The 112,773-nt window shown below is 60.4% G+C and carries 110 protein-coding genes and 3 pseudogenes (1 of these 113 running past the window's edge); 52 read left to right on the top strand and 61 right to left on the bottom strand.

Features of this window, described 5'->3' with window-relative positions:
- Positions 1-68: 68 nt before the first annotated feature.
- From DM872_RS22575 to DM872_RS22565, 3 genes are read left to right on the top strand one after another with little or no spacing between them, the layout of a single operon-like run.
- Positions 69-701, top strand: a complete 633-nt coding sequence (locus tag DM872_RS22575) for a CDP-alcohol phosphatidyltransferase family protein (protein WP_179061518.1) — start codon at positions 69-71, stop codon at positions 699-701.
- On the top strand, positions 688-1,287 hold the full coding sequence (locus DM872_RS22570) for a lysophospholipid acyltransferase family protein (protein WP_179061517.1): 600 nt from the start codon (positions 688-690) through the stop codon (positions 1,285-1,287). The genes DM872_RS22575 and DM872_RS22570 overlap by 14 nt, the downstream gene beginning before the upstream one ends.
- On the top strand, positions 1,284-2,219 hold the full coding sequence (locus DM872_RS22565; protein WP_179061516.1) for a phosphatidate cytidylyltransferase: 936 nt from the start codon (positions 1,284-1,286) through the stop codon (positions 2,217-2,219). The genes DM872_RS22570 and DM872_RS22565 overlap by 4 nt, the downstream gene beginning before the upstream one ends.
- A gap of 47 nt (positions 2,220-2,266) precedes the next feature.
- Here the strand turns inward: DM872_RS22565 and DM872_RS22560 are convergent, their stop codons facing one another.
- The 5 genes from DM872_RS22560 to DM872_RS22540 are packed head-to-tail and all read right to left on the bottom strand — an operon-like array spanning position 2,267 to position 6,224.
- Positions 2,267-2,902, bottom strand: a complete 636-nt coding sequence (locus tag DM872_RS22560) for an SCO family protein (protein WP_179061515.1) — start codon at positions 2,900-2,902, stop codon at positions 2,267-2,269.
- Positions 2,899-3,804, bottom strand: coding sequence for a heme o synthase (gene cyoE / locus DM872_RS22555; protein WP_179061514.1), 906 nt, complete (start codon positions 3,802-3,804; stop codon positions 2,899-2,901). Before cyoE ends, DM872_RS22560 begins: the two co-directional genes overlap by 4 nt.
- Positions 3,805-3,816: 12 nt before the next feature.
- Complete coding sequence (locus DM872_RS22550) at positions 3,817-4,902, bottom strand: COX15/CtaA family protein (RefSeq protein WP_179061513.1); 1,086 nt, start codon at positions 4,900-4,902, stop codon at positions 3,817-3,819.
- Positions 4,903-4,939: 37 nt separating this feature from the next.
- Entirely contained in the window at positions 4,940-5,521 is a 582-nt protein-coding gene (locus DM872_RS22545) for a hypothetical protein (RefSeq protein WP_179061512.1), read from the bottom strand.
- On the bottom strand, positions 5,496-6,224 hold the full coding sequence (locus DM872_RS22540) for an SURF1 family protein (RefSeq protein ID WP_179061511.1): 729 nt from the start codon (positions 6,222-6,224) through the stop codon (positions 5,496-5,498). The genes DM872_RS22545 and DM872_RS22540 overlap by 26 nt, the downstream gene beginning before the upstream one ends.
- Positions 6,225-6,293: 69 nt before the next feature.
- Between DM872_RS22540 and DM872_RS22535 the strand changes: the two genes are divergently transcribed.
- On the top strand, positions 6,294-6,497 hold the full coding sequence (locus DM872_RS22535) for a twin transmembrane helix small protein (protein ID WP_077527557.1): 204 nt from the start codon (positions 6,294-6,296) through the stop codon (positions 6,495-6,497).
- Positions 6,498-6,527: 30 nt separating this feature from the next.
- Here DM872_RS22535 and DM872_RS22530 read toward each other — a convergent pair whose 3' ends face one another.
- The 4 genes from DM872_RS22530 to coxB are packed head-to-tail and all read right to left on the bottom strand — an operon-like array spanning position 6,528 to position 10,740.
- On the bottom strand, positions 6,528-7,415 hold the full coding sequence (locus tag DM872_RS22530; protein ID WP_179061510.1) for a cytochrome c oxidase subunit 3: 888 nt from the start codon (positions 7,413-7,415) through the stop codon (positions 6,528-6,530).
- A gap of 25 nt (positions 7,416-7,440) precedes the next feature.
- Complete coding sequence (locus DM872_RS22525; RefSeq protein ID WP_179061509.1) at positions 7,441-7,992, bottom strand: cytochrome c oxidase assembly protein; 552 nt, start codon at positions 7,990-7,992, stop codon at positions 7,441-7,443.
- Between the two features lies 1 nt (position 7,993).
- On the bottom strand, positions 7,994-9,583 hold the full coding sequence (gene ctaD / locus DM872_RS22520; RefSeq protein ID WP_179061508.1) for a cytochrome c oxidase subunit I: 1,590 nt from the start codon (positions 9,581-9,583) through the stop codon (positions 7,994-7,996).
- Between the two features lie 29 nt (positions 9,584-9,612).
- Positions 9,613-10,740, bottom strand: a complete 1,128-nt coding sequence (coxB, locus tag DM872_RS22515) for a cytochrome c oxidase subunit II (RefSeq protein WP_179061507.1) — start codon at positions 10,738-10,740, stop codon at positions 9,613-9,615.
- Positions 10,741-11,115: 375 nt separating this feature from the next.
- Here coxB and DM872_RS22510 point away from each other — a divergent pair, with 375 nt between their 5' ends.
- Positions 11,116-11,775 (top strand): hypothetical protein, encoded by a 660-nt coding sequence (locus DM872_RS22510; protein WP_179061506.1) that lies wholly within the window; start codon positions 11,116-11,118, stop codon positions 11,773-11,775.
- A gap of 58 nt (positions 11,776-11,833) precedes the next feature.
- On the opposite strand, the gene DM872_RS22505 is transcribed toward DM872_RS22510, so the two are convergent.
- The 4 genes from DM872_RS22505 to prlC all read right to left on the bottom strand — a co-directional run bounded on the left by DM872_RS22505 (position 11,834) and on the right by prlC (position 16,253).
- Positions 11,834-12,541, bottom strand: a complete 708-nt coding sequence (locus DM872_RS22505) for a carbonic anhydrase (RefSeq protein ID WP_179061505.1) — start codon at positions 12,539-12,541, stop codon at positions 11,834-11,836.
- Positions 12,542-12,651: 110 nt separating this feature from the next.
- Positions 12,652-13,710: a PA0069 family radical SAM protein gene (locus DM872_RS22500; RefSeq protein ID WP_179061504.1), complete on the bottom strand. Its 1,059-nt coding sequence runs from the start codon at positions 13,708-13,710 to the stop codon at positions 12,652-12,654.
- 231 nt (positions 13,711-13,941) lie between these two features.
- Positions 13,942-14,208 carry a YheV family putative zinc ribbon protein gene (locus tag DM872_RS22495; protein WP_179061503.1) on the bottom strand — a complete coding sequence of 89 codons (267 nt, stop codon included), beginning with the start codon at positions 14,206-14,208 and terminating at the stop codon, positions 13,942-13,944.
- Complete coding sequence (gene prlC, locus DM872_RS22490) at positions 14,205-16,253, bottom strand: oligopeptidase A (RefSeq protein WP_179061502.1); 2,049 nt, start codon at positions 16,251-16,253, stop codon at positions 14,205-14,207. Before prlC ends, DM872_RS22495 begins: the two co-directional genes overlap by 4 nt.
- Before the next feature lie 112 nt (positions 16,254-16,365).
- Here prlC and DM872_RS22485 point away from each other — a divergent pair, with 112 nt between their 5' ends.
- Both DM872_RS22485 and DM872_RS22480 read left to right on the top strand, forming a co-directional pair.
- The gene (locus DM872_RS22485) at positions 16,366-16,911 is read left to right on the top strand and encodes a gamma carbonic anhydrase family protein (RefSeq protein ID WP_077527548.1); all 546 of its coding nucleotides are present in this window, start codon (positions 16,366-16,368) and stop codon (positions 16,909-16,911) included.
- Positions 16,912-16,915: 4 nt separating this feature from the next.
- Complete coding sequence (locus tag DM872_RS22480; protein WP_179061501.1) at positions 16,916-17,560, top strand: HAD family hydrolase; 645 nt, start codon at positions 16,916-16,918, stop codon at positions 17,558-17,560.
- Between the two features lie 139 nt (positions 17,561-17,699).
- On the opposite strand, the gene DM872_RS22475 is transcribed toward DM872_RS22480, so the two are convergent.
- Together DM872_RS22475 and DM872_RS22470 are read right to left on the bottom strand one after the other, a co-directional pair.
- A complete protein-coding gene (locus DM872_RS22475) occupies positions 17,700-17,933 on the bottom strand; it encodes a DUF1161 domain-containing protein (RefSeq protein ID WP_179061500.1) in 234 nt (77 codons plus the stop codon).
- A gap of 58 nt (positions 17,934-17,991) precedes the next feature.
- Positions 17,992-19,068, bottom strand: coding sequence for an aminopeptidase (locus DM872_RS22470; RefSeq protein ID WP_179061499.1), 1,077 nt, complete (start codon positions 19,066-19,068; stop codon positions 17,992-17,994).
- 56 nt (positions 19,069-19,124) lie between these two features.
- Here DM872_RS22470 and DM872_RS22465 point away from each other — a divergent pair, with 56 nt between their 5' ends.
- Both DM872_RS22465 and DM872_RS22460 read left to right on the top strand, forming a co-directional pair.
- The gene (locus tag DM872_RS22465) at positions 19,125-19,541 is read left to right on the top strand and encodes a PA0061/PA0062 family lipoprotein (RefSeq protein ID WP_179061498.1); all 417 of its coding nucleotides are present in this window, start codon (positions 19,125-19,127) and stop codon (positions 19,539-19,541) included.
- A 52-nt stretch (positions 19,542-19,593) separates the two neighbouring features.
- Positions 19,594-20,019, top strand: a complete 426-nt coding sequence (locus tag DM872_RS22460; protein WP_179061497.1) for a PA0061/PA0062 family lipoprotein — start codon at positions 19,594-19,596, stop codon at positions 20,017-20,019.
- A 57-nt stretch (positions 20,020-20,076) separates the two neighbouring features.
- On the opposite strand, the gene DM872_RS22455 is transcribed toward DM872_RS22460, so the two are convergent.
- The 4 genes from DM872_RS22455 to DM872_RS22440 all read right to left on the bottom strand — a co-directional run bounded on the left by DM872_RS22455 (position 20,077) and on the right by DM872_RS22440 (position 22,791).
- Entirely contained in the window at positions 20,077-21,075 is a 999-nt protein-coding gene (locus tag DM872_RS22455) for an LLM class flavin-dependent oxidoreductase (RefSeq protein WP_179061496.1), read from the bottom strand.
- A gap of 169 nt (positions 21,076-21,244) precedes the next feature.
- Positions 21,245-21,469, bottom strand: a complete 225-nt coding sequence (locus tag DM872_RS22450; protein ID WP_179061495.1) for a DUF1161 domain-containing protein — start codon at positions 21,467-21,469, stop codon at positions 21,245-21,247.
- 156 nt (positions 21,470-21,625) lie between these two features.
- On the bottom strand, positions 21,626-21,841 hold the full coding sequence (locus tag DM872_RS22445) for a dodecin (protein ID WP_179061494.1): 216 nt from the start codon (positions 21,839-21,841) through the stop codon (positions 21,626-21,628).
- Positions 21,842-21,900: 59 nt separating this feature from the next.
- Positions 21,901-22,791 carry a LysR family transcriptional regulator gene (locus tag DM872_RS22440; protein ID WP_179061493.1) on the bottom strand — a complete coding sequence of 297 codons (891 nt, stop codon included), beginning with the start codon at positions 22,789-22,791 and terminating at the stop codon, positions 21,901-21,903.
- Between the two features lie 107 nt (positions 22,792-22,898).
- On the opposite strand from DM872_RS22440, the gene trpB reads away from it, so the two are divergent.
- Both trpB and trpA read left to right on the top strand, forming a co-directional pair.
- Positions 22,899-24,107, top strand: coding sequence for a tryptophan synthase subunit beta (gene trpB / locus DM872_RS22435; protein ID WP_179061492.1), 1,209 nt, complete (start codon positions 22,899-22,901; stop codon positions 24,105-24,107).
- Complete coding sequence (gene trpA, locus DM872_RS22430; protein ID WP_179061491.1) at positions 24,104-24,913, top strand: tryptophan synthase subunit alpha; 810 nt, start codon at positions 24,104-24,106, stop codon at positions 24,911-24,913. The genes trpB and trpA overlap by 4 nt, the downstream gene beginning before the upstream one ends.
- Before the next feature lie 210 nt (positions 24,914-25,123).
- On the opposite strand, the gene DM872_RS22425 is transcribed toward trpA, so the two are convergent.
- From DM872_RS22425 to DM872_RS22405, 5 genes are all read right to left on the bottom strand, one after another.
- Complete coding sequence (locus tag DM872_RS22425) at positions 25,124-25,492, bottom strand: DOPA 4,5-dioxygenase family protein (protein WP_179061490.1); 369 nt, start codon at positions 25,490-25,492, stop codon at positions 25,124-25,126.
- A gap of 72 nt (positions 25,493-25,564) precedes the next feature.
- Complete coding sequence (locus DM872_RS22420) at positions 25,565-26,173, bottom strand: hypothetical protein (protein WP_179061489.1); 609 nt, start codon at positions 26,171-26,173, stop codon at positions 25,565-25,567.
- Positions 26,170-27,408 (bottom strand): peptidyl-prolyl cis-trans isomerase, encoded by a 1,239-nt coding sequence (locus DM872_RS22415; protein ID WP_256873457.1) that lies wholly within the window; start codon positions 27,406-27,408, stop codon positions 26,170-26,172. The genes DM872_RS22420 and DM872_RS22415 overlap by 4 nt, the downstream gene beginning before the upstream one ends.
- 10 nt (positions 27,409-27,418) lie before the next feature.
- On the bottom strand, positions 27,419-28,405 hold the full coding sequence (locus DM872_RS22410) for a phospholipase (RefSeq protein WP_179061487.1): 987 nt from the start codon (positions 28,403-28,405) through the stop codon (positions 27,419-27,421).
- A 149-nt stretch (positions 28,406-28,554) separates the two neighbouring features.
- The gene (locus DM872_RS22405; protein ID WP_179061486.1) at positions 28,555-29,508 is read right to left on the bottom strand and encodes a choline sulfate utilization transcriptional regulator; all 954 of its coding nucleotides are present in this window, start codon (positions 29,506-29,508) and stop codon (positions 28,555-28,557) included.
- Between the two features lie 111 nt (positions 29,509-29,619).
- On the opposite strand from DM872_RS22405, the gene betC reads away from it, so the two are divergent.
- The 3 genes from betC to DM872_RS22390 all read left to right on the top strand — a co-directional run bounded on the left by betC (position 29,620) and on the right by DM872_RS22390 (position 33,796).
- Positions 29,620-31,125, top strand: a complete 1,506-nt coding sequence (gene betC / locus DM872_RS22400; RefSeq protein WP_179061485.1) for a choline-sulfatase — start codon at positions 29,620-29,622, stop codon at positions 31,123-31,125.
- Positions 31,126-31,146: 21 nt separating this feature from the next.
- Positions 31,147-32,073 (top strand): choline ABC transporter substrate-binding protein, encoded by a 927-nt coding sequence (choX, locus tag DM872_RS22395; protein WP_179061484.1) that lies wholly within the window; start codon positions 31,147-31,149, stop codon positions 32,071-32,073.
- Between the two features lie 154 nt (positions 32,074-32,227).
- The gene (locus DM872_RS22390; protein WP_179061483.1) at positions 32,228-33,796 is read left to right on the top strand and encodes a SulP family inorganic anion transporter; all 1,569 of its coding nucleotides are present in this window, start codon (positions 32,228-32,230) and stop codon (positions 33,794-33,796) included.
- Positions 33,797-33,878: 82 nt separating this feature from the next.
- On the opposite strand, the gene aroE is transcribed toward DM872_RS22390, so the two are convergent.
- Both aroE and hemF read right to left on the bottom strand, forming a co-directional pair.
- Positions 33,879-34,706 (bottom strand): shikimate dehydrogenase, encoded by an 828-nt coding sequence (aroE, locus tag DM872_RS22385; protein WP_179061482.1) that lies wholly within the window; start codon positions 34,704-34,706, stop codon positions 33,879-33,881.
- Positions 34,703-35,623, bottom strand: coding sequence for an oxygen-dependent coproporphyrinogen oxidase (gene hemF, locus DM872_RS22380; protein WP_077527528.1), 921 nt, complete (start codon positions 35,621-35,623; stop codon positions 34,703-34,705). Before hemF ends, aroE begins: the two co-directional genes overlap by 4 nt.
- Before the next feature lie 135 nt (positions 35,624-35,758).
- Between hemF and DM872_RS22375 the strand changes: the two genes are divergently transcribed.
- The gene (locus tag DM872_RS22375; RefSeq protein ID WP_179061481.1) at positions 35,759-36,736 is read left to right on the top strand and encodes an NADPH:quinone reductase; all 978 of its coding nucleotides are present in this window, start codon (positions 35,759-35,761) and stop codon (positions 36,734-36,736) included.
- On the opposite strand, the gene DM872_RS22370 is transcribed toward DM872_RS22375, so the two are convergent.
- From DM872_RS22370 to DM872_RS22360, 3 genes are all read right to left on the bottom strand, one after another.
- A complete protein-coding gene (locus DM872_RS22370) occupies positions 36,726-37,280 on the bottom strand; it encodes an L-threonylcarbamoyladenylate synthase (RefSeq protein ID WP_077527526.1) in 555 nt (184 codons plus the stop codon). The genes DM872_RS22375 and DM872_RS22370 overlap by 11 nt on opposite strands.
- 42 nt (positions 37,281-37,322) lie before the next feature.
- Positions 37,323-38,417: a DNA-processing protein DprA gene (gene dprA / locus DM872_RS22365; protein ID WP_179061480.1), complete on the bottom strand. Its 1,095-nt coding sequence runs from the start codon at positions 38,415-38,417 to the stop codon at positions 37,323-37,325.
- Between the two features lie 84 nt (positions 38,418-38,501).
- Complete coding sequence (locus tag DM872_RS22360; protein WP_179061479.1) at positions 38,502-39,527, bottom strand: LysM peptidoglycan-binding domain-containing protein; 1,026 nt, start codon at positions 39,525-39,527, stop codon at positions 38,502-38,504.
- Positions 39,528-39,668: 141 nt separating this feature from the next.
- Between DM872_RS22360 and def the strand changes: the two genes are divergently transcribed.
- The 6 genes and pseudogenes from def (at position 39,669) to DM872_RS22330 (ending at position 45,139) form a co-directional block, all read left to right on the top strand.
- A complete protein-coding gene (gene def / locus DM872_RS22355; protein WP_179061478.1) occupies positions 39,669-40,175 on the top strand; it encodes a peptide deformylase in 507 nt (168 codons plus the stop codon).
- A gap of 56 nt (positions 40,176-40,231) precedes the next feature.
- Entirely contained in the window at positions 40,232-41,176 is a 945-nt protein-coding gene (gene fmt, locus DM872_RS22350; protein ID WP_179061477.1) for a methionyl-tRNA formyltransferase, read from the top strand.
- Complete coding sequence (gene rsmB / locus DM872_RS22345) at positions 41,173-42,486, top strand: 16S rRNA (cytosine(967)-C(5))-methyltransferase RsmB (RefSeq protein ID WP_179061476.1); 1,314 nt, start codon at positions 41,173-41,175, stop codon at positions 42,484-42,486. Before fmt ends, rsmB begins: the two co-directional genes overlap by 4 nt.
- Positions 42,487-42,497: 11 nt before the next feature.
- Entirely contained in the window at positions 42,498-43,871 is a 1,374-nt protein-coding gene (trkA, locus tag DM872_RS22340) for a Trk system potassium transporter TrkA (protein WP_077527520.1), read from the top strand.
- Between the two features lie 12 nt (positions 43,872-43,883).
- Positions 43,884-44,207: pseudogene (locus DM872_RS22335) on the top strand (tetratricopeptide repeat protein).
- A gap of 185 nt (positions 44,208-44,392) precedes the next feature.
- The gene (locus tag DM872_RS22330; RefSeq protein WP_179061475.1) at positions 44,393-45,139 is read left to right on the top strand and encodes an SDR family NAD(P)-dependent oxidoreductase; all 747 of its coding nucleotides are present in this window, start codon (positions 44,393-44,395) and stop codon (positions 45,137-45,139) included.
- A gap of 42 nt (positions 45,140-45,181) precedes the next feature.
- Here the strand turns inward: DM872_RS22330 and DM872_RS22325 are convergent, their stop codons facing one another.
- Positions 45,182-45,904, bottom strand: a complete 723-nt coding sequence (locus DM872_RS22325; RefSeq protein ID WP_179061474.1) for a cysteine hydrolase family protein — start codon at positions 45,902-45,904, stop codon at positions 45,182-45,184.
- A gap of 148 nt (positions 45,905-46,052) precedes the next feature.
- Here DM872_RS22325 and DM872_RS22320 point away from each other — a divergent pair, with 148 nt between their 5' ends.
- A complete protein-coding gene (locus DM872_RS22320; protein WP_179061473.1) occupies positions 46,053-46,928 on the top strand; it encodes a helix-turn-helix transcriptional regulator in 876 nt (291 codons plus the stop codon).
- Here DM872_RS22320 and DM872_RS22315 read toward each other — a convergent pair whose 3' ends face one another.
- The 3 genes from DM872_RS22315 to DM872_RS22305 form a co-directional block, all read right to left on the bottom strand.
- A complete protein-coding gene (locus tag DM872_RS22315; protein WP_077527516.1) occupies positions 46,929-47,192 on the bottom strand; it encodes a PilZ domain-containing protein in 264 nt (87 codons plus the stop codon).
- Positions 47,193-47,298: 106 nt separating this feature from the next.
- Positions 47,299-48,186, bottom strand: coding sequence for a lysophospholipid acyltransferase (locus DM872_RS22310; protein ID WP_179061472.1), 888 nt, complete (start codon positions 48,184-48,186; stop codon positions 47,299-47,301).
- Positions 48,187-48,234: 48 nt separating this feature from the next.
- On the bottom strand, positions 48,235-48,786 hold the full coding sequence (locus tag DM872_RS22305) for a DNA-3-methyladenine glycosylase I (RefSeq protein WP_179061471.1): 552 nt from the start codon (positions 48,784-48,786) through the stop codon (positions 48,235-48,237).
- An 82-nt stretch (positions 48,787-48,868) separates the two neighbouring features.
- Here DM872_RS22305 and glyQ point away from each other — a divergent pair, with 82 nt between their 5' ends.
- The 4 genes from glyQ (at position 48,869) to DM872_RS22285 (ending at position 53,233) form a co-directional block, all read left to right on the top strand.
- A complete protein-coding gene (gene glyQ, locus DM872_RS22300; protein WP_179061470.1) occupies positions 48,869-49,816 on the top strand; it encodes a glycine--tRNA ligase subunit alpha in 948 nt (315 codons plus the stop codon).
- The gene (gene glyS, locus DM872_RS22295) at positions 49,813-51,858 is read left to right on the top strand and encodes a glycine--tRNA ligase subunit beta (RefSeq protein ID WP_179061469.1); all 2,046 of its coding nucleotides are present in this window, start codon (positions 49,813-49,815) and stop codon (positions 51,856-51,858) included. The genes glyQ and glyS overlap by 4 nt, the downstream gene beginning before the upstream one ends.
- Positions 51,859-51,923: 65 nt before the next feature.
- Positions 51,924-52,454, top strand: a complete 531-nt coding sequence (gene gmhB / locus DM872_RS22290; protein ID WP_179061468.1) for a D-glycero-beta-D-manno-heptose 1,7-bisphosphate 7-phosphatase — start codon at positions 51,924-51,926, stop codon at positions 52,452-52,454.
- 14 nt (positions 52,455-52,468) lie between these two features.
- Positions 52,469-53,233, top strand: coding sequence for a lysophospholipid acyltransferase family protein (locus DM872_RS22285; RefSeq protein ID WP_179061467.1), 765 nt, complete (start codon positions 52,469-52,471; stop codon positions 53,231-53,233).
- Between the two features lie 130 nt (positions 53,234-53,363).
- Here DM872_RS22285 and DM872_RS22280 read toward each other — a convergent pair whose 3' ends face one another.
- The 7 genes from DM872_RS22280 to DM872_RS22250 form a co-directional block, all read right to left on the bottom strand.
- Entirely contained in the window at positions 53,364-53,558 is a 195-nt protein-coding gene (locus DM872_RS22280) for a hypothetical protein (RefSeq protein ID WP_179061466.1), read from the bottom strand.
- 754 nt (positions 53,559-54,312) lie between these two features.
- A complete protein-coding gene (locus DM872_RS22275; RefSeq protein WP_179061465.1) occupies positions 54,313-55,164 on the bottom strand; it encodes a hypothetical protein in 852 nt (283 codons plus the stop codon).
- A gap of 734 nt (positions 55,165-55,898) precedes the next feature.
- Entirely contained in the window at positions 55,899-56,960 is a 1,062-nt protein-coding gene (locus DM872_RS22270; RefSeq protein ID WP_179061464.1) for a hypothetical protein, read from the bottom strand.
- Positions 56,961-57,239: 279 nt separating this feature from the next.
- Positions 57,240-59,630, bottom strand: coding sequence for a TOTE conflict system archaeo-eukaryotic primase domain-containing protein (locus DM872_RS22265; RefSeq protein ID WP_179061463.1), 2,391 nt, complete (start codon positions 59,628-59,630; stop codon positions 57,240-57,242).
- Between the two features lie 211 nt (positions 59,631-59,841).
- On the bottom strand, positions 59,842-60,414 hold the full coding sequence (abiEi, locus tag DM872_RS22260) for a type IV toxin-antitoxin system AbiEi family antitoxin (protein WP_179061462.1): 573 nt from the start codon (positions 60,412-60,414) through the stop codon (positions 59,842-59,844).
- A gap of 620 nt (positions 60,415-61,034) precedes the next feature.
- Entirely contained in the window at positions 61,035-61,508 is a 474-nt protein-coding gene (locus DM872_RS22255; RefSeq protein WP_373273732.1) for a DUF6998 domain-containing protein, read from the bottom strand.
- On the bottom strand, positions 61,505-62,467 hold the full coding sequence (locus tag DM872_RS22250; protein ID WP_179061461.1) for a hypothetical protein: 963 nt from the start codon (positions 62,465-62,467) through the stop codon (positions 61,505-61,507). Before DM872_RS22250 ends, DM872_RS22255 begins: the two co-directional genes overlap by 4 nt.
- A 135-nt stretch (positions 62,468-62,602) precedes the next feature.
- On the opposite strand from DM872_RS22250, the gene DM872_RS22245 reads away from it, so the two are divergent.
- A complete protein-coding gene (locus DM872_RS22245; protein ID WP_179061460.1) occupies positions 62,603-62,956 on the top strand; it encodes a hypothetical protein in 354 nt (117 codons plus the stop codon).
- Positions 62,957-62,999: 43 nt separating this feature from the next.
- Here the strand turns inward: DM872_RS22245 and DM872_RS22240 are convergent, their stop codons facing one another.
- Entirely contained in the window at positions 63,000-63,353 is a 354-nt protein-coding gene (locus DM872_RS22240; protein ID WP_179061459.1) for a hypothetical protein, read from the bottom strand.
- Between the two features lie 109 nt (positions 63,354-63,462).
- Here DM872_RS22240 and DM872_RS22235 point away from each other — a divergent pair, with 109 nt between their 5' ends.
- Genes DM872_RS22235 through DM872_RS22225 form a run of 3 tightly spaced genes read left to right on the top strand, consistent with a single transcriptional unit; the run spans position 63,463 to position 66,844 of the window.
- On the top strand, positions 63,463-65,028 hold the full coding sequence (locus DM872_RS22235; protein WP_179061585.1) for a recombinase family protein: 1,566 nt from the start codon (positions 63,463-63,465) through the stop codon (positions 65,026-65,028).
- A complete protein-coding gene (locus tag DM872_RS22230) occupies positions 65,025-65,939 on the top strand; it encodes a plasmid partitioning protein RepB C-terminal domain-containing protein (RefSeq protein WP_179061458.1) in 915 nt (304 codons plus the stop codon). The genes DM872_RS22235 and DM872_RS22230 overlap by 4 nt, the downstream gene beginning before the upstream one ends.
- Positions 65,939-66,844 carry a plasmid partitioning protein RepB C-terminal domain-containing protein gene (locus DM872_RS22225; RefSeq protein ID WP_179061457.1) on the top strand — a complete coding sequence of 302 codons (906 nt, stop codon included), beginning with the start codon at positions 65,939-65,941 and terminating at the stop codon, positions 66,842-66,844. The genes DM872_RS22230 and DM872_RS22225 overlap by 1 nt, the downstream gene beginning before the upstream one ends.
- Before the next feature lie 1,060 nt (positions 66,845-67,904).
- Here DM872_RS22225 and DM872_RS22220 read toward each other — a convergent pair.
- Positions 67,905-69,047, bottom strand: coding sequence for a hypothetical protein (locus tag DM872_RS22220; protein WP_179061456.1), 1,143 nt, complete (start codon positions 69,045-69,047; stop codon positions 67,905-67,907).
- Positions 69,048-69,214: 167 nt separating this feature from the next.
- On the opposite strand from DM872_RS22220, the gene DM872_RS22215 reads away from it, so the two are divergent.
- The 4 genes from DM872_RS22215 (at position 69,215) to DM872_RS22200 (ending at position 72,046) form a co-directional block, all read left to right on the top strand.
- Positions 69,215-69,742 carry a hypothetical protein gene (locus tag DM872_RS22215; RefSeq protein ID WP_179061455.1) on the top strand — a complete coding sequence of 176 codons (528 nt, stop codon included), beginning with the start codon at positions 69,215-69,217 and terminating at the stop codon, positions 69,740-69,742.
- A gap of 72 nt (positions 69,743-69,814) precedes the next feature.
- Complete coding sequence (locus DM872_RS22210) at positions 69,815-70,366, top strand: GIY-YIG nuclease family protein (protein ID WP_179061454.1); 552 nt, start codon at positions 69,815-69,817, stop codon at positions 70,364-70,366.
- Positions 70,367-70,509: 143 nt separating this feature from the next.
- The gene (locus tag DM872_RS22205; RefSeq protein WP_179061453.1) at positions 70,510-71,577 is read left to right on the top strand and encodes a helix-turn-helix domain-containing protein; all 1,068 of its coding nucleotides are present in this window, start codon (positions 70,510-70,512) and stop codon (positions 71,575-71,577) included.
- Positions 71,558-72,046 (top strand): PIN domain-containing protein, encoded by a 489-nt coding sequence (locus DM872_RS22200; protein ID WP_179061452.1) that lies wholly within the window; start codon positions 71,558-71,560, stop codon positions 72,044-72,046. The genes DM872_RS22205 and DM872_RS22200 overlap by 20 nt, the downstream gene beginning before the upstream one ends.
- Positions 72,047-72,102: 56 nt before the next feature.
- Here DM872_RS22200 and DM872_RS22195 read toward each other — a convergent pair whose 3' ends face one another.
- Positions 72,103-72,612, bottom strand: coding sequence for a type II toxin-antitoxin system Phd/YefM family antitoxin (locus DM872_RS22195; protein WP_179061451.1), 510 nt, complete (start codon positions 72,610-72,612; stop codon positions 72,103-72,105).
- Positions 72,613-72,717: 105 nt separating this feature from the next.
- Positions 72,718-73,452: a metallophosphoesterase gene (locus tag DM872_RS22190; RefSeq protein ID WP_179061450.1), complete on the bottom strand. Its 735-nt coding sequence runs from the start codon at positions 73,450-73,452 to the stop codon at positions 72,718-72,720.
- A 191-nt stretch (positions 73,453-73,643) separates the two neighbouring features.
- Here DM872_RS22190 and DM872_RS22185 point away from each other — a divergent pair, with 191 nt between their 5' ends.
- Positions 73,644-74,051: an antitoxin Xre/MbcA/ParS toxin-binding domain-containing protein gene (locus DM872_RS22185; protein ID WP_179061449.1), complete on the top strand. Its 408-nt coding sequence runs from the start codon at positions 73,644-73,646 to the stop codon at positions 74,049-74,051.
- Between the two features lie 105 nt (positions 74,052-74,156).
- Here DM872_RS22185 and DM872_RS22180 read toward each other — a convergent pair whose 3' ends face one another.
- The 9 genes from DM872_RS22180 to DM872_RS22140 are packed head-to-tail and all read right to left on the bottom strand — an operon-like array spanning position 74,157 to position 81,527.
- Entirely contained in the window at positions 74,157-74,456 is a 300-nt protein-coding gene (locus DM872_RS22180; protein WP_179061448.1) for a hypothetical protein, read from the bottom strand.
- 20 nt (positions 74,457-74,476) lie between these two features.
- Complete coding sequence (locus tag DM872_RS22175; RefSeq protein ID WP_179061447.1) at positions 74,477-74,887, bottom strand: DUF6957 family protein; 411 nt, start codon at positions 74,885-74,887, stop codon at positions 74,477-74,479.
- Positions 74,887-75,285 (bottom strand): hypothetical protein, encoded by a 399-nt coding sequence (locus DM872_RS22170; protein ID WP_179061446.1) that lies wholly within the window; start codon positions 75,283-75,285, stop codon positions 74,887-74,889. Before DM872_RS22170 ends, DM872_RS22175 begins: the two co-directional genes overlap by 1 nt.
- Before the next feature lie 22 nt (positions 75,286-75,307).
- The gene (locus DM872_RS22165) at positions 75,308-75,637 is read right to left on the bottom strand and encodes a hypothetical protein (protein ID WP_179061445.1); all 330 of its coding nucleotides are present in this window, start codon (positions 75,635-75,637) and stop codon (positions 75,308-75,310) included.
- A 17-nt stretch (positions 75,638-75,654) separates the two neighbouring features.
- Complete coding sequence (locus tag DM872_RS22160; RefSeq protein ID WP_179061444.1) at positions 75,655-76,011, bottom strand: hypothetical protein; 357 nt, start codon at positions 76,009-76,011, stop codon at positions 75,655-75,657.
- A complete protein-coding gene (locus DM872_RS22155; protein ID WP_179061443.1) occupies positions 76,008-77,975 on the bottom strand; it encodes a TniQ family protein in 1,968 nt (655 codons plus the stop codon). The genes DM872_RS22160 and DM872_RS22155 overlap by 4 nt, the downstream gene beginning before the upstream one ends.
- 10 nt (positions 77,976-77,985) lie before the next feature.
- Entirely contained in the window at positions 77,986-78,900 is a 915-nt protein-coding gene (locus tag DM872_RS22150; RefSeq protein WP_179061442.1) for a TniB family NTP-binding protein, read from the bottom strand.
- Complete coding sequence (locus DM872_RS22145) at positions 78,887-80,788, bottom strand: Mu transposase C-terminal domain-containing protein (RefSeq protein WP_179061441.1); 1,902 nt, start codon at positions 80,786-80,788, stop codon at positions 78,887-78,889. Before DM872_RS22145 ends, DM872_RS22150 begins: the two co-directional genes overlap by 14 nt.
- Positions 80,789-80,813: 25 nt before the next feature.
- A complete protein-coding gene (locus tag DM872_RS22140; RefSeq protein WP_256873453.1) occupies positions 80,814-81,527 on the bottom strand; it encodes a hypothetical protein in 714 nt (237 codons plus the stop codon).
- Positions 81,528-81,656: 129 nt separating this feature from the next.
- Between DM872_RS22140 and DM872_RS22135 the strand changes: the two genes are divergently transcribed.
- On the top strand, positions 81,657-82,565 hold the full coding sequence (locus DM872_RS22135; RefSeq protein ID WP_179061440.1) for a hypothetical protein: 909 nt from the start codon (positions 81,657-81,659) through the stop codon (positions 82,563-82,565).
- Positions 82,566-82,683: 118 nt separating this feature from the next.
- On the opposite strand, the gene DM872_RS22130 is transcribed toward DM872_RS22135, so the two are convergent.
- From DM872_RS22130 to DM872_RS22120, 3 genes are all read right to left on the bottom strand, one after another.
- Positions 82,684-83,847: a hypothetical protein gene (locus tag DM872_RS22130; RefSeq protein ID WP_179061439.1), complete on the bottom strand. Its 1,164-nt coding sequence runs from the start codon at positions 83,845-83,847 to the stop codon at positions 82,684-82,686.
- Positions 83,848-84,030: 183 nt separating this feature from the next.
- A complete protein-coding gene (locus DM872_RS22125; protein ID WP_179061438.1) occupies positions 84,031-84,501 on the bottom strand; it encodes a hypothetical protein in 471 nt (156 codons plus the stop codon).
- A 69-nt stretch (positions 84,502-84,570) separates the two neighbouring features.
- Positions 84,571-87,864 (bottom strand): DEAD/DEAH box helicase, encoded by a 3,294-nt coding sequence (locus DM872_RS22120; protein ID WP_179061437.1) that lies wholly within the window; start codon positions 87,862-87,864, stop codon positions 84,571-84,573.
- A gap of 271 nt (positions 87,865-88,135) precedes the next feature.
- Between DM872_RS22120 and DM872_RS22115 the strand changes: the two genes are divergently transcribed.
- The 7 genes and pseudogenes from DM872_RS22115 (at position 88,136) to DM872_RS22090 (ending at position 97,950) form a co-directional block, all read left to right on the top strand.
- Complete coding sequence (locus tag DM872_RS22115; RefSeq protein ID WP_179061436.1) at positions 88,136-88,468, top strand: DUF7693 family protein; 333 nt, start codon at positions 88,136-88,138, stop codon at positions 88,466-88,468.
- A 186-nt stretch (positions 88,469-88,654) separates the two neighbouring features.
- Positions 88,655-88,884 (top strand): annotated as a pseudogene (locus DM872_RS30570) (hypothetical protein).
- 193 nt (positions 88,885-89,077) lie between these two features.
- Positions 89,078-89,332, top strand: a complete 255-nt coding sequence (locus DM872_RS22110; RefSeq protein WP_179061435.1) for a DUF4258 domain-containing protein — start codon at positions 89,078-89,080, stop codon at positions 89,330-89,332.
- A gap of 31 nt (positions 89,333-89,363) precedes the next feature.
- The gene (locus DM872_RS22105) at positions 89,364-91,130 is read left to right on the top strand and encodes a type I restriction-modification system subunit M/S (protein ID WP_179061434.1); all 1,767 of its coding nucleotides are present in this window, start codon (positions 89,364-89,366) and stop codon (positions 91,128-91,130) included.
- Between the two features lie 85 nt (positions 91,131-91,215).
- Positions 91,216-93,453, top strand: a complete 2,238-nt coding sequence (locus DM872_RS22100) for a type I restriction-modification system subunit M (protein ID WP_179061433.1) — start codon at positions 91,216-91,218, stop codon at positions 93,451-93,453.
- Entirely contained in the window at positions 93,453-94,805 is a 1,353-nt protein-coding gene (locus DM872_RS22095) for a restriction endonuclease subunit S (protein ID WP_179061432.1), read from the top strand. Before DM872_RS22100 ends, DM872_RS22095 begins: the two co-directional genes overlap by 1 nt.
- Before the next feature lie 106 nt (positions 94,806-94,911).
- Positions 94,912-97,950 (top strand): type I restriction endonuclease subunit R, encoded by a 3,039-nt coding sequence (locus DM872_RS22090; RefSeq protein WP_179061431.1) that lies wholly within the window; start codon positions 94,912-94,914, stop codon positions 97,948-97,950.
- Between the two features lie 168 nt (positions 97,951-98,118).
- Here the strand turns inward: DM872_RS22090 and gyrB are convergent, their stop codons facing one another.
- The 4 genes from gyrB to dnaA are packed head-to-tail and all read right to left on the bottom strand — an operon-like array spanning position 98,119 to position 104,249.
- A complete protein-coding gene (gene gyrB / locus DM872_RS22085) occupies positions 98,119-100,539 on the bottom strand; it encodes a DNA topoisomerase (ATP-hydrolyzing) subunit B (protein ID WP_179061430.1) in 2,421 nt (806 codons plus the stop codon).
- Positions 100,536-101,642 carry a DNA replication/repair protein RecF gene (gene recF / locus DM872_RS22080; protein ID WP_179061429.1) on the bottom strand — a complete coding sequence of 369 codons (1,107 nt, stop codon included), beginning with the start codon at positions 101,640-101,642 and terminating at the stop codon, positions 100,536-100,538. The genes gyrB and recF overlap by 4 nt, the downstream gene beginning before the upstream one ends.
- A 7-nt stretch (positions 101,643-101,649) precedes the next feature.
- A complete protein-coding gene (dnaN, locus tag DM872_RS22075) occupies positions 101,650-102,753 on the bottom strand; it encodes a DNA polymerase III subunit beta (RefSeq protein ID WP_077527505.1) in 1,104 nt (367 codons plus the stop codon).
- 29 nt (positions 102,754-102,782) lie between these two features.
- Complete coding sequence (gene dnaA / locus DM872_RS22070; protein WP_179061428.1) at positions 102,783-104,249, bottom strand: chromosomal replication initiator protein DnaA; 1,467 nt, start codon at positions 104,247-104,249, stop codon at positions 102,783-102,785.
- Positions 104,250-104,774: 525 nt separating this feature from the next.
- Here dnaA and rpmH point away from each other — a divergent pair.
- The 9 genes from rpmH (at position 104,775) to DM872_RS22025 (ending at position 112,568) form a co-directional block, all read left to right on the top strand.
- A complete protein-coding gene (rpmH, locus tag DM872_RS22065; protein ID WP_003290924.1) occupies positions 104,775-104,909 on the top strand; it encodes a 50S ribosomal protein L34 in 135 nt (44 codons plus the stop codon).
- A gap of 13 nt (positions 104,910-104,922) precedes the next feature.
- On the top strand, positions 104,923-105,327 hold the full coding sequence (rnpA, locus tag DM872_RS22060; protein ID WP_179061427.1) for a ribonuclease P protein component: 405 nt from the start codon (positions 104,923-104,925) through the stop codon (positions 105,325-105,327).
- Positions 105,320-105,565, top strand: a complete 246-nt coding sequence (yidD, locus tag DM872_RS22055) for a membrane protein insertion efficiency factor YidD (RefSeq protein ID WP_179061426.1) — start codon at positions 105,320-105,322, stop codon at positions 105,563-105,565. Before rnpA ends, yidD begins: the two co-directional genes overlap by 8 nt.
- A 2-nt stretch (positions 105,566-105,567) precedes the next feature.
- Positions 105,568-107,247, top strand: coding sequence for a membrane protein insertase YidC (yidC, locus tag DM872_RS22050; protein WP_179061425.1), 1,680 nt, complete (start codon positions 105,568-105,570; stop codon positions 107,245-107,247).
- Positions 107,248-107,331: 84 nt separating this feature from the next.
- Positions 107,332-108,699: a tRNA uridine-5-carboxymethylaminomethyl(34) synthesis GTPase MnmE gene (gene mnmE, locus DM872_RS22045; protein ID WP_179061424.1), complete on the top strand. Its 1,368-nt coding sequence runs from the start codon at positions 107,332-107,334 to the stop codon at positions 108,697-108,699.
- A 910-nt stretch (positions 108,700-109,609) separates the two neighbouring features.
- On the top strand, positions 109,610-110,101 hold the full coding sequence (locus DM872_RS30565) for a PAAR-like domain-containing protein (RefSeq protein ID WP_256873452.1): 492 nt from the start codon (positions 109,610-109,612) through the stop codon (positions 110,099-110,101).
- Positions 110,102-110,104: 3 nt separating this feature from the next.
- Positions 110,105-111,343 (top strand): polymorphic toxin type 15 domain-containing protein, encoded by a 1,239-nt coding sequence (locus DM872_RS22035; protein WP_179061423.1) that lies wholly within the window; start codon positions 110,105-110,107, stop codon positions 111,341-111,343.
- A 2-nt stretch (positions 111,344-111,345) separates the two neighbouring features.
- Positions 111,346-112,008: a GAD-like domain-containing protein gene (locus tag DM872_RS22030; protein ID WP_179061422.1), complete on the top strand. Its 663-nt coding sequence runs from the start codon at positions 111,346-111,348 to the stop codon at positions 112,006-112,008.
- Between the two features lie 98 nt (positions 112,009-112,106).
- On the top strand, positions 112,107-112,568 hold the full coding sequence (locus DM872_RS22025) for a hypothetical protein (RefSeq protein WP_179061421.1): 462 nt from the start codon (positions 112,107-112,109) through the stop codon (positions 112,566-112,568).
- A gap of 165 nt (positions 112,569-112,733) precedes the next feature.
- Here the strand turns inward: DM872_RS22025 and DM872_RS30560 are convergent.
- A pseudogene (locus DM872_RS30560) lies at positions 112,734-112,773 on the bottom strand (integrase) (its annotated part continues 276 nt past the right edge of the window); the annotation flags it as partial.

The raw sequence follows: 112,773 nt of genomic DNA, 5'->3' as shown, positions 1-112,773 counted from the left end.
AGAAGGCCTCGTCTTATCGGGCACGCTGGAGCCCGACAACTTCCCAGGCATAGAAAGGAGATTGGCTAATGGATAGCTGTAGGAGGCCCATAAAGACGCGCTCCGCAACTTGGGCAAAACGAATTGCCGGAATCTTTATAGATAAGGGGATTTCCCCCAATCGGATTTCTATCGCAAGCGTCGTCTTCGCATTTGCAGGCACCGCCGCCCTCAACCTTGATCACGGCATCATCGGATCAATCTGCTGCGCAGCCGGTATCCAATTGCGCCTGCTGTGCAATTTGCTTGATGGGATGGTAGCGGTGGAGGGTGGTAAAAAATCCCCCATCGGTAGCCTGTACAACGAATTCCCGGATCGAATTGCCGACACCCTACTGATAGTCGGACTGGGGTATGCCATCGGTTTCGTTGAACTCGGGTGGTTCGCCGCGTTGGGCGCGACGCTTACAGCCTATGTCAGGGTGTTTGGCGGTTCCCTCGCTCTCAGGCAGAACTTCAGCGGCCCCATGGCCAAGCAGCATCGAATGGCGGTAATGACAGCAGGGCTGATCGCGAATGCCATCGAATCCAGCGTTTTGGGGACTCACCAGGCTTTGCTGATTTCGCTGGTTGTCATTGCCGTTGGATCAGTCGTTACCTGCATCACGAGGACCCTGGCGATCTCCAGGCAGTTGAAGGGGACGCCTCATGTGGATCAGTAACGCGCTTACATCTGTGCTTCGATTCCTCATTGGCGCGACGGCTAAATGGGAAAGCCCACCAGACCTCTCGCGTCAGCGAATCTATTTCGCCAATCACACCAGTCATATGGATACCCTCGCCATCGTTGCAGCGCTGCCGCCTGAAGCGAGGAAGAACGTGAAACCAGTCGCCGCTGCCGACTACTGGGGCAAGAACCGATTCCTATTGTTCCTGGCCCAAAAAGGGCTAAACGCCGTTCTTATCGAACGCAACCCAACACCTGGCCAAAACTTACTCGAACCAATTCTGGATGCAATTCGAACGGGCCATTCGATCATCATCTTTCCAGAAGGTACGCGCTCAAACCACGCCCTTCCGTGCGCGTTCAAGTCGGGGCTGTATCGCCTGGGAGAATCCTTCCCTGACATTGACTTGGTACCGATCTATCTGAAAAACCTGCATCGCTCCATGCCCAAGGGCAAACATATCCCGCTGCCTATTACCTGCACGATTCGCATTGGCGATCCGATGCCACGAATTGAAGGTGAAGACAAACAGGCGTTCTTGGAACGTGCGCGGAATGAAATCGTGAGACTGTCGAAATGAATCTGGACGCGAAGTTCTTCTCTGCGATCGCTGGATTGCTCGCCATTGCCTCATTGGTCGGATGGCTCTTGGGGAAACGAGCAAAAACCGAAAGCGCAATTTCTACTATCGACAACCTGAAACAGCGAATAAATGCCTGGTGGGGGATGGTGATTATATTTTTCGTCTCCTACCAGCTGGGTAGTAATACGACGATTGTACTCTTCAGCTTCATTTCACTTTTCGCACTCAGAGAGTTCATTACCCTCACACCTACAGCACGCGGCGACCACAACACGCTGTTTGCGGCATTTTTCATTCTGATCCCACTGCAGTACATCCTGATCAGTACGCAGTGGTACTCGATGTTCACACTGCTTATCCCGGTGTATGCCTTTCTGCTGCTACCAGCGATCGCTGTAGCTAGTCAGGACACTGAAAGTTTTCTGGAAAGAGCGGCCAAGATTCAGTGGGGCATAATGATCTGCATTTATTGCATCAGTCACGCGCCAGCCCTGTTGCTTCTCGACTTGGCAGAATTCACAGACAAGAACGCACTTCTGCTGTTCTACTTAATATTCGTCGTACAGATGAGCGATGTGCTGCAGTATGTATTTGGGAAACTCTTCGGCAAACGCAGCGTGGCGCCGAATGTAAGCCCATCCAAGACGGTGGAGGGCTTAGTGGGTGGCGGACTCTCGGCGACGCTCATCGGCGGATGCATGTTCTGGATGACGCCATTCAATTTCTGGCAGTCACTGCTAATGTCGTTCGCTATCGTGGCAATGGGTTTCCTAGGTGGCCTGGTCATGTCAGCGATCAAACGCAGCCTTTGCACCAAAGACTGGGGAACCATGATCAAGGGCCACGGCGGAATGCTGGATAGGATGGACTCGGTGTGCTTTGCGGCGCCTGTCTTCTTTCACCTTACTCGATACTTCTTTTCCGCTTAGCGCAGCCCAGGCACACCTAAAACCTGAGCTCGCTGCGCACTGCCTATTCAGCTCTTCGGCGTCACCAACCCCGGCAGTTGCTCCTTGAGCTTCTGATTGTTCAAAGGCGAACGGATGAAGCCGCGCTGGGTGCCGTCCGGGCCGAGGACCACCAGGTTGCCGCTGTGGTCGACGGTGTAGTTTTCCTTGCTGGTGTCGGCCGGGATGAACGGGATGCTTACGGCATTGGCCAGCTTCTGCAGGGTGGGCAGGTCGCTGGTGATGCCGACGAAGCTCGGGTCGAAATAGCCCAGGTACTGCTTGATCTGCTGCGGCGTGTCGCGGTTCGGGTCGACACTGACGAAGACGAAACGCAAGTTGTTCTGCGCCTCCTGCGGCAGAAGGCCTTTCAGCTCACGCATCTGCGCCAGGGTAGTGGGGCAGATGTCCGGGCAGAAGGTGTAGCCGAAGAACACCAGGCTCCATTTGTCCTTGAACTGGTCCACCGCGACCTTCGCACCGTTCTGGTCGACCATTTCCAGGGTCGGCAGCGTGCGGCTTTGCGGCAGCAGCACGATGCCCGCATCGAGCAGCTTGGTCGGGTCGGCCTGGGCCTGGCTGGTCAGGACCCGGTGCACGGTGAGGCCAAGCACCACCGCCACGAGGGCAACGAGGACGAAGACGGTTTTCTGGATTCTGGTCATAGGTTCAGCATCAGATAGTGGTCCACCAGCAGGGCGATGAACAGCAGGAAGAGGTAGGCGATAGAGTACTTGAAGGTCTTGATCGCCGCATGCGGTCGGCTGTCACGGTACAGCCTCCAGGCCCACTGCAGGAAGCGCACGCCCAAGGCCACCGCGCAGACCAGATAGAGCACGCCGCTCATGTGGATGGCATAGGGCAGCAGGCTGACCGCGAACATCACCAGCGTGTAAAGCAGGATGTGCACCTTGGTGTAGTGCTCGCCATGGGTCACCGGCAGCATGGGGATATCGGCCTTGGCGTATTCCTCCTTGCGGTGGATGGCCAGCGCCCAGAAGTGCGGCGGCGTCCAGGCGAAGATGATCAGCACCAGCAGCAACGGCTCGGCGGTGAGATGGCCGGTGACGGCGACCCATCCCAGCAGCGGCGGAGCGGCGCCCGCGAGACCGCCTATGACGATGTTCTGCGGCGTGGCACGTTTGAGGAAGCCGGTGTAGAGCACCGCGTAACCCACCAGCGAGGCCAGGGTCAGCCAGGCGGTCAGTTCGTTGGTGAAGGCCAGCAGCAGGGCCTGCCCGAGCACCGCGAGGATGAAAGCAAATCCCAGCGCCGCAGTCGGCGAGACGCGGCCGTTGACCACGGGACGCTTCAGGGTGCGCGCCATGATCGAGTCGATGCGCCGGTCCACCACATGGTTGACCGCCGCCGCCGCACCGGCACAGAGGCCGATACCGATGTTGCCGAACAGCAGCACCGTCCAGGGCACGCCGGCGCGGGTGGCGAGGAACATGCCGACCAGGGAAGTGATGAGCATCAGCACCACCACCTTGGGTTTGGTCAGTTCCAGGTAGTCGCGCCAGCTGGCACGGGCCTGGCTGTGTCCTTGGCTGAGCAGAGTGGCCATGGCGTGTACTCCTTATTTGCTGTGCGAAGCGATCACCGTAGGAGCGAGCTCTGCTCGCGAATCCCCGGTGATCTCAGGTTCGCGAGCAGAGCTCGCTCCTACCAAAAGAGCCGGGTTGCGAACCCGGTAATTGACCGAGACCAGCACCAGCAGCAACAGGGCGCCGCCGCCGTTGTGGGCCACCGCCACCGGCAGCGGCAGGTGGAAGATCACGTTGCTGATGCCCAGCCCCACTTGCAGGCACAGGGCCGCCAGCAGCAGTCCGGCGAGACGCGGCAGGCCGGCGCCGCGTAACTGCCAGGCGAGGACCAGCAGCACCAGGGTCACGGCCAGGGCGCCGAGGCGATGGGTCATGTGGATGGCCGTGCGGGCGTCACTGTCCAGTTGCCCGCCCAGGTAGTTCGGGCCGATGTGCTGGGTCAGGTGGAAGCCGTTGGCGAAGTCCATCGCCGGCCACCACTGCCCGTGGCAGGTGGGCAGGTCGACGCAGGCCACGGCCGCGTAGTTGGAGCTGACCCAGCCTCCCAGGGCGATCTGTCCGATGACCAGCGCCAGCCCCAGCGCTGCCAGGCGCCGTAGCCGCGCCGGCAGTTGGAGCGCCGGAAAGGCGTTGGACAACCGCAGGCTGAGCAGCAGTAACAGGGACAGCGTGGTGAAGCCTCCCAGCAGGTGCGCGGTGACTACCTGGGGCCAGAGTTGCAAGGTCACCGTCCACATGCCGAATGCGGCCTGGGCGGTGACCACGCCCACCAGCAGCAGCGGCAGTTTCAGGGGTTGACCGTCACGTCCGCGCAGACGTACGGCGTGGATCGCCAGGCCGAGGATCACCAGGCCGAGCGACCCGGCGAAGTAGCGGTGGACCATCTCGTTCCAGCCTTTCTCGGCTTCCACCGGTGCGTGGGGGAAATTGGCCTCGGCATGGGCCAACTGAGCGTCGGACTGGGGCACGCTGATGAAGCCGTAGCAGCCGGGCCAGTCCGGGCAGCCGAGTCCGGCGTGGGTCAGGCGGGTGTAGGCGCCCAGCAATACGACCACCACCGCCAGCAGGGTGGCGAACAGGGCGAGGCGGTATCCGGGCCGGTTCTTGTACGTGTCCACAGCAGCCGCTCCTCACCTTTCCGGAGAAAGGGGTCGTTCAACCGATATTGGAAAGCTTCAGCAGGTGACGCAGGTCGTTGAGGATCTTCTTGCCCTTGATGGTGCCGTCGTAGCGCAGCACCAGGTTGCCGTGGGGGTCGACGATCCACAGCTGGGCGCCACCGAGGTTGTCGGTGGCCTTGCTGTAGGTGGTCTGATCGAGACCGTAGCGTTTCAGCCGCGGATATTCCTGCTTGAGCTTGTCCGCATAGTCTGCCGACACCTCGGTTACCGCCAGGGCGTGGGTCGCACGAGAGGCGTCGCGGCCGAGCCCGATGTGGATCTGCCGCGCGACGAACACCATCTGCTGGCAATCCTGCTGGCAGCCGGACGGCGCGGTGACCAGCAGTTGCCAGGTCTGCCCCGGCGTCGTGTCCTGCACCCCCAGGTCGACGAGGGTCTGGCCATTGCCGATGAGCGTGCCATGAAAACTGCGCCCCTCGGGCACCCAGAAGCTGAACTTGTACATGGCCGTGGCCAATATCATCGGGCCGATCACCACCATCAGGATCAGCAGCAGCTGGATGCGTCCACGGCGCCGTGGCGGTGCGGTCTCAGGCATGGCGAGTGCTGGGTTCATTATTGTTCTCCCGTCCTTTGCGCAATCCGAAGTAGATGAACAGGCCGAGCAGCGCGATCGCCAGGGCGAACCATTGCACGGCGTAGCCAAGGTGTTTCTCCGGGCCCATGGCGACCACTGGCCAATCGCTGCGATAGGCCGCCGGGCTTTCCTCCAGGCGCAGCTCCAGGGGTACGCCATTGCGGCCCAGGTGTTTCCAGAGCGCGTCGGCATCCACCTGGTTGACCAGTTGAGGCCAGCCGCTCGCTTCCAGATGCTTGAGTTCGAACGCCGCGCCCGGCGGCACGTAGGCCCAGGCGGTCAATTCCTGGGCACCGTCCGGGGTGCTGAAGACGGGCGCGACCCGGCGATCCGGCCACGGCAGCCAGCCACGATTGACCAACAGCCACTGGCCGCTGGCGTCGTCCTGGAAGGGTTGCAGCAGTTCGACGCCGGCCTTGCCGTCGCGGATGCGGCTGTCCAGCAGCAGGCTGTGGGCGGCGTCGAAATGGCCGTGCAGACGCACCCGCAAGTAGGCGGGGTCGGCACTGGCGAGAAGCGCATCGATGGTGGTTGGGGCGGCGATGCGGCGGGCCTCGGCGGCCACCAGCAGCTGGCGTTTTTCGTCTGCACGGGAAAGCTGCCAGAAGCCCAGGCCAATGAGCACCGGCAGCAGCGCGAGCACCACCAGGGTGGGCGCCAGGCCAGGCCGGAAGCCACTCATGAGCGTCGTCCGTGACGCTGAACAGGGCTGGCTATACTGCACAACATCCCCCTTCCCCCGGAGTCACGCATGCTCAAAGCTGCGATCGTCCTCATGTTGCTTGCCACGATGGTCAGCCTGTTCAGCGGCCTTTTCTTCCTGGTCAAGGACGAAGGTCGCAGCTCCCGCGTGGTCAATGCGCTAACGGTTCGTGTAATCCTGACCGCCATCACCCTTGCGCTCATTGCCTGGGGTTTCTATAGCGGTCAGTTCGTTTCTCAAGTCACCTGGTAAGCCGCAAGCCCCCGCTTGCGGCCGCCTTCCTCACAGCACGTAGACGAAGGTGAACAGGCCGATCCAGACCACGTCCACGAAGTGCCAGTACCAGGCCGCCGCCTCGAAGCCGAAGTGATGCTCGGGGTCGAAGTGGCCGCGCAGGATGCGCACCAGCATCACCGTCAGGATCAGCGCCCCCATGGTCACGTGGGCACCGTGGAAGCCCGTGAGCATGAAGAAGGTGGCGCCGTAGATGCCCGAGCCGAGGGTCAGCCCCAGTTCCTTGTAGGCGTGGATGTACTCCTCGGCCTGGAAGCCCAGGAAGGTCACCCCCAGCAGGATGGTCAGCGCCAACCACAGCTTGAGCGGACCGCGCTTGTTCTTGCGCAGTGCATGGTGCGCGAAGGTCACGGTGAAGCTCGAAGTCACCAGCAGCAGGGTGTTGATCAGCGGCAGGTGCCACGGGTCAATCACCGCCTTGGGCGGCGGGAACAGCTTGGAGTCCGGGTTGTTCAGCAGCGGCCAGGTGTATTCGAAGTTCGGCCAGAGCATGTTGGCGACGCCCTTGGAGCCCTCACCGCCGAGCCAGGGTCCGGCCCACATGCGGATGTAGAACAGGGCGCCGAAGAACGCGGCAAAGAACATCACCTCGGAGAAGATGAACCAGCTCATGCCCCAGCGGAAGGACCGGTCCATCTGCGGGCTATAGAGGCCGCCGCGACTTTCTCGGATCACATTGCCGAACCAGCCGAACAGCATGTAGGCGACGATCAGCCCACCGACGAAGAAGATGATCGGGCCGTTTGAATCCGGCCGCGCCGCCTTGAGGTCGTTGAACCAGGTGCCCAGGCCGTAGACCGTGGTCAGCAGGCCGATGGTGGCGATGATCGGCCACTTGCTCTGGGCCGGGACGTAGTACTGCTCGTGACTAGCCATCGTTGTTGTTCTCCTTATCGGCCCGTCAGCCGTCATTCCTGGCGACTGGTGGCTTGCGGGCGGTGATATCGAACAGCGTGTAAGCGAGGGTCAGGTGATGCACATCGGCCGGCAGGTCGCGATCGACGATGAAGCGCACCGGCATCTCGATGCGCTGGCCGGGCTGCAGGACCTGCTGGGTGAAACAGAAACATTCGGTCTTGTGGAAGAACGCCGCCGCCTTGGACGGCGCCACGCTGGGAATGGCCTGGGCCGTCATCGGTTTGTCGGTGGGGTTGTAGGCAATGAACAGCATCTCGTTGCTCGCCCCCGGATGCACCACCAGATCGTCCGCCTTGGGACGGAACTCCCAGCTCATCCCGGCAGCGTTGGTGGCGAGGAACTGCACTCGCACCTGACGCTGCTGGTCTTCGTTCTGGGCGCCCTCGTAGGCCGACCCGGTGGTCTTGCCGTTGATGCCGAACGCCTGGCACATCACGTCATAGATCGGCACCAGGGCAAAACCGAAGCCGAACATCGCCACCACCAGCACCAGGAGGCGCAGGATCAGGCGGCGAGTGCTCAGTTCTCCGCTCATATCACTTCACTTCCGGCGGCGTGGAGAAGGTGTGGTAGGGCGCCGGCGACGGCACGGTCCATTCCAGCCCTTCGGCGCCGTCCCAAGGCTTGGCCGGAGCTTTCTTGCCGCCCCGGATGCATTTGATGACGATGAACAGGAAGAGGAACTGGGTCGCCCCGAAGCTGAAGGCACCGATGGACGAGATCATGTTGAAGTCGGCGAACTGCAGGTTGTAGTCCGGAATCCGCCGTGGCATGCCCGCCAGACCCACGAAGTGCATCGGGAAGAACGCCATGTTCATGCCGATGAAGCTCAGCCAGAAGTGCAGCTTGCCAAGGGTTTCGTCGTACATGTGGCCGGTCCACTTCGGCAGCCAGTAGTAGGCCGAGGCGAAGATGCCGAAGATGGCGCCGGGCACCAGCACGTAGTGGAAGTGAGCCACCACGAAGTAGGTGTCGTGATACTGGAAGTCCGCCGGGGCGATGGCCAGCATCAGCCCGGAGAAACCGCCGATGGTGAACAGGATGACGAAGGCCACGGCGAACAGCATGGGCGTCTCGAAGGTCAGCGAGCCTTCCCACATGGTGGTCACCCAGTTGAACACCTTCACCCCGGTGGGCACGGCGATCAGCATGGTGGCGAACATGAAGAACAGCTCACCGGTCAACGGGATACCCACGGTGAACATGTGGTGCGCCCAGACGATGAAGGACAGGAAGGCGATCGACGCGGTGGCGTAGACCATCGAGGTGTAGCCGAACAGCGGCTTGCGGCTGAAGGCCGGGATGATCGAGCTGACCGCACCGAAGGCGGGCAGGATCATGATGTACACCTCGGGATGGCCGAAGAACCAGAACACGTGCTGGAACAGCACCGGGTCACCGCCACCGGCGGCACTGAAGAAGCTGGTGCCGAAGTGGATGTCCATCAGCATCATGGTCACGCAACCGGCCAGCACCGGCATCACCGCGATCAGCAGGAAGGCGGTGATCAGCCAGGTCCAGACGAACAGCGGCATCTTCATCAGGGTCATGCCCGGGGCACGCAGGTTGAGGATGGTGGCGATCACGTTGATCGCGCCCATGATCGAGCTGATGCCCATCAGGTGGATGGCGAAGATGAAGTAGGTGACGCTCTCCGGCGCATAGGTGGTCGATAGCGGCGCGTAGAAGGTCCAGCCGAAGTTCGGTCCGCCGCCTGCGCTGAACAGCGTGCTGACCAACAGACCGAAGGCGGCCGGCAGCAGCCAGAAGCTGAAGTTGTTCATACGCGGCAGGGCCATGTCCGGCGCGCCGATCATCAGCGGGATCATCCAGTTGGCCAGGCCGACGAATGCCGGCATCACGGCGCCGAACACCATGATCAGGCCGTGCATGGTGGTCATCTGGTTGAAGAATTCCGGCTGCACGATCTGCAGGCCGGGCTGGAACAGCTCGGCGCGGATCACCATCGCCATCGAGCCACCCAGCAGGAACGCGGCGAAGCTGAACCACAGGTACATCGTGCCGATGTCCTTGTGGTTGGTGGTCAGCACCCAGCGCATCAGGCCCTTGGCCGGACCGTGGTGGTGATCATGCCCGGCATGATCGTGGTCGATCACTGCACTCATGTCAGTCTCCATATAGGCCGGTGTCTTCTTCATTGGCTTTCCGCCTGTTTCAGAGCCAGCACTTCCTTGGGCGTCACCATGTCGCCTTTGTTGTTGCCCCAGGCGTTGCGCTCGTAGGTGATGACGGCGGCGATATCGACTTCGGAGAGCTGCTTGCCAAAGGCGGCCATGGAGGTGCCCGGCTTGCCGTGGAAGACGATGTTCAGGTGGTCTTCCTTCGGCCCGGTGGCGATCTTCGAGCCCTTGAGCGCCGGGAACATGGGCGGCATGCCCTGACCTTCAGGCTGGTGACAGGCGGCGCAGGTGGTGTGGTAGACCTTGTCGCCTCGCGCAACCAGTTCGTCCAGGGTCCATTCCTTGTCGGTCAGCTCCTTGAGCTTGGCGGTCTCTTCCTTGCGCGCGGCCAGCCACTTGGCGAAGTCCTCCTGGGACTTGGCCTCGACCACGATGGGCATGAAGCCATGATCCTTGCCGCACAGCTCGGTGCACTGGCCACGGTAGAGGCCGGGCTTCTCGATGCGGGTCCAGGATTCGTTGACGAAGCCGGGAATCGCATCCTTCTTCACCGCCAGCGCCGGCACCCACCAGGAGTGGATCACATCGGCGGCGGTGATCAGGAAGCGCACCTTGGTGCCGACCGGCACCACCAGCGGCTGGTCGACTTCCAGCAGGTAGTGCTCGTCCTTCGGCGCCTTGTTGTGGATCTGGTCGGCGGGCGTGGCCAGGTTGCTGAAGAACTCGACGTCCTGGCCCAGGTACTTGTAATGCCACTTCCACTGGTAGCCGGTGATCTGCACATCCAGCCCGGATTCGGAGGTGTCATAGATGTCGATCAGCGTCTTGGTCGCCGGCACCGCCATCAGCACGAGGATGACGAAGGGCACGACGGTCCAGAGGATTTCCACCGTGGTGCTCTCGTGGAAATGCGCGGGCTGCTGACCGGTGGAGCGGCGGTGGATGATCATCGACCAGAACATGGCACCGAAGACCAGTACGCCGATGACGACGCAGATCCAGAAGATGGTCATGTGCAGATCGAAAACGGTGCGGCTGACCTCGGTAGCACCGGGCGCCATATTGACTGTCCAGGCAGCCTCCGCCTGGCTGAGAACAGACAGCAGCAGGAGTCCCATCCAGACTCGTGGATGTCGCATCATTGCGGGTTCCCCTTCTCGTTCTTGTTATCCCGCCGGCTGGGCCAACGGCTTGGGGACGGCTGTCCGGACTACCACACTCAGACCGCCGACCTCGGCACGCAGGTGCACAGTCGGGTTCCATCAGGTAATGCCTTTCGAGTCGGAGTATAGACAGGGACTTCGGCTGCGCAACGCGCTGGAGAAAATGGCTGAAGGCGCGTAAGCCTTGTCCTAAACGCCACGGCTGGCGCGGGGCTTCAGCGGATGGCAAAGTGCTTTTATAGCGAGCCCGAATAACTGTTAAGCGATTATGACAATCCGGTCTTAGCAGTTTCTCCGGGCAAGCTAAGGTCTTGTCTTCACCTTCACCACGCCATGTCCTTTTCAGGAGCAGTCATGAACACCGCCGCACTGCGCGAAGTCATTCAGCGCGCCCTTGAGAACGAAGCTGCCTCGACGCAACTCAGCCAGATCCTCGAAACCCAGATCGCCAGCCTTCACCCCGCCATCCGCCTGCCAGAAGAAGACGCCCAGGGCGTGCTCGCCCGCTTCATCGCTGCCTATGTGGAACAGGTTCCCGATGTACTGGACGCCGCCGCCACCGTCGCCCGCGAAGCCGGCATCGAGTCCCGCATCAAGCCGGTCCTCAAGGTCGCGGAACAGTTCTTCCTGCAACCTCCTGCCCTGATGGCGGGCCACGATGGCCTGGAAGGCCTGCTCGACGAGGCCTACCTGGCCCATCGCCTGGTGGAGGAAGTCAACGACCGCTACATCGTCCATTTTGGCCAGCCGCTGATCCCGCTGGATACCACCGTGGCCAACCTGATCGCCCATCAACTGATCGGCGAACCTTTCGCCAACCAGCTGGACGAAGCCGTGCACCATGCCGTGGACGGACTGCTGGACGAGGACGTGTTCAGCCAACCCTCGGCGCAAGCCTATCGCCAGCAACTGCATGACCCCAAGGTGGAGGAAGCCTGGAAACGCTGGCCGTGCATGTCCGAGCAACTGGGCGTCGGGCTGGAGCTCAACCTGGGCCAGCGCGCGGCAAGCTGAGTGAAAGGCGATTCATCCCGGAAATGAAAAAGGGCTGCACCAGCAGCCCTTTTTTCTGTCACTCCGACAGGTAACGCGGCCGCGGCGTGGCCATCGGCAGGGGACCATCGCCGATAGGACGGAAGCGACCTTGCTCGGCGTCGTAGGCCTTGATCACCGACGTCTCGATGTCATAGACCCAGCCATGGATGAACAACTGGCCGCTAGCCAGTCGCGCCGCCACCGATGGGTGGGTGCGAAGGTGATCGAGCTGAGCCACCACGTTTTCTTCGGTGAGCACTTCCAGGGTCTCGTGGTTGGCGCAGCCACAGTTCTCCTGCACCACGATCTTCGCCACCTCGGCATGGCGCAGCCAGGCTTTTACCGTCGGCATGCGTTCCAGGGTCTGCGGGTCCAGCACCGCCTTCATGGCGCCGCAGTCGGAGTGGCCGCAGATGATGATGTGGTGCACGCCGAGGGCCATCACCGCGAATTCGATCGCGGTGGAGACGCCGCCGTTCATCTGGCCATAGGGCGGCACGACGTTGCCGACGTTACGGGTAACGAACAGGTCGCCCGGCGAGCTCTGGGTGATCAGCTCGGGAACGATGCGTGAGTCGGCGCAGGTGATGAACATGGCGCGGGGTTTCTGTTCATGGGCGAGCTTCTTGAACAGTTCTTCCTGTTGCGGGAAGACCTCATCGCGGAAGCGCTGGAAGCCCTCGACTATGGTCCGCAGGGCTTCTTCGGCGCTTTCACTGCCCAGCTTGTCGTGCTCGTTGCTCATGCTGCCAACCTCGGTCATCGTAGGAATTGTCTTTTATGCCGCCCATTATCCACTGATTGTCGGCATTTGAATTCCTACAGGACTGTCGTTACAGCCCGCCGAGTCACACTTCAAAGTAACGCCATCTGTCCGCCGGGCGGGCAGAAGCGCGAACAGTCCAGTTCGTAATCGCGTCGGCGATTGAGCCCGAGCTTGCGAATGGCCACAGCGAAACGCTGCGCCAGCAGCTCGGCGAAGGGGCCCTCACCCTTGAAACGGTGGCCAAAACGGCTGTCGTAGATTTCCCCGCCGCGGCACTGGCGGATGATGCTCATCACGTGGGCGGCGCGCTGTGGGTAGTACGCCTCCAGCCACTCCTCGAACAGCGGGCCCACCTCCCTGGGCAGGCGCAGCAGCATGTAGCTCGCCTGCCGCGCCCCGGCATCGCGAGCCGCTTCCAGCAGGCTTTCCAGCTCCATGTCGTTGATCATCGGGATCATCGGCGAACAGAGCACACCCACCGGAATTCGGTTCTCGCTCAACACGCGGATCGCGCGCAGGCGTGCCGACGGAGCGGCGGCGCGGGGCTCCAGGGTGCGTTTCAGTTCGTCGTCGAGGGTGGTGAGGCTGATCATCACCGCCACCAGGTTCTGCTCCGCCAGCTCGGTGAGCAGGTCGAGGTCGCGCAACACCAGCGATCCCTTGGTGACGATGGTCACCGGGTGGCGGTAGCGCAGCAGCACTTCGAGGGTCTGACGGGTGAGGCGGTGTTCGCGCTCGATGGGCTGGTAAGGATCGGTGTTGGAGCCGAGGTTGATCGGCGCGCACTGGTAGCCCGGCTTGGAAAGCTGTTGTTCGAGCAGGGCCACGGCGTTGGTCTTGGCGATCAGCCGCGTCTCGAAATCCAATCCCGGCGACATGTCCCAATACGCATGGCTGGGCCGCGCATAGCAGTAGATGCAGCCGTGCTCGCAGCCGCGATAGGGGTTCACTGAACGGTCGAACGGCAGGTCCGGCGACTGGTTGCGGGTGATGATGCTCTTGGCGGTTTCCAACCGGACCTCGGTCGCGCGGCTCGGCGGAACCTCCTGGAACCAACCGTCATCCATGGCCACCGAGGTGGTCGGAGCGAACCGATTGAAGGGGTTGCTGGCGGTACCACGGCCACGAGGGGGAAGGGGCGCTGGCATGGGGAGCACTCCACTAACTGTATATTCATACAGTATATGGAGAATTGTCCTACGCCTAGCCAGATTCTGCCGGGCGGTTACCCGTAGGAGCTGGCTTGCCACCGAATGGCCCTTTTCGCTAGCAAGCTAGCTCCTAGAAGGCACCTGGAGACCGCTAACGCAGGCTGCTGGGCAGGCCTGCCGTCTGTTCAGCGAATGAATTCGCCGCATGCGCCGTCCGTGGCCTTCACATCACTCGCTGGGTTTCTTCAGCTTCGGATTGGGGAAGAACTGCACCCCCTGCACCTTGGGATCGGCCGCCTTGGGCTTGGGCTGATTGACGCGGGTACCCAGCTCCTTGGGCACGGACTGGCCCTGGGCGTTGAGGGTGTCCGCATAGCCGCAGGCCACGCACTGGCGGTGCGGCACGCCGTCTTCGTCCCACATCTGGATCTTGTCCATTTCGTTGCACGCCGGGCACACGGCACCGGCGATGAAGCGTTTCGGCGTCGCTGTCATGCTGCGTCCTCCGACAGGCCGCTATGGCGCAGCAGGGCGTCGATGGAGGGCTCGCGACCACGGAAGTCGACAAACAACACCATGGGCTCCTGGGAACCACCACGGGCAAGAATGGCGTCGCGGAAGGCGCGGCCAGTGGCCGGGTTGAGCACGCCTTCTTCTTCGAAACGCGAGAAGGCGTCGGCAGACAGCACTTCCGCCCACTTGTAGCTGTAGTAACCGGCCGCGTAACCGCCCGCGAAGATGTGCGCGAAGCTGTTGGCGAAACGGTTGAACGCCGGCGGACGCATGACCGCCACTTCGGAGCGGATCGCTTCCAGCACCTCGAGCACACTGCGGCCGTCACCGTGGATGGCATGCAGCTCGAAGTCGAACAGGGAGAACTCCAACTGGCGCACCATCATCAGGCCGGACTGGAAGTTCTTCGCCGCGAGCATCTTGTCCAGCAGGTCCTGGGGCAGCGGCTCGCCGGACTGGTAGTGACCGGAGATCAGCGCCAGACCTTCCGGTTCCCAGCACCAGTTCTCCATGAACTGGCTGGGCAGCTCCACGGCATCCCAGGCCACGCCGTTGATGCCGGACGCGCCGGCATGCTCGACGCGGGTCAGCAGGTGGTGCAGACCGTGGCCGAACTCGTGGAAGAGCGTGGTGACTTCGTCGTGGGTTAGCAGCGCCGGCTTGTCGCCCACCGCCGGGGTGAAATTGCAGACCAGATTGGCCACCGGTGCGATCAACTCGCCGCCGACGTTGCGACGCTTGTCGCGAGCACCGTCCATCCAGGCACCGCCGCGCTTGTTGGCGCGGGCATAGAGATCGAAGAAGAAGCGGCCGACGTGCTGGCCGTTCTCGCTGATCTCGAACAGCCGCACATCCGGATGCCAGGTGTCGAAGCCGGACAGCTCGCGGATCTCGATGCCGTAGAGCTTCTGCACGATGGCGAACAGGCCCGACAGCACTTTATCGATGGGGAAATAGGCGCGCAGGATTTCCTGGGAAATGCTGTAGCGCTGCTCGCGCAGTTTTTCGCTGAAGTAGCCGACATCCCAGCTCTGCAGGTCCGCCACGCCACGTTCGACGGCGAAGGCCTTGAGTTCGTCGAGGTCCTTGGCGGCGAAGGGTTTGCTGCGCTTGGACAGGTCGCGGAGGAAGCCCAGTACCTGGGGGGTGGACTCGGCCATCTTGGTGGCCAGGCTCAGGTCGCTGAAGTGGGCGAAGCCGAGCAGGTGGGCGAGTTCCTGGCGCAGGTCGAGGATCTCGCCCATGACCGGACCGTTGTCGTTCTGCCCGGCATTCGGGCCCTGGTCAGAGGCGCGGGTGCTGTAGGCGGTGTAGACCTCCTGGCGCAGGGCGCGATCGTTGGCGTAAGTCATCACCGCGTAGTAGCTGGGGAATTCCAGGGTGATCAGCCAGCCGTCCAGACCCTTGGCCTCGGCGGCGTGCTTCATCTGCGCCTTGGCCGAGTCGGTGAGGCCGGCCAGGGCCGATTCGTCGTGAACCTCTTTGGTCCAGGCCTGGGTGGCGTCCAGCAACTGGTTGGAGAAGCGGCTGCCCAGCTCGGACAGCTTCATCTGGATTTCGCCGTAGCGCTGCTGCTTGTCCGCCGGCAGGTCGATGCCGGACAGGCGGAAATCGCGCAGGGCGTGATCGAGAATGGTCTTCTGCGCCACCTCGTAGCCTGCGGCGTCCGGGCTCGCGGCCAGCGCCTCGTAGGCCTCGAACAGCGCGCGGTTCTGGCCGATCTCGGTCCAGTACTCGGAGAGCTTGGGCAGACAGGCTTCATAGGCATTGCGCAACTCGGCGTTGTTGCACACGGCATTCAAGTGGCTGACCGGGCTCCAGGCGCGCCCCAGGCGTTCGCCCAGTTCGTCCAGCGCCAGCACCAGGCCCTTCCAGGTGGGGGTGCCATCCTGGCGCGCCAGCAGGTCGGCAATGGCGGCACGGTTGTCGGCGAGGACCTGGTCGACGGCCGGCTCGACATGTTCCGGACGGATGGTGGAGTAGGGCGGCAGGTCGAAGTCCTGCAGGAGGGGATTGCTCAGGGTCACGGCATTCACCTGTATTCGGGAAGGGACGCGGGCTGGCTACGGAGACGAGACATAACCCGGATGGGAGCCATCTTAATTACAATCGCCGGCTGACGCAGCCTCAGGAAAAGCTATGAACCCGATCAGAACCTATCAGGGCATCACCCCGCAGCTCGGCGAGCGGGCCTTCGTCGACGCCTCCGCCGTGGTCATCGGCGACGTGCACCTCGGTGACGACAGTTCAGTCTGGCCCCTGGTGACCATTCGTGGCGACATGCACCGCATCCGCATCGGCGCGCGCACCAGCGTGCAGGACGGCAGCGTGCTGCACATCACCCACGCTGGCCCCTTCAACCCGGATGGTTATCCGCTGGAAATCGGCGACGACGTGACCATTGGCCACAAGGCGCTGCTGCACGGGTGCAAGGTCGGCAGCCGGGTACTGATCGGCATGGGCAGCATCGTCATGGACGGCGCGGTGATCGAGGATGACGTGGTGCTCGGCGCCGGAAGCCTGGTGCCGCCCGGCAAGCGCCTGGAAAGCGGCTATCTCTACGTCGGCAGCCCCGTGAAGCAGGCCCGCCCGCTCAGCGACAAGGAAAAGGCCTTCTTCACCTACAGCGCGGCGAACTACGTGAAGCTGAAGGACCTGCACATCGCCGAAGGCTACGGGGTCTGACTCGATGCACTACCAGAACATCCTCTTCGACCTCGACGGTACCCTCACTGACCCCCGCGAGGGCATCACCCGTTCGGTGCAATACGCGCTGGCCAAGCTCGATATCCACGAACCGGACCTGGCGAACCTGGAGCATTTCATCGGCCCGCCGCTGCTGCAGTGCTTCATGCAGACCTACAGCCTGACCGAGGCGCGCGCCTGGGATGCGGTGAACCATTACCGCGACCGTTTCAAGGTCACCGGACTCTACGAGAACCGCGTGTTCGACGGCATCGACGCGCTGCTCGGCCGCCTGCGTGAACAGGGCCGCACACTGTTCATTGCCACCAGCAAGCCGACTGTGTTCGCCCGCGAGATCGCCCGGCACTTCGGCTTCGACCGGCACTTCAAGCACATCTACGGCAGCGAACTGGACGGCACCCGCACCAACAAGGTGGAGCTGATCGCGCACCTGCTGGAAGAGGAAGGCCTGGAGCGCACCGACACGCTGATGATCGGCGACCGCAAGCACGACCTGATCGGTGCCAGCCGCAATGGCCTGCATGGCGCTGGGGTTGGCTATGGCTTCGGCAGCCGCGAGGAGTTGATGGGGGAAGCGCCGGCCTACTACTTCGCCAGCCTGGATGAGCTGAGTCGGGCGTTTGGTTGAAAGGGCTGGGGTCTAATGATCCCCTGTGGGGGCGAATTCATTCGCTAGGGAACGCGCAGCGGCGCATGAGGCGAGCAGGGCAGGCCTTCGGCCTGCTTGGCGATTGAAATCGCCCCCACAGGGTCCGCGACCAGCCCCGTCAATCCCCATTGCGCTGATAGATGATCTTCTTGGTGCCGCCCTCGCAGCTCCCGATCACCATGTTCTGGTCCTTCACTTCGGCGTTGGGGACGATTTCCAGGGTATAGGTCGTGACCCCGGCTGCCTGGATCTTCACTTCGATTTCCTGCTTCAGTTCCTCGCAGGGCTTGGGCGCAGCCAGGGCGGTACCTGTCAGCATGCCCAGCATCAGGACTACAGCAATTCTCTTCATCGCTTACTCCATTTCCTTGATGTCCCGACCGTTGGACTGACGACCGGCCAGGCAAGTTCTAGCGGTTTGCCATCAGTCTTTCCAGTGCCTGCGTGCGCGCTTCCAGGGGGAGTTCGCCCAGTTCACGCGCCCGCTGGTAGAACGCCGCCCAGTTTCCACTTGCCTCGCCGAACAACGCCGCGAAGGCCGGCACCCATTGGTCGTAGAGGCCAAAAGGCAGCAGCTTGGCATTGTTCATCGGGCCCTCCATCCATGCGTCGTAGCGGTTGTAGCCCCCCCAGTCCCGATCACGCATGACGCGGTAGTCACGGCGCATGCGCTCGAACGCCTCGGCCTTGGCGAGGCGCATGCGCTCGGCAGGCAGGCCGCTGGCGTAGAGCTGCTCCAGTCGCTCGCGGGTATCCAGCACCAGGCGGGTGAGGGCGTCGCGGCGGTCGGACGCGTCATCAGCCTCGATCGACAGGCCGCGACTGGCACGCCACTGCTTCAGGCCTTCGCGCTCGACGAAGCTGGCGAAGGACTCGTTGAAGGCGGTGTCACCCGGGATATAGAGCTGCTGGTGCGCCAGCTCGTGGAAGATCAGCGCGGCGAGGCGGTCGTCGTCCCAGCGCAACATGGTGTTGAGCAGCGGGTCGTCGAACCAGCCGAGGGTGGAATAAGCCTCCACGCCCCCCACCCAGGTATCCAGCCCCTGCTGCTTGAGCAACGCCGCGGCACCACGGGCACGCCCCAACTGGTAGTAACCGCGATAGGCGACGCAGCCCGCGACGGGGAAGCAGTGGGTCTCGGGTTGCAGCGAGAACTCCGTCGTGGCGAACAGGTTCCAAACCACATAGGGCCGCTGGATATCGGCATAGACGCGGTAGCTGCCGTTGTCCGGCAGCCCCAGCGAACCACTGGCGAACGTCCGCGCTTCCTGGGTCAGGGCCAGGCGCTGGCGCAGTTCCTGCGATTGCGAGGTGTCGTCGATCAGCGCCTGCACCGGTTGCCGGGCATACAGCAGCGCCATCTGCCCACGCGCCAGTTGGCTGTAATAGTCGAGGCTGGAACAACCGCTCAGCAGCAAGATGCCCAACAGGGGAACCCAGGGGCGACGGATGCGGTCAAGCAGTTCGATAAGAAGGGTGGTCGGCATGCCGCGACACTAGCGCATTGGAGCCACCCACCACTACTGGCCTGTTGGAGCCTTCCATGCGCCCTCTGCTACTTTTCCTGCCGCTGCTCAGCCTTGGCGGCTGCGCCATGCTCCTGCCCAGCCACGACCCGAGCCAAGCCTGGATTTCCTTGCATAAGCAGGAAGGCCAGCACATCCAGGCGAGCCGGGTGGATAACGAAACCCTGACCGACCAGCGCTACTTCCAGGTTTCCCCGGGTCGGCACGAATTGGAGGTACGCCTGGAGTTCGAGGTGGGCGGCAAGGACATCGGCCAGGGCAGCTCCGGCTACCGGCGCACCTGCTTGCTGAAGTTGGCCTACAGCGATTTCGCCGCCGGTGAGCGCTACCAACTCGCGGCCGGTGGCATCGGTTTCCGTCCCTGGGCACGGCTGTATGACGGGCAGAGCCGTGAGGTCGCCAAGGCCAAGGAAAGTCGCTGCGGCGATGTCTGAATTCTCCGACATGGGGTTATGCTGAACGCCTCACCCCACAAGGAGCCTCGCCATGCGCACGCTGTTGGCCCTGACGCTGCTGGCCAGCCTCACCGCCTGTGCCAGCAAGCTGCCCGAACCCGATCCACGGTTTGCCTGGATCGACATCGTTGCCGACCCCAGCGACACCCTCATGGCCAACCGCCTCGACGACAAGCGCTGGAACGACGGCCGCTACTACCAGGTGATGCCCGGCAGGCATGAGTTGGAACTGCGCTACCAGTTCGAGGTGGGTGGCGCAGGCGGCGGATTCGGCATGAACGCCGAACCCTCGCGCATCACTTGCTACATGGAGCTGCATTACGACGGCTTCGAAGCGGGCAAGCGCTACCGGGTGGAAGCCCGCCACGCCGCCAACCAGCCGATGGCCTGGCTCTACGACGCAAACCGCAACGTGCTGGCGCGTCACAAGATATTCCCGCGCTGCGGTCCCTTCTAGGCAGAAAGGCGATTTGCCCTGGCGAAGCCGCGTCATCAGCGGCTTCGTCCTCCGGCTTCAATCCCGCAGGCTGGCCAGGATGTCGAACGCCCGCAGCCGATGCTCATGCTGGTAGAGGTCGCAGGTGAAGATCAGCTCATCGGCGTCCGTCTGGTCCAGCAGGACCTGCATTCGCGCGCGGATCTTCTCCGGCCCGCCCACCATGGCCAGGGCCAGGAAGCTACCGACGGCTTCCTTCTCATGGGGCAACCAGCGACCGGCCATGGTCTCCACCGGCGGGCGCAGCACCAGGCTTTCGCCACGCATCAGGGCGAGCACCCGCTGATACACGGTGGTCGCGAGGAACTCTGCCTCTTCGTCGGTAGGCGCCGCCACCAGCGGCACGCCCAGCATCACATAGGGCTTGTCGAGCACCGCCGAAGGGCGGAAGTGGTTGCGATAGACGCGAATCGCCTCATGCATGTAGCGCGGCGCGAAATGCGAGGCGAAGGCATAGGGCAGGCCTTTCTGGCCCGCGAGCTGGGCGCTGAACAGGCTGGAACCGAGCAGCCAGATGGGCACATTGGTATCCACCCCCGGCATGGCGATCACCTTCTGGTCCGGCTGACGCGGGCCGAGGAGAGCCTCCAGTTCCTCGACGTCCCGCGGGAAGTCATCGGCGTCGCCGAGACGGTCGCGGCGCAGGGCGCGGGCGGTCATATGGTCAGCCCCCGGCGCACGCCCGAGGCCCAGTTCGATGCGGCCCGGATAGAGACTTGCGAGGGTGCCGAACTGCTCTGCCACCACCAGCGGCGCGTGGTTGGGCAGCATGATGCCGCCGGAACCCAGGCGAATGTGCGACGTGCCACCCGCGAGATAGGCGAGCAGCACGGCGGTGGCCGAACTGGCGATGCCGTCCATGTTGTGGTGCTCGGCCACCCAGAAACGCGAGAAACCCAGGCGCTCGACGTGGCGCGCCAGCTCCAGTGAGTTGTGCAAGGCTTGGGTAGCGCCGCCGTGATCACGGACAGGCGCCAGATCGAGAACGGAGAGGGGCAGGTTGGTAAGGGCAGACATGGGCAAGACCTTGGCAGGGGACAGGCGCGAGGCCTTATCCGAGTGAATCAGTAGGTCTTACTCTAGGGATTGGCGTCCAAGGCCGCTAGAAGGCACTTTTCGGTAACCAGGGCACCAGAAGGTAAGGATTGGGCCGGCAGGGCTCGCCGGCCCGGGCAATGCGGGGCGATCAATTGCGCTGGTAGACGATCTCCTTGCTGCCGCCGTCGCAGGTGCCCACCACCTGCTTGCCTGCAGCGGTGCCCTTGTCGACGATCTCCAGGCTGTAGGAGGCAACGCCCTTGGCCTTCAACTTAGCGTCGATTTCGGCCTTGAGCTCCTCGCAGGGTTTCACGGCGGCAAAGGCCGAGCCGGCCAGGGTGAACAGGCCCAGGCCCAACAACAGTTTCTTCATGGATAACGCTCCCTCGTAATGAATGGTTGGCTCGCACGAGCCATGCGCTCCTGCCGGGTTCCAAAGGCCAGGAGCGGACGGCCAGAGGCTAACCGAAATCGCCTGCCGGAAGATGTGCATCACCTCGCTGTCCCCGCCTCGGGAGCGGTGCGGGACTCAGCTGTCGGTGATGCGGAAACCGATCTTCAGGGTCACCTGGAAGTGCGCCACCTTGCCGTTCTCGATATGCCCACGGGTGTCCACGACTTCGAACCAGTCCATGTTGCGGATCGTCCTCGACGCTTCGCCGACGGCATTGGTGATCGCGTCGTCGATGCTGGTGCGTGAGGAGCCGACTATCTCGATCTTCTTGTAGGTACGGTGATCAGACATGGTGTATCTCCTGTGCCGGGCACGAGTGGGTTCCCCAGCAAGGCTAGCCAAGATTGCCGCTATCGGCCCGCCAACTCCTCACGCAACCACAGGGCCAGTCGCTCGGCACGGCGATCCAGCTGACGTGCCGGCACCCAGAGCGCCAGGCGCGCCGGGGTTTCGACGAAGCCCCAGGGTGCCACCAGCCGGCCTGAAGCGAGTTCGTCGGCGACCAGCTGCTGCGGGGCGATGGCCACACCGAGGCCGGCCACTGCCGCTTCCAGCAGGTAGTAGAGGTGCTCGAAGCCCTGGCCATGACGCAGGCGACCCGCGTCCAGCCCCTGGGCCGCCGCCCATTGTGGCCAGGCCTGGGGCCGCGAGACCGTGTGCAACAGGGCTTCGTTGAGCAGCGCAGCCGGTGTGGCCTCGGCAAGTACCTCGTGACCGGCATAGCGCGGGCTCAGCACCGGGCCGATGGATTCCGCCGCCAGTTCGAACACCCGCATGTCCGCCGGCCAGGGGGGCTCGGCGAAGCACAGGGTGGCGTCGACGCCGGGGCGGCGCGGGTCCAGTTCGCCTTCGCTGGCCGAGAGCTGCAGGCGCAGTTCGGGGAGCTCGCGGTTGAGCCGATCCAGCCTGGGAATGAACCAGCGCGCCAGCAGGCTGCCCGGGCAGCCGAGAACGAAGGGCGCGTCCTCGGCGCGGCGGGCGACATCGACACAGACGCTGCGCAGGCGTTCGAAGGCTTCGCCTGTCGCATCCCGCAGGCGCTGCCCGGCATCCGTGAGTTTTACGCCTCGACCATCTTTGCTGAACAGTGCAACGCCCAATTCCTCCTCAAGCAGCCGCACCTGGCGGCTCACCGCGCCGTGGGTAACGTGCAGTTCCTCGGCCGCACGGCTGATGCTCTGCAGGCGGGCGGCCGCTTCGAAGGTGCGCAGGGCATTCAGGGGAGGGAGGTCTCGGCTCATGTTTATCCGTGAGTTTTACTGACAGATGAAAGCAATCTAATCGCTTTTCCCCCGGCCAGCCAGCGGTAGAATGGCCGGCATCGGATACCACTCCCAGGAGTTCCACCATGACCTCATTGCGCAACGGCCCGGACGCCAAGGGCCTGTTCGGCGCCTTCGGCGGCCAATATGTCGCCGAGACCCTGATGCCGCTGATCCACGACCTGGCCCGCGAGTACGAAAAGGCCAAGGATGATCCGGAATTCCAGAAAGAGCTGGCCTATTTCCAGCGCGACTACGTTGGCCGTCCGAGCCCGCTTTACTTCGCCGAGCGCCTGACCGAACACTGCGGCGGCGCGAAGATCTACCTCAAGCGCGAAGAGCTGAACCACACCGGCGCGCACAAGATCAACAACTGCATCGGCCAGATCCTCCTGGCCAAGCGCATGGGCAAGAAGCGCATCATCGCCGAGACCGGCGCCGGCATGCACGGCGTGGCCACCGCCACCGTGGCTGCGCGCTTCGGCATGGAATGCGTGATCTTCATGGGCACCACCGACATCGATCGCCAGCAAGCCAACGTCTTCCGCATGAAGCTGCTCGGCGCCGAAGTAATCCCGGTCACTGCCGGCACCGGCACCCTGAAAGACGCGATGAACGAAGCCCTGCGCGACTGGGTGACCAACGTCCACAACACCTTCTACCTGATCGGCACCGTCGCCGGCCCACACCCCTACCCGGCCATGGTCCGTGATTTCCAGGCCGTGATCGGCAAGGAAACCCGCGAGCAGCTGGCCGAGAAGGAAGGCCGCCTGCCCGATTCGCTGGTCGCCTGCATTGGCGGTGGCTCCAACGCCATGGGCCTGTTCCACCCCTTCCTCGATGACAAGAGCGTTGCCATCGTCGGCGTCGAAGCCGCCGGCCACGGCATCGAAACCGGCAAGCATGCCGCCAGCCTGAACGGCGGCGTACCGGGCGTGCTGCACGGCAACCGTACCTTCCTGCTGCAGGACGAAGACGGCCAGATCATTGACGCCCACTCGATTTCCGCCGGCCTGGACTACCCCGGCATCGGCCCGGAACACGCCTGGCTGCATGACATCGGCCGCGTCGAGTACACCTCGATCACCGACCATGAAGCCCTGGAAGCCTTCCACACCTGCTGCCGCCTGGAAGGCATCATCCCGGCCCTGGAGAGTTCCCACGCCCTGGCTGAAGTGTTCAAGCGCGCACCCAAACTGCCGAAGGACCACCTGATGGTGGTGAACCTGTCCGGCCGTGGCGACAAGGACATGCAGACCGTAATGCACCACATGCAACAGGAGCAGAAAGCATGAGCCGCCTGCAGACCCGCTTTGCCGAACTGAAGGAACAGAACCGCGCCGCCCTGGTGACATTCGTCACCGCTGGCGACCCGAACTACGACGCATCCCTGGCCATCCTCAAGGGCCTGCCGGACGCCGGCGCCGACGTGATCGAACTGGGCATGCCCTTCACCGATCCGATGGCCGACGGCCCGTCCATCCAGCTGGCGAACATTCGCGCGCTGGGCGCCAAGCAGAACCTGGCCAAGACCCTGCAGATGGTTCGCGAATTCCGCGCCGGCAACCAGACCACTCCCCTGGTGCTGATGGGCTACTTCAACCCCATCCATTACTACGGCGTGGACCGCTTCATCAGCGATGCCAAGGAAGCTGGCGTGGACGGCCTGATCGTCGTCGACCTACCGCCGGAACATAACGAAGACCTCTGCCAGCCGGCCCAGGACGCTGGCCTCGACTTCATCCGCCTGACCACCCCGACCACCGACGACAAGCGTCTGCCCGTCGTGCTCGAAGGCAGTTCCGGCTTCGTCTACTACGTCTCGGTGGCTGGCGTGACCGGTGCCGGCTCCGCCACCCTGGAGCACGTGCAGGAAGCGGTCACCCGCCTGCGCCGCCACACCGACCTGCCGGTGGCCATCGGCTTCGGCATCCGTACCGCCGAGCACGCCGCGAGCATCGCCAAGCTGGCCGATGGCGTGGTGGTGGGTTCCGCCCTGGTGGACCAGATCACCAACGCCGCAACCCCGGAGCAAGCCGTGGACGGCGTCCTCAGCCTCTGCAAGACCCTCGCCGAAGGCGTACGCGGCGCTCGCGCCTGATTCACGCCAACAGCACAAGAAAGCCGCTGTCCCTCAGGGGAGCAGCGGCTTTCTTTTGTGCGGCGTTAGCTGTTGCCAGAGATCCAGGGGCCTTGTAGGAGCTAGCTTGCTAGCGAAAAGGGGCATTCGCTGGCAAGCCAGCTCCTACGGGCGATGCTTGATTCAGACACAGCCAATTCATTCCCCAAGCGGGCCAAAGGCTCGCCGGACTCACAAGTCGTATTCGATTTCGCCATCTTCGAGGCAGGAAAGATCCAGCGGCCGCACGGCGCCCATCCACAGGGGGTAGTCGCGGTGGTCGCGGAGGTCACTGCCGGTGATGGGGTGGATGAGCACGGTGAGTCCATTGCGATGCAGCGCCAGCCAAGGAATCACTTCGCCGAACAATTCGGGCTTGAACGCCAGTTGGCAGCTCCAGTCCGGATGCGGGCCGACGAGCTTTTCGTGCACGCGCCCCATCTTCAGCGGAAAGCGCCTCGCGGCTTCCTCGCAGAGCGTGCGGGCCTGCTCGAGGGTCGTGGAGTCGAAGTAAACGTGGGCGTGAAAGCCCTTGATGCGGGGTGTGGAGAAGTCCTGCATGTCGCGCCTCCCGGAATGCCGAAGGCCTCCATGGTACCTGCAAGCGCCGGCCTGGCCGCGAGGTTTCCGCCGCTATCCGTCCTTGGCCGGGGCCTGGGCGCCAGCGTCGGGGAGCAACTGCGGCGCCTCGCTTTCGAGCCGGCCCTTCATGGCTTCCAGCTGCTCCAGGGCGGCGCGGGCTTCGTCCAGTTCACTGACGCTGCGTTCGCCACTCTGTTCCGCCGCCTTGATGCGCGCACGAATCTCCGGAATCTGCTGCACGCCGCCAGCATAGGCCTGGAGCAGCTCGCGGGTCTGGCGTTCCTCCAGGGCCGCGTACTGGCGCGGGTCGGCCATTTCGGTGGCGGTGGCACCCTGGCGCGGTTTCAGGCCACCCAGGGTCGGGCTGCGCGGGTCGCCCTTCTCAGCCATCAACTGCATGAGCTCGGTAGCCTCGGCCTGGTCCAGCCGCGATGTTTCACGTTCCGGCGCAGCGACAGCCGGGGGCCTGCCTCGACCTTCTGCAGGCAGAGCAGACGCAGGAGCCGCCACCGGCAACGAAGGCGCGGGGGCGAAGGTCGGCGGCGGCATGGGCCTGGGCGCGGATACCGGCTCCGGCACCGGTGTCAGCAACACGGTCGCACAGGCCAACGCCGCAACGCCCGTGCTGCAGGCCAGGGCTACGCCGAGCCAGGCCTTCACAGCCCTTCCACCTGTGCACTGGCGAGCAGGCGGCTCAGGCGCTCTTCGAACTCGGCAGCCAGCTTCTCCCGCGCCACTGCCTGGTTCACCTCATAACGCACGCTGCGGTCGCTGAGGGGCAGTTGCCGGTCTTCACGGCTGCGTACCCGAACGATTTCGAAGACGCCGTCGATGCGCATGGGCTGCGACAGGGTGTCGGCCTTCTGGATCAGCGCCGTCTTGCGCAGCAGGTCGAGCTCGCCGTCCTCTGGACGGATCAGACCGAGATCGCCCGGTGGTGTCCGATCCTTATCCTGCGCCAGGGAATAGCGCCGCACTGCCTCATCGAACGCCAGCCCCTTTTGCAGTTCGGCATAGACGCGATCTGCGCTGGCCTGGTCGGGCAGGCGGATATGCGCCGCCTGTACGCCCGCAACATTGAGGTAGCGCGTCTGGTTGCGCTGGTAGTAGGCCTGCGCCTCGGCGTCGGTGACCTTGGCTGCCAGTTCGCGCAGGGCTTCCGACTCATGGTGGAAGTCGCTGTACAGGCCGATCTGGTGCAGATAGCGCTGGCGCACCAGGCGATCCCGCACCAGGGTTTTCAGACCCTGTCGTTCCGCCGGGGTGAAGCCGTCCTGGGCCAGGCGGAACCACAGGTAGTCACGCTGCACACGGGTCTGCACCTGGCGCGCCAGGTATTCCAGGTTGCCCTGTTGCAGTTCCACCTGACCCTGGATGTTGTCGCCCTGGTAGAGGGACAACAGGTCCAGGCGCTGCTCGGGCTGGCCGGGAAACTGCCAGCGGATCAGCTCCACCTGCGCCGCTTCGCGCTGTTGCTCGGGGCTGAGCTGCAGGCTGTTCTCCACCAATCCGCGGGAAGCGGGAGCCAGCACGTCGCGCAGGCGCTGGGCACTGAGCGGTTGCGGCTGGCGCAGGAAGGGCCGCAGGTCCTGCTGGCCGGCACGTCCGTAGTACTGCTCAAGCAGGTTGCCGGCTTCCATCTCGACGCTGGCGTCCAGGTCGGCGCGGCTCTGGGCGTTCAACTCGCTCGCCACCTCGCGGGCCAGCAGGTGGTTCTCCAGCAGCCCGCGACGCAGTTGTTGCGGGTCGGTGTTGAACTTCACCCGGCTGAGCACCTGTTCCAGCAGGGCGATGCTCTTGCCCGGCAGCAGCTCGCCATCGACCCGCAAGTCCGGCGCGGCCGGCATGGCCTGCGCGCCCCCCAGGTACAGCCCCAGCGCCAAGCCGGCGATCATCCTGAGCACGTCAGATGCCTTCGGGCGCATTGAAGCTGTCGGCCCCCTTGGTCAGCACGGTGACGGTCAGCGCGATGGACTCCGGGATCAACTCCCTCGCCACTCGCAGGCGCGTGGCGTAGCTGGTGTCATACAGCGGCTCGGGGTGGGCATAGGCGACCTGCCCGGTCTGGGTCAGCAGTTCGCGGATGCTGCGGTTGGCGTCGTAGCGGCCGATGAGGTTGGCCACTGCGGCCTGGTCATTGAGTTGCTCGCTGGCGTAATGGTCGTCGACCCAACCCTCCCAGCCGGAGTGGCCGTTGGCCGAGGTCACCCACACGTGGTGCGGCTGTGCCACATCGCCGGTGGCGTGCAGCGCGTAGCCGATGGTCTGCAGCGAGGGCGCGGCGCGGAACTGGTCGAACCAGTAGCCGGCGAGGTTATCGATGGGCTGGAAGGCGGCGGTCTGGAAGTCGCCGTAGTGCTCCTGCCAGTTGGAGCGGGTGCCCCGGCGATAGTGGGCTTCGGTGGTGTCGAAGTCACCACGCTTCAACTCGCGGTTGTAGAGATAGACCATGGCGTACCAGTCCACGTCGGCAATGCCGCCGTCCACCTTGTGATAGCGATAGTCGTAGCCACCATGGGCGTTGCCATGGGCGTCGCCGTCGCGGGTGAGGTTGAGGAAGTGCCAGTAGGAGGTGTAGTTCACCAGGCCGGCGGCGGCGTTCCACAGCGGCGCGTACTCGTAGCCGACCCACCAGCCGCCCAGGCGGGTGTCCTTGAAGTCATCCACGTCGTAGGCGGCCTGGCCGAGGACTTCCCCAGCCTTGGCTTCACTGCCGGCGGCGCTCACGTAGAACTGGTAGGCCTCACGCATTTCCGCCGTTGCATAGGGGGAATTCATGTAGGCCAGGGCATCCTTGACGATGTTCTTGTGGGTCGGTTGCGACCAGGCGCTTGCCTGGCCGGCAAGGGCGCATAGGCCAAGACCGGCAGCCAGGCAGGTGAAGACTTTCATCGGCAACGCTCATGAAGTGAATGAAGCCAGAACTGATAGCCGAGGTTCTTTCCCGCTGCATGACAGCGAGGTGAGATTTCGGCACGAAAGTCTCATATCTGCGCAGAACCAACCGATAGTAGGGCCTGCGCCGGCCCTCTAGCCGGGTCTCAGATGGCGATGCCTTCCCGATGCCGGATAAGTTGCGCCTGGCGGGCCTCGTCGCCCAACTCTTGTTGCAACCAGTCGACGAAGCACTTCATCAGCCGCGCTCGCCGCTTACGTTCCGGCTGCACCAGGTAATAGCCGAAATCCGAACTGACACTGGTCTCCAGCACGGGCACCAGCAGGCCCTGGGCGAGCAAATCGTCCACCAGGTAGCGCCAGCCGATGGCCACGCCCTGGCCGGCAATGGCGGCCTGGATCAGCAGGGTGTAGTTGTCGAACCGCAACATGCCCGAACCCGGCGGCTGGGCGATGCCAAGCTCGCGGAACAACGCGTTCCAGTCGAACCAGCGGGTGCGTACTTCTGGCTTGAGGTGCAACAGCGGCAGCTCTGCGAGAGCCGCCACCGGCAACGGCTGCTCACGCCCGGCCAGCAGACGCGGACTGGCGATGGGAAAGACTTCCTCGCGGAACAACAGCATCGCTTCCCCATGTTTGAAGCGACCGTCGCCAAAGGCGATGGCGATGTCCACTTCGGAACGAAGCATGTTCATGGTGCGGTCACTGGTGACGATGCTGACGTCGATTTCCGGGTTCGCCTCGTGGAAGCGGTGCAAGCGCGGCATCAGCCAGTAGGCGGCGAAGGCGAAGTCGGTGGCCACCTGCAGCACCTCGTGCTGGGGCCGCGAGCCGATGGCTTCGAGCCCGGCGCTGATGGCCTGCAAACCTTCCTGAACGTGGAGGAACAGCAAGCGACCGGCGTCGGTGAGTTCGATGCCGCGATAAACGCGATCGAACAGCCGGGTCGCCAGTTGCTTCTCGAGGCGCTGGATCTGCTGGCTCACCGCTGGCTGGGTCGTCCCCAGCTCGACAGCGGCGGCGGTGAAGCTGAGATGGCGGGCGGCGGATTCGAACACCCGCAGCAGGTCCAGGGACAGCTCAGACTGTAGTTCTGCCATAACGATTGCTTATCCGAGTCATGTTCCGCCGTGCGGTTTACCGGGTTGATCGCTGGCGCAATCATCGCTCCACGCACTTTCGCATAATTCGACGGTATGGATAAGCGAACGATGAAACGCCCCAACATCCTCTTCATCATGGCCGACCAGATGGCCGCACCGATGCTGCCTTTCTACGCGGCCTCCCCCATCAAGGTGCCGCACCTGTCGCGGCTCGCCGCCGAAGGCGTGGTGTTCGATTCGGCCTACTGCAACAGCCCGCTCTGCGCGCCCTCGCGCTTCACCCTGGTAAGCGGGCAACTGCCGTCGAAGATCGGCGCCTACGACAACGCCGCCGACTTCCCTGCCGACGTGCCGACCTACGCCCACTATCTGCGTCGCCTGGGTTACCGCACGGCGCTCTCCGGCAAGATGCACTTCTGCGGCCCGGACCAGTTGCACGGCTACGAGGAGCGCCTGACCAGCGACATCTACCCGGCAGATTACGGTTGGGCGGTGAACTGGGACGAGCCCGACGTGCGTCCGAGTTGGTACCACAACATGTCCTCGGTGCTGCAGGCCGGGCCCTGCGTGCGGACCAATCAGCTGGACTTCGATGAGGAGGTGGTGTTCAAGGCACGCCAGTATCTCTACGACCATGTGCGAGAAGGCACCGGGCAACCCTTCTGCCTGACGGTGTCCCTGACCCATCCGCACGACCCTTACACCATCCCGGCCGAGTACTGGGACCGCTATGACGAAGCGGACATCCCGCTGCCCCGCGTGCACTTCGCCGACGCCGAGCAGGACCCGCACAGCCAGCGCCTGCTCAAGGTCATCGACCTCTGGGGCAAGCCGCTGCCCGAACAGCAGATCCGCGATGCGCGGCGCGCCTACTTCGGCGCCTGCAGCTATGTAGACGACCAGATCGGCGCCCTGCTGAAGACCCTGGCCGAGTGCCGGCTGGAAGAGGACACCATCGTCGTGTTCTCCGGCGACCACGGCGACATGCTTGGCGAGCGCGGCCTCTGGTACAAGATGCACTGGTTCGAGATGGCCGCCCGTGTTCCGCTGCTGGTCCACGCTCCCGGCCGCTTCCAGGCGCACCGGGTGAGCCAGTCCGTCTCCACCGTCGACCTGCTTCCGACCCTGGTGGAGCTGGCCGGTGGCGTGGTCGAGCGCAATCTACCGCTGGATGGCCGCTCCCTGCTGCCGCACCTGCAAGGTCAGAGGGGCCACGACGAGGTGCTGGGCGAGTACATGGCCGAGGGCACCACCAGCCCGTTGATGATGATTCGCCGTGGTCCGTACAAATTCATCTATTCGGAAGAAGACCCCATCCTGCTGTTCGACCTGGCCAACGACCCGCAGGAACTGGAAAACCTCGCGACCTCACCGGACCACCAGGCCCTGCTTACGGCGTTCCTCGACGAGGCCCGCACCCGCTGGGATATCCCGGTGATCGCCGAAGCCGCACTGGCCAGCCAGCGCCGACGCCGCTTCGTGGCCGACGCCCTGACCCATGGCAAGCTCGCCAGCTGGGACCACCAACCCTTCGTCGACGCCAGCCAGCAGTACATGCGCAATCACATCGACCTGGACGACCTGGAACGCCGCGCGCGCTTTCCCCAACCCTGACCATTTGCGAGGAACCACGGCATGAAGACGATCAATGCGGTACTTGCCGGCAGCGCGCTGCTGACCGGCCTTGCGTTCAACGTCCAGGCTGAGGACGCCAGTTGCGCAACCGTGAAGCTGGGCGATCCGGGCTGGAGCGATATCGCCGTGACCAATGGTGTGGCGCGTTTCCTCCTCGATGGACTGGGCTACCGCACCGAAACCCCGACCCTTGCGGTGCCGATCATCTTCGCCGGCCTGCACAAGGGCCAGATCGACGCCTTCCTCGGCAACTGGATGCCGGCGCAGCAGAGCAACTACGACAAGTTCGTCGGTGCTGGCAGCGTCGACAAGGTGGCGCAGAACCTCTCGGGCACCGAGTACACCCTGGCAGTGCCGCGCTACGCCTATGACGCCGGCGTGAAAACCTTCGCCGACCTTGACAAGCTCGCCGACAAATTCGACCACAAGCTCTATGGCATCGCGTCCGGTTCACCGGCCAACGAGTCGATCCGGCAGATGATCGCCAAGGATGAGTTCGGCCTCGGCGACTGGAAGCTGGTGGAGTCCAGCGAGCAGGCGATGCTGGTGCAGGTCGGCCGGGCGGTGAAACGCGAGCAGTTCGTGGTCTTCCTCGGCTGGACCCCGCACCCGATGAACGTGCAGTACGACATGGCCTACCTCAAGGGCGGCGAGAAGTACTTCGGCGAAAGCGGCAGCGTGAACACCCTGGCGCGCAAGGGCTACGCCGCGCAATGCCCGAACGTGGGCAAGCTGCTGACCAACCTGCAATTCACCCAGGAGATGGAGAACGCCATCATGGATCAGGTGCTCAACGGCAGCAGCAACAACGACGCGGCCATCAAGGCCTGGCTCAAGTCCAATCCGGCGGTGGTCGACGGCTGGCTGCAAGGCGTGACCACCCGCGACGGCGGCGATGGGTTGGCGGCGGTGAAGGCGAAGCTCTGACGGTTCGCCCTCTGGGTACACATCCCTGTGGGGGCGAATTTATTCGCTAAGGGCTGCGAAGCAGCCCCATGGAAATTTTTGGGCGGTCCTGCGGACTGCTTAGCGAATGAATTCGCCCCCACAAGTGCCGCCCCGGCACCACCGCGAGTCTCACATGCGTCCTTCTAACCTCTTCCCCTTCCTCGCCTGGCTCCCAGCCGTCCGCCCCCGCAGCCTGGGCCGCGATGCGCTGGTGGGTCTGACCGGCGCCATCCTGGCCCTGCCACAGTCCATCGCCTACGCACTGATTGCTGGACTGCCCGCAGAGTACGGGCTGTATGCAGCGGTAGTCCCGGTGATCATCGCCTGCCTTTGGGGCTCATCGCGGCACCTGATCTGCGGGCCGACGGCGGCGATCTCGGTGGTGCTCTTCGCCAGCGTCAGCCCACTGGCCCTGCCGGGCAGTCAGCAATACATCAGCCTGGTCCTCTTGCTGACCCTGCTCGCCGGAGCATTCCAGTGGCTGGTCGGGTTCCTGCGCTTCGGCTCACTGGCCAACTTCGTCTCGCAGTCGGTGGTACTCGGTTTCACCCTGGGCGCGGCTCTGGTGATCGCCCTTGGCCAGGTGCCCAACCTGCTCGGGTTGACCAACCTGGAAGGGCGCGCCACCGCTTGGCAGAGTGCGCTGGAACTGGTCGGGCATGTACGCGAAGTGCACTGGCCTTCGCTTTGGGTGGCGGCATTCACCCTTGGCTTGTCGGTCTTCGTGCGCAGGCTATGGCCACGGTTGCCGGCACTATTGATCGGCATCATTGGCGGCAGCCTGCTGGTGCTGACGATGCCGGCCACCTTCGCGGGTGTCGAGTTGGTACATCCCTTCAGCGGCAGCCTGCCGCCACTGGCCTCGATCCGCGTCGATGCCGAGGACGTGTTGCGCCTGCTGCCGTCGGCCGTTGCCTGTGGCCTGCTCGGCCTGGTCACCAGCCTGTCCATCTCCCGTGCCCTGGCCAGCCAGTCGCGGCAGGTGCTGGACGCCAACCAGGAAACCCGTGGCCAGGGTCTGTCCAATCTGATGGGTGCCTGGTTCTCCGGCTATCTCTCGGCGGGCTCCTTCACCCGCTCCGCACTGAATCTCCAGGCTGGTGCACAGTCGCCCCTGGCCGGGGTGTTCTCCGCATTCTGGGTGGCGCTGTTCGCCTTGCTGGGTGCACGCCTGATCGCCCATATCCCGCTGCCTGCCATGGCGGCGAGCATCCTGCTGATCTGCTGGGGTTTGCTGGATGGGCGCAGCGTCCGCCAGCTATGGCGCGTCAGCCGGGCGGAGTTCGCGGTGATGGCGATGACCTGCGCGGCCACCCTGCTGCTGGAACTGCAAACCGCCATCTACGCCGGAGTGCTGGCGTCGCTGTTCTTCTACCTCAAGCGCACGTCGCAACCACGGGTCCTGCAAGCGCGGGAGGGCGATGCCGAGGTGCTGCGCATCGAGGGTTCGATCTTCTTCGGCGCCTGCCCCTACCTGCAGAAGCTGATCCAGCGCAGCCGCGCCGGGCGCCTGGTGCTGGATGCGCACCATGTGAACTTCATCGATTACGCCGGGGTGAGCATGCTCCATGACGAAGCACGGCGGCTGGGCGGGGAAGGGCGGAGCCTGGTGCTACGCCGCGCCCGGCCGCAAGTGGAGCGGGAGCTGCGCAAGCTGGAAGGTGCGGACAGCCAGTTGGTGATCGAGGGGAGCATTTCGTAGGAGCGAGCTCTGCTCGCGAAGGCCATGCCGTGGGAGCGAATTCATTCGCGAATAAATTCGCTCCCACAAGGGGAGGGAAGGCTCAGCCCTGAGCCAGCTGGCGACGCAGTTCGGCCAGTACCGGTGCGCTGTCCGGCAATACGCCGCGCCACAGCAGGAAAGCTTCGGCTGCCTGCTCGGCCAGCATGCCCAGACCGTCGAGCGTACGCGCGGCGCCATGCTCGGCGGCCCAGCGGTTGAAGGCGGTCATTTCCTTGCCGTACATCATGTCGTAGCAGACGGTGTGGCCCGGTTTGATGAGGCTCGGCGAAATCGGCGGCAGGTCGCCGGCGAGGCTTGCCGAGGTGCCATTGATGATCAGGTCGACGGGCTCTTCCAGCCAGTCGAAGCCGCTGGCGGACACCGGTCCGAGATCGGCGAACAGTTGAGCCAGCGCCTCGGCCTTCTCCACGGTTCGGTTGGCGATCACCAGGGCTGCCGGCTTCTCGGCCAGCAACGGCTCGATCACACCCCGAGCGGCGCCGCCCGCACCCAACAGGAGGATGCGCTTGCCGGTCAGGTCGAGCCCTGCGTTGCGGGTGAGGTCGCGTACCAGGCCTGCGCCGTCGGTGTTATCGCCGAGCAGGCTGCCATCTTCCAGCCGCTTCAGGGTGTTCACTGCACCGGCGCGCTGGGCGCGGGCACTGAGGCTGCCGGCCAACTGGTAGGCCTGTTCTTTGAAGGGCACGGTAACGTTGCTGCCTTTGCCGGTTTCGAAGAACTGCCGTGCGCAGCCGGTGAAGTCGTCCAGTGGCGCCAGCACGGCTTCATAGGTGAGCAACTGGCCGGTCTGCTCGGCGAACAGGCGGTGAATGAGCGGCGACTTGCTGTGGCCGATGGGGTTGCCGAAGACGCAGTAGCGGTCGGTCACAGCCCTGCCTCCCCGAGCCAGTCGCGGTCTTTCAGGAAGTACTCCGTCAGGCGCGCTTCCTCGCTGCCCGGCTCCGGTTTCCAGTCGTAGCCCCAACGCACGTGCGGCGGCAGCGACATGAGGATGGACTCGGTACGACCACCCGACTGCAGGCCGAACAGGGTGCCGCGATCGAACACCAGGTTGAACTCCACGTAGCGACCACGACGGAAGGCCTGGAATTCGCGCTGCTGCTCGGTGAAGGGAGTGTCCTTGCGCTTTTTCAAGATCGGCAGGTAGGCCTCCAGGTAGGCATCGCCGATGGCGCGCATGAAGGCGAAGCTGGTGTCGAAGTCCCACTGGTTCAGGTCGTCGAAGAACAGACCGCCGATACCGCGCGGCTCGTTGCGGTGCTTGAGGTGGAAGTAGCGGTCGCACCATTCCTTGTAGCGCGGGTACACATCGGCACCGAAGGGCGCGCAGGCGTCGCGGGCCACCTGGTGCCAGAGCACGCAGTCTTCTTCGACGGCGTAATAGGGCGTCAGGTCGAAGCCGCCGCCAAACCACCACACAGGCTCTTCACCTTCTTTCTCTGCGCAGAAGAAGCGCACGTTGGCGTGGGAGGTGGGGATGTGGGGGTTTTCCGGGTGGATGACCAGGGACACGCCGAGGGCCTGGAAGCCCCGGCCAGCCAGCTCCGGACGATGGGCGCTGGCCGACGGTGGCAGGTTGGCGCCGAAGACGTGGGAGAAGTTCACGCCACCCTTCTCGATCAGCGCGCCGTTCTCGATCACCCGGGTACGACCGCCACCACCAGCGGGACGGGTCCAGGCGTCCTCGTAGAAACCGGTCTTGCCATCCTCGGCCGCCAGGGCGGCGCAGATGCGGTCTTGCAAATCGAGCAGATAGGCCTTCACGGCCTCGATACGGTCAGTCACGTGGTCAACCCTGGCAGCGGTTAAGTGGCGGAAAAATGAGCAGGCAAGCATACCACCGCGCGGGGGCCGTCGTGGCTTGACGGGAATCAAGGCGAGGCGTTGGATGGGAGCTTTTCCAACCAGGAGGTTGCCAGCATGGCCAAACGCATCCAGTTCTCCGCCTACGGTGGCCCGGAGGTCCTCGAATATGCGGACTACCAACCGGCGCAACCGGGACCGCAGGAAGTGCGCGTGCGCAACCGCGCCATCGGCTTGAACTTCATCGACACCTACTACCGCAGCGGCCTCTACCCGGCGCCGAACTTTCCCACCAGCCTGGGCACCGAAGGGGCCGGCGAGGTGGAGGCCGTGGGCAGCGCGGTAAGCCAGTTCAAGGTGGGCGACCGGGTCGCCTACGCCACCGGGCCGCTGGGGGCCTACAGCGAGCTGCACGTACTGCCAGCGGAAAAATTGGTCCGTCTGCCTGACAGCATCAGCTTCGAGCAGGCGGCGGCGGTGATGCTCAAGGGGCTGACCGTGCAATACCTGCTGCGCCAGACCTATGAGCTGAAGGGCGGCGAGACCATCCTCTTCCATGCCGCCGCCGGCGGGGTCGGGCAGATCGCCTGCCAATGGGCGCGAGCCCTTGGCGTCAAACTGATCGGCACGGTCAGCTCAGCCGAAAAAGCGTCACTGGCCAAGGCCAACGGCGCCTGGGCGACCATCGACTACAGCCACGAGAACGTGGTGCAAAGGGTGCTGGAGCTCACCGATGGCGCCAAGTGCCCGGTGGTCTACGACTCGGTGGGCAAGGACACCTGGGAAGTCTCGCTGGACTGCGTGGCACCGCGCGGCCTGATGGTGAGCTTCGGCAATGCCTCAGGGCCGGTGACCGGGGTGAACCTGGGCATCCTGGCGCAGAAGGGCTCGCTCTATGTCACCCGGCCGACGCTGTTCGGTTACGCGAGCACACCGCAACGCCTGCAGGCCATGGCGGATGAGCTGTTCGGGCTCATCGCCGACGGCCGCATCACGGTGGAGGTGAGTCAGCGATTCGCCCTGGCCGAGGCGGCGAAGGCACACACCGCCCTCGCCAGCCGCCAGACCACCGGCTCTACCGTGCTTATCCCCTGAGCACGCGCCCGCTGGCCAGGTCGCGGATCACGCTGGGGTTGCGGCGTCCCCCCAGGGCGCCGCCCAGCACTGCGTCCAGGGTGTCGCCGAAGTACTGCTGTACCCGCAGGCGCGAGTAGGCGGAGGGACGACCGGTGGGATTGGCTGACGTGGATATCAATGGCCCGGTGAGGGCGCAAAGGTCACGTACCAATGGGTGATCGCTGACACGCAGGGCAACACTGTCGTGCTGTCCGGTGACCCACTCGGGGAGCAGGTTCTGGTGCGGCACCAGCCAGGTGTTGGGACCGGGCCAGGTGCTGGCGAGCTTGTCGATCCAGGCGTCGGGAAAACCTTCGAGGAGGAAATCGAACTGGCGGATGTTGTCCGCCACCAGGATCAGTCCCTTTTCCACGGGGCGTTCCTTGAGCGCCAGCAGGCGATAAACCGCGTCCTCGTTCCAGGGATCGCAGCCCAGGCCCCACACCGCCTCGGTGGGATAGGCGATCACGCCACCTTCGCGCACGACCCGCGCCACTTGCTGCACTCGCCAACGACTGACCATTCCCCATTCCCCGCAAAACTGGATCGGCAAAGTGTACAGGGCTCAACCTTGGCGATGCACCCAGCAGCCGGCCTCGCGGGCGACGCGCCCCCGCAGTTCCAGGTCGGTGAGTTCGGCGAGCAGGCGCGGCAGCTCCCAGCCGCTGGCCGCGGCCAGCCCTTCGCTGCTGTAGGGGGCAGCGCGCAGCAGGTCGAGCAAGGGATGGGGCTCTATCGCCATGGCTTCGCTTCGCGCATCGGGCGCCATGGCCTGCCAGCCGCGCAATGCTTCGAGGATGTCTTCCACCTTTTCCACCAGCGCCGCGCCTTCGCGAATCAACTGGTGACAACCGCGCGCACCGGGATGGTGGATGGAGCCCGGAATGGCATAGACCTCGCGCCCCTGCTCGGCCGCCAGCCGTGCGGTAATCAGCGAGCCACTGGAGGGACTGGCCTCCACCACCAGTACGCCCAGAGACAAGCCGCTGATGATGCGATTGCGCCGGGGAAAGTTGGACGGCTGAGGCGGGCAGTCCAGCGGTAGTTCGGACACCAGCGCACCTCCTTCTTCGACGATGCGCGCAGCAAGGCCGCGGTGACGGCTGGGGTAGATGCGCTGCAGCCCGGTGCCGAGCACCGCGACAGTCTTGCCTGTGGCTTCCAGCGCGCCCAGGTGGGCGGCGCCGTCGATGCCCAGGGCCAGCCCGCTGGTGATGACGAAGCCACCTCCCGCCAGGCTGCGGGCAAATGCGCGCGCCGTGTCCAGACCCGCCGCAGAAGCCCGGCGACTGCCGACCATGGCCAGTTGCGGACGCTCCAGCAGCGAGGCATCGCCAGCGACATACAGCAGCGGTGGCGTGTTGCCGATCTCGGTCAGCAGGGCCGGGTAACCGGGGTCATCCCAACACAACAGGTGTCGGCCGGGCTGCTCCTGCCAGGCCAGGGCGCGGGCCGCGGCATCACGGATTTCCGGACTGCGCCGAGGGTCGGCGCAACACTCCGGCAGGCCCAGCGATCGCCAGGCAGCGGCCGGCGCACTGAGTGCCGCGGAAGCAGAACCGAAGGCTTCGAGCAGGCGACGAAAACGGGCAGGGCCAAGTTCGGGAAGGTGATGCAGACGCAGGCGAGCTTCCAGCTCGGCGGGGGAGATTGATGGCACGTCGATCAGTCCTTGATCGCGCCGCAACCGCGGCAGAACGGCCATCAATACAACAAGCCCCCGCAGGGCGGGGGCTTGGAGGTGTTACGGGTTGTGTACCTTGTCCAGCACCGCCAGTTGGCGGGTGGCGGCCAGTACCAGGCCGTAGCTGAGCTTGTCGTAGGTGCGGAACACCATCAGCAGGCCGGCACGCTCATCGGGGATCTTGATGAACTCGTCGGTGACGCGGTCGCGCACAGTCTCGCCGGTCTTGTAGACCGCCAGCACGTTGCCTTCCGCCAGGCCATCACGCTTGCCCTTGTTGATGGTGACCACATCGAACTGGCCGATCTGGGTCACGCCGCGCGGTACGTCGAGGATCACGCCACTGACATCACGCTCCGGTGCGCTGGGCATGAAGGTGGAGTTGATCGCGCGTTCCTCGGTGGGGAAGAGGCGGTCGCCCAGGCGGACCTCCTGAGTAGAGCGGGTCAGCTCCAGGGTGCCGATGTCGCCTTCGTCGGCCACCATCTCGCCGCCGCCGATGTCGTCGGCGTTGATGCCGAGGAATTCCTTGGTCTCAGGGTCCACATAGGTCTTGCCCTGGCGGAAGATGCCGTAGACCGGTTGCTCGTGGGAGAAGTTGCCGCGGGCGTAGACGCGGTCACCGGCACCACTGACCACGCGCTCGGCGTTGCCGGCGACGATGTAGGGTGCGGTCTGGAACTGCTCGGGATCGTCGATGATGCGGTTGGTCAGCAGGAAGGCGTTGATCGCCTCCAGCGGAATGGCCGGAATGGCCTCGGCCATCGGCGTGCTGCGCACCTGGGGCGACAGCTTGATGGTGCCGCGTGACGCACCGCGATTCAGCATGAGGCGCGGCTGTCCATCGATGTAGACGAGGCTGAGCACGTCGCCGGGATAGATCAGGTGCGGGTTCTCGATCTGCGGGTTGGCATGCCAGATTTCCGGCCACTTCCACGGCTGACGCAGGAACTTGCCGGAAATATCCCAGAGCGTGTCGCCCTTGACGACGGTATAGCGCTCCGGATGCCCGTCCCTGAGTTCCACCGCAGCCTGGGTCAGGCCACTGGCGGCCAGGAGCAGCAGGGCGAGTAGTGATTTCCTCATGCGGTGAATCCCTTTATTATGTCCGTTCACATGAAACGCCCTGAGAGCCGCCCCAACCGGGCTCTTCAGCCGTTTTTTTATGCTGCTCACCATCTTAGCAGCGGATTTTCAACATATTCCACAAGTGCATCACAAACGCATATGGCGATTCTGAACATTCTCGAATTCCCCGATCCGCGGCTGCGCACCATCGCCAAACCGGTGGCTGTGGTCGACGACTCCATCCGCCAGTTGATCGATGACATGTTCGAAACCATGTACGCCGCCCCGGGTATCGGCCTGGCCGCAACCCAGGTGAACGTCCACAAGCGCGTGGTGGTGATGGACCTGTCGGAAGACAATTCCGAGCCTCGGGTCTTCATCAATCCCGAGTTCGAATCCCTGACCGAGCAGATGGACCAGTACCAGGAAGGCTGCCTCTCGGTACCCGGCTTCTACGAGAATGTCGATCGTCCGCAGAAGGTCCGGATCAAGGCCCTGGACCGCGATGGCCAGCCTTATGAGCTGATCGCCGAGGGCCTGCTCGCCGTGTGCATCCAGCACGAATGCGACCACCTCAACGGCAAGCTGTTCGTCGACTACCTGTCTTCCCTCAAGCGCGACCGCATCAAGAAGAAGCTGGAAAAGCAACATCGCCAGCAGGCTTGATTCCCCCGATACCAAAGGCTTGCCCCGGCAAGCCTTTTCTTTTTGGTGACTTTCACATGACTGAGCCCCTGCGCCTCGTCTTCGCCGGCACCCCGGAGTTCGCCGCGGAGCACCTCAAAGCCCTGCTCGATTCCCGCCACCAGGTCATCGCCGTCTACACCCAGCCGGACCGCCCGGCCGGTCGCGGCCAGAAGCTGATGCCGAGCCCGGTCAAGCAACTGGCGGTCGAACACGGGATTCCGGTGCTGCAACCGCCGACCCTGCGTGATCCGGCCGCCCAGGCCGAGCTCAAGGCCCTTGGCGCCGATCTGATGGTGGTAGTCGCCTACGGCCTGATCCTGCCGCAGGTGGTGCTCGACACGCCGCGCCTGGGCTGCATCAACAGCCACGCCTCGCTGCTGCCTCGCTGGCGTGGCGCCGCGCCGATCCAGCGCGCGGTCCAGGCGGGCGACGCGGAGAGCGGCGTTACCGTGATGCAGATGGAAGCCGGCCTCGACACCGGCCCGATGCTGCTCAAGGTCACCACGCCGATCAGCGCGGAAGACACTGGCGGCAGCCTGCACGACCGCCTCGCACAGCTTGGCCCGCAAGCGGTCCTCGAAGCCCTCGAAGGCCTGGCCGCCGGAACCCTGAAAGGTGAAGTCCAGGACGACGCCCTGGCCAACTATGCGCACAAGCTGAACAAGGATGAGGCGCGCCTCGACTGGAGCCGCCCTGCGGTGGAGCTGGAACTTCTGGTTCGCGCGTTCAATCCCTGGCCCATCTGCCACAGCACCCTCGACGGCGAGCCGCTGAAAGTGCTCGCCGCCGCGCTGGGCGATGGCAAGGGCACGCCCGGGCAGATCCTCGCCGCCAGCAAGGACGGCCTCACCGTAGCCTGTGGCGACGGCGCCCTGCGCTTGACCCGCCTGCAACTGCCCGGCGGCAAACCGCTGAACTTCGCTGACCTGTTCAACAGCCGCCGCGAGCAGTTCGCCGTGGGCAAGGTGCTCGGCGCATGAATCCGCGTCTCGCCGCCGCCCGCGCGCTGGCCGCGGTCCTTTCCGGTAAGGCCTCCTTGGGCAGCAGCCTGCCGCCGCAGCTGGACAAGGTGGACCCACGTGATCGCGCCCTGGCCCAGGATCTGGCCTTCGGTGCCGCGCGCTGGCAACCGCGCCTCTCTGCCCTGGCCGAGCGTCTATTGCAGAAGCCGTTCAAGTCCGCGGACAAGGATGTGGAAGCCCTGCTCCTGGTCGGCCTCTACCAGCTCTTCTACACCCGCATTCCCGCCCATGCTGCCATCGGTGAAACCGTCGGCTGCTCGGACAAGCTGAAGAAACCCTGGGCCAAGGGCCTGCTCAACGCCGTGCTGCGCAACGCCCAGCGCCAGGGCGAGTCGATCTTCGCCGAGCTGGAACGCGACCCGGCAGCGCGTACCGCCCACCCACGCTGGCTACAGAAGGCCCTCAAGGCGGCCTGGCCGGAACACTGGGAGGCTGTCTGCGCGGCGAACAACGCCCATCCGCCGTTGATCCTGCGGGTCAATCGCCGCCATGGCAGCCGCGACGACTATCTGGCCGAGTTGCAGCAAGCCGGGATCGCTGCCGAGCCCTGCGCCTTCAGCCGTGACGGCATCCGCCTCGTCGAAGCCTGCGACGTGAAGACCCTGCCGGGCTTCGCCGAAGGTCGCGTCAGCGTGCAGGACGAAGCCGCCCAACTGGCCGCCGACCTCCTGGAGCTGGCGCCCGGGCAGCGCGTGCTCGACGCCTGCTGCGCGCCCGGTGGCAAGACCTGTCACGTCCTCGAGGCAGAACCCGGTCTCTCCGAAGTGGTGGCTGTCGACCTGGAAGAGAGCCGCCTGGTGCGTGTGCGCGAGAACCTCGCGCGACTCGGCCTGGAAGCCAGGCTGATCGCCGCTGATGGCCGCGATACCGCCGGCTGGTGGGACGGCAAGCCGTTCCAGCGCATCCTCCTCGATGCTCCCTGCTCGGCAACCGGGGTGATCCGTCGGCACCCGGACATCAAGCTGACCCGCAAGGAAGAAGACATCGCCGCGCTCGCCGAACTCCAGGGTGAGCTGCTGGATGCCCTCTGGCCGACTCTGGAAGTCGGTGGCGTGCTGCTCTATGCCACCTGCTCCACGCTGCCACGGGAGAACAGCGATAACATCGCCGCCTTCCTCGCCCGCACCCCTGGCGCCCGCGAGCTGGACATCCCCGGACCGTTCGGATTGAAACAACCCCACGGCCGCCAATTGCTGGCGCAGGAAGACGGCCATGACGGTTTCTACTATGCCAAGCTGATCAAGATCGCCGCTTCAGCACGCGGCTAACGGAGTTAGCAGTGAAGATCATCATTCTCGGCGCGGGGCAGGTTGGTGGCACCTTGGCAGAGCACCTTTCGGGCGAAGCCAACGACATCACCGTGGTCGACACCGATGGCGACCGCCTGCGCGACCTCGGCGACCGACTCGACATCCGTACCGTGCAAGGCCGTGGCTCCTTCCCCACCGTGCTGCGCCAGGCTGGCGCCGACGATGCCGACATGCTGGTGGCGGTGACCAACAGTGACGAGGTGAACATGGTCGCCTGCCAGGTGGCCTACACGCTGTTCCACACTCCCACCAAGATCGCCCGGGTACGCGAAGCGGCCTATCTCACCCGTGCTGGCCTCTTCGATAACGAAGCCATCCCGGTGGACGTGCTGATCAGCCCGGAACAAGTGGTGACCAACTACATCAAGCGCCTGATCGAGTACCCCGGTGCGCTGCAGGTGATCGACTTCGCCGAGGGCAAGGCCCAGCTGGTGGGGGTCAAGGCCTATTACGGCGGTCCGCTGGTGGGCCAGGAGCTGCGCCAGATCCGCGAGCACATGCCCAACGTGGACACCCGCGTGGCCGCCATCTTCCGTCGCAATCGGCCGATCCTGCCCAAGGGCGATACCGTGATCGAGGCCGACGACGAAGTCTTCTTCATCGCCGCCAAGGCTCACATCCGCGCGGTGATGAGCGAGCTGCGGCGTCTGGAAGACAGCTACAAGCGCGTGGTCATCGCGGGCGGCGGACATATCGGCGAGCGCCTCGCCGAGGCCATCGAAAGCCGCTACCAGGTGAAGATCATCGAGATGAACCCGGCGCGCTGCCGTCACCTCTCGGAAGTCCTCGACAGCACCATCGTGCTCCAGGGCAGCGCCTCCGACCGCGATCTGCTGGTGGAAGAGAACATCAACGACGCCGACATCTTCCTCGCGCTGACCAACGACGACGAGGCCAACATCATGTCCTCGCTGCTGGCCAAGCGCCTGGGCGCGCGCAAGGTGATGACCATCATCAACAACCCGGCCTACGTGGACCTGGTACAGGGCGGCGACATCGACATCGCCATCAGCCCCCAGCTGGCCACCATCGGCACCCTGCTGACCCACGTGCGTCGCGGCGACATCGTCAGCGTGCACTCCCTGCGCCGTGGCGCAGCGGAGGCCATCGAAGCCATCGCCCACGGCGACGCGAAGTCGAGCAAGGTGGTGGGCAAGATGATCGAGGACATCGCCCTGCCGCCCGGCACCACCATCGGCGCCATCATCCGTGACGAGGAAGTGCTGATCGCCCACGACGACACCATCATCGAGTCGGGCGACCATGTGATCCTGTTCCTCGTGGACAAGAAGTACATCCGCGACGCCGAGCGGTTGTTCCAGGTGGGCCTGACCTTCTTCTAAAGGGAGCACCCCATGCTCGAAGGATTGGAAAAGATGCTGGCCAAGGGCGTGGACAACGCCCTGCTGCGCTTTGGCCTGGGCAAGGGCTACCTCGACTAGGGCGATGCGGCGCGGGCCGCCGAGCACCTGCGCCGTTGCGTCGAGCAGGACCCCAAGTACTCTGCCGCCTGGAAGCTGCTGGGCAAGGCCCTGGAAGCTGACGGCGACCTCGCCGCCGCCCGCGCCGCCTGGACCGAAGGCCTCGCGGCCGCCCAGGCCCATGGCGACAAGCAGGCAGAGAAGGAGATGACGGTGTTCCTCAAGCGCCTGGACAAGCGCGGCGGCTCGCCGGTCTGATCAATTCATCAAGGTCAAAATGACTCGATGCCGGGTCCAAGTGACTCTTCCCGTGAAAGTCATTTTGACAGCCTTATCCAATAAATCATTGATTTATAAAGCCTGAATTCCTGGCCCGTTTCTTGTTCCTGTAAAGCACGTCGTGGTGTTGCCACGTCGGCCTCTTACAGAAACAGGAACCTGCCATGCCACAACACGAATTCGAGAATCGCCTTGCGGTCGTCACCGGTGCCAGCTCCGGGATCGGCCTTGCCGTTGTAGAGCGCCTGCTGGAGCATGGCGCCCGGGTCCTGGCGATGAGCCGGCGACCGGGAGAACTCCACGGGCTACAAGCGCGCTTCGGCGAGCAGCTGCATTGGCAAGCCGGCGACGTTACCCAAGCCAGTGATCTGACCGCGCTGGCGCAGACGGCGCGCGACCTCGGTCCCATCCACTACCTGGTGCCCAATGCCGGGATCGCCCGCCTCGCAGACGGGCTGGATGCCACTGCGTTCGACCCGCAATGGGCGGTCAATGGCGCGGGTGCCATCGACACGCTGGCGGCGTTGAACGGCGACTTGGTGCCGTCTGCCTCGGTGGTGTTCATCGGCACCTTCCTTTCAGGGGTGAGTTTTCCCGGTCTCGCCGCCTACATTGCCTCGAAGGCCGCGTTGAAAGCGCACATGCGCACCCTCGCGGTGGAACTGGCACCCCGTGGCGTACGCCTGAACATGGTGTCGCCCGGCCCGACCGCCACGCCCATCTGGTCCAGCCTGGGACTGGCAGACGACGAGCTCTCCGCAGTAGCCGATAGCGTCAACCAACGCTTGCTCGGTGGTCGCTTCCTCGAACCCGGTGCCGTGGCCGATGCCATCCTCTTCCTGCTCTCGCAGGCTGCACGCGGCGTCCACGGCCAGGACCTGGTCGTCGACAGCGGTTACACCTTGCGCTGAATGCAGATGGCCCCGTCGCACAAAGTCGACGGGGCCAGCGGTTCACTCTCCCCGCAGATAGCTCAGGGTCTGCTCGGTGCTCCACAGCGCATTGGCGATGTAGCGGTAGTTGATCAATGCGGCCAGGTAGCCGTCACCCTCGGGCGTCGTCGGGCCTGCGGTGGCATCGCGCACCACCGCCACTTCGAAGCCCAGTTCCAGCAGTTCGCGCAGGTGGGATTCCACGCACAGATTGGCGGCCATGCCGGCGAGGATGATCTGCGACACACCGTGCTTGCGCAGCTGCAACGCCAGGTCGTTGGTCTCCGGGCCGTAGACCTTGTGGGGGGACGCGATGATGGTCTTGCCATCGAGGATGAAAGGCTTGTACTCGGGCAGGAAGTCCGCGCCGGAGTTCTCGAAACCTTCCAGGCTCAATGGCCCCTTGCGGTCGAACATGCAGATACTGTGCATGACCTTCTCCAGCGGCCCGCCGAAGTGCCACTCGTGGTCGCAGGGGTAGTAATAGTGCGGCGACACGGCAACGGTGATGCCGGCCTCCTTGGCAGCGGCGAACAGCTGGCCGATATGCCGAACCGTATCGTGCTCGGTGATGCTCTTGCCGAATACGCTCCAGCTCACCCCTTCGGGGCTGAGGAAATCGATTTGCGGGTCAATCACTACCAGCGCGGCGCGGGACAGGTCCAGGCGCATGCCCGGGTTGGGCAGTGCAGGCTCGGCCGGGTCGTTGTAGGCCGTGGAGGGGCGGGAAGGTTCATGGCTCATTTCGATGGACTCCTGCGGGCGGGATGAAATCACGGATTGCCGTGGCAGCCCGGCCCGGGGCTGACTACCATCGGCGTGATTGCATCCTATGGCCGCGCCCTCCGCGGCTTTTGCCAGGACGTACAGGATCTTTGCCAGGTTGTCTCCGATGGATGTCCTTTCCGAATTCTTCGAGCGCACCAGCCTCCAGGGGCGGCTGTTCTTCGCCGGCCGCGTGGACGGAGCGCTGGTGCTCGACAAGCCGCCGGGTATGGCGTTCATCCACCTGGTGGAGCGGGGCGGCATCGACATGGTCCAGCCAGGACTGCCGAAGGTATCGATCAGCGAACCCAGCGTGCTGTTCTGCCCCAGCAGCTGCCGTTATCAGTTGCGCTCCAACTCCATCGAGGGGGCCGAGCTGATCTGTGCTTCTTTCCAGTTCAGCCGTGGTCTGGTCCAGCCGTTTCCCCTCGGACTGGAAGAAACCCTGGTGTTTCCTCTGGACGCGCTGGGCCATGCGTTACCAGTGATCCGCACCCTGGTAGGCGAGTTCCAGGGCGCGGCGCCCGGCAGGGCCAAGGCCCTCAATCTGTTGTTCGAATACCTGTTCGTGCTGTTGGTACGGCGGGCGGTCGAGGACGGTCGGATTTCCGGGGGCCTGCTCTACGCCCTGCAGGATGGCCGGCTGGGGGCCGTACTCAGCCAGATTCACCGAGAACCGGAAGAGGAATGGAGCGTGGAGCGCATGGCGAACCTGGCGCTGATGTCCCGTTCGAAATTCTCCGCCTGCTTCAATCAGATCCTGGGGACATCGCCCATGGCCTATCTCACCGCCTGGCGCATGAAGACGGCGCAGGATCTGCTGCGTGAAGGGGTTCAGATCAAGGTGGTGGCCAACGCGGTGGGTTACAGCTCGCAGGCATCGTTCTCCCGGACCTTTGCGAGCCTGGTGGGTTGCCCACCCGCGGAATGGATCAGGACGGTGGCGAAGGGCGAGGTAGAGGTGACCGCGCGGGTTTGTCCTACTGTTCCGCCTGAGCCCTGATCAGGACTCCATGAAACGCAGGCCCGCGCCCTCGGCATCCACTCGCATCACTTCCATTTCCAGGATGGGTGCTTCGATCGGCAGGTCCTGGACCTGGCCGCGTACGATACTGCCGACTGTCAGAGCAGCCAGATCGGGATGACGGACATAGACGCCGCCATCGGAGAGATCGCGGGTCTGGGCAACCAGCTCACCAAAGCTCGGGTGGCTGATCTTGATCCTGCACTTCATCGGAGTTCGGGGAAATTGCCGCTGGTTCGCCATGGGATCGCATCATCCTGAGCCGGTGAGCTGCCGACGTTAACGGTGTATCAGATCTGGAACAACCCTCACCCGGCCAGAAAAAAGGCGCCTTCCGGCGCCTTTCTGCTCAATACCACTTCTTCTCGCCTTCGGGGCGTTTCTTGAAGCGCTTCATGCTCCACATGTACTGGGTCGGGTAGGCCCGCACGTACCTTTCCACCACCTGGCTCATGGCGGCGACGCCTTCTTCGACGTTCTCGCTGTACATGCCTTCGGGCGCGGCTTCGAGGATCACCTTGAAGCCCGAACCATCGGGCAGGCGCAGGGCATGCAGGAATACGCCGCGCGCCTTGCCGCCAGCCAGCATGCCGGGAACGAACTTGCTGGTCAGCGCCTGGGTGCCGAGGAAGGGCACGAAGACGCCAGCCGAGAGGCTCGGTTCAGGGTCGGCGGGGATGCCCACGGCGCCGCCCTTGCGCACTTCCTTGATGACACTGAGGATGCCTTCCTTGGTGGAAGGCGCCACACGGTTACCCAACTGCACTCGTTGCTTCTGCAGCAGCTCGTCCACCGCCTTCAGCTTCGGCGGGCGGTAGAAGATGATGGGTTTGCACTGGGCGCAGTAGAAGTGGTTGAGCACTTCCCAGTTGCCCAGGTGGCTGGTGATACCCACCACGCCCTTGCCACTGGCCAGGGCCTCGTGCAGCACATCGAGGCCTTCCACTTCGCGTACCAGTCCGATGGACTTCTCCGCCGGCCAGATCCAGGCGCAGGCGCTTTCGGTGAAGGTCCGGCCGATATCCTTCAGGCTCTGACCAACGCGCTGCTCCAGTTCCGCCGGCGACCATTCGGGGAAGCACTTGGACAGGTTGATCCGCACCACATCGCGGGAACGGTTCGGCAGCTTCCACATCAGCCAGCCAATGGTCGCGCCAACCGCTTGCACGGCACGCCAGGGCAACATCGCGAAGAGGCGCAGGAAGCCGACAATCAGCGCACCTTTCAACTTATCCACAGGCAACTCCAGGACGTTCGAAAGCGCGCATTCTACCCTCGCACCGGATCACAGGGTCAGCTCGCGATAACGGTCGCAGTCCGTGGTGTGATCCATGACCATGCCGGCGGCCTGCATGAAGGCGTAGCAGATGGTCGGGCCGACGAAGGTGAAGCCGGCTTTCTTCAACGCCTTGCTCATGGCCTCCGCCTCGGGTGTGACCGCCGGCACCTGGCCACGCGCGCTGAAGTGGTTGACCTTGGGTTTGCCGCCGACGAAGGACCAGAGCAGCTTCACCGGGTCTTCCTGGCGCAGCCATGCCTGGGCGTTCTGCCGGGCTGCCTTGAGCTTGAGGAAGTTACGGATGATGCCCGGGTCCTGCATCAGCTTCTCGATCTCCTCGTCACTCATCACCGCCAGGCGCTGCGGATCGAAACCGAACAGAACCTCGCGGTAGCGCTCGCGCTTCTTCAGTACGGTGATCCAGGACAGGCCGGCCTGGAAGCCTTCCAGCAGGAGGAGTTCGAAAAGCGCCGCAGAGTCCTTCAGCGGTACGCCCCATTCGGTGTCGTGGTAGGCGATGTAGAGGGGGTCGTCATTGCACCAGAAGCAGCGTGGCATAAGGCTTTCCATGCGGTTGCGGCGGGGTCGGATCGGGTATACTCCGGCATTTTCCGTCGAAGACCCAGCACAGGTGAAATTCGTGAGCCAGACTACGCCCGCCGTGCGCACCTTCCAAGACCTGATCCTCGCCCTGCAGCAGTACTGGGCCGAGCAGGGCTGCGTGGTGCTCCAGCCCTACGACATGGAAGTGGGCGCCGGTACTTTCCACACCGCCACCTTCCTCCGCGCCATCGGCCCGGAGACCTGGAACGCCGCCTACGTGCAGCCGTCCCGCCGTCCGACCGACGGCCGCTACGGCGAGAACCCCAACCGCCTGCAGCACTACTACCAGTTCCAGGTGGTCCTCAAGCCCAACCCGGAGAACTTCCAGGAGCTGTACCTCGGCTCGCTGAAAGCCATCGGGGTCGACCCGCTGGTGCATGACATCCGCTTCGTCGAAGACAACTGGGAATCGCCGACCCTTGGCGCCTGGGGCCTGGGTTGGGAAATCTGGCTGAACGGCATGGAAGTCACCCAGTTCACCTACTTCCAGCAGGTCGGTGGCATCGAGTGCTACCCGGTGACCGGCGAAATCACCTACGGTCTCGAGCGCCTGGCCATGTACATCCAGGGCGTCGACTCGGTGTATGACCTGATCTGGGCCGACGGCCCCTTCGGCAAGGTCACCTATGGCGACGTGTTCCACCAGAACGAAGTGGAGCAATCGACCTACAACTTCGAGCACGCCAACGTCGAGAAGCTGTTCGAGCTGTTCGACTTCTACGAGAGCGAAGCGAACCGCCTCATCGAGCTGCAGCTGCCGCTGCCGACCTACGAGATGGTCCTCAAGGCCTCCCACACCTTCAACCTGCTGGACGCCCGCCGCGCCATCTCGGTGACCGAGCGCCAGCGCTACATCCTGCGCGTGCGCACCCTGGCCCGCGCCGTGGCGCAAAGCTACCTGCAGGCGCGCGCGCGTCTCGGCTTCCCCATGGCCACTCCCGAACTGCGTGACGAAGTACTGGCCAAGCTGGAGGCTCAAGAATGAGTGCACAAGATTTCCTGGTAGAGCTGGGCACCGAAGAGCTGCCTCCCAAGGCCCTGAAATCCCTGGGTGACGCCTTCCTCGGCGGCATCGAGCAAGGCCTCAAGGCCGCCGGCCTGGGCTATGCCAAGGCCCAGGTATTCGCCGCCCCGCGCCGTCTGGCCGTGCTGGTGGAGCAACTGGCGACCCAGCAACCCGATCGCAGCATCAACCTCGACGGTCCGCCGATCCAGGCCGCCTTCGATGCCGAAGGCAAGCCGACCCAGGCGGCACTGGGCTTCGCCCGCAAGTGCGGTGTTGACCTGGAGCAGATCGACAAGAGCGGTCCGAAACTGAAGTTCAGCCAGTCCATCCCCGGCCAGCCGGCCGCAGGCTTGCTGCCCGGTATCGTCGAAACCTCGCTGGCTGCCCTGCCGATTCCGAAGCGCATGCGCTGGGCCGCTCGCCGCGAAGAGTTCGTGCGTCCGACCCAGTGGCTGGTCATGCTGTTCGGCGACGACGTGGTGGATTGCGAGATCCTCACCCGGAAGGCCGGTCGTGAATCCCGTGGCCACCGCTTCCACAACCCGGACAACATCCGCATCAGCAAGCCTTCCACCTACCTGGAAGACCTGCGCAGCGCCCACGTGCTGGCCGACTTCGCCGAACGCCGCGAGATCATCGCCAAGCGTGTCGCCGAACTGGCTGCCGAACAGAACGGCACTGCCGTGGTGCCCGCCGACCTGCTGGACGAAGTGACTGCCCTGGTCGAGTGGCCGGTGCCGCTGGTGTGCTCCTTCGAGGAGCGCTTCCTCGCCGTGCCCCAGGAAGCCCTGATTTCCACCATGCAGGACAACCAGAAGTACTTCTGCCTGCTGGATACCAACGGCAAGCTGCTGCCGCGCTTCATCACCGTAGCCAACGTGGTCAGCAAGGACCCGGCGCAGATCGTATCCGGTAACGAGAAAGTGGTTCGCCCGCGCCTCACCGACGCCGAGTTCTTCTTCAAGCAGGACAAGAAGCAGAAGCTCGAAGTCTTCAACGAGCGCCTGAAGAACGTGGTGTTCCAGGCCCAGCTCGGTACCGTCTACGAGAAAGCCGAACGCGTATCCCGCCTCGCGGGTTTCGTGGCCGAGCAGATCGGCGCCGATCCGGCCCGCGCTGCGCGCGCCGGCATCCTCGCCAAGTGCGACCTGGCTACCGAAATGGTCGGCGAATTCCCGGAAATGCAGGGCATCGCTGGCTACTACTACGCGACCAACGACGGTGAGCCGGAAGACGTCGCCAAGGCGCTGAACGAGCAGTACATGCCCCGTGGCGCTGGCGCCGAGCTGCCGCAGACCCTCACCGGTGCCGCCGTTGCCGTGGCTGACAAGCTGGACACCCTGGTGGGTATCTTCGGCATCGGCATGCTTCCCACCGGCAGCAAGGACCCCTTCGCCCTGCGTCGTCAGGCCCTGGGCGTCCTGCGCATCCTGATCGAGAAGCAGCTGAACCTCGACCTCGCGGCAGCCGTCGCCTTCGCCATCGACCTCTACGGTTCCAAGGTGAAATCCGAGGGTCTTGCCGAGCAGGTGCTGGAGTTCGTCTTCGACCGCCTGCGCGCCCGCTACGAGGACGAAGGCGTGGACGTCGCCGTCTACCTGTCGGTACGCGCTGTGCAGCCGTCCTCGGCATTGGATTTCGACCAGCGCGTGCAGGCCGTCCAGGCCTTCCGCAAGCTGCCGGAAGCCGCTGCCCTGGCCGCCGCCAACAAGCGCGTGTCCAACCTGCTGAGCAAGGCGGAAGGCAATGTTCCCGGCAGCGTCGACAACGCCCTGCTGCAGGAAGCCGCCGAGCAAGCCCTGGCCAAGGCCGTGGGCGACGCCGAGCAGGCCCTGGCGAACGCCGGCAGCTACCGCGAAACCCTGGAGCGCCTGGCCAGCCTGCGCGAGCCGGTGGACAGCTTCTTCGAAGCGGTACTGGTCAACGCCGAAGACGCCGCCGTACGCAGCAACCGCTATGCCCTGCTGGCCAAGCTGCGCGGCCTGTTCCTGGGCGTGGCTGACATTTCGGTATTGGGCTAAGTGATAGCGCGCGCCTGACCCAAGGCAGAGCACTTCGGGTCAGGCGCGGCGTTCAGGCGTCGTTCATGAAATTACTCATTCTCGACCGCGATGGAGTCATCAACGAAGACTCCGACGCGTACATCAAATCGCTCGAGGAGTGGATCCCCATTCCCAGCGCCATCGCCGCCATCGCGCGCCTGAGCAAGGCCGGCTGGACCGTTGCCGTGGCCACCAATCAATCCGGCATCGCCCGCGGCTATTACGACCTCGCGACGCTGGAGTCGATGCATGCGCGGTTGCGCGAGATGGTGGCAGAGCAGGGCGGCGAATTGGGCGTGATCGAGTACTGCCCGCATGGCCCGAACGACGGCTGTGATTGCCGCAAACCGCAGCCCGGCATGCTCAGGCGCATCGCTGCGCACTATGGCGTGGGCCTTGCTGGCATCTGGTTCGTCGGCGACAGCAGTGGTGACCTGGAAGCCGCGCGGGCCGTCGATTGTCAGCCCGTTCTGGTGAAGACCGGCAAGGGCGAACGAACCCTGGCCAAGCAATTGCCAGCGGGCACCCTGGTATTCGACGATCTGGCGGCAGTCGCCACACATCTACTTCAGTAAGGTCAACAGCTCCCATGACGACAGTGCAGGCCATCAGAACCTTCCTTTTCTACCTGCTGCTGTCGCTGAGCGCCTTCATCTGGGGCACGCTGAGCCTCTTCTTCGCGCCATTCATGCCGTTTCGCGCGCGCTACCGCTTCATCGTCTGGCGCTGGTGCCGGTTCGCTGTCTGGCTGGCCAAGGTGATGGTGGGTATTCGCTATGAAGTGAAAGGCGAGGAGAACATCCCGACCCAACCCTGCGTGATCCTCGCCAAGCACCAGAGCACCTGGGAGACCTTCTTCCTCTCCGGCGCTTTCGAGCCTCTCAGCCAGGTGGTCAAACGCGAGCTGCTGCGCGTTCCCTTCTTCGGCTGGGCCATGGCGCTAATGAAGCCCATCGCCATCGATCGCAGCAACCCCAAGGCGGCCCTCAAGCAGCTCGCAGCGCAAGGCGATGAGCGCCTCAAGCAAGGTGCCTGGGTACTGATCTTCCCTGAGGGCACCCGTGTGCCGGTCGGCCAGATGGGCAAATTCTCTCGCGGTGGCGCGGCCCTGGCGGTGAATGCCGGACTGCCGGTCCTTCCAGTGGCGCTCAATGCCGGCCAGTTCTGGCCGAAGGAAGGCTGGGCCAAGCGCCCGGGCACCATCCAGGTCGTGCTCGGTCCGGTCATGTATGCGGAAGGCGAGGGTCCCCGAGCCATTGCCGAATTGAATGACAGGGCGTTTGCCTGGGTGGAAGCCACTCAGCGCGAGATCGAAGGTCCGCAGACCACTGCCAAAGTCGAGCATCCGGCCTGAACTGTGGATAAGCTGTGAACAAAATTTTGGCGAATTGCCGATTTCATGGCTCAAGGCCCTGATTTACAAGGGCCTTCGTTTCACAATAAGTCTTAGCGAGAAAGTGCATAACGCTTTCTCGCCTTCCTCGTTAGCCTTTCAGATAGCGCGAATCCAGCCCGTTGAAGCACTGGATGATCCGCTCGCGCGCAACGCCTGGAAAATTCTTTTCGGTCAGCACCACCAGAACCCCTGGCTTGACCCTGCCGGAGCGCAGCTGGCGCATCATGTATGCGTTTATCTCTTCGTCAGTGATGCTTGATGCATCACCCTTGCTCTCATCCATCCAATTGCTCCTGTACGGCCTCCAGGGCCCCTGCAAGCGCTCCCAGGCTACGCCCTCTCTATGCAGGTGCGAAGCGTCCCCACCACTGGGAACGCACAGGAACGCTTGAGCCAGGCGGTATTCGACAAACAGGGGGAGAAGGGAATTTTGCAGAAGCCGGAAAGCACTGAGGGGAGCCGAAGCTCCCCTCAAATGTTTATTTCATTTTATTGTTGTTGTTTTTATCAAGTATTCGTTGTTGTTCTTCGCTCCTGGCTACTAGCGCAACCAGAAATGGCTGGTCCCAACTGGACCGAGGGCAAACGGATTTTTTTGGACGCTGATCATGTCATCGTCATTGCTGAACCAACCAGAGCGCCGCTACCTCAAGGTAGTTTTATTGTTCTTTTGCTCTAGTCACCGGGTATGGAACGACACACCCTGTCCAAAAAAATCGGTTTGCTTCTTCTCTGTGCTGTTGTTTTTGTTCTGTCAGAGTCGAAAACGTTCTTTTTGAAGCTTTTTATTGTTGTTGTGCCATATAGAATGCATGCCGCGTGCCAACTTTTACAAAACCCTTATAAATCAGAGTCTTAGCTAAATTTAGTATTTTCTAGAGCGGGTTCATTGCCCCAATCTGTTCCCTTACGACCCGTCCGGATAAGCCTCGACGGAGGGAGGGGTAACACTCCTGGTGCCAGTTCCCCGGCATAGTGTTACCCACTGTTTCTGCTAGGTAACCCGTTGCTGATAAAGGAAAAAACGCGGTGAAGGTTCATTTCGAACTTGCCGCCAGCACCGAGCGGAGCCAATCCCTAGGCTCCGTCATTTCCCCGACATCGAATACGAATTCCTGCCCACGGTACGCGCTCCGCAACCGGCAAATCTCGCCCGCACGCTCCCATCGATCCAGTCTCCGGTGATAACTCAGCCCAGGGCTTTCCGCACTCGGTGCGAAGAAAGCTGGCAACTGCCAATGCGTCTGTACCTTCGCCTCCGGAGCAGTCAGCACCAGGCGGTTGTCGACGCCGGGAAATATTCCTGCCCCGCTGTTCGCTATCCCGTCCAGGCATAGCTGCTCTGCGGCAAGGTAGAGTGTGTTGTGCGGATCGGGCGCATAAGCAAAGTGCGGGTGATATCGCGCCCAGGGCAATGCGTCGGATGGCAACTCGTCGATCTTTAGAACTTCGCCTACGCACAGCCAGCCCCAGATGATCTGCCGAGTCATCTGGCCAGGAATGAATCGCCACATTCCCTGCACGTTCTCCACAGGTCGAAATGAACCGAAGAACAAGAAGAGATCTCCGACCACCACGCCTTCGTTACGAAGATGCCCTTGGGCACTGCCACTTTGCCCAAAGACAGGCCGCCAGCCATAGGCACGCGGCAGGGCGTCGAAGCGAAGATCGGGATCAAGATGGGCGCCCCTGCAACTCCATGCTGGTTTGCCTCCCAGCTGGCTAACCAGCTCCCCAAGATTGATGCCTTCATAAGCAATGTCGCCGTATCGAACCGGCGAGCGCTCGTCCGGGATCGGCAGCGAACAGAGGCTTCCATCAGGCAGGATCGGGCTGGGAAATCCGCCTGCGGATGAATCGAAGCCCTTTCGGCTCAGGATAATGCGCAACGCACTTCCCTCGTTCGCGGCAATTTTGAAGCATCGCCTCATTAACCGTTTCGGCGATTTCTATCTGTATAGCTTCCCCCAAAAAAGAAGCCCCGGCTTTTGGCCGGGGCTCCTGGAAGGGCTTCGTTGCGTTCGTGGAGGTGGGAAAAGTAAACCGACTTTGACGCTCCCGAAAAACTGGGGTAGACAGCCGTTCGGACAAAGAAAATTTCTCCTTTGGCCAAAGTTATCCGCCCATTTCCCACCTTCGGCCAAAGTTATCCGCTCGCAAAATTGACAAAAAGTCAAGATATATGAATAGGTTACGCTAAAACGCTCAATATTCAAGGGCCCGCTAGACTCTCCCCCAAACGCTATCTGTTACCACCCTTTCGGGATACACCCCCCTAGCTGGGTAAGCACCTCCCTCGCACGCGGTGGCGTTCATCCAACGCATTGGCCGTTCACCCGTCCTGCAGTGTCTGCACATCCTCCAGACAACAAAAAACCCGCCGAAGCGGGTTCTTTGCAACGATCCGACATCCTGTCGGCACATCCGTGTTCATCGTCCTTGATTCTGAGCGACTCCTTCGCTCAGTCGATGCCTAAAGGTTACAAATGAGGCGTAAGGTTCGGTAGCAGTCGTTACCTTCACCTGATGTAAGCCATTCGCTATAGCTGTCGGCGGATCAGCCAACCGCCGCCACGTGAGGGCGGTCTGCCCAGCTGGGAGTGGGCTGGCGGACAACTCATAGCTATTGAGTGATCCTGCGAAATAGCTGTTCTGCTAGCTGCCTAGCCTCCTGCTCCTGCATTTCACTGATTGCCGGCAAGTCGACCCCCTCATCACCCGCCACGTACAACGGCCCCCCCTGGTCATCGTCGTAATCCTGGTCGGCATACAGTCCGCCATCATGATAGGCCCTCAGCGAGCTCTCCCGAAGGTCATGACCCAGCAGTTCGGATAGGAAGACCCACACCCAATTCTGAAACAGGTTGTGTTCGTCGTATTCGTCAATCAAAGCCCGCATGGCGTCGACATCGCCCAGGGAGGCGGCCTCGGTGTACCAACGCTTGGCACCCTCGAAATCGCCTTTCGCCTCGGCCTCCTGCGCAGCATCCAAGGCGAGCTCCAGTTGTGCTGCGCCATATCCAAGACGCGCGGCCTCCTGGAGATGGAAAGTTTGGCGCTCTTCCTTCGAGGTGTTCTCTTTGTATGCCAGCGCCCATTCCAGCTCGATTCCGGTCAGCTCGCGACCTTGCGCCAACAAGGAGTGCCAGTACTCGGAGCCTTCAACTTCCTCGAACTCATCTCCTCTATATAGAAGCACAAGGGCAAAGTGAGCCTTGGCATCCCCGCGCTGGGCCACCTCAGCCAAACTGTGCATGAGCAGCTCCACCTGGTCGAGATCTATACGCGGCGTGCTTTGCGCAGGCGATGCCTGCTCATCATCTTCCCAGTCCCAATCATCCTGATCGGGCCAATCCTCTCCATTCAATGACGCGAGCACCTCGTCCAGGGAAACCGCACCGAGCCGTCGGTCTTGGATGAGCTGCAACAACACAGCACCTGCCGAATCTGCGACATGCGAGTAACCAAGCTCACTCAGTCGGCCATTGAGGCAAAGGAGATGCTCAGCCGGAATTACTGGCTTGGCGTCGAGTACGGCCAGCAGGTGGTGCGAATGAAGTGCGGCACTGGACTTGAATCCGAAACACGCCGCCAGCAGCTCATGAACATGCGCGTGCCGGAACGACTGCTGGGTTGCAGACTCAAGCTGACGCTTGGCGGTGTAGGCGAGTTCTTTCATAGCCATGAAACCATCCTCGTAACCTGTCCGTATGGAGCACGCGGCACACGTTTAAGCCCCAGACGATCAGGCGTTGGAAGGTTTCAGACAGCAGGGAGGAGGGGTAACGCGCCTTTTTTAACTCGTGTGCAAGTTGGGCGGGCGCCTGCGCAAGATTCTAGCGAGCGGGAACAAGTCGAGTCCAGTACGCAGAAGGCGACCTGTGAATCGGCCCGAGTTTCTACACTCCGACGGTACTGACTAGGACAAATAGGCAGAATTGCGGGTCATGCAGCGCATCCTTGGCTACTCGTTTGACTCAAGCAACTCCATTGAACTCGACGGATCCGCGAGGCGATAGCCCATTGCCCGGTAACCGGCCTGACGTTTGCCCCACATCCGTAACAACGCTGGATGTCCGGCATCGACGAAGTCGATGATGCGGACGTCAGCCTTGCAGGCATGCTCGCGGTGCAGTCGCCCGGCATACTGCTGAAGGTTGCCCTTCCAGGAAATCGGCATGGCCAGGATCAAGGTGTCCAACGGCGGATGGTCGAAACCTTCACCGACCAGTTTGCCGGTAGCCAGGAGTACCCGTGGGGTCTCGGGTGGTAACGCTTCCAGCTCTCCAATCAGCGCAGCCCGTTGCTTCTTGGATAGCCGGCCATGCAGCGCGAACAAGTTTTCCACCCGCCCAACCAGCAGCTCCTCGATAGCTCCCAGGTGGTCGGTACGCTCCGTCAGCACCAGGATCTTCCGACCTTGCCTGAATGCCACTTCGACCGCCGCAATGATTTTGTCTGTTCGCTCTCCATCGTCAGCGAGCTGTCGGAAGACCTCCTGAATGCCGACGTTCTCGGCCACCGCCATCGGCTGACGCAACCACTGAGGCATTACCACCAGATCAACGGGAGCGCTCGCCGGCCTCGACGCAATGTGCCGGATGGGCCCGCACTGCATGAAGATAATCGGATGCTGGCCATCCCGGCGCATCGGCGTAGCGGTCAATCCGAGCACATACCTGGCGGCGGAGCTCTTTAGGATGGCTTCGAATGAAATGGCTGATAGGTGATGGCACTCGTCGACGATGATCTGTCCGTATTTTTTCACCTGCTCACTGACTTCACCCTGGCGCGACAACGACTGCATCACCGCGACATCGATGAGCCCGCTCGGCTTGGCTTTACCGCCCCCGATGGTGCCGATCATGCCCTTCTCACCACTCAGGAAAGTCTGCAAGCGCTCCTTCCATTGCTGAAGCAGCTCCATGCGATGCACCAGCACCAGCGTATTCACGCCTCGCCTGGCAATCAGCGCAGCGGCCGTCACGGTTTTCCCGAAGGCCGTCGGCGCACACAGGATTCCGGTGTCATGCTCCAGCACGGCCTTTAGGGCAGTCTCCTGATCCGGCCGCAACGTACCCGCAAAGCGGATATCGATGGGCTCACCCCGGCAACGCTCATCGTGCAGCACCAGGGCAATACCGTTTTCCTGGAGCAATTCTTGGGCGGCATTCAGGCAGCCACGCGGCAGTGCAATGTGCTTGGGAAAATTCTCGGCGCAACCAATCACGCGTGGCTTGTTCCACACTGGCAGGCGCATGGCCTGAGCCTGGTAGAACTCCGGATTTTGAAACGCCGCCAACCGGATGAGCTGATTGGCCAACGGCTGGGGCAGTTCGGACTTGTTGAAATAGACCTGATTGGCCAAGGTCGCATTCAACGCGACGGGCAGCGGACAGGTCAGTTTCCGTGACGCGGGTGCCTGCTGCTCCCAAGGCTGTCGCTCTTCATCATCACCTCCACCGATCACATCCAGGGGATGGCGGTGCCCAATGGCCCTGACTATTGCCGGCTCGATGTCGTCGCGGTACATCGGACAAATGCTCGCGAGGAAAGCCCACTGGTCGGGATAAGGCATCAGCTCCTCATCGACAAACACGCTGGCATTTCGCGCACGCGCTTGCTTCTGCAATGGCAGGGCGATCAGATTTCCGAAGCCGCCTTTCGGCATGCTGTCCTGGTTTGGAAAAAGCCGATCATAGGAGGTCAGGGCCAGCTGCCGTGTGCGTTCGCAGGTATGGCTGATGATCGCGGTACCCAGGCGACGCGCCTCAGACGCTGGTACATAGCTCGCGAAGAAAATCCAAGCATGTGCCCCCTGCCCGGAGCGTGAAATTTCCACCGCAACCGGCACCTCCAATTCTCGGCATGACTGCACGAAGGCTCGGACATCATTCCGCCAATCGGCCTCGTCGAAATCCACGGCCAGGAAGTGGCAGGTGTCATCCGGCATCAGTGGATAGACGCCAATGACGATCTCGCCGGCCAGATGCCGATACAGCACCTGGTCGCTCAGCGGTATCAGCTGACGATGCGGACACTCGCCGCATTTGATCCGGGGTTTCTCGCAAACGCCGACTCGCCACTCGTTGGCACAGGCCGGGGAATACCCCGATTTGCCCGCCTTGCTTTCCCAGCGCAGCGGAAAAACATCGGCTCTGCCCTGGAACAATCGCCTGAACAACTCCAGCTTCGCATCGGTATCCAGCCTCAGTGCTACGGGTTCGCCCACCGGGACAGAAGCCTGATTGACAGGGGCGACAGGGCCGCGCCACTGAATACCATTGGCCTCCAGCAACGCAATTAAGCGGGCGTTTTCGGCTTGTAGTTGCGTCAGCAGATCAGCGTCGCTCATAGGTCAGCCAGTAACAGTCTATGTACCTGGCGAGTTATGCACCCGACATAGCGAAAGGATCAACACCATGGGTTCCTGGGCACAGTTAGCTGTCGCTCCTGCCGGTCTCGCTCAGTACCCGCAGAATGTTGCGATGCAGCATCTCCCGCTCCACGAACACCCGCAGCGGTGAGAACCCGGGGCATCCAGGAGGGCCGGGTCGACCAATTGATCAGACAAGCTCACTGACCATGCTCCAGTTGACTAGGTCGAGATTTCTTTTTGCAGCCTTCATGTCCCGAAGCGCGAGTGCTGGTTTGGCCCGCCACAGACGACAGCGGCTGTCGTAATTCAGCTGCGAAGCAAGCTCTGCAGGTTTTTTCTTCGTATGAATGAACTCAATGGTGCCAAACCGACCACAGTCGATTTTATTTGAACGCCCAGAAGACATGAGGGTGATCCAGTTGATCGGAATCTGGGAGACCACCCCGGCATCACTCAGTGCCGTCTCCAGGCTGATGTAGTTGAACTCATTAGCCCGCAGGCGAGCCGCTGCGTGATAGAGCAGGTCGCCAAGATTTGCTTTCGCTGGCACGTAAAGATAAAGGCCGCGACAGATCCGAGCCAGTTTGCCATCCCTCGAAGCCCGGCTGAGCAACGATCGATAGGCCTCATCCGATATATCCGGCACCAAGGTACGCAAATCGGACGGGGTGAATAGGTATCGCTCAGGCGTTGCCAGGGAGGACAGACCGTCGTAGAGCCTTCTCAGTGGCTGCCGGCGGGGTGTTTGCGTCTCTTTCATGACCAAAATGATGCACAGAAAGTGGCGAATAGTGAAATTTACTGTAGACCGTCTGTGGCGGTTCTTACACAGGTCATGTCCTAGACCAAATGCCGGTTGGCGCTATCCGAAGCGAACTGGCGATTCAGGTGATTAGGTGCAATGGGTTTGATCGTGGCGGTTGCGAGAAACCGGTCACCAGCGCTCTCACCGAAAGAGGCCGGTGCTGCCAGTGGGCTTGACCATGGATGTATTCTCCCGTCCCCCCAAGGGCTGAGCCATGGTGGGTCGCCTGCTGCGCCTCACCGGAGTGCCAAGAGGTTTGGCCACTCGCATTACTGCAACAGGCGATTGAGCCTACGACTCCCTGCGACTCGGGATTAAACCGAAGGTCTCATCGTGCAAATCAAAGCCTTCTTCGAGCATGAAGTTCACCCTGCGCTTGCGGCGCAGATGAGCCAAGACGCCAAAGAAGCAGGGCTCGCAGAGCCGTACCGAGTATTGTTCGCCTTGATGTCGACCGTACTGACAGTCCGCACACAATTCTCCGAGCTGAAGCCCACCTCCCATCACTTTCTACGCCCACTCAGGCGATGGAACCTGAAGCCTTGCGAATTTGCTCACATGCCAGCTCAGCCTGATCAGCAATCAACTGTTGGGCGCTGCCAGCGGACTGTTGCGATCGACTTGAACTGCGGGATGCCCAGCGAAAAGCGTTCGTTTCGAGCCTTGGAACCTGGCCGATTAAGTCGCTCGACCACAGCGGCTCGGGGCGCCTCATAGATGGCCAGCGCCTCAAACTCAAAGTCCAGCAGCACCAGCACCACGGAGTCAAATTCTTTGGTGATGTCGATCGCACCGAGCCGCCCCTTGGCCTCGCGCAGCGATGGGACACAACGCCCCTTAATCTGCACCCGCCACGTAGCGCCGTCGCACACTTCAGTGGCGTCATAACCTGCTTGGCGTGCGGCCGTGAGCTCCAGGCCCAGCAGGCGGGCCGCCTCAAACTCGGCCACTTCGCCGGTGATGCCCAGTGGCTTGTTCGTTAGCGCGCGGTAGCGTTGCGCCAGGATTTTTGCCTGGCCAAGCAACTCCATAATTTCAGGACGGCTCACTGGTTCGCCTCCCATGCCAGGGGTGGCCCCAGGTAGGTGCCACTTAACAGCATACGATCAAAGGAATAGACGTGGGCATGCGGACTATTCCCACACCGCCCCACCAGTGGGTATTGATGATCGGGCCTGCCAGGCCTGAGCTCAACGGCTCCTCCGCATAGCGCGCATTCGGCCTGGAAGCGCACCAGCCGTGTCCATTGCCCATCCTCCTGCCGATGCATTTCCAACTCGCACGGATCTTCCATCAATCCAATGACCCAAGCCGGCGCTTTCACGACACGGTCGTCGATCAGTTGAAAGAAGGGTTGATACACCTGACGCCATACCAGCCAGGAAACGACGAATAGAAAGGCAAGGCTCACGATCTGTTTCAACTCGATCGTGGTGGTGCCATACACCAACGACAGCAGAAGCAGTAACGGTACCGCCGCCGTGACCAGCGCTCCGAGAAAAATGACGCCAAACAAGAATGCTAATCCGCGCCAGCTGCGGTTCTTGAGCTCTTTATTAAGGAAGGGGCGGACGAGAAAAAACGGTTTGATGCCGTTGATTGACGAGCGGACGTAACGGATCGACCAGGCAGGTGCCCCTGCTGCGATTGCTGGCGCTGTATCTTCTTCACCGGTTGTCGTCACCAACTGAAGACGGTAGGTACTCGGGTTGCCACGCCCACCACGACTCCTGTAAAGCAATTCGACCCGCTCGGAATGAGCCGCCAACACCCGCTGAAGCTGACTGATGTGCGGCACCCATTTTTTAGGATCAGTCTCCTCGGCTTTGCTAGCGGGTAGGCACCCGTAAACAATCTGCCGGCGTTCGAAATCAGCACACTCCACGCCACGCCGAAGCGCATCAAGCGTCTTCCCCACCAGGAATAAAACGATTTCCGCCGGCTTTCCATCGGATGGCGCCACCTCCAGGCCCTTTTTGACGACTTCCAGTTCAGTCAGCAAATCCAAGGCTCGAACCTCCATTTCTTAAACCATCGAGCGCCGTAGGATAACGGCGGATAACCGTTTCCACCCCCTTTATGACTCCTTTCCGTGCGGTGGTCGCAGCAGATTGAAGGCCCTGACCATCCAAAGGAGTCACCCATGAACGACCAAAATCGGCTGGACGAGCCGCCGCAAAAGCCACGCTTTGATGCCTTCATGGAGCTGTCCCCCGCAGCGCCTTGGAACCAACGTTTGCGCATCCTCGGCGAGGTTATCGATGTGCACCAGCAGTCGACTGGATCGGTACTCGTTCACTACGCGGGCAGTAACCCCACCATCCAGACTTTGCTGGCGACCCTCTGCAAAATCTATCGAGGTCATGCGGAGTCCAAACCGGGGCCTTGGTACTTCCATGCACAACTTCAACCCAATCTTCGTATGGCCCTACTGGCGCTTCAAGACAAGGCCCCGAACCAAATCGTGAAGGACATACGGCGGTCTATCGGCGAGTGACCACGACGGCGCGGCGACTACGGAATCGATGCCGGATTACACGCTACAGCTCAACTTCCCTCGGGTGAAGAATGGCATCGATTCCCACTATGGCAGCCTGAAGCTTCTGCCTGAGCAGGGGTAATTCCGACGCCGTTACTGCATGAGGCCGGTCAGCCATATCCAGAAGTACCGACAGGGCCAGGTCGGAATGCTTGACCAAGGCCACCAGATGCTCGCCTCGCGGCCCATTGGTTCCGGCAAGCCAGTTCTTGACCGTTCTCTCTTTCGCATTCGTCCAACGCATTAGAGTCTTCGTGGCCTGGTGAGTCGTCCCGAGTTCCGTGCGCAAAGCCTTGGCGATGTAGAGCGCGTATTGCTCCGCGTCGAGAAAAGTTTTGCCCGTTTTCGTCAACATTTTTCCGTCCCCTGTCTTCTACCTTTTTAGAACCATTCCAGCGGCTAGCGGCCCATGACCACTCTTTCAGTTGCGCTGGGTAGCGGTTCACCAGGCTGGGGCAATGCTGATGCGAACACTCGTGGGCTCCGGTGTAGATCAACCCGCAGATAACGCGACGCTGGCGGCGGCGTATGTGCGGATGTCCACGGAACACCAGCAGTATTCAACCGAGAACCAGCTCGACACGATTCGGCTGTATGCCGCGACTCACGCCTTGGAAATCGTCAAGGTCTATACCGACGCGGGTAAAAGCGGTCTGCGTCTGGAGGGGCGTGATGCGCTGAAGCAGCTGTTCAACGACGTCGAGAATGGGCGAGCCAATTACTCCACAATCCTGGTTTATGACGTGAGTCGCTGGGGGCGCTTCCAGGATCCTGACCTGAGCGCCAGCTATGAGGTGCGCTGCCGTCAGGCAGGGGTTTCGGTTCAGTACTGCGCCGAGCAATTCAGCAATGATGGTTCTCCGGTCTCTAACATCATTAAGAGTTTGAAGCGGATGATGGCGGGGGAATACAGCCGGGAACTGTCGGTGAAGGTGTTCGCTGGGCAGTCCCGACTTATCGAATTGGGGTACCGGCAAGGTGGCCCAGCCGGATTTGGCCTAAGGCGTCAGCTGATCGACGCAACTGGAGCACGCAAGAAGCAGCTAGGTCAGGGGGAGCACAAGAGCATCCAGACTGACCGCGTCATCCTGGTGCCCGGGCCCAAGGAGGAAGTGGAGGCCGTTCAGTGGATCTATCGGCTCTTCGTCGAGGAGGGCAGAAGCGAAAGCGAAATCGCTGACTGGTTGAATTCTCGCGGTGTAGTCACTGACCACTGCCGGCCTTGGACAAGGGGCACCGTTCACCAGGTACTGATCAATGAAAAGTACATCGGGAACAACGTTTGGAATCGCAGCTCGTTCAAGCTAAAGCAGCAACGCACGCGCAATAGTCCGGAACATTGGGTTCGGGCGGACGGGGCCTTTGACCCCATAGTGAACGCCATCCTGTTCCGCGCCGCCCAAGAGATCATCCAGGCACGCTCCTATCGTATGCCCGATGACGAGATGCTCGGGTTGCTCAAACAGATTTACCAGCGCCATGGCTATCTATCCGGATTGCTCATCGATGAGTCAGAGAGGTGTCCTTCGAGCAGTGCATACCAGCATCGGTTCGGCAGCTTGCTCCGCTGCTATGCACTGATCGGCTACACCCCGGAACGCGACTACCAATACATAGAGGCCAACCGGCGCCTTCGCCAGATGCACCCGGTGCTCCTCCAGCAAACGATCACGAAGATTGCCGAAGTGGGGGGTGGCGTGATCGTAGATCCGGCGACAGACCTAATGACGGTCAATCAGGAGCTGCTGATCTCACTGGTGTTATGCCGTTGCCAGGTATCACTGGCCGGCACCAAGCGCTGGATGATTCGCATCGACCTAGGCCTGGGCCCGGACATCAGCGTTGCGGTGAGGATGGCCGAAGGGGAGGAGTCCGCCCTGGACTACTACATCCTGCCCACCGTAGAAATGACGACACCACACCTGCGGCTCGCCGAAAGTAATCCGTCGAGCTTGGAGATATACCGGTTCGACACCCTGGACATCCTGGCGGAGCTGTCGCGCCGCTCTGCGTATCGGAGGGCAGCATGACGGCAATCCCCACTCACCGCAAAGCGGCGCTACATGTCGCCGAGGAATCCGCCATCCGCCTGATTCCCCTTGAGCGAATCCGTGTGCTCAATCCTCGAGCGCGTAACAGGCAGATTTTCGCCAAGCTAGTGGAGAACATCGCCGCCATCGGGCTGAAGCGGCCCATCACTGTAACGCCCAGCGCCGACGGCCTCGGGGAAACATTTGAGATCGTGTGTGGCCAGGGACGTTTCGAAGCGTTTCAGGCGCTAGGCGAAACAAAAATTCCCTGCATTGTCGTAAGCGCCAGCGAAGCGGATCGGTATCTCATCAGCCTGGTGGAGAATCTGGCGCGAAGAAAACACTCCAACCGGGATCTGTTGTACTCCATTCAGGTGCTGTCAGATCGCGGCTACACCAATCGGCAAATCGCGAGCAAAACCTCCCTCGATGTTAGCTACGTCAACGGCATTCTCTTGCTCTTGCGCAATGGAGAGGAGCGGTTGATCGCCGCCGTAGAGAAGGGCTGGCTACCCATAACGGTAGCGACCGAAATCGCTCGCTCGAACGACAGCGAGCTCCAGCAAGCGATGGTCGAGGCATATGAATCAGGCGTGCTGAAAGGCGATCAGCTGATCCGGGTTCGTCGGCTTATCGACCGACGCAAAGCCGTGGGCAAACGCTATGGCCAGCAACCAAACGCGGAGCGCCTGACCACGCCGCAGAAGCTGCTCAATGCTTATCAGTCAGAAGTCCGCCGGCAAAAGGTCATGATCAAGAAGGCCGACATCAATGAGCAACGACTGCTCATCATCGTCACAGCCATGCGCCAACTCCTGGCTGATGACTACTTTTGCACGTTGCTGCGTACCGAAGACTTCCTGGACATGCCCAAGCCGTTGGCAGACCGCATCCACGGGGAGGTTTCGTAATGGGCCAGGTCAAGCAGGCGTTCGAACAACGGGTCATCGCCATTCCGCTGGAGCGAATCCTGCCCACACGCAAGCTCGACAAAGGGATTCACGACAGCAAGAAATTCTCGACCATCCTCACCTCAATCCGGGAGCTAGGGGTGATCGAACCCTTGGCGGTGCATCCTCAGCCGGTCATTTCTGGTGGTGTGTCCTCCTACATCCTGCTGGACGGTCATCTTCGACTCGAGGCCTTGAAGTCCTTGGGCGGAACCGAAGCGTTATGCCTGATTTCGACGGATGACGAAGGGTTCACCTACAACCGACAGATCAATCGGTTAACCCCGATTCAAGAACACAAGATGATCCTGGCTGCCTTGAAAAAGGGGATTGAGCCCGCTCGCATCGCCCAGGTACTAGGGGTCAATGTAGATCGCATCCATGCTCGCCAGAACCTGTTGGACGGCATAGCCCCCGAAGTCGTTGAGCTGCTCAAGGTCAAGATGGTTGCCCATGACGTGTTTCGGGTGCTGCGGAAGATGAAGCCCATGCGGCAAATTGAAACGGCCGAGATGATGATCTCGGCCAACTGCTTCACCCACAACTACGCACGCATGGTGTTGGCTGCCACGCGGCCAGAAATGCTCCGAGAAAAGAAAAAGAAACCAACCGGCGACATCAGCTCTGTCGACATTGCCCGCATGGAGCGGGAAATGGAGAACCTCCAGCATGACTACAAGCAAGTGGAGGACACGCTGGGAGAGACCATGCTGGTCTTGGTGGTTGCCAAAGGGTACCTGGCGCGAGTGCTACGTAACGAGGCAATCGCTGGTTACCTGCAGCGCCACCATTCGGATCTGCTGGAAGAGCTGGTTTCCATAATGGAAGCTGTGAGCTCTGATGCCCGTCACCTGGCGAGGGAATAGGCCTACGCCCCCTGGGCCTCGGATATACGCTCCCGAAGCCGCTGCCAGTGAGGTTTCAGCTGCTTCCTAATAGCGGGTGAATCCATGATTTTTTGCTGCCCTGTAACCATAGGAAATGAAATTTCTTCTCCCTAGGTACAAGTACCTTTTGTAGAGCTTTGCGCAGAAAGCCCTTTTTTATCCTAACAAGCATGGCTGGTAGCAGAGGGGCGATCCTTCGAATTTGTGAGGGCCTTCCGCTGCTGGTGCTGCTCTAGCTGCAAGGAGCTTTGCAGGGTCAGAACTCAGACCAACGACCAACGACCAACGACCAACGACCAACGACCAAGAATTGTTGCCCCAGAAAACCTCTTTCCGAGGACAGCTTTTCCTCGAACCAAGGATGAGAGCCTCGAAGGGCGTGAGCAGGAGATCTTGCAGGCGGTGGTGGAGCTACGCCCTGGCAATGGGGCGTAGGGATACTAATGACCTGGTAGGAGTAGACGCTGCGAACACCGGGTAGCGAGGCAGCAGAAAGCACAGAGGGGAGCCGAAGCTCCCCTCTCAAGATCATTGCGTGCGTTGTTGTTCTTCTTGATCGATCTGTTGTTGTTTTTAGCGACCGGGCGCGTTGCGCCAGTCTTGGCCAACCCGACGCGGGGTCGAAGGCAAACAGATTTTTTTGGACGCTGGCCTTGCCATTGTCATGAACTGAACCAACCAGTGCATGTGCTACCTTCAGGTAGTTTTATTCTGTTGCGCTGGTCGCCGGGGCCCGAAACGGCCCACCCTCTCCAAAAAAATCGGTTTGCGTCCGCTCTGTCGTCTTGTTCTTGTTGTGCCAGAGTCGAAGCGATGTTCTTGTGGCTATTGTTTTTGTTGTGCGCTCGATAAAGCACAGTTCATGCCAAAAATAAAAAATACATATTTTTCAATGTCTTGCTGAAATGCACTGCCAACACGGCAGACGACGCCCGCTGGTTTTTGTTCCCATCTCACCCGGCCTGCTACGGCAGCGCGAACGCCCCGTAACACCGGCGGCGAAATGACGATCACGCTGGCTGGCGTTTCCGGGTGGGGGTCACCCGCACCCTGGCGGGAGCTCAATCTGCTGATCCAGCACGTCATCCGGCGCCCGCACCAGGGGGTCAAGCCAGTCGGCCTTCGCCCGTGCCCAGTCGAGGTAGTGCTGCTGCTCGCCTGACAGGCCGCCCGCTTGCACGGCGAAGCGTTCGATGGCGTGCAGATAGGCGCGAATGCCGATGGCGCGCCGCCAGGCCCGGGCATCGCGCTCCAACTGCCGGAGACGCTTATGCTCGGCGTCCTGCCGTGCCTTCTGGGCCAGGGCTTCCTCGCGCTGGCGCCGCCGCTCCGCTTCAGCCTGCGCGCGCGCTTCCTGTTCAACCAGGGTCTTCACGGCCCAGCGCCCCATCGCCACGATCAGCCGATTGAGCTGCGCCTCTACCGGCGCCCGCGTGCTATCCGTGATGCGCCCGGCATACCCATACGCCGCCTGGAGAGTTAGCTTGCCCGTTGCCACATACTGCCACTCGGGGAGGTAGACCCGTTCGCCACGTGCCAGCTTGGCCTGCTCCTTCGCCGTGGGTACGTACTTGCGGCGCGTGGTGCTCTCGTTCAACTGCAGCCCCATCGCCACCCCCAGCAGCTCGACTTCGGTGCGGTGATCGCTGACGCGCACCCTATAGCCGCGTTGTTCCAGCGCCTTAATGAGCACGTCCATCAACCGCAAGGCACGCGGCTGCATGGCCTCGGACACCTTGACGTCGAGGGCCCTGACGCTCGGACGCGGCAAATCCCGCCGATCGCGAAAGGGTTTTTCGAGCGCCGCGCGCAACTGCGCCACCAGCACGTGCGGGCGCGTGAGCCGGGCCGCGACCTGGATCTGATGCGCCGGATCTTCTTCATACCTCAGCATCGCTTGTAGGCGCGGCTCCCCGCTCAGATCTGGTTCACTGGGCTGCGCCGCCACGAACCGCCGCAACAGCCGGGGCGAGCCGGTAAAGGGCGGGAGCGCAGGGGCCTCGGGGACACGGTGGCCGGCGCGCTGTTTGGCCCAATAACCACGCCCTGGGGTGGGAATCTGCAGGCGCGCGCAGAGCTTCTTCAGGCCAACATCGGACAAGCCGTGGCGCGGCGCGACGGCCTGGAGGGGCGCTGACCAAACCTCGCGGAACAGCGCTTCACGGTCATAGGTGATGAACATCGCGACCTCCGTCGGGAAACAGTGAGCGAAGGTTGAGGCTAGCCCGCGAACCACGATTGAACCGTAGACGGGTTAAGCGCAGCGCGGTTCGGCTCTGTGCCACCCAAAAAATAAAATTGAAATAAAGGAAAATAATGCTAAATTAAGAAAAACTAAGGAACTCAACCATGACTGTCCAATACCTCCATGCCGCCGATGGCACCCCGCTGTTCGCCGTGCTGCCGATCGACCAGTACCGGCAACTGCTCAACGGGCAAGGCACGGTGCCGGTCACTGCGCCGCTGCTCTCGGCCGATGGCCGCTATGTCAGCCTGCCCCATGGTGGCTCCGACGCCAAGCTGGACGTCGTGCAGTTGATTGAACATTGGCTCGCCGGCATTGAATCCAAGACCCTTGAGGCTCACATGGCCATCAACTCGCGCGCGCAAACCCTCGATCGCTTCCCGCCGGAACAGCAGCGCTGCACCCTGGATCCGCTGGTGCGCACGCAGTTTCTGCAGTCCGACGGCTACCGCAACACCATGCAAGTGACCACCGAGGTGGTCGACGCCCTGGTCGCCACGGGGGTGTTCAGCCGCTGCAGCAAGCTCTACGCGGGGTTGTTCAGCCGTAGCGTCAAGGCGCTGGAGATCGACCCGGTCAAAGCCCAGGCCTTCCTTGAGGAACACTCGTCGGCGAGGCGGGCGAAAAAGTAACCCCAGCTCGGCTGTTCGGTCGCCATTCGCTTGCCCACCCGTTTCCACCACGCTGCTTTGAGGAGACTCGCGATGCTCGATGGCACCGTCTTGAACCTGATCGCCGACGACCTGCAGGCCCAAGCCACTGCCGTGCGGGGCGCCCGCATTGCCGCCAGTCACCAGGTCAACGTGCCGTTGGCCACTATCCCTCAAGGCAATCCTGAGCAGACCTTGCAGGCCCTTGAGCAGTGGGCGGGGCGAGGCAAGTCGACCACGCCGTACCTGTACCAGTTCTCCGTTGCCGACCACGCGTTAGTACCGGTGCTGCACGCGGCCTTTACCGAGGCTAAAACCAGTCGACGCGGTCAACGGGCCTATGCACGCCAGCAAGCGCCGTCGGCCACGCTGTATGTCGGGAGCTCGTTGGCGTTGCTCGACCGGGTCAAACAGCACCTGGGCTATGGCCCTCAAGGAACCTATGCCCTGCAGCTGTGCCATTGGTTACCGACGGCACTGCCGGGCAGTCTGGAACTGCACGCGTGGCGCTTTGCGCCGGATACACCGCCCTCCATTATCCAGGCCATCGAGGACAGTCTTTGGCGCCGGCTGCGACCGATGTTTGGCCGCCAAGGGGCACGCTAACGAACGCCGATTCGACTATTCCCGGTGGTCTTGGAGGCGTTACCGCGAGGCCGGAAACCGGCCGGCGCGAACTCGACGGATCGGTGCCTTCGGTTTACAATTTTCAACTCTTTATTAAATTTATAAACCGACAGGAGGACAGCATGATTGGCGAACGCCTCAAGCGCGCACGTGCCGCCGCTGGCCTGTCGATGCAAGCCCTGGGGCAGCAGGTTGGCGTCAGTGCCAACATGGTCAAGAAATACGAGCACGATGAAAGCATGCCCAGCTCGGGCATCCTCATTCGCCTGAGCAAGGCCTTGTCCGTGCGCGTTGAATACTTCTTCCGGCCGGTGAAAGTGGAGCTGCAAGGGGTGGAATACCGCAAGCGCTCCAATACGCCACAAAGCCTCCTCAAGCAGATCGAGGCCGATGTCCTCGACCAGGCCGAGCGCTGGCAAGAACTGGCCAACCTGTGGCCAACATTCCCCGTCCAACAATTCGCGGTGCCCGCGTGGCTCCCCGCTCGGATCGACAACCTGGAGCAAGTCGATGAGCAGGCCGATCGACTACGGGCCGCCTGGGAGTTGGGCCTCAACCCCATTCCCGACCTCATTGATGTCCTGGAGTCCCACGGCATCCTGGTGATCATTACCCAGGTGGATGTGCAGGCGAAGTTCGACGGCCTGCAGGCCAGCGTGGCCGGCAAGCCAGTCATCGTCATCTCTGCCAACTGGCCTGGCGACCGCCAACGCTTCACCTTGGCTCACGAACTCGGGCACCTGCTGCTCCATGGACGCCTGGCCGACACCCTAGATGAAGAGAAAGCCTGTCACCGCTTTGCCTCGGCACTCCTGCTCCCGGCCAGCGCCATCCGCCAACAACTGGGCCCGAAGCGCCATATGCTGGAAGTGCGGGAGTTGTATCTGCTGAAGCTGGAGTACGGCATCAGCATGCAAAGCTGCCTGTACCGCGCGGCGGATCTCGGGATCATTCCCCCGTCGACGCGCGAACGCCTGTTCATGGTGTTTGGCAAACAAGGGTGGCGCAAGCGTGAACCTGGCGAGCCGTATCGCCAGGAAAGCACCCTGCTGTTCCAGCAATTGGTTTATCGGGCCCTGGGCGAAGGCATCGTTGGCGAGTCCAAAGCTGCCGAACTGTTAGGTGTTCCGGTGTTCCAGTTCCATCAGGCGCGTAAGCTGGAGTTGCTGGATGCGGTTGCTCATCAGTGATGCCAACATCCTGATCGATCTGGAAGAAGGGCAGCTCCTCGAGCAGCTGTTCCAGCTCCCTTACCAATTCAGTGTTCCCGATATCTTGTACGCCGAAGAACTGGAGGATCAGCACAGCCACCTCTTGGACAGGGGACTCAGGTTAGGCGAACTGAATCCGACCTCGATGCGCTATGCCTTGGAGCTCACGGCCCGCGTGGCCGGCCCAAGCCGCAACGACTGTTTTGCATTGGCCTTGGCCCGACAGGAGCAGTGTCCACTGCTTTCCGGTGACCTAGCGCTACGGAAAACGGCAGAGCGCGAGGCAGTTGAGGTCAGAGGCACCGTCTGGGTGGTGGAAGAACTGATCCATCACCAGATCATCAGTATCGACATGGCCCGAGCCGCCTATGAACGCATGCGCGCCAATGCACGACGGCTACCATGGGAGCAGGCGCTCCGCCGCCTCGACCTGATGGCACATGCTTAGGTCGCTGCATCCCCTCTAGCGGGTAGTGCCCAGTCGGGGGGACTCATGTCGATCTATTACGGCTTGGCGACCTGAACCAAGCCGAAACTCTCATCGGGTACGTCACGGTCTTCCTCGAACATGAAACTCACCATGCGCTGGCGGCGAAGATCGGCCAAGACGCCAAAGAAGCACGGTTCGCAGAGCATTACCGAATAGCGCTGGCCTTGGTGCTCACCGCTCCGCCAGTCAGCCCACAGTTCTCCGAATTGCCGCCCTGGAGCTGACCCCAAACGGCCGCCACAGACTTGACACTCCGCTCGCTCGGGTAGAGCAGCGCGGTCTTCCTTGCCGTGGAAGAGCTGTTCGATTTCGGCGACGCCCATCTGGTCAAAGTCGTCCGGCACGCTGATCGACCCGGCCAAGAAACCCAGTCGCGTCCCCGACGCAACCTCGGATTTACCGACCGGTATGATTTTGGCCAACGGCTGGCCACCCTGAGTAATCAGCAACGGTGTACCGCTGCCGACCTGATTGAGGAGCTGCTCCAGTTGCTGCCGCACCTGATCAAATTCGAGTGTTTGCATCGTCACCTCCATCCCCATCTCACCGCGTGAGAATTGCTACCAGTCCCCCCCCAAAAAAAAGCTTTGGCCCGTGCACGCGCGGGTCGTGACCAGCTGAGCTGCCGGCTAGACCTCAAGGATCAGGCCAGCATCAAACCCGGTGCTCTCTCCCGGATAGCCACGCGGGTTACACACCACCCGCGTCCCGGCAACGTCGTAGTTAACTGCCATGTGCACGTGGCCGTGAACCCACAGAGTGATCGGATCACCCATCAAGTCGTCCCACCGGTTCGCAAAGGCGGCGTCCAAGTGCGTCCCAGAGTGGGGGTTTCCCTGCAGTGAGCGCAGGGTAGGTGCGTGATGGGTCACTACTACGGTCGGCCCGTCATGTGACGCAGCCAAGCGAGCACGCAGCCAATCGCGGGTTTTCATCGATTGCCGACGCAGATCGTCGGGACGGATACGTCGAAAGTTGTCGGTGCGGATCTGTCGAAAGTCGTTCATCACCGACCTAGCATGCTCTGACGCTACCGGGGCGTTGCCGGTCGCGGCGAAGTCCGTCCACATCGTCGCACCGAGAAAGCGCACCCGCTCCACGATGATTTCATCGCGATCCAAGATCTGCACGTGTTGACAACTGGCCTGACGCAGCTTGAGCAAAGTCCTACCCAAGTGCCCCCCGTAGAACTCGTGGTTGCCTGGCACGTACAGCACTGGACAGGAGAAAGCTTGCCGGGCCCAGGTGATGCCGCGCACTCCGGTATCGATGTCGCCCGCTAAGATGACCACATCTGCCTCGATTGCCGCAGGTTGGAAAACCCTAAACTCGTTGTGCAGATCGGACAGCAGGTGAATGCGCATATCAAGACACCTCGTTTTTGGCTGACATCGCCCCAAGCTGGGTGGAGGCTGGAGTTGACCACCTGTATCTGGCATCTCCTGCGACTTGAGCCGAGCCATTGGAGGGGGTGGAGCGTTCAGCATCCTGGCCGTGAAGCTTTCGCCAGTTCGCCGCATACTGCCCAGCACACCGGCATTCGACGGAGTGGAGCATGACAAAGTCGACAGAGTCCGAGCTGCTGAAACTCCTATGCGGAACGTCAGGTGATCGGCTGGATCAGCTCGTACGAAACGGAATCCCGCTTGAGGCCGTCGAAAACCTGGGTCACCATGGCATTAGTGCAGTCCGCGCGGGCATCATCACGGCCCGGACGCTGCGCCAACGTCGTGCAATGGGCCAACGTCTATCGCTCGACGAAAGTGATCGACTCTATCGAGTATGTCGGCTCGTTCTCCTGGCCGAAGAGGTGTTCGCTGACCCGGCCAAAGCGACCCTCTGGTTGAGCAAATGCCAGTCTGCATTCGGCGACCGGACGCCGCTGGAAGCCGCTGCGACGACCCCCGGGTTCACTGCGGTTCAGGAACGCTTGGAGCAACTGGGTCAGGGTTTTTCCGCATGACCGCCATCTTCGGCTCCTTGGACTGCAGCCCCGGACGGGGCAGTTAGCCACAGCGCGCTATGGAACAAACACCCACCACGTATCCCATCACCGCCACCCGTGTCGTCATCGCTCGCCCCAGAAATCATCCCGGGCCACCAAGCCAAATTCATGGTCGTCCGCCAAGCCCGGCCCCTCCTCATCGAACATGTGCTGGATTCGATGTTCCTGGCGCAGGGTCGCCAACGCCAGGAAAAAACAGCGCTCGCAGAGATGCACTTTGTAGCGCCCACCATCGTGGGCAGCGCCATACCCCCAGTGCGCCTGCAACGTGCCAAATTGCTGTCCATAGCCCGGCACCCGGGTAGCGCAGCCGCACACGTCGCAATGGACGTCTGGACTGGAGTCATCAGCGGCTAATGTCATCTGCCACCTCCTAACCCACCTCATTGGAAGAGGCTGAGCACGATCGTTGCATCGGCACTCAGCCGACAGCCGTCACCAAGCAATACATAAATGGTATTGCGGGTCTCGAAGAGACCGCCCTCGGTGTACGACACCAGCAGTGTGCTGCGAACCCAGTGCCCCGGCTGAAAACGCCTACGACTGTCAAAAATAACCGTTTCAGCAAACATGAGGGCGGGGCGACGGCCTGAACTTTCGACCTCCTCCAGAGCAGCCCCGTCCAGCTGCAGATCAAGCCAGCGCCACTCCCGCACCAGGCAGTAAGGCTTATAGGGAAAGACCTGCTGCACCCAAGCGATTGCCTCAGCCTCGGTCAGGGCACAGCCCGGTAGCGGTTCACCCTTGCCATAGAAGACTTCCGCCACTCTCGACAAAAACTGGGCGATATCCATCACCACTCCCTCTTATCGGGTGCGTTGCTGAGCCCATCAAGTCCCGGGTCTAGGCAGATCTCGGTAAGGCGCTTGTGCGCAAACGGGTCGCCCGCGACGATCGGATACACGGCACCAAACAGTCGCTCTCGCTCTGCAGAATCCGCCACAAACAGGGCGGCACGCCCAACCTCCGCGTACAAACGACGAGTCACCTGAGCCCGTGCGGCCAGGAGCCTACTCTCCGTGGGGCGCATCAGCTGTGCGGTAAGTTGCCCCAGGAGTTCAGCGGCGCGCACGGCATTCAGCTCATCACCGGGATATAACAGTTGGCCCACGGCACGTGCCTGCAGCCCGAGGAACAGCAGCGTGCCTTGATCTCCTTCAGTCAATTCAAGGGACACCTGAATGCGACGCATCTGTGGCCTCCTTGTGGGCAGATCACTGTCGGGTGGTAGGCGCCGGGTAAATACCCTTCAGCAACAGCAGCACGTAGTTGGTAAACGACATGTAACCCGCGCTACCGTCGAAACTGATAATCAGGTAGCGGCTGTAACTGCTCGTCCAGAACGTCCAGTAGCCGCGATATCGCTGAATGCGTTCGATATCTGTCGTTCGAATTCGCGTCCCGTCGGCAAAGCGCTCCAAAACATCCGCATGGATCGATCCGACAGCACAGCCACACTCGACTCGAACATTGGTGAGCAAAGCCGTCATCAACCGCAGCAACTCCGGCGTATCCAAGGCTTGATTCAGGGCAGTCGATGACATCGTGGCGGCCTCGTGTGCTACTGCAGTCGCTTCGGCGTGATATGGAAGCCGCCGACAAGCACGTTCAAGAAATCATCCAAGGACTTGCGTCCGCCGGGTCGGCTAAAGGTGACCACCACATAGCGACTCTTGTTTACCGTATGGAGGATCCAGTACGGGCCTTCCTTGACCACACAGTGGATGTCAGAAGTCCGAATCCGATGGCCATCCTGAAAGCGCCCATAGCGATCCGCACGCAAATGCCGATACACAATGCCTAAGCAACAACAGGCCACGATTTGTGCGTCGGTGACGTATGCGGTAACCGACTCGGCAAAGGGATACCGCACCGCCTCGGCCAATCGACGTGCCTCGACTGCACTCAGCGGCTTCATGAAATGCCTCTGCCAACTGGCCAGCAACGGGATGCCGCGTGCGCACCATGACAGTGATTCGCCAGCCCTTGCTCGGAGCCCGCCTGGGGCACTGCCCCCCCGTCCTCGACAGAGGCAGGATCACCAGCCGCACCACCCCGTCGCCATTGCGGCTCTCGCGAAGAGACCACGTTGATCAGGGCATCAATGGAAACCAGTAACCCCCGTTGGTTACCGTCACTGTTGATCAGGGCAGTTTTTGCCAGCACCTGCCTCGTCTGTAGTGGCTTGGTCAACCAAACTGACCTGCTGCCAAGGCGCTCAGCAGCATCCGCCACAACGACATGCTGTGAAAGGAACGAGATCAGATTGGCAACAGAGATATAAACTCGCCTTCCACCTGGTTTACTTTCCGAGCGAGCCGGGAGCAGCCCCTGTTCGATCCACGCCTTGATCGTTTCGTGTTTCCAACGGGTGAGCTTGGTCAAATCGGTAATGGTCAATTCAAAGAGCCCAGCATCCTGCCTAATGCTCTTTCTGACTTCATCGGCATCGAAGCGAAAGGCGAGCAGACCCTGCATGCCGGTCGATTTCTGCACCGGTTTGAGTTGGCCGCTGAAGATTCGGCGGAAGAGATCTAAGGCCTGTTGATCGGAAAAGCGTCTGGAGCTGAGTTCGTCCAGACCGAGAGTGCTTTCGACCACCCGCTCGTCGTAATGCTGATCCAGCTGCTGCAGCAGGCCCTCGACTTCGTGCCGACGAAATTGGCCTTTGGCGAACAATGGCCGTTCACACTCAGGCATTCGCTGCAAAACACCACTTTCAATCAGTCGCTCCCGAACCCGGCGCGTGATGTTGAGCATCGCCAGCAAGTCCTTTCCGGTGATCAGCTCAGCGGCCGCCTCCTTCAATGCTTCGACCTCTCGGCGCGCGACCAGGCAGTACTCGTTGGAGCTCCCGCTGATGATCGTGCCTTTCAGTTTCTTGCAACGCACAAATGCCACTAAACGCTCGGCCGATGTGCCAAGGGCCCTGGCCGCCTCGGCTGCGGTCAGGGTTTCCTTGAACTCCAGCAACGCGGCGCCGATCTGCTTCATCTTCCGATTGATCGGCGCCTTGGCTTCCCTGAGCAGGATTCTGTAGACCATTTCGCGAAGGCCGGCATAAGCATCTGAAGCAAACGTGGCGTTCAGTTCTCGGTACCAGTCGCCCAAGCTATGCATGTAGCGACCGGACGCCAGCTCATTTGCCTTGGCTACCTGCTCCACCACAAACGCGCGAAAACGCTCTTCCAAGTTCTCGGCCAGCAGGAAACAGGCGCGGTTAATTTCGATGGCCCGATCCACGCTGATCGCCGCATTCTTTCGTTGCTTCACGGAGAGGGTCAGATTGGCCAGGAAGAGAAAGAACCGATCGACATCCGCTGGGACGCCCGCTGTAATATTCAGCCCGGTCAAAGTGGCCACATGCATTTGCGATCCGGCCAACACCCCGGAGACGAACAGATTCGCGCGATCAGCCGGTATTGCTGGGGCCGCTGCCAAATCAAACCCACACTGACAGGTACCAATCGTACCCCCGTTCAGTGCAACCGGCTCCAGACAGTCGGGGCAGGCTGCTACCAGCATAATGCGATGCTTTGAGCAGGCAGTGACCAACTCATGATGCCAGGCCTGGCGACCATAGGCCTGATGGCTCAGACATACCGGGCACACTGGCACACCATGTCGCCGCAGAAACTGCCCGCCACCCAGTGCGCCAAGTACCGTCTGAAACCTTGCCAAGCGCTCTAATAGGGGAAGCTCCAAAGAATGGCAGAGCGCGGTCGCCGCCAATTCATCCTGGGAATAAGTGGACTTGTACCTGACCCCAACCGGTCGGAGTAAGGCACTTACCGAACCGAGAAAATTCTCACCAGCGAGTCTCGCCAAATAGCTATTCAAACTCTCATCATGAAACTCTTGCTCAACCGTGAATGTCAGCATCATCCTCTCCTTAAACCTCGACCCCGACTTCCTGCATGACCTTCATGTAAACCAGGGCCATGTGTTCGGGTTTGATTTCGACGGTCAAGTCAAACGGATTGAAGTCGATAAATCTGCCAATGATGGTTTTTTCGTATGCCTGAGAGAACTCGCGGTATGAAGCGACCTTATTCGAAGTACTCCTGACCATACTCTGAACTTCCATGAAGAGTTTATTGATGATGCCGTAACGCCCAGCGGACGCGACATACATACGCCTGGCAAACTCGCTGTCTTTACAATCAAATGTCTCCCAAGAGTTCTCCAGGAGATATTCCAGGGCACCGGCCAGTGCGCTCCTAAAGCTCTTGTAATCACTCCCTTCCCATCGGTACGGGAAATATTCGATGGGCCTGCGAGCCCGATCTGCAAGCTGTTCGTTGGCTTGGAATAAGCCGATCAGAGCCGGGAGGCCGACCAACACGATACTTGCCCCGGTTTGGTCGAAGAGAGCTTTCAGGTAATCAGCAGCCGCCCGCACCGTCGTGGAGCTGCCGCGCTCCAGCATGTGTTGAGTCTCATCGAAAATGATCAGCTTGGTACCGCTCCGCTTCACCACTTTGATAAAGGCATCGGTCGCTGTTGTCTGGTTCTTGAACATTTCGGTGGCCATTCCCAGGCTTGCCAGGCAAGCGTCCGGCAGTGCCCGCCCCGTGAGGTGCTTTGGACTGACGATACCGAGGATCTCGCGAGTCCGGCCGGAGGCAGAAACTTGATGCTCGTTAAGAAAGGTTTCTACCACCTTGGTTTTTCCGCCACGCGGCGGGCCGATAACCGCCAGCAACTGGGGATCACCGTCTCGCGCCCGCGCCAATACCGCCTCGATTTCCGCTTTGACGTAGTTGAAGCGATCATGGCAAACCAGTTGCTCGCTAATTCGGGTCATTGCTCAGATCCACACGCGGTGCCGGAGTAAAATCATCATCATCGTCCGCCGCCAGCGGATGCGCCGAAAACACGGGCGGTGAGAGTTTATCCAGCTGTTCGGCAATATCGGCTTTCTGCCGGAGTCGTTCTTGCTCGCGGAGTTTCTTGTTGTTATCCCTGATTTTGGGGCGCTTCCGACTATCGGCCGCATACCGCATGAGCGTCCGTGCATACTCGCGTTGATAATCATGCCCGGTCATCTGCTCAGGATCACCCGTATAGGCCTTCTTCAACTGCTTGGCCACATCAAATGACACCGCTGGTATACCTACCATCTTATTGTCGGCCCGAATCAAGCTCTGATTGTCCGGATGCACAAAATAGATAGCGGTACAGTCTTCCGGATTAAACCGGATATCGACGCGCTGAATTTCTCGATCTCGCGCCAACTGCGCAAACTCGGCGCAATAAAAGCGAAAACCTTCGAAGTCCACGCCATAGTATTGAAGCTTACGATTGTCTCGATACACATCCAAAATTAGATTTTGGACACGCTGCAACGACGGCGCAGGTAGCGGCATGAAGCGTTTCAGGTCTTCATCCATGGCTTGTTTGATTGACATGCGTTTTCCGTGAAGGAAGCCCAAATCAGCACACGGTTCATGTATATAGACATCGGCGATGAATTGAACGATCTCCTGATAGATCTTATCGACCGAGTAACAGGCCTCTTGTTCGGCCCGGGCATGGCGGCTTTTGACACGCGTATCCTGGCTCTTTTGGGCACCAGGCATTTTATTTAGAAGGCGCTCGTCTAACACCTTAAAAAATGACTCAACATGTGGCTTGTCATCCCCGCGACCAATGCGGGCATAGTCGGTCGAAATGCCCATTTTCCGCACTAAACTCAAGGCTAAGTCTGCGCTCGTTTCGGGGCCATTATCATACGTAATGCCGGTAATTCCACACGGCGAAACCCAGTCGGTCTTAATACCAAATCTTGAATTGAATACTTCGTCTTTGGGGGTAAAGAAGAACTCAAATACTTTCAGCAAAGCGTATTGACTAGGTTTCCCCGCAGTAACGTAGACCCCAATTGGATAAGAAGTCCGCGCACAGACCATTGCATAAAGCGTGAGCTGGGTATGAACCACACCAGACTCGTCGCGGCTATATAGATCAATCGTTTTGGCGTCGACTTCTACCAACTCAAAGGGAAGCTGGACTTGATAGCACTCAACTGCCTGCCTATTCCAGAGCGCGTAAGTTCGTGGGTCTAATCGCCCACCCTTGACCAGCGATTTCGGCAGCTTCAGGAGGATTCTGGAAATGGTCTTCCGGTCAATACTCTCCGAGACACCGTGTATTTCGTTGTGTTGCTTCAGCAACTCATCGACAATATCCTTCATGGAGGTCAAGTTGATCTTGTCGTCCTCCATGAAGTATTCAATCAATGCGTTACGGGCTATCTCCTTGGCAACTTTCTTGGAGCGCCAACCCGCCCCACCACGCTGACTGAAATTGGGAATCAGGCCCTCGTAACCAAATTGCTGATAGCGCTGCTTATAGGCCTTGATCGTTTTGTCACAGGGCCGCTTGCGTCGATGTGATTGGCAAAACACCTCCAACCGCTCTTGGCGAACGGCCCCCTCCAGCCCTTGTACGTCAAGCTGTTGAGCGAACTCTAACAGCGCGAGGCGAAAGTCGGCGGCCGCACTTTCAGAGGCTGACCAGGCTCGCTGCGCTGCCTGCACCTCATGTTGCGGTAGCTGAATCGCGCCGTCGGCAATCTTGTTGTAGAACTCACGGGTGTCGATGGAAAGTTCAATCCCACCTTTGCCTTCCAGCACGATATCGCCGAGCAGCGGCTTGATGGTCTTGATGAGGAAGTGCGTCCCATCAAGCATCACTGCGGTACCCGTAGCCACTGGACTAGTCAAAGCGCAGTACCTCGAACTCACTGAGGCTGCCGAATGCCGGTTGCACCTCAAAATCCATGCGCTCGAACAGATCCCGCTGCATGTCGAAGCGGAGCACACCCGAGAGCACGGCTGCGGCCAAGTAGTGATTGGCCGGCTCGAGGCCCTGTAACAGCTCCCGTACTGGCATCGGTTGGGACGTTTGAAGGACTGCTTCTACTTCGGTCGACCACCCCGGCAAGGCATCGAAAGCCTGGGCCTGGTACTGATTCAGCAACTGGACATTCCGCAGATAGGCCGCTGAGAAATGTTCGTCCGTCACCACAATGAAGCGCATCCCCTTTGCCAGGAGCACTTCGCGCACTTGCTGAAACAGGGCGGCATGTTCTTCCACCCAGGCGGCTGGCTTGACCTCGATGGCTACCTGGAGATGGTCAACGCCCGCGACAAAGTCCGGCGTGTAGTACACCGCCCCCTGTGGCTTACGGAGAGGCTTCTTCTCGAGAATCGCGCCCGTGGAGAGGTCAAGGGTAAAGGGATTCGCGCGGTACCAGCGGACGCGTGGATCCCGCTCCAGCACCTGGGCACAGGACTGCTCCAACCAGGACTCCATGCGGATCTCGACGAAACCATTCTTCGGCGAGCACATCACAAAAGCGCGCCGAGCCCTGCGCGTCCTTCTGGCCACGTCGCGGCTGGCAGGGGGGCTCTGAGTGTCGATCTTCATACTACACTTCACTAAATCAATCTTTACAGAGATATATCCCGCCGTTACCGACCTGTCAAATTTTGGTGAAGTCCAGCAAAAAAGTTATGCTCCCACGCCGGTTCTGGCAAGGCCTGCACGGGAGGGTGCATGGGACGCAAAGCTCAGCAGCATTGGTACGCCCTGTACCAGCAGCTTCAGCCGCAGGTGGACAGCTATCAGGGCAGCTCGAGTCTCAATCTGTTCCTCCGCCAATTAGCAGAGGAGGTCAACTATGACGCGAAGATGCTCACCCGCATGCTCAAGGCGGGGCAGTTCCTTGACTCGCTGGTTGGCCCCCTCACCGCAGAGCAAGTCCGATGCGGTTACGCGCATATCGAACTTCTGGAGCGTCTCCACCACCACGATGCCGCCGTCGCGGAAGCGTCCGTGCCCGGATGCCTGTCTAACGAAATGACCCTCAAGGCGCTGCGTGAAGCCATTGAGGCCAGCGTGGAAAAAGCCGGTGGAGGCCCCGCAACGCTGCGCTCACGTGCCCGCGCGCGGGTGGTGGAGCACGAGCGTCTATGCCAAGCAGCGCTCCTAGATGCCGGGCCCGCCTTCTTCGGTTACCCAGAAGGCGAGCTGATCAAAGTCACCCACTCCAACTTTTTCAGCCAGTTTTTCATCGTTCAGGAAGGGCAACAGCCGAAGGTGGCGATCTTTGCGCGGGTGGGCGACACATCGCGAAAGGAAGAGAAAGCTTCTGCCGATTTGTTGAAACTGGCGTGCTTGGCGCAAGCCTATTTTGAGAAGGTCTGGATCCTCTTCCCACCGGATTCGTCGCTGATTCATGAACTCGCCGGCGATGCCTATACCATGGGCGCCTTTGAAAAGTGGTTATTCCTCGGGACGCTGAATTCCGAGACTGCCACGATCGAGTGCTTCGACAACCTCGAACGACACCTCGAACGAGGCCTACAAGGGGATAGTCCGCTGGGCTGGGAAGGCATCGCACTGAAGGAGCGGCGTCCCGCTCGCGGCAACTTTGTGCTCCGCACAACCCCAGAGTCGAGGTGAGACTATCGCTTCGTCACCGGGATTGCCGCAATTGCCATCCCTCGCGAGATCTCCAGAACAAATCCTGCCGTCGTGCAGCCCCAGCGAGCGGCGAGCTACCCCAGGGGGCATTGCTCGTTCACCACGAGTATCGACTCGGTACCTCGATAACCTTGTCTAACCATTCGTCACGAGCGTCCGTGAACGGGTCGAGCCAATCGGCTTTTGCCCGGCCCCAACACAACTGCTCCAGCTGGTCTGGGGTCAACTGACCGCGACGGCGCGCGGTCTGCTCGAACTCGTCAAGGTAGTGGCGCAGCAAGCATGCGCGTTGCCATTGCTTGGCTTGTTTTAATAGTCCAAGCAGTCGTTTGCGCTCAGCATCCTGGATCGCTTTCTGAGCGAATGCGGCCTCGCGCTTGCGCTGGTGCTCCGCCTCGGCACTGGCTTGCCGCTCACGACTTACCAAGTAATGCACCGCCCTACGGGCGATGTCACAGATCACCTGATTGAGCTGCTCCTCAACGGTTGCTCTGGCGGAGTCAGTCACCTTTCCGCCATATCCCTCGTTGACTAGCACCTGAAGAATCCCGGTTGGGTGGTATTGCCAATCAGGGATTCTCACCCATTGGTTGCGCGCCAGCTTCGCCATCTCCTGCGCGGTCGGCGCGTACTTGGAGCGTCGGGCGGACTCAAAAAACGTCAGCTCGATCTGCATTCCTAAGATGCCTACATGGGTAACTTTCTTTTCGACTGTGACGGGATAGCCGCGTTTTTCAAGCGCCTTGATCAAGGTGTCCGCGACCCGGAGTGCTCGAGATTGCATCGCCTTGGAGACTCGAAGATCTAGGGCCTCCCCGTGTGGCCTCGGGAAGTCGCGTTGATCCCGGTACGGATTGGCTAAAGCCTCTTGGGTCTTAACCACCAAGGCATGGGGATTTCGCAGGCTTTCGGGTACTACGATTCGATGATCAGGATGTTTCTCATATTCGAGAATTGCCTGAAGACGAGGGTCTTCGAGCTCAACGCTCTGTGTAGGACGGCTTGAGGCAACCATGGCGGCCGCTTCAGGCCTGAACAAGTGGACTGGCAGTCCGGTGTACGCCTGCAAACTCGGAGTGGCGGTAACCGGCCTTCCTGCCTTGAGTTTCGCCCAATGGCCGCGCGATGGCGTTGGAATCTGCAACCTGGCACACAGTTTCTTAAGGCCGACGTCAGACAGACCATATCGAGGGGCTACCACGCTCAAAGGCTCAGACCAGACTTCATTGAGTAGAAGTGCTCGGTCATATTGTTCTTGCATAAGCCCCTCCAGTGTAGGCCGTGCCTTGGATTCAGATCACCAGCCCAGCGGACGTATTAACCCCGGCATGGCAGGGAAAGAGTCTTAACATTGGAAGTGTACGCAAGTGCACGTCTGGCAGACCCTTTGCGAAGCAAGCATTGTTTATACTCCGGTTATATGCCGCTCACCAACCATGGCTTTCTAACTCCCAACCTTTATTGCATCCAGATGGCTAACGATATATTTATACCAATATCTCTTTTTATCTACCGAGAATTTAATCATGGCAAATATCAAGGCCAGCACCGCCATAACGGTATTTCCCACAAGACTGCTCTGCCCTGCAAGATTCATCATGGTCACCAGGGCTGCCAGCACGGTGGCAAGAGCGCCAAATAGCCACGACCAATACTCGAGGAAATCAATTCTGGGTTTAAGAAACGAAATCCAACTTCCTGCAATTCGTGCTTGAGACTCCTGGTTAGTTGCCAATGCGCTGGCCAGATCCTGTCTAAAATCGCTAATTCTCATTATTTCACTGTCATAGAGACATTTTAGACGCTTCCCCCCGGCATAAATTTCCAGCAGCACCCTGAAGAGGCTGTGGTTTTTGATTGAATAGGCATCCGCCACCTTCCTGTTGAGGAAGTCCTCAATGGTTTTCTTTGTCACGCTAAAAAGTGCTCCCGATAAAGGTTAGCTTCAAGACTGCCAAAAATACCCATCCAGCCTACTGCGAGACTACTTACTAACCACTACGGTCAAGGGGATGGAGAAGGTCTCCTTGAGAAACAGTTCGGTTGCGCCAAGCACGTCGAGAAAGGCTGGCGTTAGACGTTTTATATCTAAGCCAGGTTGAACGATCACTACTTCATAAGCAAAAGCCGCCGTACGAGCGATATTGAAGAACTGTTGCAACTGGCCACGCCCCCCTCGTTCTATTCGACTTTTCTTGCCAGTTTCGATACGCCTGTTCTCTTGATGAAGGAGATGCTTGAGCATACGTCGTGGACTTTCCCGCCATTGCACACTTTTCTGAGCCTGCCCGCAGACTTCATAAAAATCATCGATCCGTGCGCCTGGCTTAGCCATTCCAGAATATTTGCAGTGATACAGTCGAACCAAAATTTTCTCATCAATCTTTTTGAGCGCAACGACGTCTGCCACCTCGCCCTTGCCATCCCCGTCAAAAACCAAGTCAAACTCTTCGGGGTCGGTCAGCACCGTGTCAATTACCCGGCGTTGAATTGAGTTTGATTTTTTCTCGGCCCCTTGGGACTCCACCCTCAGGTCAATCCCGCCCCAATCCCAGGCGGTGACTTTATTCACATCAAAACTGACTCGTTCTGTGCCTTTCGGAAGCTCGAACAACTCATTGAACACCAAGAAGTCCCCGGTGTGGAAATGGATAATCGGCGGGGATTGATTGAACCACTCGGCCAAAGTTTTGCGCTTGCCTCGAATGGTGGCGAATGCTTCATCTCCGGTCAGTTGATGGATAGTCGCAATATCCTCGGCAAACACATAGTGGAACGTGGCAGCCACCTCGCCGACTTCCACAGTAAAGACTAACGGCCCGTCCTCTTGATGGTTAGCCAGCCGTAACTCACAGACGAATAGTGGTTCCTTTTGTTCGCCGATCTCGATTTCAACGCGATCTTCTGCCTCATGCTGAAAATCCTCCGGCCAGACGATCATCACGGGCACTAACGGCGGGCGTTCTTGTACACGGCGCGCTTTGATCAACTTATTGAAAATACCCTCTACTTCAATAGCTGAATCCAGCATCTTTCGGCCAACATGGGAGCACCAATCGACCCATTCCGAGAGGTCGTACGCAATTCTCTGCGACCACACTCGTCCTTTGAATGAGCAGCCAATAGTCGTGATGTCGTCGTTTTCGTACCCCAGACCAAACACATTCGACATCTTCCGGTTAGCAAGCGAAGCGGCACTTAAGCCCTCCGCAATGTCTGAGCCCATGAACATGGTGTAGCGAATGTTCTTGCCAAAGGCATGGCTGATACCCAGGTTCGTGAGCAACAAGCGGTTTATCCGCCCGAGAACACGGAAGATGTCCTTACCCCACACTCGATCTGTTGTACCGCAGACGGCTTCCGCCACGTTTTCGTGGAAGTCCTTGCTCGAGCTGTTGATGAACAAGAGCTGCAGTTCCTCGTTCCAGTGAAGGACATGCAGATTCCACTCGATATTCTGGATCTGCTTGACTTCCCCCCAGCGAATCGGCTCTTCATCGCGCGTTACAAATATGGCCACATTACTCTGCGGATTCACAACGGGCCCGGCATGCAACCGTGCGCCGGCGACTGCCTCAAGGATTTTGAGCGGATCCCATTGTTCGCAGGCCGTCCGGTAAGTCACCGCGCTCATCCGAGGAAACAGGGTCTGCAACGGGATGTCATCAAGTCGACTGGTGAAACCCTCCAGCATTTCGTTGCGCTTCCGCGCGCGCCCCGTCGCGGCCTCACTCAGCATTCTCAGCAGAAAATTCCAATCGGCATCCTCGGCGTAGAGATTGCGCAAAGCGTTGTTGGTGGTCTCATCCGCGATATTGGCCACCACGTGGGCGTCCCCCACATCGACGGGGAAATCTCGGGTAAATCGGCCGACAAACTGCAGCGTGATGGCCAGACTTTTATGGCGATCATGCAGCGCTGCAATTTTCAATTGCGGCAGGTCGAAACCCTCACCGAACATATCGACGCAAATCAGAATGCGGCTACGGCGCTTCAGCAACGCCTCTAACCGGGTATCCCGTTGCTGACGCGGCAACTTGCTATGGATGACTACCGGGGCATATTGGGGAAATGCTTGGCAGTAGATCAGCTCGAGCTCGGCGGCTCGCGCGGTATCATCAGTACGCGCCATCAGCAAATGATCGAGGCCCAGGCGCAGATCCGTCTCGAGCTGCCTGACCGCGCGCCTGGCAATCGCCAAGTCCGTCCCTCCGCCATATTCCTCCACGGTCAGAAATCTAACCGGGCGGAAATACCCTTCCTCCTGGGCGCGGGACAGCGGGTAGGAATAGATAAAGCGTCCATCAACGCGCTTTCCGTCTGTTCGAAATGGCGTCGCAGTGAATTGCAATATTGGCCTGTGACCCTCGAAGCGGCGCTTGAACTCGCTCCAGGTACGGGCTGCAATATGATGTGCTTCATCGATAAACAGGTGCGAGCACAGATCCACCATACGCGCCTGCACGTCCGGCTCGCACTGCCCCACCACATTCATATTGGCAACAATCACATTCCCCCGGCGGAAGATTTGGTCGACTTCATCCGCCGACTTGGGCAGGTGCCTCAGCGTCACGACCACCGGGGTTTTGAGAGAGGAGGGTACGCAACCGCACTCCGCCAGTTTGCCCAAGGTGGCAAACTTCTCCACAAGCTGATCACGCAATGCCGAGTTGGGTACCACGACAAGCAGTCTGCGCAACTGCGCGCGCACCAAGAGCGCCAGCATGGTTTCAGTTTTACCAGTCCCCGTTGGCATGACTATCGTTGCTGGCGATTCGGTGGTACTCCAATGCGCCAATGCGGCATACAACGCCCCAACTTGAGGGCGTCGTAGGCCCTTCCGGCCTTCGTCGCGGTTCTCCTCACGAAACTCGAAGCTATCCGCCCAACTCTCGACGATATCCCGGCAACGCGCCTCACTGACTTCAGGCGCTTCTAGGTTGGGATTGGTGGGGCGCGGCATGAGCCAGGAGACGTCCTGCAAGCGCGCCGGATCGAAACACTCACTGGGCTCGCTGACCGCAGCCATCAGCAAACAGCCGTCTGCGGGAATTTTGGCTGCGGTCGGACGCGGGGAGATGAAAAGCGTGCCCATGTCATCGCGGGCGAGAAATCCATTCACCCCAGTCTTCCGATAGCGGCCCACCGTGACCTGGCGGACACAAGGTAAATCGCTACGGTACGCCAACACCGGATTCCCTAGCACTGCGCCAGAAATAGCCTTGCATCTGGGCAGGTTCAGTACACCCGTTTCGTCAAACAGATCGATGTCAATCATTTACCAGCTCCCTGCCAGTCACGACGTCGCTGTGCGGTCTGCCCTGACTCGAATCGGCCATACCGCGTTCAGCTACGCGACGCGTCTACCTTAACCAGTTCGATGGCACCTGGCCATCCTCGCTGGTGCGCAATGCCGAACCTGACTGGCTGTTCAGCACGCATGTCTGCCGCGACGGTGGCGCTGGCTCAGCTTGGCCTGTCCTTGGCTGAGTGAACAGCGGTTCACGAGCAACTACACTGACCTCCCAGGATCGACCTGGTGCCCCTGTATGCCCCCCACCGCGCATCCCCAGCAGCTCTCCGGCCATGAGGTGGCACAGTTGCTTCGTGAAGCGATAGCGGGGCGGCTGGAGCTTCGCTTAGACGACCCGGCCAACACCTGGCAGGGCGCCTACTGCGGGCTGGTGGCTTTCCGCGTCGCGGGTTGGCGGCTGCAGTTTTTCAATGACTGCGATTCTCTGGACTACTGCAACAGCGCCGAATCACCCGACGGGCGCACGGGCACCTTTGAAATCTGGTTCGACGCCGACGAGGAGCCGGTGGCGCTGCTCGGCGAAACTGAGCAACGCGCGCTGGCGGAGCTGCTCGATGACTGCGCCTAGCCTGCTTCGTGGCGCGCGGGCTAGATCGGCAGGCCCCGGACTGCACGTAATAGGACGTTTGGTTAAATCCACCCCCACACCTGGCCCGGTATTGGTGGCTGCCGTCGCAGGACTGGCCACCAATTCCCCCTGCTGCGCTATACCAAAACCCTGGGTACTGGTGGGATGCGGATGCAGGGCTAGGCCATGAAACGCGCCATTGAGCAGGAGACATTGCAGGCACTGGTGGAGACCAGCGCGCACGAGAGTTTCGCGCTCTGCGTGAAGGGGAGGGCTGGCGCCTGGAGCTGCGCCTCGGGGTGAAATGGCTGCCGGTGCGCTCGCGGCGCGAGCCGGTAAGACTCTGGCGCTCTCTGACGGCAGTGGGGCGGTTTTGTGCAGGGGTGGGGATCAAGGCGCTGACGGTGGAGCTTTGACACTGTCTACTACGCCTACAGCGTCTACTACAGAGCCTATCTATCCTACCGACACCAGCCCACGGAAAGCCCTTAGTCGATCATCTGAAAGCTTTATAAAAGCGCTGCCTAATTTACGCATCAATTGCTTTCTTGACGCATCTACAGCTTTTTACTACAGTGAGCACATGGTCACTCGCCCTGGAGCCAGCACATGCACACCACACACCATGGCAAGGCACGGCAAGCCCAACGCGGTATTCCGCTCAAATTGGTCGACTACGTCCTCACTCATGGCGCTGTAGAGAACGACAAATTCGTGCTTGGAATGAAAGAGGCCAAGCAACGCCTAGCAGATCTAGAGCGGGAAAAGCGTCTGCTAATGAAGATCGCGGACAAGGGGGGAGTGGTGGTGGTAGCCGAAGGCGAAGCCTTGATCACGACCTACAACTGTACTCATCGCGATTGATACGTAGCCCCATCTCGCTTTAGGAACATACATGAACGACAAGATACTTCCTCAGTTGCTGGATGTGGCCCGCCCCCTGGGCACAGATGGCAATAAAGCACTGTCCATCACTCTCCAACTCCTGTGTTGGTGGAAGCTCTCGAAGGAACAGCTCATTCCGGAGGAGATCCGTTTTGAGTCACTCGTAGAGCAGGGAGTGACCGCACAGTTGAATGCCCTGCGCCGCTCGGAAGCGAGCGCTCGGCATCCATTTATAGAAGAGTGGGCATGGCAAAACCTTGGTGATACACCGGATATCTCCCCCCTCATCCAGAAAATCCGTGAGATGGCGGCACAAGGCCTGTTGGATGCGCTGCAATTAGATGACGCGGCCATATTGTGGTTGAACGAGTTGCGCTTGGATGCCAATTGTTACCCGCCCAGTCTGTGTGACCTGCTGATCGCACTAACCCACATAAATAGCCAGAAACGGGTGTACATCCCCTGGGAAACGACGGGGCAAATTGCCGCAAGAGCCATCCGCTCAGGGGCAACAGTGTGGGTGGAATCCCAAGAACCATTTTTCGTATCACAAGTGCTAAACCTCACCAGTTTCACTGGCTGGGAAATACACCACACAGATCCGATAAGCGCTCCAAGAGCGATTCAGCACGGCAAGCTGATCCAGTTCGATGCTGCCGTATGCGTCCCTCCCTTGGTTCGAAACTATAACCAAAGGGCTTTCGAAAGCGACCTGTGGGAACGCTTCATTGAGAAGACCACCACCAGTACCGTGCTCCAGATTCGTCACCTGCTGGCGCAAACCCGTGGTCGCATCGTCGTACTGGTGCCGAACTCGGTGCTCTTTGGAAAAGGCGCTGAAAAACTGCTGCGCGAAGACCTCATCAGACATGGTCAGATACAAACAGTCATCACCCCGCCTGAGGGCTTACTGAACTCCAGCGTCTTGGTAAGTGTTCTCATCCTAAACACTGACATCCGGAGCAATACCATCCGCTTCGTGGATGCCAACCACAAAATGTTTCGCGAGCAGGCGGCAAGAAAGCGCTGCGAGATAACGAACATCCCTGAACTGGTACGCCTCATTGAAGACAAAACGACTTCTGCGATGACGGCACAAGTCGCGGAAGCGGAAATTGCCGCAAACGACTTCAGTCTAGAAGTCAGCCGCTACGTATTAGACGAATCGGCACTGCAACTGAGAGACGCTCTAGCGCGCTATGAGACGCGAAAATTGGGCGAATTTTTCGAGATTATCCGCCCTCGTCAGCATTCCACCGCCTCATCGGGAGCCAAAGTGCTGGAAGTGCTGGCTCAGGACATTCCCCAGTTTGGCTATATCCAAGGCGGCAGCAAGGAAAGCCTATTTGAACTGGGCTCCCCCAAAGCAGACAGCTACTTCATCCGAACCGGCGATATTTTGATGACTTTCAAAGGCGTCGTGGGCAAAGCAGGCATCGCCGGCCCTGTTCCCACACCAGGAGAAAACGGGTGGCTTGCAGGGCAATCACTTGTCGTATTGCGCAGCCGACTACCTGAATTTTATCCCCCTGAGATGTTGTTGATTTACCTGCGCTCACCAATAGGGCAAGGAGTGCTAAGCCGTATGGCAGTGAGTGCCTCAATACCCTCGATTCAGCTCTCTGCACTTAAAGACATGGAAATTCCCGTAGCTCCGCTAAAAGAGATGCAACAGATGGCTCATGTTTTCCACAAGGAAGCAAAGATCCAGATGGAAATTGAGCAATTACGCATCCAGCAAGCTGAGTTAACCAAAGAGTTCTGGTCACTCCAATAGATCGCTACTACGTAAAGAACGGATCAGCCACCTGCTAATGGCGTTAAGACATCCGTAACGAATCGAACACCTTTAGGAACTGATCATGCAAAACACTCAACATCAAAACCTAGTCGGCTTCATCTGGAATATCGCCAACAAGCTTCGTGGGCCCTATCGTCCGCCACAGTACCGTCGAGTGATGCTGCCGCTGATTGTGCTGCGTCGCTTTGATCTGGTGCTGGCTGAGAACAAGCAGAAGGTGCTGGACGAAAAGAAACGCCTGGAAGACAAAGGCATCACCGGCCCTGCGCTGGAGAAGGCGCTCTCACGCATCGCCGCTACTGACCGCAAGCAAGAACTGTTCAACACCAGTGGCTTCACATTTGAGAAGCTGCTGGGCGATGCGCCCAACATTGCTGGCAACTTAATCGCCTACATCCAGGGCTTCTCGCCGCGCGCCCGCGACATCTTCGACAAGTTTGAGTTTGAGACCGAGATCGCCAAGCTGGACGAGGCGAACCGGCTCTACCTAATCATCAAGGAGTTCTGCTCCGCAGACATCAACCTCTCGCCAAAGGCCATCAGCAATTTGCAGATGGGCTACCTGTTTGAAGAGTTGGTGCGCAAGTTCAACGAGCAGGCCAATGAAGAAGCAGGGGATCACTTCACTCCGCGTGAAGTCATCCGTCTGATGGTGCAGTTACTGTTCACCGGCGAAGACGGCATCTACGAAAAAGGCATCTACCGCAGCGTGTATGACCCCACAGCCGGCACCGGCGGCATGCTGTCCGAATCAGAGAAGTTCATCTGTGGAGACGGCTTCACTAACGGCCTGAACCCGGATGCACACATCGAGCTATTCGGCCAGGAATACAACCCCGAGTCCTACGCCATCTGCTGTTCAGACTTGCTGATCAAGGACGAGCCAATCAATAACCTGATCTACGGTGACACTCTGGGCATCAAAGATGCCAAAAACAAGACCAACGGGTTTGTGCCGCACGATGGGCATCCGGGCAAGAAGTTCCATTACATGCTGGCCAACCCACCGTTTGGGGTGGAGTGGAAGCCTGAAGAAGATTATGTCCGAGAGGAATACAGCACCCACGGTTTCTATGGTCGTTTCGGCGCAGGCTTGCCACGCATCAACGACGGCTCGCTGCTCTTTTTGCAGCACATGGCCTCCAAGATGCACCAGCCGCCCAAGCTGGTCGATGGCAAGAACGTCGGTGGCGACGGCTCCAAGATCGCCATCGTGTTCAATGGATCCCCCCTTTTCTCGGGTGACGCCGGATCAGGCGAGTCCAATATCCGCCGCTGGATCATCGAGCGCGACATGCTAGACGCCATCGTCGCTCTGCCAGATCAGATGTTCTACAACACCGGCATCTATACCTATGTCTGGATCGTCACCAACAAGAAGCCCGCACACCGCCAAGGTAAGGTGCAGTTGATCGACGGCACCCGCCATTTCAAGAAAATGGACAAGAGCCTGGGCAACAAGCGCAACGAACTCTCTGATGACCACATCAAGGAACTGGTGCGCCTGTACGCCGAGCACGACCACGATGCGGAAAGTGAAGTGTTGGTGGACGGCAAGCCCGAGCGCCGGGTTTGCAGCAAGATTTTCGATAACCGCGAGTTTGGCTTCCTCAAGATCACCGTAGAGCGTCCGCTACGTTTGAACTTCCAGGCCAGTGCTGAGCGCATCGCCAAGCTGGACGAGCAAAGTGCCTTCGCCAATCTGGCAAGCAGCAAGAAGCGCAAGGATGAGGCTGCCTACCTCGCGGAGATTTCAGCAGGCCAAGAAACGCAGACGGCTATCAAGGTCGCTCTGCAAGGTATGGACAGTGAAACGCTGTACCGTAGTCGCCCTGCTTTCGAGACAGTGCTGGAAGCCGCCTTGAAGAAGGCAGGCATCAAGGTCGGTGCGCCAGTGAAGAAAGCCATCCTGGCCGCGCTGTCCGAACGTGACCCAAAGGCTGAGATTTGTCTGGATGCCAAAGGCAATCCGGAACCCGATGCCGATCTGCGCGATACCGAAATCGTGGCACTGCCTGACGACATTGAATTGCCGCTGCCGCTGGGCTACGACAACGAAACTGGCCACGACAAGCTGTTGGCCTTGGTGAAAGACCGCTGCGAGGACTATCTCAAGGCCGAAGTCCTGCTGCATGTTCCAGATGCATGGATCGATCACAGCAAGACCAAGGTCGGCTACGAAATTCCACTCACCCGGCATTTCTACGTTTATCAGCCGCCGCGCCCGCTGGAAGAGATTGCAGGCGAAATAAGCCAGCTTGAAAAAGACATCATGGCCATGCTGAGTGAGGTGGTGTGATGACAAAGTACGGGGCTTATCCCGCATACAAACCATCGAATGTGGCTTGGCTTGGCGACATTCCGGGGCATTGGGACGTTTGGAAGGTCACTCACGGCTTTAACAGAATCGGCAGTGGTACGACTCCAAAGAGCGACAACCCTGTTTTCTATGATGGAAATGTGCCTTGGGTGACTACGTCGGAGCTTAGGGAAACCATCATTACCGATACTACGCAAAAGGTTACTGAAGAAGCAGTTGCTTCATATTCGGCTTTGAAAATTTACCCAAAGGGCAGCTTGGCTATTGCGATGTATGGAGCCACTATCGGGCGTCTGGGCATGCTCGGAGTGGACGCGGCATTTAATCAAGCTTGCTGTGTATTTGCAGAGCCAACCGTTTTCGATACACGTTTTGTCTACTACTGGCTTTGGATGCGTCGTCCAATACTGATTTCACTATCTAACGGTGGCGGCCAACCCAATCTTAGCCAAGACGATCTGAAGAAACTTTGGATACCAATTCCAGATATTCCAGAGCAACAAGCCATCGTCCGTTTTCTCGATTTTAAAACCGCGCAAATCGATGCCCTGATCGCAAAGAAAAAAACTCTGCTCGACAAGTTGGCTGAAAAGCGCACGGCGCTCATTAGTCATGCCGTCACCAAGGGACTTGATCAATCGGCGCCAATGAAAAGATCAGGTGTAGAGTGGATCGGTGACATCCCCCGACACTGGACGATTCGACGGGTTAAGTTCGCCGCAAAGCTAGAAAGTGGCCATACCCCATCCAAACAGGTACCCGAGTATTGGGAAGATTGTGACATTCCCTGGGTGTCACTCAATGACTCCAAGCAGTTGGCCGCTGTTGACTATATTTCGGAAACAGCGATTCAGATCAACTCGCTTGGGCTAGCCAACTCATCGGCGCGTCTTTTACCGGCCAACGCCGTGGTATTCACACGCGACGCCACCATAGGATTATGCGCCATCACTACCCGCCCAATGGCAGTATCGCAACATCTGATTGCTTGGATTCCCGGATTCGAAATCACCGCCCTGTATTTGCTTCGGGTGTTCAGCGCGATGAAGGGATTTCTCGACTCATTCACCTTTGGCGCCACCATTAAAACTATTGGCATGCCTGATGTGAAAACGCTCACCATGCCCCTCCCCCCAAAGGGCGAACAAGAAGCAATCACCACATACATAGAAGAGCAGTTTAGAGCAATTTCGCCCCAGTTTCAGGCAATTGAGACTGCTATAGAAAGGCTCACGGAATACCGCTCAGCTCTCATTACTGCCGCGGTCACGGGAAAGATTGACGTACGAGGCTTTGAGACTCCGCAGCCCCCAGAAGGGGTGACCTCATAAATAGAAGCGGGCTTAAGTACGGGATTACTTCAATTGCCCTAAGTTCTATCCAAATTGAGTTGATTTGCTAACAAGTCGAATCCAGCGTATTGAAAGGCCGAGGAAAATGCACAAAGAAATCGACTTTGAAAACGACATCGAGCATGAGCTCATCGAGCACGGCGGCTACGTAAAAGGGGATCCCAACACCTACGACTCGGAAGCCGCGCTGTTTCCGGCAGATGTCGTTGCCTTTGTGCAGAAGACCCAGCCCAAGATCTGGACGCGCCTAATTCAGCTCGACGCAGCCAAAGCGCCTGCGATGCTGCTGGACAGCTTGGTGAAGGAGCTTGCCGCCAAAGGCGCCCTGGCGATCTTGCGCGAGGGTTTCAAGTGCGTGGGCAAGACGGTGCGGCTGGCCTACTTTGCGCCCAACACCGGGCTCGACCCAGCAAGTACCGAGCGTTACGACGACAACCGCTTGACCATCGTGCGGCAGGTCAACACCAAGAGCGGGGCCATCCCCGATGTGGTGTTGGCGGTGAATGGCTTGCCCGTGGCCACGCTGGAGCTGAAGAACCCGATGTCGGCCACGCGCTGGAACGTGGAAAACGCAAAGTACCAGTACCGCTTTGAGCGCGACCCCAAGGAGCTGTTGTTCGCCTTCAAACAGCGTTGCCTGGTGCATTTTGCCGTGGACACCGAATTGGTCTTCATGACGACCAAGCTGGAGGGCAAGGACACATTCTTCCTGCCTTTCAACCTTGGACATGACCACGGTGCCGGCAACCCGCCTGTTGAAGGCGATGTGCGTACCGCCTACCTGTGGCGCAAGGTGCTTACGCGCGACAGCTTGATGGACGTCCTTGCTCGGTTCATTCACCTGGACGTCGAGGAAAAGACCGTCGTCACCGAAAAAGGCATCAAGCGCCATAGCAAGGAGTCGATGATTTTCCCCCGCTACCATCAGCTGGATGCGGTGCGGACACTGACCGACCACGCGCAAGTGCATGGTTCAGGGCACAACTACTTGATCCAGCATTCCGCTGGGTCAGGCAAATCTAACTCCATCGCCTGGCTAGCACATCGCCTCTCCAGCCTGCATGACGCCAACAACGAGAAAATCTTTCACTCAGTGGTAGTGATCACCGACCGTCGTGTGCTGGATCAACAGCTGCAAGACACAATTTTCCAGTTTGAGCACAAGCTGGGTGTTGTGCAGAAGATCGACGAAAACACGCAGCAGTTGGCCAAAGCGCTGGCCGATGGTGTGCCGATCATCATTTCCACCATCCAGAAGTTCCCCTTCATCACCCAAGCCATTCGCACCATGGAGGCCAACGGAAAAGGGGTGGCCATCTCGACGGCGGGCAAGCGTTTCGCGGTGATCGTGGACGAGGCGCACAGCTCGCAGAGCGGCGAAACGGCGATGGAGCTGCGCAAGATCCTGAACAAGGATGGCATTGAATCCGCCATTGCCGAGCAATTGCTGGATATGGACGACGATGCCTTGAGCGAAGAGGCGAAGAAAGAGCTGCTGCGTGAACAGCTCAAACGTGCCAAACAACCCAACCTGAGTTTCTTTGCCTTCACGGCTACACCCAAGTTCAAGACCCTGGCCGTTTTCAACGAGCCCGGCCCTAACGGTAAAGCGCCGTTCCACCACTACAGCATGCGGCAAGCCATCGAGGAAGGCTTCATTCATGACGTGTTGGCCCACTACACCTGTTACAAGCGCTACTACAAGCTGATCCAGAAGGTGGATGCTGATCCGGAGGTACCACGCCGCAAGGCCGCGCGCGCACTAGCGCGTTTCGTCGAGTTCCATGACTACGAGATCGCGCAGAAGGTCGAAGTGATCGTGGAGCACTTCCGCACCCATAGTCGCCACAAGATTGGCGGTCGTGCCAAAGCGATGGTAGTGACCGGCTCGCGTGAGCACGCCGTGCGCTACAAGCTGGGGTTCGATAAGTACATCAAGGACAATGGCTACACCGACGTGAAATCGCTGGTGGCATTCTCTGGCGAAATCACGCTCAAAGAGTTCGCCGATAAGAAATTCACCGAAGTGAACATGAACAACGGCATCAAGGAATCTGAGCTCCCTGAGAAGTTCAACACTGAGGAATACCAAGTCTTGCTGGTGGCCGAGAAGTACCAGACGGGCTTTGACCAGCCACTGTTGCACAGCATGTACGTCGACAAGCGTTTATCCGGCATCCAGGCTGTACAGACACTGTCGCGCCTGAATCGCACGACACGAGGTAAGACCGACACTTTCGTGCTCGATTTTGTCAACGAACCTGCGGACATCTACACCGCCTTCAAGCCCTATTACGAGACAACGGACAAGGGCGACGACACCGATCCGCAACAACTCAACACGCTGGCACATACTCTGGCTAGCTGGAAAATTTACACCGGGGCAGAGGTCAGCGCTTGGTGCGAGATTTGGTTCCGCAACCGCCTGAACCCTACCGGTGGCGAGCACAAGAAATTGAATGGCCTGCTCGATCTGGCGATTGAGCGATTCAAGAAGCTCGGGGAAGAAGACCAAAATCTGTTCAAGGGGCAGCTGGTCAGTTTCCGCAATCTGTACAGCTTTGTTTCTCAGATCGTCCCTTACCAGGACTCCGATCACGAGAAGCTGTACACCTATGCCCGTTTCCTGCTGACCAAATTGCCGCGCACTACGGACAATCGGACGGTGCAGGTCGACGATGAAGTCGAGCTCAAATACTACCGCCTGCAAAAAATAAGCGAGGGTGCAATTGATCTGAAGGCGGGCGAGGCGGATGCGCTTGAGGGCCCGAGTGACGTGGGTACAGGCCAAGCGGACGAAGACGTGCAGCTTTCAACTTTGGTTGGCAAGCTCAATGAGCGCTTCGGCACAGAGTTTACCCCGGCAGACCAGCTCTTCTTCGATCAAGTCCGTGAAACCGCCGTAGCCAATGAGCAGTTACGACAGGCCGTCATGGCAAACAGCATCGAAAACTTCGAGCCAGTGTTCAACAAGCAGCTTGAGAACCTGTTCATTGAGCGCATGGATGGCAACGAAGAAATATTTGTCCGTCTAATGAACGATGAGGCATTTAGGAATGTTGCTGCGAGCCATCTGATGAGGGCGGTGTATCAACAGATACGAAAGCCAGACCAAAATGCTTAAGGTTCGTACATGCAGCACCATAGTGAAGGTGAAGGTCACCAACTGAAGCAGCTGGTATCTTTCCTGCTATACAGAAAGCCCCTGCTAGCCGTAAGGCCAGCAGGGGCTTTTAGCAGGAGCTAGTTACTTTGGCCGAAGTCGCAAATAACTTTGCCCGCCTACAGTTCGTCAGACGTCGAGGTTGGACACCGCCAAGGCGTTGCTCTCGATGAAGTCACGACGCGGTTCCACGGCATCGCCCATCAGCGTGTTGAAGATCTGGTCCGCGGCAATTGCGTCTTCGATGGTGACCTTGAGCATACGACGGACGTTCGGGTCCATTGTGGTTTCCCACAGCTGCTCCGGGTTCATCTCACCCAGCCCCTTATAGCGCTGGATGGTGTGACGCTTGGTGCTTTCGGTCATCAGCCAGGCCAGGGCTTCCTTGAAGCTGGCAACCGGTTTCTTGCGCTCGCCGCGCTGCACGTAGGCACCGTCTTCCAGCAGGTTGTTGAGCTGGCTGCCCAGATCAGTCACCTGGCGGTAGTCGTTACTCGCGAAGAAGTCACGGTTGAAGGTGATGTAGTGGGAGAGACCATGGGCAGTCTGTTCCACTTCCGGTAGCCACAGGTGGCGCTCACGATCTTCGCGCAGGCTGGCGGTGTAAGTCAGGCCGGATTTCTCGGCAGCCTTCAGACGCGCCTGGAACGCTTCCAGCCAAGCCTGCATCACGGCCTGGTCAGAGAGCTGCTCGACGCTGACGCGAGGCAGATAGATCATGTGCTCGGTCAGTTCCTGCGGGTACAGACGCGACAAACGCTTCAGGGTACGCATCACGCCGCGGTACTCGTTCACCAGTCGCTCAAGTGCCTCACCAGAAAGGCCAGGGGCATTCTCGTTGACGTGCAGGCTGGCATCTTCCAGGGCCGACTGGGTCATGTACTCGTCCATGGCCTCGTCATCCTTGATGTACTGCTCCTGCTTGCCTTTCTTCACCTTGTACAGCGGCGGTTGGGCAATATAGATGTAGCCGCGCTCGACCAGCTCAGGCATTTGCCGGAAGAAGAAGGTCAGCAGCAGGGTACGGATGTGCGAACCGTCGACGTCGGCGTCGGTCATGATGATGATGTTGTGGTAACGCAGCTTGTCGATGTTGTATTCCTCGCGGCCGATCCCGCATCCCAATGCGGTGATCAGGGTGCCGACTTCCTGCGAGGACAGCATCTTGTCGAAACGAGCTTTTTCCACGTTGAGGATCTTGCCCTTGAGCGGCAGGATCGCTTGGGTCTTGCGGTTACGCCCCTGCTTTGCCGAGCCCCCCGCGGAGTCACCCTCCACGATGTAGAGTTCGGAAAGAGCCGGGTCCTTCTCCTGGCAGTCGGCCAGTTTTCCTGGCAGACCCGCGATGTCCAGGGCGCCCTTGCGGCGAGTCATCTCACGAGCCTTGCGGGCTGCTTCACGGGCACGCGCGGCGTCGATCATCTTGCCGACCACAGCCTTGGCTTCGTTCGGGTTCTCCAGCAGGAAGTCGGCGAAGTATTTGCCCATTTCCTGCTCCACCGCAGTTTTCACCTCGGAGGAGACCAGCTTGTCTTTGGTCTGGGAACTGAACTTGGGATCCGGAACCTTGACCGAGATAATGGCGGTCAGGCCTTCACGAGCATCGTCACCGGTGGTGGCGATCTTGTACTTCTTCGCCAGGCCTTCCTGCTCGATGTAGTTGTTCAGGTGACGAGTGAGGGCAGAGCGGAAGCCTGCCAAGTGGGTACCACCATCACGCTGGGGAATGTTGTTGGTGAAGCAGAGGATGTTTTCGTTGAAGCTGTCGTTCCACTGAAGGGCAACTTCTACGCCAACGCCATCTTCTTCGCGCTGGACATTGAAGTGAAACACTTCGTTGACCGCGGTCTTGTTGGTGTTCAGATACTCGACGAACGCTTTCAAACCGCCTTCGTACTTGAACATTTCCTCTTTGCCGCTGCGCTCGTCGCGCAGCACGATGCCGACGCCGGAGTTCAGGAAGGACAGTTCGCGGATGCGCTTGGCCAGGATGTCCCAGCTGAAGTGGATATTGGTGAAGGTCTCAGCGGAAGCCTTGAAGTGCACTTCGGTGCCAGTGCCTTCGGTTTCACCAACGGGGCGCAGCGCGAACTGCGGAACACCGTGATGATAGATCTGTTCCCAGACTTGGCCCGCGCGGCGAATGGTCAGCCGCAGTTCTTCGGAGAGGGCGTTCACCACGGACACACCCACGCCGTGCAGACCGCCGGAGACCTTGTAGGTGTTGTCGTCGAACTTACCGCCGGCGTGGAGCACGGTCATGATGACCTCGGCAGCAGAGACCCCTTCTTCCTTATGGATATCCACGGGAATGCCACGCCCGTTGTCGCGAACGGTGATGGACTCATCGGTGTGGATGGTAATGCTGATTTCCGAGCAGAAGCCGGCAAGGGCTTCGTCGATCGAGTTATCGACGACTTCGAACACCATGTGGTGCAGACCTGTCCCATCATCGGTGTCGCCGATGTACATACCGGGGCGTTTGCGTACGGCATCCAGCCCCTTCAGCACCTTGATGCTGGAAGAGTCGTACGTGTTGTTCTCGCTCATGCTTCACTCCCGATGATCGTAGGGCTGATACAGCCATGTTCCACGTGGAACATGGCGACCGGCGTATCCGTGCGCCAGCCGTCCCTCAGAAATTCATGGTCAACACAGGTGATGAACACCTGGCAATCCAAATCTTCCAGCAACCGGCACAGTGACTGCCGATGCTGTTCGTCCAACTCTGACGGTAAGTCGTCAACTAGATAGATGCACTGGCCGCGCTTCGCCTGATTCACCAAATGGCCTTGCGCAATACGTAGCGCGCAAACAACCAGCTTTTGCTGACCGCGCGACAGAATGTCCGCCGCACTATGTGCACCTGAACGCAATCGCAAGTCGGCACGTTGCGGCCCTGCCTGGGTGTGCCCCATCTGCTGGTCGCGGAGGAGGGAAGTGCTCAGCACTTCGGACAGTTCTCGGTCCTTGTCCCAGCCGCGGTAGTAACTGAGTGTGAGACTATCGAGTTCCACAAGCTCAGAAAGAATCCGTTCAAAGACCGGCTTCAACGCCTGAATGTAGGCTCGTCGATACTGGTCTATTTCATCACTGGCCAGACACAACTCACGGTCCCAAGCCGCCTGCGAAGCGGCGTCAAGTGTACCATGCCGGAGCCACGAGTTCCGCTGCCGCAGGGCCTTCTGGAGCCTTTGCCAGGCTCCCATGAATCGAGGTTCCACGTGGAACACTCCCCAGTCGAGAAACTGTCGACGGATCTTGGGAGCACCCTCGAGCAGACGGAAACTGTCTGGGTTGATCAGCTGCAATGGCAGCGCTTCGGCAAGTTGGGCCGCGCTCTTCGCGTTCTGTCCGTCGATGCGAATCTGGAATTCGCCCTGACGATCACGAGAAACACCAAGATTGGCTTGCCCACCTTCGCCAAGGCTTACCTGACCAAACACGGTGCAAGCTGGCTGTTCATACTGGATGACGGGCTGAAGGCGGGTACTGCGAAATGAACGCGCGAGGCCAAGGAGGTGAATGGCTTCTAGCAGGCTGGTTTTTCCGCTGCCGTTGGCGCCGTACAGGATATTGATGCGGGGGGAGGGGGAGAGGGTCACCGGGTGCAGATTGCGCACTCCGGTGACCGAGATACGGCTTAAGGACATTGAGTCGTTACAGACGCATCGGCATTACGACGTAAGAGGAATCGTCGTTGTCGGCTTCCTGCACCAGAGCACTGCTGTTCGCATCGGACAGGATCAAGCGAACCTGTTCAGTAGACATGACGCCCAGTACGTCCAGCAGGTAGCTGACGTTGAAACCGATCTCCAGGTTGCTGCCGCCGTATTCCACAGCAACTTCTTCCTCTGCCTCTTCCTGCTCCGGGTTATTTGCCTGGATCTTCAGCAGACCAGCCGCCAGGGTCAGACGGATACCACGATACTTCTCGTTGGAAAGGATCGCAGTACGGCTGAACGCCTCGCGGAGAGCTTGTCGATCGCCAACGACCAGTTTGTCGCCGCCGCGGGGAAGCACACGCTCGTAGTCCGGGAACTTGCCATCCACCAGTTTAGAGGTGAAGGTGAATTCGCCGGTCGTGGCGCGAATGTGGTGCTGGCCGAGAACGATGCGAACCTCGCCGTCCTGTTCAGTCAGCAGACGTGCCAGCTCCAGAATGCCCTTGCGCGGAACGATAACTTGATGGCGTTCTGCAGCTTCGATCCCGGCATTCATGGCACACATCGCCAGACGGTGGCCGTCGGTGGCGACAGCACGCAGAACCCCGGCATTCACTTCCAGCAGCATGCCGTTCAGGTAGTAGCGAACATCCTGCTGCGCCATCGCAAAGCTGGTGCGCTCTATCAGACGACGCAGCTTGCTCTGTACCAGGCTGAAATTCAGCGAGCCAGGACCTTCTTCCACAGTCGGGAAGTCATTGGCTGGCAAAGTGGAAAGTGTGAATCGGCTGCGGCCTGCCTTGATCAGGAGCTTCTGCTCATCGACGCGAATATCGATAAGCGCATCGCTCGGCAGACTCTTGCAGATGTCCATCAGCTTCCGCGCGGGTACGGTGATCTCACCTGGCTCCGCCGGCTCCTCCAGGGCAACGCGCCCAACCAGCTCGACCTCGAGGTCGGTGCCGGTCAACGACAGCTGCTGGCCTTCGACCACCAGCAGTACGTTGGAGAGGACCGGCAAGGTCTGGCGGCGCTCTACGACGCCGGCGACCAGTTGCAGGGGTTTCAACAGGGCTTCGCGTTGAATTGTGAAATGCATGGTCTAGTCCCTTGCCTCTTGGGCTGCGGTCAGGTGGTCAATGTACGCAGCAGATTCTTGTAATCCTCGCGGATATCCGCGTCGGATTCCCTTAATTGCGCAATCTTACGACAGGCGTGAAGCACCGTGGTGTGGTCTCTTCCGCCGAATGCGTCGCCGATTTCCGGCAGGCTGTGATTGGTCAATTCCTTGGACAGCGCCATGGCGACCTGACGCGGCCGAGCCACCGAGCGCGAGCGGCGCTTGGAGAGCATGTCGGACATCTTGATCTTGTAGTACTCGACTACGGTGCGCTGGATGTTGTCGATGCTGACCAGTTTGTCCTGCAGGGCCAGGAGGTCCTTGAGCGACTCGCGGATCAGCTCGATGGTGATGTCGCGTCCCATGAAGTGGGCATGCGCGATCACACGCTTCAACGCACCTTCCAGCTCACGCACGTTGGAACGGATGCGCTGCGCAATGAAGAACGCGGCATCGTGCGGCAGATCGACCTTGGCCTGCTCGGCCTTCTTCATCAGGATCGCCACGCGAGTTTCCAGTTCCGGCGGCTCGACAGCCACCGTCAGGCCCCAACCGAAGCGGGACTTGAGACGTTCTTCGAGGCCTTCGATTTCCTTGGGATACCGGTCGCTGGTAAGGATCACCTGCTGCCCGCCTTCCAGCAGAGCGTTGAAGGTGTGGAAAAACTCCTCCTGCGAACGCTCCTTGCGGGCGAAGAACTGGATATCGTCGATCAGCAATGCGTCCACCGAACGGTAGAAACGCTTGAACTCGTTGATCGCATTCAGCTGCAACGCCTTCACCATATCCGCCACGAAGCGCTCGGAATGCAGGTAAACCACCTTGGCATTCGGATTCTTCTTCAGCAGGTGGTTACCCACAGCGTGCATCAAGTGCGTTTTACCGAGACCGACGCCGCCATAGAGGAACAACGGGTTGTAGCCGTGCTTCGGATTGTCCGCGACCTGCCAGGCAGCGGCGCGCGCCAACTGGTTCGACTTGCCCTCGACGAAGTTTTCGAAGGTGAAGGTGCGGTTCAGATAGCTGGTGTGCTTCAACGCGCCTTCGACCTGCACGGACCGCTCGGTACGAATCGCCGGCGCGGGCACGACCGATGCCAATGGATCGAGATTGTCGCGGGATTCCTCCACGGTCTCGATGCGCATCTGCGGAGGTGCGACAGGTGCAGGGGCTGGCGGCGGCGCCATGACAGGCGGCGGAGGCGGGGGTGCCTTCCGCGGAGCAGGGCTGCGCTTGCTACCTATTAATAAGGAAAGGGCTGGTGCCAGGCCATTGCCTCGCTCGCCAAGCAACTCGAGAAGCCGGCCCATGTACTTTTCATTGACCCAATCGAGCACGAACCGGTTCGGCGCATACACGCGCAGTTCGTCTCCATCGGCTTCAACCTGCAATGGGCGGATCCAGGTGTTGAATTGCTGGGCAGGCAGCTCATCGCGCAGGAGCTCCACGCACTGCTGCCAAAGTTCCACTGACACGGATATCCCCCAAGTCGGAAAGGTGCCGGACGCAAAAAACAGCCGTCATTGTAGCGGCCGCCCGGAAAGTTATCCACACGAAAAAGGGCGAATGGTTGAATAAAATCAAGATCTTATTCACCACCCGAAACAGCCCTGTGATTGGCATGAATCTTGTGGATAACCCTGGTTTAACCAGGCTGTTCTCCCTGGGGAAAACTCCTTGGACAACCTGCCTGTGGGTAAAAGGCCATTTCACCCCCAGCTTCTGCACGGCAACCGCACAGCCAGGACACCTCTTTTCGACAAGGTTGTTAGACCGCCCATCAACAGGCAGAATGCGCCTTCTGCGAGGTTTTCCACAGGAAGGCCGCCCACCAGTTTCTAAAAACACAACCAAGCTTTTCTTAAATTTTCCTTCCTTCTATATTCTTTTGCTCGACGGTGCTGGTTGGAAATTGACCTGCCCGCCGCGTTTCACTAGAATTGCCGGTCTCTTTAAACGGGGGCCACTTCCGGCCCGTAGTGACCACCAGGTAAAGCATCATGAAACGCACTTTCCAACCCAGCACCATCAAGCGCGCTCGCACCCACGGTTTCCGTGCCCGCATGGCCACCAAGAACGGCCGTCAAGTCCTGTCGCGTCGTCGCGCCAAGGGCCGCAAGCGCCTGACCGTCTGATTATCCGGAACGGGTGGTGAGTCAGGGCTTCGGTCGGGAAAAGCGTCTGCTGGTTCCCCGACAATTCAAGGCAGTCTTCGACTCACCGACCGGGAAGGTTCCCGGCAAGCACGTCCTGCTCCTCGCGCGTGACAACGGTCTCGATCATCCCCGCCTGGGTCTGGTGATCGGCAAGAAGAGCGTCAAGCTCTCCGTTGAGCGCAATCGCCTGAAACGCCAGATACGCGAATCCTTCCGCCACAACCTCGAGCTGTTGGTCGGGTGGGACATCGTGATCGTGGCGCGCAAAGGCATTGGCGATCTGGAGAATCCCGAGCTTAAGCATCAGTTCGGCAAACTCTGGAAGCGCCTGGCGCGCAGCCGGACTCGCCCTGAACCATCAACCGGATCAGGGGTGTCCGACAGTCCCCATGCGTAAACTGGCCCTCGTACCGATCCAGTTTTACCGCTATGCCATCAGCCCGCTGATGGCCAGTCACTGTCGTTTCTATCCCAGCTGTTCCTGCTACGCGCAGGAAGCCATCGAACAGCATGGCGTCCTGCGTGGCGGCTGGCTGACCCTGCGTCGGCTGGGCCGCTGTCATCCGTGGAATCCGGGCGGATATGACCCGGTGCCACCCGCCAACACATCCCAATCCTCTTCGATGGCCGAGTAATCATGGATATCCAACGCTCGATCCTGATCGTCGCCCTGGCAATCGTGTCCTACCTGATGGTTCTGCAGTGGAACCAGGACTACGGCCAGGCCGCCCTGCCGACCGCGGGCACCAGCGCGAACACCGCGCAAGCGACCCTGCCGGACGACACCGCAAGCGCCAAGACCAGCGACGATGTGCCGACTGCCTCCACAGCGGAGCGCAACGAGCCAGCCGTCACCCAGGTTGCCCCCAGCAGCGACCTGATCCGCGTTGAAACCGATGTGCTCAACCTGGCCATCGACCCGAACGGCGGTGACATCGTCCAGCTGACCCTGCCGAAGTACCCACGTCGCCAGGACCATCCGGACATTCCGTTCCAGTTGTTCGACAACGGTGGCGAGCGCCTCTACCAGGCACAAAGCGGCCTCGTCGGCGCCAACGGTCCGGATGCCCGCGCCAATGGTCGTCCGCTCTATAGCGCGAGCCAACGCAGCTACAAGCTGGCCGACGGCCAGGAGCAGTTGGTAGTGGACCTGAGCTTCAGCGAAGCCGGCGTCAACTACACCAAGCGCTTCACCCTGACTCGTGGCAAGTACGAGCTGCAGGTGTCGTACAAAATCGAGAACCAGAGCGCTCAGCCCTGGACCGGCAGCATGTACGCCCAGCTGAAGCGTGATGCCAGCGCCGACCCGTCCACCACCACCGCAACCGGCGTATCCACCTACCTGGGCGCGGCTGTCTGGACCCCGGATGAGCCGTACAAAAAGATCTCCATGAAGGACATGGATAAGCAGTCCTTCAAGGAAAACGTCCAGGGCGGCTGGGTTGCCTGGCTGCAGCACTACTTCGTGACCGCCTGGGTCGCGGACAAGGACCAGAACAGCGCTGTACAGACCCGCAAGGATTCCAAGGGTAATTACATCGTTGGTTTCGTGGGTTCCGCGCTGAACGTTCCGGCAGGTGCCTCCGCCGAAACTTCCGCCACCCTGTATGCCGGTCCCAAAGTCCAGAGCCACCTGAAGGCGCTTTCTCCTGGCCTGGAACTGACCGTCGACTACGGCTTCCTGTGGTTCATCGCCCAGCCGATTTTCTGGCTGCTGCAACATATCCACAGCCTGCTGGGTAACTGGGGCTGGTCGATCATCGTCCTGACCATCCTGATCAAAGCCGCGTTCTTCCCGCTCTCGGCGGCCAGCTACAAGTCCATGGCACGCATGCGTGCCGTGTCGCCGAAGCTGCAGGCGCTGAAGGAACAGCACGGTGACGATCGCCAGAAGATGTCCCAGGCGATGATGGAGCTGTACAAGAAGGAGAAGATCAATCCGCTTGGCGGCTGCCTGCCGATCCTCGTGCAGATGCCGGTCTTCCTGGCCCTCTACTGGGTGCTCCTGGAAAGCGTGGAAATGCGCCAGGCCCCGTGGATGTTCTGGATCACCGACCTGTCGATCAAGGATCCGTTCTTCATCCTGCCGATCATCATGGGCGCCACCATGTTCATCCAGCAGCAACTGAACCCGACTCCGCCGGATCCCATGCAGGCCAAGGTGCTGAAGCTGATGCCGATCATCTTCACCTTCTTCTTCCTCTGGTTCCCGGCCGGCCTGGTGGTTTACTGGGTGGTCAACAACATCCTGTCGATCGCGCAGCAGTGGTACATTACCCGGCAGATCGAGGCGGCCAGCAAGAAGGCAGCAGCCTGACAGCGACGCCAGTCAGCTTGAACAAGACGCCCCCTCTGGGGGCGTCTTGCTATCCGCCATCCGCAGATCCTTGGGTACACACAAATGAATCCTGTCCGTGACACCATCGCCGCTGTCGCCACCGCCCAGGGACGCGGTGGCGTAGGTATCGTCCGCGTTTCCGGGCCACACGCGGCTCGAATAGCCGAGGCCATCAGTGGCCGGGAACCCAGGCCTCGCTTCGCACACTACGGGCCGTTCCTCGACGCCTCCGGTCAAACCCTCGATGAGGGCATCGCCCTCTACTTCCCCGGCCCCAACTCCTTTACCGGTGAAGACGTCTTTGAGCTGCAAGGGCACGGTGGGCCAGTGGTAATGGACCTGCTGCTGCGTCGCTGCATGGAGTTGGGGGCTCGTCAGGCTCGCCCGGGCGAGTTCAGCGAGCGTGCGTTCCTCAATGACAAGCTCGATCTGGCCCAGGCCGAAGCGATCGCCGACCTGATCGAAGCCAGCTCCGAACAAGCAGCGCGCAATGCGTTGCGCTCCCTGCAGGGGGAGTTTTCCCGGCGGGTGCATTTCCTTACGGAGAAGCTGATCGAACTGCGCATTTATGTGGAGGCCGCGATCGACTTCCCGGAGGAGGAAATCGACTTCCTTGCCGACGGACACGTTCTGGGCTTGCTGGATGGCGTGCGCGATAACTTATCCACAGTTATTCGAGAAGCTGGCCAAGGGGCGCTGTTGCGTGACGGCATGACCGTGGTGATTGCCGGACGTCCGAACGCCGGTAAATCGAGTCTGCTGAACGCCCTGGCAGGACGCGAAGCGGCCATCGTCACGGACATCGCCGGCACCACCCGTGACGTATTGCGCGAACATATCCACATCGATGGCATGCCTCTCCACGTTGTGGATACTGCCGGCCTACGCGACACGGACGACCATGTGGAAAAGATCGGCGTGGAACGTGCGCTCAAGGCCATTGGCGAAGCGGATCGCGTACTGCTGGTGATAGACGCTACAGCCCCGGAGGCCACAGACCCCTTTGCCCTATGGCCTGAATTCCTGGATCAGACTCCTGACCCAGGCAAAGTCACCCTGATTCGCAACAAGGCGGACCTCAGCGGAGACTCCGTTGGCCTGGAGGTCAGCGAAGATGGCCATGTCACCATCAGCCTTTCCGCTCGATCCGGTGAGGGGTTGGAACTCCTGCGTGAGCACCTGAAGGACTGCATGGGTTATCAACAGACCTCAGAAAGCAGCTTCAGCGCTCGCCGTCGCCATCTGGAAGCCCTCCGCCAGGCAGGCTCATTCCTCGATCATGGCCGCTCTCAACTCACTCTCGCGGGCGCCGGTGAATTACTGGCAGAAGACCTGCGCCAGGCCCAGCAGGCTCTGGGAGAGATCACCGGCGCATTCAGCTCTGACGACCTCCTCGGTCGCATCTTCTCCAGCTTCTGCATCGGCAAATGACGTCACTTATACGGGGTTCTATCAAGGTCTACTGAAGCCCTTGAAACCCGCATGAATAATGGGTTTCAAGCTCTGTTGAAGCACACTGAAAGCCGTCTGATTTTATGTAGCGATTTTGGCCGGAGCCTTCCTCTACGTGGACATATGTTTCCAACGGGGGGATGGTCTGGCGTTACCGGCTGAATGGCAGGTAAGGAAAACTCACGCTGGGCAAATACCCCGCGCTCATCCTCAAGAACGCCAGGCTCAGGCGCGACGGCGCCTCCAGATGAAGACAGTGGGTGAATCGCCGGCGCAGAAGAAGCCGCGCGCCAAAGTCGCAGGCTCTGAGACACCACCCTCAGGCAGTTCGCCGAACGCTTCTTCAGGGAAATGCACATCTACAAGGCATCCCCCTGTCGAACTTCCGTCGTCAGTTCAAAATTAGCCTGCAGCTCATGACGCTGGTTCGGAAATCGGAACTGTGTTGGCCAAGAAAAAGGACGCATATCTCGAAGAGGCCGAGTGGCACATTCCTCAAGAGAGCTCAAAGACCGGCAAGCCACACATATCGTCTATCGGTCGAAGCAAGCGGTAATGCTCTTCTAAAAGTTGCTCATGCTGGCCGGCGATAGCGAATGGGTTTTGCTGGGCCGTGGTTCCCTGACCACGCCATTTGCACACAACGCGCCCAACAAGGCGCTGAAAGTATTACTCCAGGGGTGGGCCGACACCATCGATTCGCTTGTGCCTACAGCCAATATGATCGTTTCGCGGTCATGAGTAAGAAATGCCTGATGTACCGGCCATGAGCAGGTATTCAAGATTTGGGCGGAACTCTATGGAAGTCCACTGCGGTTGATTGCCGGTAGATAGTTGGGGCGGCGCTGCGGTGGATATCCACCATGCTCATCGCGCAGGGAGCGCCGCCATGGAATTCCGCAACCTCACGCCCTTCAGCGCGGCGTGCTATCGCTCGCCGGACTTGAACGGCCAAGAACACCCCGTTATTGCTCTGAAGGTCAGCCACCGCGTGGAATCGGTCGCGGACCAGCCCGGCCGATGCCGCGCCGTGGTCATCGACCAGGACTCGCTGCCGTTGTGCATGGCCGACACCTACTATGGCGAGCCAGGCACCAGTTCTGTGCACAGCAGCATCCCCCCGGTTCCCTATCCAGTTACCGCGGAACTCGATACCCGCTTGGGTATAGCGAAAAGCATGCGCGCCAAGGGCATTCCGGTGGTCCTATACGAGCGCAGCTACACGCCTAGCACCATTGGCGATGCCGCCGGCAAGACCAAGGGGGTCAAGAGCGGAACTGTGGAAGGCAAATGCCACCCGCTGGAGCACAGCGGCACCGTGCCGGCCGAGGGCCGTTACCTGGTTCGCCATGGCGACCGGTTCTGGATGAACGGGCTCTGACTTATGGCATTGGAGATCACCGTCAGTAAAAGCTGGACCGATGTAGGCAATGGCAGAACCATTGGCACCTTCCGCTCAGCGAGCGGTGTGACGGTACAGAACTATCAGGACAACACCGTCACAACCCAGGTTGAGTTGACCTATCCCGAATACGCCCAGTTGCGCGATGACTTTCTCGGGAAGTTCGGTGTCATCCTGCCGAACTATCAGCCACCGGTGATAGCCGAGACGACCAATCCCAACGGCAACACCATCGGCCGCGTGGTAGGGGAAACGCCGGCAGCCAGCGTCGCCGCTCAGGGGGCCAACCCGGCAACCGAAGAGACCGTTAACGATAAGGTACTGGACGGACTCCAGACCGGTCTGGATATCGTGGGCCTGCTACCCGGCTTCGGCGAAGCTGCCGATCTGGCCAACGCCGCTATCAGCCTGGCGCGTGGTGACTACGCAGGTGCAACGCTGTCTCTAGCAGCGGCAGCTCCTTTCGCGGGCTGGCTCGGCACTGCGGGCAAGATGGGGCGACGAGGCGCGAAGGCTGTTGAGGAAGCATCGTCCAAGACGGCGAAAGAGGCTAAGGAAGCGCCCCCAAAAAAAGCGAAGGAAGAAGCCGCCCGCAAGCAAGATTCAGGCGGGAAGGTCAATGCGAAGAGGACGCCCAAGAAAAAGCCAGAGTGCTTCGACCCGCGTCAGTCCCAGGCCTACAAGAAAATGAGCGAGGCTGAGAAACAGAAGTACCTGAAGGAATATGCCCGCCAGCTCAAGCGGCAAGAGGATGCAATCAACAGTATGTCGGCCAAGGAATTTGCCGAAGCAAGAGCAATGTTCGAGAGGACTAAAGACGCGAGCGGAGGCTCTGGACGGAATCCACTGGCTGATAAGGCACAAAGCGAGTACCGCAAGCAGCGGGGAAAAGAAATTGAAAGTAGTATCTATGAAAGTATGAGAACTAGAGGGGTAAGTGCAGAAGTTGCAAGAGCCGAAGCGAAAGCACAGAGCAAAGGCATCATGGATAAACTTACTGCATTACACGAACCCGACATGGTTGCAGGTGGGTGGCATAGCCCGGCCCCCACCGGACTAGGAGACAAGAGGGCAAATAGCGCAATTGGTGGAAGCTGGGGTCAAAAGGAAAGAGTAGAAATGCTGGAAGATGCGGCCAAAAGAGCTGTTGAACGCGGTGACGGTAAGGATATGATGAATGTTGAATTGACTATTTGCCCGCCAGGAAAAAAGGGAAAGTAACAATGCGAGACGAAGACCTTGCTCTGTTTATTGATAGCTTTGGCGAGGCTACTCACCGCACGCCAGTTCCAGAGTCAATCCTTAAACAATGGGACAATGTGCTGCCTCCAGTATTGCTTGACTACTGGAAAGATGAGGGGTGGGCTGGCTATGCAAACGGGCTGCTGTGGACGGTTAACCCAGACGACTTTGAACACATTAAAGATGCTTGGCTACAAGGTACGTCACTGGAGTCCTTTGATAAATTTCACGTGATTGCCCGAAGTGCTTTTGGCAATCTTTATTTGTGCGGAGAAAGAACGGGACGCTGTGTATCAATTATTTGCATCCACAATGAGATTCTCGCACTAAAGAACAGGTTAAAGCCCAAGACCTTGACTGCTCAGAACGTAACAATACAGTCATTATTTGGTAGTAGTGAGCCAAATGATTTTGACTATTCAGACATCCATGGACGGCAGCTCTTCGACCGAGCTGTGAAGAAGTATGGTCCTCTTGAGCCAGATGAGATGTACGGCTTCGAGCCAGCTCTGGTGCTGGGCGGCAGTTCCGTCTTGGAAAACCTGCACCGCCTAAAGCTTGACCCGCACTTACTCATTCTGCGTAACTTCGACACCCCGACGTTGCCATTCTCCAGTGTCGAACTCGAAAAGCTGATGAAGTAACCCTAGGCAGTCCTACTACGACACAGGCTGGCTGGGAGGTGGCAGGCTCATCACTTGGCCAGCCCGGCAGCGTCACCTGCTTGGAGAAGCATGGTCTAATGAACGAAAAAACGCTGCTAGAAATTAGACCGTTCGCTGGAGTCAGTAGGGTTACTTTCGGGATGCAGGCATCTGCTGTAGGGAAAGAGCTTGGGGAGGCTGATAGCACAACGAAGAACCATCTTGGTCAGCTTGTCGAATCTCGCTCATTTGCGAATTTTGGTTATTCAGTATCCTCTGAAGAGCTAGCCCATATTGGCTTGGGGCGGCAAATGGAAAATGTGTTTTTGGGAAGTACAAATATCTTCATGGATCCCGCTCAAAATGTACTCTCAGACTTAACTCTCCTAGACGACTCTCCATATATCTATCTGGGCTACGTGGTCTTTCTGAAGCTTGGAATTTCACTGACCGGCTTTCATGACGGTGATATTGACCAGAAGGCGATCTCATTATTCCCGAAAGGAGCTTGGGATAAGCGAATCCCCAGAATGAATAAACTCAAGCAAGGTGACATATAGACTTGCCTAAACCAAGAGCCTCCATCGCTAGAGGTGAGTCGGGGCGGCCGCAAAATCTGAGTGCCACAAGAGTGGCATTAATTTGTGCGATCGCATCATGCACGCTAGTTCATTCGCATCTCCTGTTGCTCCACCCCGTTCTATCTACGCAGCCGGCCCTTAGCGCTATCGCCCAAGATGCGCCTCCGTAATCTGCGTCCTTTCG

The organism is Pseudomonas taiwanensis, from assembly GCF_013393345.1.
GTDB classification, from domain to species: Bacteria; Pseudomonadota; Gammaproteobacteria; order Pseudomonadales; family Pseudomonadaceae; genus Metapseudomonas; species Metapseudomonas resinovorans_C.
This window is presented reverse-complemented; position numbering and strand designations above follow the sequence as displayed.

Coding starts and splice junctions, on each gene's coding strand:
- DM872_RS22370 (WP_077527526.1), bottom strand. CDS start 37,280: ATGGTCAGTCGTTGGCGAGTGCAGCAAGTGGCGCGGGTCGTGCGCGAA.
- yidC (WP_179061425.1), top strand. CDS start 105,568: ATGGATATCCAACGCTCGATCCTGATCGTCGCCCTGGCAATCGTGTCC.
- DM872_RS22190 (WP_179061450.1), bottom strand. CDS start 73,452: ATGCGCATTCACCTGCTGTCCGATCTGCACAACGAGTTTAGGGTTTTC.
- DM872_RS22465 (WP_179061498.1), top strand. CDS start 19,125: ATGCGCCCTCTGCTACTTTTCCTGCCGCTGCTCAGCCTTGGCGGCTGC.
- DM872_RS22120 (WP_179061437.1), bottom strand. CDS start 87,864: ATGATTGACATCGATCTGTTTGACGAAACGGGTGTACTGAACCTGCCC.
- recF (WP_179061429.1), bottom strand. CDS start 101,642: ATGTCCTTAAGCCGTATCTCGGTCACCGGAGTGCGCAATCTGCACCCG.
- DM872_RS22415 (WP_256873457.1), bottom strand. CDS start 27,408: ATGATCGCCGGCTTGGCGCTGGGGCTGTACCTGGGGGGCGCGCAGGCC.
- DM872_RS22470 (WP_179061499.1), bottom strand. CDS start 19,068: ATGCCGACCACCCTTCTTATCGAACTGCTTGACCGCATCCGTCGCCCC.
- DM872_RS22130 (WP_179061439.1), bottom strand. CDS start 83,847: ATGCAAGAACAATATGACCGAGCACTTCTACTCAATGAAGTCTGGTCT.
- glyS (WP_179061469.1), top strand. CDS start 49,813: ATGAGTGCACAAGATTTCCTGGTAGAGCTGGGCACCGAAGAGCTGCCT.
- DM872_RS22220 (WP_179061456.1), bottom strand. CDS start 69,047: ATGTTCATCACCTATGACCGTGAAGCGCTGTTCCGCGAGGTTTGGTCA.
- DM872_RS22160 (WP_179061444.1), bottom strand. CDS start 76,011: ATGAAGCCGCTGAGTGCAGTCGAGGCACGTCGATTGGCCGAGGCGGTG.
- DM872_RS22510 (WP_179061506.1), top strand. CDS start 11,116: ATGAACACCGCCGCACTGCGCGAAGTCATTCAGCGCGCCCTTGAGAAC.
- DM872_RS22280 (WP_179061466.1), bottom strand. CDS start 53,558: ATGGATGAGAGCAAGGGTGATGCATCAAGCATCACTGACGAAGAGATA.
- rpmH (WP_003290924.1), top strand. CDS start 104,775: ATGAAACGCACTTTCCAACCCAGCACCATCAAGCGCGCTCGCACCCAC.
- DM872_RS22575 (WP_179061518.1), top strand. CDS start 69: ATGGATAGCTGTAGGAGGCCCATAAAGACGCGCTCCGCAACTTGGGCA.
- DM872_RS22210 (WP_179061454.1), top strand. CDS start 69,815: ATGCTCGATGGCACCGTCTTGAACCTGATCGCCGACGACCTGCAGGCC.
- DM872_RS22530 (WP_179061510.1), bottom strand. CDS start 7,415: ATGGCTAGTCACGAGCAGTACTACGTCCCGGCCCAGAGCAAGTGGCCG.
- DM872_RS22185 (WP_179061449.1), top strand. CDS start 73,644: ATGACAAAGTCGACAGAGTCCGAGCTGCTGAAACTCCTATGCGGAACG.
- DM872_RS22410 (WP_179061487.1), bottom strand. CDS start 28,405: ATGAAAGTCTTCACCTGCCTGGCTGCCGGTCTTGGCCTATGCGCCCTT.
- DM872_RS22540 (WP_179061511.1), bottom strand. CDS start 6,224: ATGAGTGGCTTCCGGCCTGGCCTGGCGCCCACCCTGGTGGTGCTCGCG.
- abiEi (WP_179061462.1), bottom strand. CDS start 60,414: ATGAAAGAGACGCAAACACCCCGCCGGCAGCCACTGAGAAGGCTCTAC.
- DM872_RS22265 (WP_179061463.1), bottom strand. CDS start 59,630: ATGAGCGACGCTGATCTGCTGACGCAACTACAAGCCGAAAACGCCCGC.
- DM872_RS22375 (WP_179061481.1), top strand. CDS start 35,759: ATGGCCAAACGCATCCAGTTCTCCGCCTACGGTGGCCCGGAGGTCCTC.
- DM872_RS22035 (WP_179061423.1), top strand. CDS start 110,105: ATGGCATTGGAGATCACCGTCAGTAAAAGCTGGACCGATGTAGGCAAT.
- DM872_RS22445 (WP_179061494.1), bottom strand. CDS start 21,841: ATGTCTGATCACCGTACCTACAAGAAGATCGAGATAGTCGGCTCCTCA.
- DM872_RS22505 (WP_179061505.1), bottom strand. CDS start 12,541: ATGAGCAACGAGCACGACAAGCTGGGCAGTGAAAGCGCCGAAGAAGCC.
- DM872_RS22460 (WP_179061497.1), top strand. CDS start 19,594: ATGCGCACGCTGTTGGCCCTGACGCTGCTGGCCAGCCTCACCGCCTGT.
- DM872_RS22110 (WP_179061435.1), top strand. CDS start 89,078: ATGCACACCACACACCATGGCAAGGCACGGCAAGCCCAACGCGGTATT.
- DM872_RS22240 (WP_179061459.1), bottom strand. CDS start 63,353: ATGTTGACGAAAACGGGCAAAACTTTTCTCGACGCGGAGCAATACGCG.
- DM872_RS22235 (WP_179061585.1), top strand. CDS start 63,463: ATGCGAACACTCGTGGGCTCCGGTGTAGATCAACCCGCAGATAACGCG.
- DM872_RS22320 (WP_179061473.1), top strand. CDS start 46,053: ATGGATGTCCTTTCCGAATTCTTCGAGCGCACCAGCCTCCAGGGGCGG.
- DM872_RS22565 (WP_179061516.1), top strand. CDS start 1,284: ATGAATCTGGACGCGAAGTTCTTCTCTGCGATCGCTGGATTGCTCGCC.
- DM872_RS22100 (WP_179061433.1), top strand. CDS start 91,216: ATGCAAAACACTCAACATCAAAACCTAGTCGGCTTCATCTGGAATATC.
- DM872_RS22315 (WP_077527516.1), bottom strand. CDS start 47,192: ATGGCGAACCAGCGGCAATTTCCCCGAACTCCGATGAAGTGCAGGATC.
- DM872_RS22135 (WP_179061440.1), top strand. CDS start 81,657: ATGGGACGCAAAGCTCAGCAGCATTGGTACGCCCTGTACCAGCAGCTT.
- def (WP_179061478.1), top strand. CDS start 39,669: ATGGCGATTCTGAACATTCTCGAATTCCCCGATCCGCGGCTGCGCACC.
- DM872_RS22225 (WP_179061457.1), top strand. CDS start 65,939: ATGGGCCAGGTCAAGCAGGCGTTCGAACAACGGGTCATCGCCATTCCG.
- DM872_RS22140 (WP_256873453.1), bottom strand. CDS start 81,527: ATGAAGATCGACACTCAGAGCCCCCCTGCCAGCCGCGACGTGGCCAGA.
- DM872_RS22095 (WP_179061432.1), top strand. CDS start 93,453: ATGACAAAGTACGGGGCTTATCCCGCATACAAACCATCGAATGTGGCT.
- DM872_RS22025 (WP_179061421.1), top strand. CDS start 112,107: ATGAACGAAAAAACGCTGCTAGAAATTAGACCGTTCGCTGGAGTCAGT.
- DM872_RS22495 (WP_179061503.1), bottom strand. CDS start 14,208: ATGACAGCGACGCCGAAACGCTTCATCGCCGGTGCCGTGTGCCCGGCG.
- DM872_RS22205 (WP_179061453.1), top strand. CDS start 70,510: ATGATTGGCGAACGCCTCAAGCGCGCACGTGCCGCCGCTGGCCTGTCG.
- DM872_RS22525 (WP_179061509.1), bottom strand. CDS start 7,992: ATGAGCGGAGAACTGAGCACTCGCCGCCTGATCCTGCGCCTCCTGGTG.
- DM872_RS22175 (WP_179061447.1), bottom strand. CDS start 74,887: ATGGATATCGCCCAGTTTTTGTCGAGAGTGGCGGAAGTCTTCTATGGC.
- DM872_RS22450 (WP_179061495.1), bottom strand. CDS start 21,469: ATGAAGAAACTGTTGTTGGGCCTGGGCCTGTTCACCCTGGCCGGCTCG.
- DM872_RS22485 (WP_077527548.1), top strand. CDS start 16,366: ATGAACCCGATCAGAACCTATCAGGGCATCACCCCGCAGCTCGGCGAG.
- betC (WP_179061485.1), top strand. CDS start 29,620: ATGAAACGCCCCAACATCCTCTTCATCATGGCCGACCAGATGGCCGCA.
- DM872_RS22200 (WP_179061452.1), top strand. CDS start 71,558: ATGCGGTTGCTCATCAGTGATGCCAACATCCTGATCGATCTGGAAGAA.
- dnaN (WP_077527505.1), bottom strand. CDS start 102,753: ATGCATTTCACAATTCAACGCGAAGCCCTGTTGAAACCCCTGCAACTG.
- trpA (WP_179061491.1), top strand. CDS start 24,104: ATGAGCCGCCTGCAGACCCGCTTTGCCGAACTGAAGGAACAGAACCGC.
- DM872_RS22285 (WP_179061467.1), top strand. CDS start 52,469: ATGACGACAGTGCAGGCCATCAGAACCTTCCTTTTCTACCTGCTGCTG.
- DM872_RS22545 (WP_179061512.1), bottom strand. CDS start 5,521: ATGAACCCAGCACTCGCCATGCCTGAGACCGCACCGCCACGGCGCCGT.
- DM872_RS22500 (WP_179061504.1), bottom strand. CDS start 13,710: ATGCCAGCGCCCCTTCCCCCTCGTGGCCGTGGTACCGCCAGCAACCCC.
- DM872_RS30565 (WP_256873452.1), top strand. CDS start 109,610: ATGGAATTCCGCAACCTCACGCCCTTCAGCGCGGCGTGCTATCGCTCG.
- DM872_RS22560 (WP_179061515.1), bottom strand. CDS start 2,902: ATGACCAGAATCCAGAAAACCGTCTTCGTCCTCGTTGCCCTCGTGGCG.
- DM872_RS22455 (WP_179061496.1), bottom strand. CDS start 21,075: ATGTCTGCCCTTACCAACCTGCCCCTCTCCGTTCTCGATCTGGCGCCT.
- DM872_RS22535 (WP_077527557.1), top strand. CDS start 6,294: ATGCTCAAAGCTGCGATCGTCCTCATGTTGCTTGCCACGATGGTCAGC.
- gmhB (WP_179061468.1), top strand. CDS start 51,924: ATGAAATTACTCATTCTCGACCGCGATGGAGTCATCAACGAAGACTCC.
- DM872_RS22105 (WP_179061434.1), top strand. CDS start 89,364: ATGAACGACAAGATACTTCCTCAGTTGCTGGATGTGGCCCGCCCCCTG.
- DM872_RS22425 (WP_179061490.1), bottom strand. CDS start 25,492: ATGCAGGACTTCTCCACACCCCGCATCAAGGGCTTTCACGCCCACGTT.
- DM872_RS22570 (WP_179061517.1), top strand. CDS start 688: ATGTGGATCAGTAACGCGCTTACATCTGTGCTTCGATTCCTCATTGGC.
- DM872_RS22360 (WP_179061479.1), bottom strand. CDS start 39,527: ATGAGGAAATCACTACTCGCCCTGCTGCTCCTGGCCGCCAGTGGCCTG.
- DM872_RS22325 (WP_179061474.1), bottom strand. CDS start 45,904: ATGAGCCATGAACCTTCCCGCCCCTCCACGGCCTACAACGACCCGGCC.
- DM872_RS22145 (WP_179061441.1), bottom strand. CDS start 80,788: ATGCTTGATGGGACGCACTTCCTCATCAAGACCATCAAGCCGCTGCTC.
- fmt (WP_179061477.1), top strand. CDS start 40,232: ATGACTGAGCCCCTGCGCCTCGTCTTCGCCGGCACCCCGGAGTTCGCC.
- DM872_RS22090 (WP_179061431.1), top strand. CDS start 94,912: ATGCACAAAGAAATCGACTTTGAAAACGACATCGAGCATGAGCTCATC.
- DM872_RS22155 (WP_179061443.1), bottom strand. CDS start 77,975: ATGCTGACATTCACGGTTGAGCAAGAGTTTCATGATGAGAGTTTGAAT.
- trpB (WP_179061492.1), top strand. CDS start 22,899: ATGACCTCATTGCGCAACGGCCCGGACGCCAAGGGCCTGTTCGGCGCC.
- DM872_RS22270 (WP_179061464.1), bottom strand. CDS start 56,960: ATGGCTATGAAAGAACTCGCCTACACCGCCAAGCGTCAGCTTGAGTCT.
- DM872_RS22305 (WP_179061471.1), bottom strand. CDS start 48,786: ATGCCACGCTGCTTCTGGTGCAATGACGACCCCCTCTACATCGCCTAC.
- DM872_RS22440 (WP_179061493.1), bottom strand. CDS start 22,791: ATGAGCCGAGACCTCCCTCCCCTGAATGCCCTGCGCACCTTCGAAGCG.
- DM872_RS22115 (WP_179061436.1), top strand. CDS start 88,136: ATGCCCCCCACCGCGCATCCCCAGCAGCTCTCCGGCCATGAGGTGGCA.
- DM872_RS22165 (WP_179061445.1), bottom strand. CDS start 75,637: ATGTCATCGACTGCCCTGAATCAAGCCTTGGATACGCCGGAGTTGCTG.
- DM872_RS22330 (WP_179061475.1), top strand. CDS start 44,393: ATGCCACAACACGAATTCGAGAATCGCCTTGCGGTCGTCACCGGTGCC.
- choX (WP_179061484.1), top strand. CDS start 31,147: ATGAAGACGATCAATGCGGTACTTGCCGGCAGCGCGCTGCTGACCGGC.
- cyoE (WP_179061514.1), bottom strand. CDS start 3,804: ATGGCCACTCTGCTCAGCCAAGGACACAGCCAGGCCCGTGCCAGCTGG.
- DM872_RS22245 (WP_179061460.1), top strand. CDS start 62,603: ATGAACGACCAAAATCGGCTGGACGAGCCGCCGCAAAAGCCACGCTTT.
- DM872_RS22215 (WP_179061455.1), top strand. CDS start 69,215: ATGACTGTCCAATACCTCCATGCCGCCGATGGCACCCCGCTGTTCGCC.
- yidD (WP_179061426.1), top strand. CDS start 105,320: ATGCGTAAACTGGCCCTCGTACCGATCCAGTTTTACCGCTATGCCATC.
- DM872_RS22475 (WP_179061500.1), bottom strand. CDS start 17,933: ATGAAGAGAATTGCTGTAGTCCTGATGCTGGGCATGCTGACAGGTACC.
- gyrB (WP_179061430.1), bottom strand. CDS start 100,539: ATGAGCGAGAACAACACGTACGACTCTTCCAGCATCAAGGTGCTGAAG.
- DM872_RS22405 (WP_179061486.1), bottom strand. CDS start 29,508: ATGGCAGAACTACAGTCTGAGCTGTCCCTGGACCTGCTGCGGGTGTTC.
- mnmE (WP_179061424.1), top strand. CDS start 107,332: ATGAATCCTGTCCGTGACACCATCGCCGCTGTCGCCACCGCCCAGGGA.
- ctaD (WP_179061508.1), bottom strand. CDS start 9,583: ATGAGTGCAGTGATCGACCACGATCATGCCGGGCATGATCACCACCAC.
- coxB (WP_179061507.1), bottom strand. CDS start 10,740: ATGATGCGACATCCACGAGTCTGGATGGGACTCCTGCTGCTGTCTGTT.
- DM872_RS22030 (WP_179061422.1), top strand. CDS start 111,346: ATGCGAGACGAAGACCTTGCTCTGTTTATTGATAGCTTTGGCGAGGCT.
- DM872_RS22170 (WP_179061446.1), bottom strand. CDS start 75,285: ATGCGTCGCATTCAGGTGTCCCTTGAATTGACTGAAGGAGATCAAGGC.
- rsmB (WP_179061476.1), top strand. CDS start 41,173: ATGAATCCGCGTCTCGCCGCCGCCCGCGCGCTGGCCGCGGTCCTTTCC.
- DM872_RS22150 (WP_179061442.1), bottom strand. CDS start 78,900: ATGACCCGAATTAGCGAGCAACTGGTTTGCCATGATCGCTTCAACTAC.
- DM872_RS22180 (WP_179061448.1), bottom strand. CDS start 74,456: ATGACATTAGCCGCTGATGACTCCAGTCCAGACGTCCATTGCGACGTG.
- DM872_RS22230 (WP_179061458.1), top strand. CDS start 65,025: ATGACGGCAATCCCCACTCACCGCAAAGCGGCGCTACATGTCGCCGAG.
- DM872_RS22195 (WP_179061451.1), bottom strand. CDS start 72,612: ATGCAAACACTCGAATTTGATCAGGTGCGGCAGCAACTGGAGCAGCTC.
- DM872_RS22390 (WP_179061483.1), top strand. CDS start 32,228: ATGCGTCCTTCTAACCTCTTCCCCTTCCTCGCCTGGCTCCCAGCCGTC.
- DM872_RS22480 (WP_179061501.1), top strand. CDS start 16,916: ATGCACTACCAGAACATCCTCTTCGACCTCGACGGTACCCTCACTGAC.